This is a genomic window from Streptococcus parasanguinis (assembly GCF_016648925.1).
Lineage (GTDB): Bacteria > Bacillota > Bacilli > Lactobacillales > Streptococcaceae > Streptococcus.
In genome coordinates, this window is sequence record NZ_JACLQX010000002.1 from 1 (window position 1) to 115,343 (window position 115,343).

Annotated in this window: 97 protein-coding genes, 1 pseudogene and 1 riboswitch (1 of these 99 running past the window's edge); of the genes and pseudogenes, 38 read left to right on the plus strand and 60 right to left on the minus strand. The window is 44.4% G+C overall.

Annotated features, from left to right (window positions below):
• Window positions 1-116: 116 nt before the first annotated feature.
• From nusB to uvrA, 7 genes are all read right to left on the minus strand, one after another.
• On the minus strand, window positions 117-548 hold the full coding sequence (gene nusB, locus H7T97_RS00860; protein WP_003008602.1) for a transcription antitermination factor NusB: 432 nt from the start codon (window positions 546-548) through the stop codon (window positions 117-119).
• Window positions 541-930 carry an Asp23/Gls24 family envelope stress response protein gene (locus H7T97_RS00865; protein WP_003005404.1) on the minus strand — a complete coding sequence of 130 codons (390 nt, stop codon included), beginning with the start codon at window positions 928-930 and terminating at the stop codon, window positions 541-543. The genes nusB and H7T97_RS00865 overlap by 8 nt, the downstream gene beginning before the upstream one ends.
• A 36-nt stretch (window positions 931-966) precedes the next feature.
• On the minus strand, window positions 967-1,527 hold the full coding sequence (efp, locus tag H7T97_RS00870; protein ID WP_023919007.1) for an elongation factor P: 561 nt from the start codon (window positions 1,525-1,527) through the stop codon (window positions 967-969).
• 165 nt (window positions 1,528-1,692) lie between these two features.
• Complete coding sequence (locus tag H7T97_RS00875) at window positions 1,693-2,799, minus strand: SPFH domain-containing protein (protein WP_061590914.1); 1,107 nt, start codon at window positions 2,797-2,799, stop codon at window positions 1,693-1,695.
• Between the two features lie 8 nt (window positions 2,800-2,807).
• Window positions 2,808-3,776: a TIM44-like domain-containing protein gene (locus H7T97_RS00880; protein ID WP_155199891.1), complete on the minus strand. Its 969-nt coding sequence runs from the start codon at window positions 3,774-3,776 to the stop codon at window positions 2,808-2,810.
• 56 nt (window positions 3,777-3,832) lie between these two features.
• Window positions 3,833-4,900 (minus strand): M24 family metallopeptidase, encoded by a 1,068-nt coding sequence (locus H7T97_RS00885; RefSeq protein ID WP_049482983.1) that lies wholly within the window; start codon window positions 4,898-4,900, stop codon window positions 3,833-3,835.
• On the minus strand, window positions 4,897-7,722 hold the full coding sequence (gene uvrA, locus H7T97_RS00890; RefSeq protein WP_201088998.1) for an excinuclease ABC subunit UvrA: 2,826 nt from the start codon (window positions 7,720-7,722) through the stop codon (window positions 4,897-4,899). The genes H7T97_RS00885 and uvrA overlap by 4 nt, the downstream gene beginning before the upstream one ends.
• 121 nt (window positions 7,723-7,843) lie before the next feature.
• On the opposite strand from uvrA, the gene H7T97_RS00895 reads away from it, so the two are divergent.
• Together H7T97_RS00895 and H7T97_RS00900 are read left to right on the plus strand one after the other, a co-directional pair.
• Window positions 7,844-8,788, plus strand: coding sequence for a magnesium transporter CorA family protein (locus tag H7T97_RS00895; protein ID WP_031576884.1), 945 nt, complete (start codon window positions 7,844-7,846; stop codon window positions 8,786-8,788).
• A gap of 28 nt (window positions 8,789-8,816) precedes the next feature.
• Window positions 8,817-9,494 (plus strand): DUF1129 domain-containing protein, encoded by a 678-nt coding sequence (locus H7T97_RS00900; RefSeq protein ID WP_195424399.1) that lies wholly within the window; start codon window positions 8,817-8,819, stop codon window positions 9,492-9,494.
• A 34-nt stretch (window positions 9,495-9,528) separates the two neighbouring features.
• On the opposite strand, the gene H7T97_RS00905 is transcribed toward H7T97_RS00900, so the two are convergent.
• The 4 genes from H7T97_RS00905 to rpsF form a co-directional block, all read right to left on the minus strand.
• Window positions 9,529-10,050: a GNAT family N-acetyltransferase gene (locus H7T97_RS00905; RefSeq protein WP_049471839.1), complete on the minus strand. Its 522-nt coding sequence runs from the start codon at window positions 10,048-10,050 to the stop codon at window positions 9,529-9,531.
• 286 nt (window positions 10,051-10,336) lie between these two features.
• Window positions 10,337-10,576, minus strand: a complete 240-nt coding sequence (gene rpsR, locus H7T97_RS00910; RefSeq protein WP_000068664.1) for a 30S ribosomal protein S18 — start codon at window positions 10,574-10,576, stop codon at window positions 10,337-10,339.
• A gap of 41 nt (window positions 10,577-10,617) precedes the next feature.
• On the minus strand, window positions 10,618-11,115 hold the full coding sequence (locus H7T97_RS00915; RefSeq protein ID WP_003008622.1) for a single-stranded DNA-binding protein: 498 nt from the start codon (window positions 11,113-11,115) through the stop codon (window positions 10,618-10,620).
• 20 nt (window positions 11,116-11,135) lie between these two features.
• Window positions 11,136-11,426 carry a 30S ribosomal protein S6 gene (gene rpsF / locus H7T97_RS00920; RefSeq protein WP_003005040.1) on the minus strand — a complete coding sequence of 97 codons (291 nt, stop codon included), beginning with the start codon at window positions 11,424-11,426 and terminating at the stop codon, window positions 11,136-11,138.
• A 303-nt stretch (window positions 11,427-11,729) separates the two neighbouring features.
• On the opposite strand from rpsF, the gene H7T97_RS00925 reads away from it, so the two are divergent.
• Genes H7T97_RS00925 through H7T97_RS00935 form a run of 3 tightly spaced genes read left to right on the plus strand, consistent with a single transcriptional unit; the run spans window position 11,730 to window position 14,059 of the window.
• Complete coding sequence (locus H7T97_RS00925; protein ID WP_201089000.1) at window positions 11,730-12,782, plus strand: bifunctional glycosyltransferase family 2/GtrA family protein; 1,053 nt, start codon at window positions 11,730-11,732, stop codon at window positions 12,780-12,782.
• Window positions 12,769-13,671: a phosphodiester glycosidase family protein gene (locus H7T97_RS00930; protein WP_049471842.1), complete on the plus strand. Its 903-nt coding sequence runs from the start codon at window positions 12,769-12,771 to the stop codon at window positions 13,669-13,671. Before H7T97_RS00925 ends, H7T97_RS00930 begins: the two co-directional genes overlap by 14 nt.
• Window positions 13,652-14,059: a hypothetical protein gene (locus H7T97_RS00935; protein ID WP_201089093.1), complete on the plus strand. Its 408-nt coding sequence runs from the start codon at window positions 13,652-13,654 to the stop codon at window positions 14,057-14,059. The genes H7T97_RS00930 and H7T97_RS00935 overlap by 20 nt, the downstream gene beginning before the upstream one ends.
• A gap of 64 nt (window positions 14,060-14,123) precedes the next feature.
• Here H7T97_RS00935 and H7T97_RS00940 read toward each other — a convergent pair whose 3' ends face one another.
• From H7T97_RS00940 to hutI, 3 genes are all read right to left on the minus strand, one after another.
• Window positions 14,124-16,232: a surface-anchored 5'-nucleotidase gene (locus H7T97_RS00940; protein ID WP_195424388.1), complete on the minus strand. Its 2,109-nt coding sequence runs from the start codon at window positions 16,230-16,232 to the stop codon at window positions 14,124-14,126.
• A 520-nt stretch (window positions 16,233-16,752) separates the two neighbouring features.
• Window positions 16,753-19,137, minus strand: coding sequence for a phosphoketolase family protein (locus H7T97_RS00945; RefSeq protein WP_201089002.1), 2,385 nt, complete (start codon window positions 19,135-19,137; stop codon window positions 16,753-16,755).
• Between the two features lie 291 nt (window positions 19,138-19,428).
• On the minus strand, window positions 19,429-20,676 hold the full coding sequence (hutI, locus tag H7T97_RS00950) for an imidazolonepropionase (RefSeq protein WP_201089004.1): 1,248 nt from the start codon (window positions 20,674-20,676) through the stop codon (window positions 19,429-19,431).
• A 199-nt stretch (window positions 20,677-20,875) separates the two neighbouring features.
• Between hutI and H7T97_RS00955 the strand changes: the two genes are divergently transcribed.
• From H7T97_RS00955 to hutG, 8 genes are all read left to right on the plus strand, one after another.
• Window positions 20,876-22,906: a urocanate hydratase gene (locus tag H7T97_RS00955; RefSeq protein WP_003005205.1), complete on the plus strand. Its 2,031-nt coding sequence runs from the start codon at window positions 20,876-20,878 to the stop codon at window positions 22,904-22,906.
• An 82-nt stretch (window positions 22,907-22,988) separates the two neighbouring features.
• The gene (gene ftcD / locus H7T97_RS00960) at window positions 22,989-23,888 is read left to right on the plus strand and encodes a glutamate formimidoyltransferase (protein WP_003008641.1); all 900 of its coding nucleotides are present in this window, start codon (window positions 22,989-22,991) and stop codon (window positions 23,886-23,888) included.
• Between the two features lie 11 nt (window positions 23,889-23,899).
• Window positions 23,900-24,529, plus strand: a complete 630-nt coding sequence (locus H7T97_RS00965) for a cyclodeaminase/cyclohydrolase family protein (protein ID WP_003018741.1) — start codon at window positions 23,900-23,902, stop codon at window positions 24,527-24,529.
• 35 nt (window positions 24,530-24,564) lie between these two features.
• On the plus strand, window positions 24,565-26,238 hold the full coding sequence (locus tag H7T97_RS00970; RefSeq protein WP_201089006.1) for a formate--tetrahydrofolate ligase: 1,674 nt from the start codon (window positions 24,565-24,567) through the stop codon (window positions 26,236-26,238).
• A 15-nt stretch (window positions 26,239-26,253) separates the two neighbouring features.
• Window positions 26,254-26,832, plus strand: coding sequence for a HutD/Ves family protein (locus H7T97_RS00975; protein WP_201089008.1), 579 nt, complete (start codon window positions 26,254-26,256; stop codon window positions 26,830-26,832).
• Between the two features lie 21 nt (window positions 26,833-26,853).
• Window positions 26,854-28,197, plus strand: coding sequence for an APC family permease (locus H7T97_RS00980; protein ID WP_006595663.1), 1,344 nt, complete (start codon window positions 26,854-26,856; stop codon window positions 28,195-28,197).
• Between the two features lie 215 nt (window positions 28,198-28,412).
• On the plus strand, window positions 28,413-29,954 hold the full coding sequence (hutH, locus tag H7T97_RS00985) for a histidine ammonia-lyase (protein ID WP_049474093.1): 1,542 nt from the start codon (window positions 28,413-28,415) through the stop codon (window positions 29,952-29,954).
• Window positions 29,955-30,037: 83 nt separating this feature from the next.
• On the plus strand, window positions 30,038-31,030 hold the full coding sequence (hutG, locus tag H7T97_RS00990; RefSeq protein ID WP_024054987.1) for a formimidoylglutamase: 993 nt from the start codon (window positions 30,038-30,040) through the stop codon (window positions 31,028-31,030).
• A 142-nt stretch (window positions 31,031-31,172) separates the two neighbouring features.
• Here hutG and H7T97_RS00995 read toward each other — a convergent pair whose 3' ends face one another.
• The 10 genes and pseudogenes from H7T97_RS00995 to H7T97_RS01035 all read right to left on the minus strand — a co-directional run bounded on the left by H7T97_RS00995 (window position 31,173) and on the right by H7T97_RS01035 (window position 45,712).
• Entirely contained in the window at window positions 31,173-34,109 is a 2,937-nt protein-coding gene (locus H7T97_RS00995) for an AAA family ATPase (RefSeq protein ID WP_049486237.1), read from the minus strand.
• Between the two features lie 132 nt (window positions 34,110-34,241).
• Window positions 34,242-35,117, minus strand: a complete 876-nt coding sequence (metF, locus tag H7T97_RS01000; RefSeq protein ID WP_201089010.1) for a methylenetetrahydrofolate reductase [NAD(P)H] — start codon at window positions 35,115-35,117, stop codon at window positions 34,242-34,244.
• A gap of 113 nt (window positions 35,118-35,230) precedes the next feature.
• Window positions 35,231-37,480 (minus strand): 5-methyltetrahydropteroyltriglutamate--homocysteine S-methyltransferase, encoded by a 2,250-nt coding sequence (metE, locus tag H7T97_RS01005; protein WP_201089012.1) that lies wholly within the window; start codon window positions 37,478-37,480, stop codon window positions 35,231-35,233.
• A gap of 307 nt (window positions 37,481-37,787) precedes the next feature.
• Window positions 37,788-39,395, minus strand: coding sequence for an alpha-glucosidase (locus tag H7T97_RS01010; protein WP_195487516.1), 1,608 nt, complete (start codon window positions 39,393-39,395; stop codon window positions 37,788-37,790).
• Between the two features lie 69 nt (window positions 39,396-39,464).
• Window positions 39,465-41,696: a glycoside hydrolase family 31 protein gene (locus H7T97_RS01015; protein WP_195326704.1), complete on the minus strand. Its 2,232-nt coding sequence runs from the start codon at window positions 41,694-41,696 to the stop codon at window positions 39,465-39,467.
• Between the two features lie 146 nt (window positions 41,697-41,842).
• Window positions 41,843-41,938 (minus strand): annotated as a pseudogene (locus H7T97_RS10220) (CPBP family intramembrane glutamate endopeptidase); the annotation flags it as partial.
• Window positions 41,939-42,283: 345 nt separating this feature from the next.
• A complete protein-coding gene (locus tag H7T97_RS01020; RefSeq protein WP_009731618.1) occupies window positions 42,284-42,958 on the minus strand; it encodes a potassium channel family protein in 675 nt (224 codons plus the stop codon).
• Between the two features lie 9 nt (window positions 42,959-42,967).
• On the minus strand, window positions 42,968-44,350 hold the full coding sequence (locus H7T97_RS01025; RefSeq protein ID WP_201089014.1) for a TrkH family potassium uptake protein: 1,383 nt from the start codon (window positions 44,348-44,350) through the stop codon (window positions 42,968-42,970).
• 31 nt (window positions 44,351-44,381) lie between these two features.
• Entirely contained in the window at window positions 44,382-45,146 is a 765-nt protein-coding gene (locus H7T97_RS01030) for a nucleoside phosphorylase (RefSeq protein WP_201089016.1), read from the minus strand.
• The gene (locus H7T97_RS01035) at window positions 45,143-45,712 is read right to left on the minus strand and encodes a sugar O-acetyltransferase (protein WP_070449322.1); all 570 of its coding nucleotides are present in this window, start codon (window positions 45,710-45,712) and stop codon (window positions 45,143-45,145) included. Before H7T97_RS01035 ends, H7T97_RS01030 begins: the two co-directional genes overlap by 4 nt.
• Before the next feature lie 177 nt (window positions 45,713-45,889).
• Between H7T97_RS01035 and H7T97_RS01040 the strand changes: the two genes are divergently transcribed.
• The 4 genes from H7T97_RS01040 to H7T97_RS01055 all read left to right on the plus strand — a co-directional run bounded on the left by H7T97_RS01040 (window position 45,890) and on the right by H7T97_RS01055 (window position 52,019).
• Complete coding sequence (locus tag H7T97_RS01040; protein ID WP_156671803.1) at window positions 45,890-46,633, plus strand: DeoR/GlpR family DNA-binding transcription regulator; 744 nt, start codon at window positions 45,890-45,892, stop codon at window positions 46,631-46,633.
• A gap of 12 nt (window positions 46,634-46,645) precedes the next feature.
• Window positions 46,646-47,455 carry a Cof-type HAD-IIB family hydrolase gene (locus H7T97_RS01045; RefSeq protein WP_201089018.1) on the plus strand — a complete coding sequence of 270 codons (810 nt, stop codon included), beginning with the start codon at window positions 46,646-46,648 and terminating at the stop codon, window positions 47,453-47,455.
• Between the two features lie 353 nt (window positions 47,456-47,808).
• Window positions 47,809-49,149: a vWA domain-containing protein gene (locus tag H7T97_RS01050; RefSeq protein WP_260314029.1), complete on the plus strand. Its 1,341-nt coding sequence runs from the start codon at window positions 47,809-47,811 to the stop codon at window positions 49,147-49,149.
• Window positions 49,150-49,304: 155 nt separating this feature from the next.
• Window positions 49,305-52,019, plus strand: a complete 2,715-nt coding sequence (locus tag H7T97_RS01055; protein WP_201089021.1) for a DEAD/DEAH box helicase family protein — start codon at window positions 49,305-49,307, stop codon at window positions 52,017-52,019.
• 54 nt (window positions 52,020-52,073) lie between these two features.
• On the opposite strand, the gene H7T97_RS01060 is transcribed toward H7T97_RS01055, so the two are convergent.
• Together H7T97_RS01060 and H7T97_RS01065 are read right to left on the minus strand one after the other, a co-directional pair.
• A complete protein-coding gene (locus H7T97_RS01060) occupies window positions 52,074-53,111 on the minus strand; it encodes a zinc-binding dehydrogenase (protein WP_070665582.1) in 1,038 nt (345 codons plus the stop codon).
• A 78-nt stretch (window positions 53,112-53,189) separates the two neighbouring features.
• Window positions 53,190-54,095, minus strand: coding sequence for a cation diffusion facilitator family transporter (locus H7T97_RS01065; RefSeq protein WP_070665585.1), 906 nt, complete (start codon window positions 54,093-54,095; stop codon window positions 53,190-53,192).
• A gap of 133 nt (window positions 54,096-54,228) precedes the next feature.
• Here H7T97_RS01065 and H7T97_RS01070 point away from each other — a divergent pair, with 133 nt between their 5' ends.
• The 3 genes from H7T97_RS01070 to H7T97_RS01080 are packed head-to-tail and all read left to right on the plus strand — an operon-like array spanning window position 54,229 to window position 55,621.
• Window positions 54,229-54,768 (plus strand): TetR/AcrR family transcriptional regulator, encoded by a 540-nt coding sequence (locus H7T97_RS01070; RefSeq protein WP_207185529.1) that lies wholly within the window; start codon window positions 54,229-54,231, stop codon window positions 54,766-54,768.
• Between the two features lie 15 nt (window positions 54,769-54,783).
• Window positions 54,784-55,254 carry an HXXEE domain-containing protein gene (locus H7T97_RS01075; protein WP_003008702.1) on the plus strand — a complete coding sequence of 157 codons (471 nt, stop codon included), beginning with the start codon at window positions 54,784-54,786 and terminating at the stop codon, window positions 55,252-55,254.
• A 34-nt stretch (window positions 55,255-55,288) separates the two neighbouring features.
• Complete coding sequence (locus H7T97_RS01080; RefSeq protein WP_201089023.1) at window positions 55,289-55,621, plus strand: glucuronide permease; 333 nt, start codon at window positions 55,289-55,291, stop codon at window positions 55,619-55,621.
• A gap of 48 nt (window positions 55,622-55,669) precedes the next feature.
• Here the strand turns inward: H7T97_RS01080 and H7T97_RS01085 are convergent, their stop codons facing one another.
• Complete coding sequence (locus H7T97_RS01085; RefSeq protein WP_201089025.1) at window positions 55,670-56,608, minus strand: AEC family transporter; 939 nt, start codon at window positions 56,606-56,608, stop codon at window positions 55,670-55,672.
• Window positions 56,609-56,832: 224 nt separating this feature from the next.
• Here H7T97_RS01085 and H7T97_RS01090 point away from each other — a divergent pair, with 224 nt between their 5' ends.
• The gene (locus tag H7T97_RS01090; RefSeq protein ID WP_021153829.1) at window positions 56,833-56,994 is read left to right on the plus strand and encodes a hypothetical protein; all 162 of its coding nucleotides are present in this window, start codon (window positions 56,833-56,835) and stop codon (window positions 56,992-56,994) included.
• 224 nt (window positions 56,995-57,218) lie between these two features.
• Here the strand turns inward: H7T97_RS01090 and H7T97_RS01095 are convergent, their stop codons facing one another.
• The 8 genes from H7T97_RS01095 to H7T97_RS10230 all read right to left on the minus strand — a co-directional run bounded on the left by H7T97_RS01095 (window position 57,219) and on the right by H7T97_RS10230 (window position 67,288).
• Window positions 57,219-58,019 (minus strand): energy-coupling factor ABC transporter ATP-binding protein, encoded by an 801-nt coding sequence (locus H7T97_RS01095; protein WP_021153830.1) that lies wholly within the window; start codon window positions 58,017-58,019, stop codon window positions 57,219-57,221.
• Complete coding sequence (locus H7T97_RS01100) at window positions 58,006-58,842, minus strand: ABC transporter ATP-binding protein (protein ID WP_021153831.1); 837 nt, start codon at window positions 58,840-58,842, stop codon at window positions 58,006-58,008. The genes H7T97_RS01095 and H7T97_RS01100 overlap by 14 nt, the downstream gene beginning before the upstream one ends.
• A complete protein-coding gene (locus H7T97_RS01105; protein WP_021153832.1) occupies window positions 58,818-59,609 on the minus strand; it encodes an energy-coupling factor transporter transmembrane component T in 792 nt (263 codons plus the stop codon). The genes H7T97_RS01100 and H7T97_RS01105 overlap by 25 nt, the downstream gene beginning before the upstream one ends.
• Window positions 59,609-60,211: a hypothetical protein gene (locus tag H7T97_RS01110; RefSeq protein ID WP_021153833.1), complete on the minus strand. Its 603-nt coding sequence runs from the start codon at window positions 60,209-60,211 to the stop codon at window positions 59,609-59,611. The genes H7T97_RS01105 and H7T97_RS01110 overlap by 1 nt, the downstream gene beginning before the upstream one ends.
• A 331-nt stretch (window positions 60,212-60,542) precedes the next feature.
• Entirely contained in the window at window positions 60,543-64,505 is a 3,963-nt protein-coding gene (locus tag H7T97_RS01115) for a Cna B-type domain-containing protein (RefSeq protein WP_260314031.1), read from the minus strand.
• A complete protein-coding gene (locus H7T97_RS10225) occupies window positions 64,502-65,941 on the minus strand; it encodes a hypothetical protein (RefSeq protein WP_260314032.1) in 1,440 nt (479 codons plus the stop codon). The genes H7T97_RS01115 and H7T97_RS10225 overlap by 4 nt, the downstream gene beginning before the upstream one ends.
• Window positions 65,942-66,263: 322 nt before the next feature.
• A complete protein-coding gene (locus H7T97_RS01120) occupies window positions 66,264-67,037 on the minus strand; it encodes a hypothetical protein (RefSeq protein ID WP_223344862.1) in 774 nt (257 codons plus the stop codon).
• A 62-nt stretch (window positions 67,038-67,099) separates the two neighbouring features.
• Window positions 67,100-67,288, minus strand: a complete 189-nt coding sequence (locus tag H7T97_RS10230; RefSeq protein ID WP_223344859.1) for a hypothetical protein — start codon at window positions 67,286-67,288, stop codon at window positions 67,100-67,102.
• 118 nt (window positions 67,289-67,406) lie between these two features.
• Between H7T97_RS10230 and pabB the strand changes: the two genes are divergently transcribed.
• From pabB to H7T97_RS01140, 4 genes are all read left to right on the plus strand, one after another.
• Window positions 67,407-69,134, plus strand: a complete 1,728-nt coding sequence (gene pabB, locus H7T97_RS01125) for an aminodeoxychorismate synthase component I (protein ID WP_201089027.1) — start codon at window positions 67,407-67,409, stop codon at window positions 69,132-69,134.
• Window positions 69,134-69,748: an alpha/beta fold hydrolase gene (locus H7T97_RS01130; RefSeq protein ID WP_021153837.1), complete on the plus strand. Its 615-nt coding sequence runs from the start codon at window positions 69,134-69,136 to the stop codon at window positions 69,746-69,748. Before pabB ends, H7T97_RS01130 begins: the two co-directional genes overlap by 1 nt.
• Before the next feature lie 284 nt (window positions 69,749-70,032).
• Window positions 70,033-70,941 carry an ABC transporter ATP-binding protein gene (locus H7T97_RS01135; RefSeq protein ID WP_201089029.1) on the plus strand — a complete coding sequence of 303 codons (909 nt, stop codon included), beginning with the start codon at window positions 70,033-70,035 and terminating at the stop codon, window positions 70,939-70,941.
• Between the two features lie 54 nt (window positions 70,942-70,995).
• Window positions 70,996-71,748: an ABC transporter permease gene (locus H7T97_RS01140; RefSeq protein ID WP_201089031.1), complete on the plus strand. Its 753-nt coding sequence runs from the start codon at window positions 70,996-70,998 to the stop codon at window positions 71,746-71,748.
• 20 nt (window positions 71,749-71,768) lie between these two features.
• On the opposite strand, the gene H7T97_RS01145 is transcribed toward H7T97_RS01140, so the two are convergent.
• Window positions 71,769-72,656, minus strand: a complete 888-nt coding sequence (locus tag H7T97_RS01145; RefSeq protein WP_201089033.1) for a sensor histidine kinase — start codon at window positions 72,654-72,656, stop codon at window positions 71,769-71,771.
• Window positions 72,656-73,345 (minus strand): response regulator transcription factor, encoded by a 690-nt coding sequence (locus tag H7T97_RS01150; protein WP_201089095.1) that lies wholly within the window; start codon window positions 73,343-73,345, stop codon window positions 72,656-72,658. Before H7T97_RS01150 ends, H7T97_RS01145 begins: the two co-directional genes overlap by 1 nt.
• Before the next feature lie 203 nt (window positions 73,346-73,548).
• Between H7T97_RS01150 and H7T97_RS01155 the strand changes: the two genes are divergently transcribed.
• Entirely contained in the window at window positions 73,549-74,082 is a 534-nt protein-coding gene (locus tag H7T97_RS01155; RefSeq protein WP_201089035.1) for a hypothetical protein, read from the plus strand.
• A 114-nt stretch (window positions 74,083-74,196) separates the two neighbouring features.
• Here the strand turns inward: H7T97_RS01155 and H7T97_RS01160 are convergent, their stop codons facing one another.
• The 16 genes from H7T97_RS01160 to H7T97_RS01230 all read right to left on the minus strand — a co-directional run bounded on the left by H7T97_RS01160 (window position 74,197) and on the right by H7T97_RS01230 (window position 91,257).
• Complete coding sequence (locus H7T97_RS01160) at window positions 74,197-75,636, minus strand: 6-phospho-beta-glucosidase (RefSeq protein ID WP_201089037.1); 1,440 nt, start codon at window positions 75,634-75,636, stop codon at window positions 74,197-74,199.
• Window positions 75,637-75,845: 209 nt separating this feature from the next.
• Window positions 75,846-76,193, minus strand: coding sequence for a VOC family protein (locus tag H7T97_RS01165; protein ID WP_201089039.1), 348 nt, complete (start codon window positions 76,191-76,193; stop codon window positions 75,846-75,848).
• Between the two features lie 154 nt (window positions 76,194-76,347).
• Complete coding sequence (spxB, locus tag H7T97_RS01170) at window positions 76,348-78,123, minus strand: pyruvate oxidase (protein ID WP_201089041.1); 1,776 nt, start codon at window positions 78,121-78,123, stop codon at window positions 76,348-76,350.
• A 349-nt stretch (window positions 78,124-78,472) separates the two neighbouring features.
• Window positions 78,473-80,695, minus strand: a complete 2,223-nt coding sequence (locus H7T97_RS01175; RefSeq protein WP_049486106.1) for a heavy metal translocating P-type ATPase — start codon at window positions 80,693-80,695, stop codon at window positions 78,473-78,475.
• 10 nt (window positions 80,696-80,705) lie between these two features.
• A complete protein-coding gene (locus H7T97_RS01180) occupies window positions 80,706-81,077 on the minus strand; it encodes a cupredoxin domain-containing protein (RefSeq protein ID WP_024056338.1) in 372 nt (123 codons plus the stop codon).
• Window positions 81,078-81,095: 18 nt separating this feature from the next.
• Window positions 81,096-81,491 (minus strand): CopY/TcrY family copper transport repressor, encoded by a 396-nt coding sequence (locus H7T97_RS01185; RefSeq protein WP_024056337.1) that lies wholly within the window; start codon window positions 81,489-81,491, stop codon window positions 81,096-81,098.
• A gap of 148 nt (window positions 81,492-81,639) precedes the next feature.
• Complete coding sequence (locus H7T97_RS01190; RefSeq protein WP_045759855.1) at window positions 81,640-82,272, minus strand: SGNH/GDSL hydrolase family protein; 633 nt, start codon at window positions 82,270-82,272, stop codon at window positions 81,640-81,642.
• Window positions 82,273-83,121, minus strand: coding sequence for an HAD family hydrolase (locus tag H7T97_RS01195; protein ID WP_049523127.1), 849 nt, complete (start codon window positions 83,119-83,121; stop codon window positions 82,273-82,275).
• Between the two features lie 136 nt (window positions 83,122-83,257).
• Window positions 83,258-83,836, minus strand: a complete 579-nt coding sequence (locus H7T97_RS01200) for an HD domain-containing protein (protein ID WP_042759908.1) — start codon at window positions 83,834-83,836, stop codon at window positions 83,258-83,260.
• A 459-nt stretch (window positions 83,837-84,295) separates the two neighbouring features.
• The gene (locus H7T97_RS01205; RefSeq protein ID WP_049483042.1) at window positions 84,296-85,012 is read right to left on the minus strand and encodes a DUF554 domain-containing protein; all 717 of its coding nucleotides are present in this window, start codon (window positions 85,010-85,012) and stop codon (window positions 84,296-84,298) included.
• Between the two features lie 22 nt (window positions 85,013-85,034).
• Window positions 85,035-86,699 (minus strand): MutS-related protein, encoded by a 1,665-nt coding sequence (locus H7T97_RS01210; protein WP_201089044.1) that lies wholly within the window; start codon window positions 86,697-86,699, stop codon window positions 85,035-85,037.
• A gap of 3 nt (window positions 86,700-86,702) precedes the next feature.
• A complete protein-coding gene (locus H7T97_RS01215; protein ID WP_201089046.1) occupies window positions 86,703-88,046 on the minus strand; it encodes a CapA family protein in 1,344 nt (447 codons plus the stop codon).
• A gap of 193 nt (window positions 88,047-88,239) precedes the next feature.
• Window positions 88,240-88,443, minus strand: a complete 204-nt coding sequence (locus tag H7T97_RS10235; RefSeq protein WP_082160978.1) for a hypothetical protein — start codon at window positions 88,441-88,443, stop codon at window positions 88,240-88,242.
• Between the two features lie 34 nt (window positions 88,444-88,477).
• Window positions 88,478-89,413 (minus strand): peptide-methionine (R)-S-oxide reductase MsrB, encoded by a 936-nt coding sequence (msrB, locus tag H7T97_RS01220; protein ID WP_201089048.1) that lies wholly within the window; start codon window positions 89,411-89,413, stop codon window positions 88,478-88,480.
• A 273-nt stretch (window positions 89,414-89,686) separates the two neighbouring features.
• Window positions 89,687-90,043 carry a helicase BlpT gene (locus H7T97_RS01225; protein WP_201089050.1) on the minus strand — a complete coding sequence of 119 codons (357 nt, stop codon included), beginning with the start codon at window positions 90,041-90,043 and terminating at the stop codon, window positions 89,687-89,689.
• A gap of 278 nt (window positions 90,044-90,321) precedes the next feature.
• Window positions 90,322-91,257: a dihydroorotate oxidase gene (locus H7T97_RS01230; protein WP_049474144.1), complete on the minus strand. Its 936-nt coding sequence runs from the start codon at window positions 91,255-91,257 to the stop codon at window positions 90,322-90,324.
• Between the two features lie 299 nt (window positions 91,258-91,556).
• Between H7T97_RS01230 and gdhA the strand changes: the two genes are divergently transcribed.
• The gene (gene gdhA, locus H7T97_RS01235; RefSeq protein WP_201089052.1) at window positions 91,557-92,903 is read left to right on the plus strand and encodes an NADP-specific glutamate dehydrogenase; all 1,347 of its coding nucleotides are present in this window, start codon (window positions 91,557-91,559) and stop codon (window positions 92,901-92,903) included.
• A 279-nt stretch (window positions 92,904-93,182) separates the two neighbouring features.
• Window positions 93,183-93,500 carry a hypothetical protein gene (locus tag H7T97_RS01240; protein WP_201089054.1) on the plus strand — a complete coding sequence of 106 codons (318 nt, stop codon included), beginning with the start codon at window positions 93,183-93,185 and terminating at the stop codon, window positions 93,498-93,500.
• 140 nt (window positions 93,501-93,640) lie between these two features.
• Here the strand turns inward: H7T97_RS01240 and H7T97_RS01245 are convergent, their stop codons facing one another.
• A complete protein-coding gene (locus tag H7T97_RS01245) occupies window positions 93,641-94,489 on the minus strand; it encodes a mechanosensitive ion channel family protein (protein WP_201089056.1) in 849 nt (282 codons plus the stop codon).
• A gap of 137 nt (window positions 94,490-94,626) precedes the next feature.
• Here H7T97_RS01245 and sstT point away from each other — a divergent pair, with 137 nt between their 5' ends.
• The gene (sstT, locus tag H7T97_RS01250; protein ID WP_155124634.1) at window positions 94,627-95,844 is read left to right on the plus strand and encodes a serine/threonine transporter SstT; all 1,218 of its coding nucleotides are present in this window, start codon (window positions 94,627-94,629) and stop codon (window positions 95,842-95,844) included.
• Window positions 95,845-95,897: 53 nt separating this feature from the next.
• Here the strand turns inward: sstT and H7T97_RS01255 are convergent, their stop codons facing one another.
• The 5 genes from H7T97_RS01255 to H7T97_RS01275 form a co-directional block, all read right to left on the minus strand.
• Window positions 95,898-97,229: an alanine/glycine:cation symporter family protein gene (locus H7T97_RS01255; RefSeq protein ID WP_201089058.1), complete on the minus strand. Its 1,332-nt coding sequence runs from the start codon at window positions 97,227-97,229 to the stop codon at window positions 95,898-95,900.
• A 101-nt stretch (window positions 97,230-97,330) separates the two neighbouring features.
• Window positions 97,331-97,425: riboswitch (glycine riboswitch) on the minus strand.
• 129 nt (window positions 97,426-97,554) lie between these two features.
• Window positions 97,555-98,973 carry a C69 family dipeptidase gene (locus H7T97_RS01260; RefSeq protein WP_195529279.1) on the minus strand — a complete coding sequence of 473 codons (1,419 nt, stop codon included), beginning with the start codon at window positions 98,971-98,973 and terminating at the stop codon, window positions 97,555-97,557.
• A 442-nt stretch (window positions 98,974-99,415) separates the two neighbouring features.
• Complete coding sequence (locus H7T97_RS01265) at window positions 99,416-101,755, minus strand: endonuclease MutS2 (RefSeq protein ID WP_201089060.1); 2,340 nt, start codon at window positions 101,753-101,755, stop codon at window positions 99,416-99,418.
• A 73-nt stretch (window positions 101,756-101,828) separates the two neighbouring features.
• Complete coding sequence (locus tag H7T97_RS01270) at window positions 101,829-102,383, minus strand: CvpA family protein (protein WP_003008795.1); 555 nt, start codon at window positions 102,381-102,383, stop codon at window positions 101,829-101,831.
• 10 nt (window positions 102,384-102,393) lie between these two features.
• Window positions 102,394-102,684, minus strand: coding sequence for a hypothetical protein (locus H7T97_RS01275; protein ID WP_003005477.1), 291 nt, complete (start codon window positions 102,682-102,684; stop codon window positions 102,394-102,396).
• Between the two features lie 136 nt (window positions 102,685-102,820).
• Here H7T97_RS01275 and rnhC point away from each other — a divergent pair, with 136 nt between their 5' ends.
• The 3 genes from rnhC (at window position 102,821) to recD2 (ending at window position 106,874) form a co-directional block, all read left to right on the plus strand.
• A complete protein-coding gene (rnhC, locus tag H7T97_RS01280; RefSeq protein ID WP_201089062.1) occupies window positions 102,821-103,720 on the plus strand; it encodes a ribonuclease HIII in 900 nt (299 codons plus the stop codon).
• Between the two features lie 3 nt (window positions 103,721-103,723).
• Window positions 103,724-104,374, plus strand: a complete 651-nt coding sequence (gene lepB / locus H7T97_RS01285) for a signal peptidase I (RefSeq protein ID WP_129299447.1) — start codon at window positions 103,724-103,726, stop codon at window positions 104,372-104,374.
• 67 nt (window positions 104,375-104,441) lie between these two features.
• Window positions 104,442-106,874, plus strand: coding sequence for an SF1B family DNA helicase RecD2 (gene recD2 / locus H7T97_RS01290; RefSeq protein ID WP_201089097.1), 2,433 nt, complete (start codon window positions 104,442-104,444; stop codon window positions 106,872-106,874).
• Between the two features lie 231 nt (window positions 106,875-107,105).
• Here recD2 and dinB read toward each other — a convergent pair whose 3' ends face one another.
• Window positions 107,106-108,212, minus strand: a complete 1,107-nt coding sequence (dinB, locus tag H7T97_RS01295; RefSeq protein ID WP_201089064.1) for a DNA polymerase IV — start codon at window positions 108,210-108,212, stop codon at window positions 107,106-107,108.
• A 261-nt stretch (window positions 108,213-108,473) separates the two neighbouring features.
• Between dinB and pflB the strand changes: the two genes are divergently transcribed.
• From pflB to H7T97_RS01325, 6 genes are all read left to right on the plus strand, one after another.
• Window positions 108,474-110,789, plus strand: a complete 2,316-nt coding sequence (gene pflB, locus H7T97_RS01300; protein ID WP_201089066.1) for a formate C-acetyltransferase — start codon at window positions 108,474-108,476, stop codon at window positions 110,787-110,789.
• Window positions 110,790-111,207: 418 nt separating this feature from the next.
• Window positions 111,208-111,966: a threonine/serine exporter family protein gene (locus H7T97_RS01305; RefSeq protein WP_003013402.1), complete on the plus strand. Its 759-nt coding sequence runs from the start codon at window positions 111,208-111,210 to the stop codon at window positions 111,964-111,966.
• Window positions 111,967-111,970: 4 nt separating this feature from the next.
• Window positions 111,971-112,438 carry a threonine/serine exporter family protein gene (locus H7T97_RS01310; protein WP_201089068.1) on the plus strand — a complete coding sequence of 156 codons (468 nt, stop codon included), beginning with the start codon at window positions 111,971-111,973 and terminating at the stop codon, window positions 112,436-112,438.
• 106 nt (window positions 112,439-112,544) lie between these two features.
• Window positions 112,545-112,775 carry a hypothetical protein gene (locus H7T97_RS01315; protein ID WP_045759877.1) on the plus strand — a complete coding sequence of 77 codons (231 nt, stop codon included), beginning with the start codon at window positions 112,545-112,547 and terminating at the stop codon, window positions 112,773-112,775.
• Window positions 112,776-112,961: 186 nt separating this feature from the next.
• Window positions 112,962-114,134 (plus strand): hydroxymethylglutaryl-CoA synthase, encoded by a 1,173-nt coding sequence (locus H7T97_RS01320; RefSeq protein WP_049490611.1) that lies wholly within the window; start codon window positions 112,962-112,964, stop codon window positions 114,132-114,134.
• On the plus strand, window positions 114,134-115,343 hold the 5' portion of the coding sequence (locus H7T97_RS01325; RefSeq protein ID WP_155167283.1) for a hydroxymethylglutaryl-CoA reductase, degradative. Its footprint extends 53 nt past the window's final position; the window shows 1,210 of its 1,263 coding nt (coding positions 1-1,210); it begins with the start codon at window positions 114,134-114,136; its stop codon lies beyond the right edge, outside the window. Before H7T97_RS01320 ends, H7T97_RS01325 begins: the two co-directional genes overlap by 1 nt.

Consider the following 115,343-nt stretch of genomic DNA (forward strand, 5'->3'; position numbering starts at 1 on the left):
CAGCCCTACTCAACTGTGCGGAGGTGGGACGACGAAATCGAATTCTAACGAATTACCGATTTCTGTCCCACTCTCATATTTTTTTACCAAAAAAAGAGCCAGTAGGCTCTTTTTACTTATTCTTCTGTCACAAATTGACTGAGGACACCGTTGACAAATCGTGAAGAGGTTTCATCTGAAAAGGCCTTGGCCAATTCCACCGCTTCATTGACTGCGACGATCTGTGGTGTATCAAACTCTGTCATTTCGTAAATTCCCAGACGAAGGATGTTTTTCTCTACCAAGGTCAAGCGCTCAACAGTCCAGCCGGTTTTCAAATGTTGACCGATTTGCTGGTCCAGTTGATCTTTGGATTGGTAGACACCCGTCACGAGATTCATGAGAAAGGCAGGAAGATCGACTTCTTTGTCTTCTGCTAGGTCCTTATCATGTAGATAAGCAAAACGACAAGCTTCAACAATGTCTCCATCGTATTCCAAGGCCATCAAGGCTTGGAAGGCGCGCTCACGCAAATCTCGACGTGATTCTAATAAAATTTCATCAGTCATTGAGGAAGTCCTCATTAAACAAATCTTTCAAGTCTGGTTTTGGAGATTTTTCCGTTGCGATACCAACAACGTGAATGTTGACAGCATCCAAGGTTACATCTGCCATATCATAAACTGCAGACTTGACCGCTTTTTGAATGGCTACAGCGACAGATGGTACAGCCACTCCGTATTCTAAATAGAGATAGATGTCTACTGAAACTTGACCATCTTCTTCTGTATGAAGGTAGACGCCACGTCCAAGTGAGCGTTTGGATAAGCTATCTGAAACACTCTTATTTTCAAGCGAATAGACACCCTCGACTTTTGCTGTCGCAATCGCAATAATTTTTTCTAATACACGTGGTGCAATAACGATGTCACCAAATTGTTCAGTTGCCATAGAAGTTCCTTTCTATTTGACACCCTGAGATGTCTCTTATGCACGAGAAACGTAAGTTCCTTCAGCTGTATTGATAATCAATTTTTGTCCTGCTTCGATGAAGTCTGGAACGTTTACCACAAGGCCAGTTTCCATTGTAGCTGGTTTACCAGAACCTGTCACAGTAGCACCTTTGATAGATGGTTGAGTTTCTGCAACAGTCAATTCAACAGTTGTAGGAACTGTTACACCGATTACTTCGCTTCCGTAGAATTGAATTTTTACTTCTGAGTTTTCAAGGATGTAAAGCAATTCTTGTTCTACGTTCACAACTGGAATTTCATATTGGTCATATGTTTCTGTGTTCATGAAGTAAGCTGTATCATCCATTTTGTACAAGTATTGAGCTGGAACAGTTTCGATAATCGCTTGTTCAAATTTTTCTTCTGGACGGTAGCTTGTATCAAATGTTGAACCAGTACGGACATCACGCAATTTCATACGCATGATAGTATTTCCTTTACCTGGTTTGTGGTGGCTAGCTTCCAAAACGCGGATTAATTTTCCGTCAGCTGTTTCAAAAGTCATACCAGCTTTCAATTTACTTGCTTCGATCATGTTTTATTACCTCTTTATTAAAAATAGATTACTCTTTATTGTAACACACTATTTGATTTTTCTCAAACAGCAATTTTCCCTTTTTAGGAAGGCTAGAAGGCGGAGAGAGATTGCAGAAACGAGTCCTTCGAATCTCTACATCTCCAACTCCATCTTCACAATTCCTTATTGATCCACAGGCACAATATTGCCATCCGCATCTTTGGTGACATGGACATACTTTCCATCTACTTCAATGTAGAAGGTATGAGGCTTGTCTTGAGCTGGAGAGGCTTGTTTTTGAAGGTCATTGCCAAGGGCTTGACCCAAGTTCATCCCCATGATCATGTTCATGCCATTACCACCTTCATTTTTAGCAGCTGCGACCAAGGCTTCATTGCGAGCACGACGTTCTTCGATTTCAATGGTATTGTACTTCATCGCTGCCAATTCACTGTCCAGTTTATTGACCTTGGCCATACTGTCTGCATCGTAGCTCAAATCTTCGATGAGGACATTGGTTAATTCGATACCATATAATTCTGTCCAAGTTTTGTTGACTTCGCGTTTTGCAACTTCATTGAAGACATCTTGGTCCGCATTGATATTGTAAATGTCCGCCTTATTTTCTGCTGTATATTTTGAAATGGCCACTGCAATTTTTGGAGCCAGGTTTTGGCGTAAGGTTCCCTGAGCCACATCTTCCAAGGTAAATGGCTTATCTGTAGTGATTTGACGACTGACTGCACTGATGTAAAAGAGTACAGGATCTGCTACTTTAACATCATAAAGACCATAAAAACGAATACTAAGAAGTTGTTGGTAACGGTCGCTAAAATACTCGACTGGATTTTGAGTGCCAAATTTATTTCCTGTAAAAGGTTGCATCCGCACAAAAATAATTTCTTGTTGGGTGACCACTTGGCCTCCAAATGAGAAACGATTCTTGAACTGATCCCACGTTCCTTTCACACCACCCTTTTCAAACAACCAGGCATTTTCACCGGCTTGCCATTCGTGGCTCCCTGCTTCTAGAAGGTCTCCTAGAAACGTTCCATTATTGACCAAGAGAGCAACATATCCTTGGGGAACGATGACAACAGAGCCATCTGTCAATAGACCTGTATTTTGGTTGCTCTGACGAGAGCGCCCATCTGGATCTTTGGTCAAGAGCTGTCCCTTAATGGCCAAAGCTGTTGCTGGAACAGCTTCCGGCAAGGTAATGGCTTCCTTAAATTTACTATCTTGAAAACTTGAAATGCCCGCTGAAAGGGCTGCTTTAATAAATCCCATACATTCTCCTATCTGTAGAATTCAATTTCATCCACAACTTCGTAGACATCCAAGACCCAATCTTTTGGATTGTGCTTCAAGGATGCTTGGCAATATTCACACTTGTCGATTGAATCAATCGTCAATGGCGCACCACAGTTCGGACAATGATCACTAACGACTTCTGAATTCTTAATGATCTCTGTCTGCGCTCCATGTTCACGGAGGAAGACCATGCGGTAAACAGTAAAGAGATCTTTGGTTGGATCCCCTTCGATCACACGACCCGTTTCATCATTTCGGATGTAATCTCTCATTGTCGATGACAGAATGACTTCGATGCGGTCATTACCATCTGGATTTTCGATAAAGTCTTTGATCTTCGAATCTTCCACACGCACGCGCTCAAGAACATTGGTTGTTTTGGCGCGAATATGCTCTTGCAACTGCGTCAAGTGTTGCTCATAAAGACTCGTACTTTCTAGATTCCGCACGGAATTCCAATCTTTTTCTGTCCAGGCAGACTGCAATTGAAGATAAACCAGCTTAACTTGCGACAAGAAGCGGTCTTCATCAAACATTGGATCCAGTTTACGGATGCGACGAATCGCTTCATAGTTGTTCTCAATTGGTCGACCAGCCCGTTCTTCGGTTGTCCGTTTTGGACCACTATTTGAATAGGACGAATCATCACTCTCATTAGCCTCTTTTGCAATATTATAGACAAATCCAATCAATCCAATGATGGCGACAACTGCTACCGCCCCACCAGAGTCTGATCCAGAACTAGAACTGTAGCTACTGGATCCACCAGACCAGCTACTGCCACCAGACCAGCTACTTCCCCCTCCAGACCAGCTACTACCACCACCACCGCCAGAATGAATAGTGCTACTACCACCACTATGCGTATTGCCGACACCAGCATGAGCAGAAGGAGCAAATGCAAATAGAAGGGCTACTAGAAGAATTCCCAATACTAAAATTCGTTTTTTCATAGGCCTCATTTCTTATCTTTGTTTGTTACACAGGGGTTAAGAAAATACTGTCTATTTTATAGGACAATCAATTCTTTAGGAGCAAGAGTCAAGACTTCACAGCCAGTTTCTGTAATCAAGAGGTCATCTTCGATCCGCACGCCAGAGAGACCTTCGATATAAATACCTGGCTCATCTGTTAAGACCATACCTGCTTGAATCGCTTCTTTAGACGTTTGGCTGAAGTATGGTTCTTCGTGGATATCTAGCCCAATTCCATGACCGATTCCATGAGTAAAGTATTGACCATAGCCGGCTGCCTCGATCACATCACGTGGGATTTTATCAAAATCACGGAAGCCAAGTCCATCTTTAGCAGCATCAATCAAGGCTTGATTGGCTTTCAAAACGGTTTCGTAAATCTCTCTTTCCTTGTCGCTGACATGTCCTGCATAGATTGTCCGTGTCATATCGCTAACATAGTGATTATACAAGCAACCAAAATCAAGGGTCAAGGCATCTCCTGCTGAAATGACCCGATCACTTGGAGTCGCATGAGGCATGGCAGAGCGTTCACCAGCTGCTGAGATAATATCAAAAGATACACCAGAAGCTCCTAACTCCCGCATTCTAAAATCTAGGAAAGTCGCTGCTTCCAACTCTGTCGTTTTCCCTACCTTGATATAGTCTAAAATATCATGGAAGGCTTGGTCAGAGATGCTACAAGCTTTTTTAATCGCCGCAATCTCGGTCTCATCTTTAATCAAGCGCAATTCCATGACAAAGTTCGCTAGGGATTGAAGGCTAATACCACTGAAAACAGAAGCCATGCGGGCATGGTAGGCCACCGTCACTTCATCCTCAAAACCAAGTTCTTTGATTCCAAGGTCCTTAACGATCTCTGCAGCTGCAGTCAACTCATCGCGGGTTTCCACAATCTCTACAAAGGGGAAACAAGTCGCATGGGCATGGATGGTGTAGCGCGAATCTGTAAAGAGTACCACGCGTTCTTCTGTCACCAAAGCGGTCCCGTTTGAACCCCAGAAATTGGTTAAATAATAAACATTTTTCAAATTGTTAATCAATACCGCTTTGAGGTTTTGGGCTTTCATTTTGTTTCTTAAGTTGCTGATCCGTTGATTCATTGTAATTTTCCTTTCAAATATTGTCCTGTGTAGCTAGCAGGATTTGCTGCTACTTCTTCTGGTGTTCCGGTCGCAATAATGGTTCCGCCACCGACACCGCCTTCGGGTCCTAAATCGATGATATGGTCTGCTGTCTTAATGACATCCAAATTGTGCTCAATCACAAGGACCGTATTGCCATCATCCACAAACCGCTCTAAGACTTTGATCAAGCGAGAAATGTCTTCGGTATGGAGTCCGGTCGTTGGTTCATCCAAGATATAGAAGGATTTTCCTGTAGAGCGCTTGTGCAATTCAGAAGCCAACTTCATCCGCTGCGCTTCCCCACCTGAAAGGGTGGTCGCTGGTTGCCCCAGCGTTACATAGCCCAAGCCCACATCCTGGATGGTCTTGAGTTTGCGTTCAATTTTTGGAATGTGCTTGAAGAATTCAACTGCCTTGTTGACCGTCATATCCAGCACTTCTGCGATATTTTTTTCCTTGTAGTGGACTTCGAGAGTCTCACTATTGTAACGACGTCCATGGCAGACTTCACAAGGAACGAAGACATCTGGCAAGAAGTGCATTTCAATCTTGATGATCCCATCTCCTGAGCAGGCTTCACAACGCCCGCCCTTGACATTGAAACTAAAGCGGCCTTTTTTATAGCCCCGAATTTTGGCTTCATTGGTCTGAGCAAAGAGATCGCGAATGTCATCGAAGACGCCTGTATAAGTCGCTGGATTAGAACGAGGAGTCCGACCAATCGGGCTTTGATCAATGTCGATCAAGCGATCGATGTGCTCAATCCCCTGAATCGTCTTGTATTTTCCTGGTTTTTCCGAATTTCGGTTGAGCTTTTGAGCGATGGCTTTTTTCAAGATGCCATTGATCAAGGTCGATTTTCCAGAACCGGAAACTCCAGTGACTGCGATGAATTTGCCCAGAGGAAAACGAGCTGTGATGTCTTGTAAGTTGTTCTCACTGGCCCCTGTAATTTCAATAGAACGGCCATTCCCCGAACGGCGTTCTGTTGGAACCGGAATCTTACGCTTGCCAGACAAATATTGACCGGTGATGGATTTACTGTTGCGCGCCACCTGTTTTGGGGTTCCAGCCGCAACGATCTCTCCACCAAAGACACCGGCACCTGGGCCGACGTCGATCAGGTAGTCGGCCTCTCTCATGGTATCTTCATCATGTTCGACGACGATCAAAGTATTGCCCAAGTCGCGCATCTTCTTAAGACTGGCAATCAGGCGGTCATTGTCCCTTTGATGGAGGCCTATAGACGGCTCATCCAAGATATAAAGGACACCAGAGAGGTTGGAACCGATCTGGGTTGCCAAACGAATGCGCTGACTTTCCCCACCTGATAAGGTCCCAGCTGATCGCGACAAGGTCAAGTAATTGAGGCCAACATTATTTAAGAAGGTCAAGCGATCTTTAATCTCTTTTAGGATCGGTCTTGCAATCGTAGCTTCATTGTCCGTTAAAACCAACTGATCCACAGCTTTTAAGTGGTCCGCAATTGATAGATCTGACACTTCCCCGATATGCATCCCCTTTTCTCCTCCGACACGAACAGAGAGAGCTTGGTCATTGAGACGGTAGCCATGGCAGGTCGCACAGGTCAATTCGTTCATATAAGAGCGCATTTGGTTGCGGGTGAAATCACTATTGGTCTCACGGAAACGACGGTGAATATTGTTTACGACCCCTTCAAAAGGAATCTCAATATCGCGAACCCCACCAAACTCATTTTCATAGTGGAAGTGGAATTCCTTCCCGTTTGACCCATAGAGGACCAAGTCCTTTTCTTCTTGAGAAAAATCGGAAAAAGGTCGGTCCATATCAACGCCAAAATGGATCATGGCTTGCTCCAACATCTGTGGATAGTAGTTGGAAGAGATCGGATTCCAAGGAGCAAGTGCTCCTTCACGAAGTGTTAAGCGATCATCTGGCACCACCAAATCCAAGTCCACCTCTAGCTTAATGCCCAGCCCATCACAGTCTGGACAAGATCCGAAAGGTGCATTGAAAGAAAAGAGGCGGGGCTCTAATTCAGGAACGGTAAAGCCACAGACTGGACAAGCATAATGCTCAGAAAAGAGCAGTTCCTTACCATCCATGGTATCAATCACCACATAACCATCCGCAATCCGAAGGGCTGCTTCAATCGAATCAAAGAGCCGCGAGCGGATGCCCTCTTTAATCACGATTCGGTCCACAACTACTTCAATCGTGTGCTGCTTGCTTTTAGATAGTTCTGGAACCTCTGTCACATCATAGATCTCACCATCGACCCGCACCCGGACATAGCCGTCTTTTTGCACCTTTTCAATGATATTCTTGTGCTGGCCTTTTTTCTTGCGAATAATAGGAGCTAGAATTTGCAGGCGTTGGCGCTCTGGTAATTCCAAGACTTGATCGACAATTTGCTCAACCGAAGAAGCCGTAATCGCTCCATGCCCATTGATACAATAAGGCGTCCCTACACGCGCATAGAGCAAGCGCAGGTAGTCATTGATCTCTGTTGCCGTCCCTACTGTAGAACGGGGGTTTTTACTGGTCGTTTTTTGGTCGATGGAAATGGCTGGACTCAAGCCATCAATGGAGTCGACATCTGGTTTTTCCATATTTCCCAAGAACTGCCGGGCATAGGCCGATAAGCTCTCTACGTAGCGGCGCTGACCTTCTGCATAGAGGGTATCAAAGGCCAGACTGGACTTTCCAGATCCAGACAAACCCGTCACCACGACTAATTTGTCCCGTGGAATTTCCACGTCTATATTTTTTAAATTATGGGCGCGTGCCCCATGAATGACAATTTTATCTTGCATATTCTTACTCTAATCACCTTTTTGTTAACCTCCATTATAACAAATTTTTTAGTATTCTTTTATCCAAAACCGTCCTTTTTCTGATATAATGTTAAGGTGTAAAAAAACAAGGGGAGGCACCATGAAACAGGTCTTTTTATCGACAACGACTGAATTTAAAGAAATAGAGACGCTGGAACCCGGTAGCTGGATCAACCTTGTGAACCCTTCTCAAAGTGAATCGATGGAAATCGCCTCTGCTTTTAATATCGATATTGCAGACTTACGGGCACCACTCGATGCAGAAGAAATGTCCCGTATGACCATCGAAGATGAGTATACCTTGATCATCGTCGACGTTCCCATCAAGGAAGAGCGGAACAATCAGACCTACTACGTGACCATTCCGCTAGGGATTATCCTGACAGAAGAGGCTATTATCACGACTTGCTTGGAGAAATTGCCGCTTCTCGATATCTTTATCAACCGACGCTTGCGGAATTTCTATACCTTTATGCGGTCACGCTTTATCTTTCAGATCCTCTATCGCAACGCTGAACTCTACTTGTCAGCGCTTCGTACCTTGGATCGCAAAAGCGAGCAAATTGAAAGTCAATTGCACAAATCAACGCGTAATGAAGAGCTGATTGAATTGATGGAGTTGGAAAAAACCATCGTCTACTTTAAGGCCTCTCTGAAAACCAATGAGCGCGTGATCAAGAAATTGACCAGCGCCACTAGTAACATCAAGAAATACTTAGAAGACGAAGATCTACTGGAAGATACCTTGATCGAAACCCAGCAGGCCATTGAGATGGCGGATATTTATGGAAATATCCTACACTCCATGACCGATACTTTCGCATCAATCATCTCCAACAACCAGAATAACATCATGAAGACCTTGGCCATGGTGACCATCGTCATGTCCATCCCAACCATGATTTTCTCGGCCTACGGAATGAACTTCAAAGACAATGAATTACCGCTCAATGGAGAACCAAACGCCTTCTGGCTCATCATTTTCATCGCTTTTGCCCTGACCGGGTCTCTCGTCGTCTACCTCATTCATAAAAAATGGTTCTAACACCTACTAATAACACTAAGGAGTATTTATGTCTCAATTTGATTTAACTCAATTAAGTAAAAAAAATCAAGAATTCGTTCGCATCGCCAAACACCAATTGCTTGAAAACGGAAAGACAGAGGAAGAAGCAGAAAGCCTCATCCAAGAAATTTTACCAGCTATCCATGAAAACCAAGGAAAAGGAATTCCGGCACGGACCCTTTTTGGAGCTCCAACTGTTTGGGCGAATTCTTTCAGCGAGAAAGAACGCTATGAAAAAGAGCATCCGAAATTAAACGATGCTCCCTCTCTTATGATTTTGGATTCCTTCCTCTTTATCTTTGGTGTCTTTGCTGCGATTAGCGCCTTTATGAACTTGGTTGCACCGCGTCGTACTGGCTATGGGTTGATCACCTTAATCCTTGGAAGTTTGACAGGGGCTCTGCTCTTGTATCTCATGTACTACTTCTTCTATCAGTATATGGATGGCACAAAAGATCGCAGTGAGCGTCCCTCTCTTTGGAAATCCATGCCGATTCTTGTCGGAGTCATGTTCCTTTGGGTCATCGTCTTGTCCTTTACCTCCTTACTTCCACAAGTCCTCAACCCAACTATTCCAGATGTTTTTGCCATCGTTTTAGGAGCTCTAGCGCTTGTCCTTCGCTTCTACCTCAAGAAACGCTTTAATATTAAAAGTTCGAGCACAGCACCCGCAACTCGACGTTAAAAAGAAACGGATGAAGTTTTCATCCGTTTTTGTTTTACTGTATTTCCCTGTTCAATCTTTTTGAAAAATAGAGGACTAAGTCATCATTGTTTTCACAAGAACTGTAAGGGGCCAAGGGGTGATCCCTAAACCAAACCCCAGATCCATCTGGGATATAGCCCCGTTTGACATACAGTCTTTGAGCTGGACCATAACCCGAGTGTAAACCAACCCCTAAAGTAACAATCTCTGATAGTAGCCAGACTCTTTTTTCCGCCTCCTCTAAGAGTTGATTCCCAATCCCTCGATTTCTAAATGGTTCAAAAACATTAAAATCAGATAGTTCAGGATAGACTCCCACGAAAGGGCCGTGCTTGGCAGCAGGCAATATAGTGATATAGCCTGCCACAAATCCATCCGACTCAGCTACTAATACGTCCCTCTCTCTATTCTCCTGCTCTTGAAAATAGCTAGTCAAGATATCCTCTCTACCTGGCCACCCTTGGTGGATAAAGGCTTGAGAGATGTGCTCAATATCTGCCTTTATCATCCTCCTGATGATTACACCTTCCTTCATGTTGCGCTCCTTGATACCTTTCTCCCCATCATTATAGCATAATTAGAGCTTGAGAAAGGTCAAAGAGCTTCACACGGACCTAACTCACTATCACATTTCTATGCTCGCAAAAAAAGACCCGTTAGGGTCTTACTCGCTTTTTTATTTTCAAGCTCGTGAAAAAGAGGTCCACTGGACCTCAACTCGCCCTTACATTTCCAAGCTCGTGAAAAAAAGACCCGTTTGGGTCTTAATTCGCTCTCTTGTCTTCAAGCTCATGAAAAAAAGACCCGTTAGGGTCTTTTTTTTAATCTTCGTTTACGAAAGGCATCAAAGCCATTACGCGAGCGCGTTTGATAGCTGTTGTTACTTTACGTTGGTTCTTCGCTGAAGTTCCAGTTACACGACGAGGAAGGATTTTCCCACGTTCTGAAACGAAACGGCTAAGAAGCTCAGTATCTTTGTAATCGACATATTCGATTTTGTTTGCTGCGATGTAATCAACTTTTTTACGGCGTTTGAATCCGCCACGACGTTGTTGAGCCATGTTTAATTCTCCTTTATAGTTTTAATTCGTTAAACCCATTCTTAGAATGGAAGATCGTCGTCTGAGATATCCATTGGATTCGCTCCAAATGGATTTTCTTCACGACCAAAGTTTGGCGCTGCATTGCTTGGTTCAGATCCACCAAAGCTTGGGGTTGCATTTCCAGCAAAACCACCGTTGCCTGATGAATAACCACCACCTGCATGCCCTTCGCGTGCTGCACGGCTTTCCAATAGTTGGAAGCTGTCTGCTACGACTTCAGTGACATAAACACGTTGACCTTGCTGGTTTTCGTAATTACGTGTTTGAATGCGACCGGTAATCCCAATCAAAGCACCTTTCTTAGCCCAGTTGGCTAAGTTTTCTGCTTGCTGACGCCAGATCACACAGTTGATGAAATCGGCTTCGCGCTCTCCATTTTGACTCTTGAAGTTGCGGTTGACAGCTAGGCTGAAAGTAGCAACTGCTTGATTGCTTGGAGTGTAGCGAAGTTCAGCATCACGGGTCATACGACCGACAAGTACAACATTGTTAATCATAAGTCACCTCTGATGATTTCTTACGCGTCAACTTTTACGATCATGTGACGAAGAATGTCACCGTTGATTTTTGAAAGACGGTCGAACTCGTTAAGAGCTACAGCGTCGTTCGCTTCAACGTTTACGATGTGGTAAAGTCCTTCACGGAAATCTTGGATTTCGTATGCAAGACGACGTTTTTCCCAATCTTTTGATTCAACAACAGTTGCACCGTTGTCAGTCAAGATAGAATCGAAACGTGCTACCAAAGCGTTTTTAGCTTCTTCTTCAATGTTTGGACGAATAATATAAAGAATTTCGTATTTAGCCATTGATAATGTTCCTCCTTTTGGACTAATGACCCCCTGTCTTTGCAAGGGGTAAGTGAGGTTTACTCACAAGAAACTATTATACCAGACTTTTCGAACAAAGGCAAGAATTATCTTTAGGATTTAAAAAATGATTCTGGACGTCCCCTTCGAGAAAAAAGAAAGAAATGTCCTAAAAAATGACATTTTATAGAAGAAACCCCTCCCCTTCTTTCTCCTCTTTCCTTAAAGAAAACTGATATCAGTTAGCTTTAAGCTTGAGTCTTTATACTAGCTACAACAAATCTCAAGAAACGAGGAACGATTATGAATTATCTTATCATCCCCGCCTATCAACCGGATCTGAATCTTGTCAAACTGGTTCGTCTGGTTCACGCTAAGAGCGATCTCCACATCATCGTGGTCGACGATGGGAGTGACGCTGACAAGAAAGTGATTTTTGACAAATTAGAGGGTCTTGCGACAGTTCTGACCCATGAGCACAACCAAGGAAAAGGGCAAGCTCTCAAGACTGCTTATGCCTACATCCTAGAAAGAGGCACCTATGGAAGCATTGTTACAGCTGATGCAGACGGTCAGCACAAAATTTGGGATATTTTCAGGGTTGTTAACCAATCTCAAGAGCATCCTGGAACACTTATTCTAGGAGCTCGCGCCTTCTCTGGAAAAGTTCCTTTGCGTTCTGCTTTCGGGAATAAATTGACTCGCTTTCTCTTCAAACAACAAACCGGAGTGGCGGTCAGCGATACCCAAACGGGCTTACGAGCTTTTACTACGAATCTCTTACCTTTCATGCTTGAGGTTGAAGGACAGCGCTATGAATATGAAATGAATGTGCTCCTCGCAACAAGCAAATCCTTCCCCATCGTGGAAGTTCCCATCGAGACGGTCTACATCAATGACAACGAAGGCTCCCATTTCCGACCTATTCGAGATGGACTCATGATCTACAAGGACATGTTCAAGTTTGCCCTCTCCTCTCTGAGTAGTTTTATCGTTGACTATCTGGTCTACGCCTTCTTCCTTTTCGTGATGATGGCCGTGCCCATTAGTCTGCGTATTCTCCTAGCGAATGGAATCGCTCGTGTAACGAGTTCCATCTTTAACTACTCGACCAATAAGCACCTAGTCTTTAAGAACAAAGACAGCGTCGCTAAAACTGGAAGTGGCTACTTTGGCCTAGCCCTCGGCCTCTTTATTCTCGATACGCTCTTGATTCGACTCTTCTATACTGCTTTCGGGCTCAATCTCCTGATCAGTAAGATTGTCGTCGGCTTCCTCCTCTTTCTGGTCTCATGGGTGATCCAGAAAAAAGTGATCTTCAAAGAAAGGACTGCTCCCCACCATGAAATTCTTTAAAAAATCCTACACCTATGCTGCCTGCTTTGGCCTTCTTTTGACCAGCAGTTTTAGCTACTCTATGCTCAAGACCTTTGTCTTATCCGATGCCATCCAAACTGTAAAAGCTACGACTACGGACACCAAGGCAACCAAAAAAGCAGCTGCATCGGCTACAACGACCGATACTAGCTATTCAGATGACAATATCCAGGTGAGCCTAACAGAAAAAACGGTTGAAAATACCCAGGTTTACATCGCAGATATCACAGTCAGCTCATCTGACTACCTCAAAACAGCCTTTGCACAAAATACTTACGGAACCAACGTGACTGCTAAGACCTCTGTCACAGCCGCCAACAACAGTGCCATTCTGGCAGTGAATGGTGACTATTACGGGGCTAACAGTACAGGATACGTCATCCGAAATGGAGTGGTCTACCGAGATACCGTTCGGGAAGATTCAAGCAATGGGGACTTAGCCATTTACAAGGATGGATCCTTCAAAATTATCTACGAAGATGAGATCTCTGCGGATCAATTGGTCAAGGACGGGGTCGTCAATCTCCTCGCTTTCGGTCCTTCCTTAGTTGAAAATGGAGAAATTACCGTCGATACCAACTCAGAGGTCGGGCAATCTATGGCATCCAACCCACGGACAGCGATTGGGATCATCGATGAAAACCACTACATTATCGTCGTGTCAGACGGACGGACTTCAGAAAGTGAAGGGCTTTCTCTCTACCAATTAGCGGAAGTGATGAAATCGTATGGCGTTAAAACAGCCTACAACCTGGATGGGGGTGGATCTTCTACCCTTTACTTCAATGGCCAAGTCATTAACAAACCAACAACAAATGGTACTATCTCAGAAAGGGCGGTGAGTGACATTGTCTACATCGGTTACTAATCCTATTAAACAACGGTTGAAAAAAACGATTCTCTGGTACACTCTGATTTCAGCTTTCTTCTTTGTCGGAAGTCGCATCTATGAACACTTTAGTTTTGGCGAAACCTCTGCCTTCATGCACTACCTCTTCTTGATTCCTTTGATCGGTGGCGCCCTACTAGTGCTTCTACAGTTGATGGTGAAAGGCCTCTCTCGCCTGAGCCTCAATCTTTGGAATTCAGGAGTGGCTACGCTAACAGCCGGAGCCCTCTACCGAGGGATTGTCAACCTCTCTGGTCGATCTACCACAATGGATCAACCCTATTATTACCTTGGAGTCGCCTTTCTAGCACTAGCTCTGATCAGCCTCTTCTTTGTCCGCAGTGTCTGGGTGGAGAAAATAGCCTAAGATCAAAAACGTCCGTTTCTTTATAGAACGGACGTTTTTTAGGGTAAGTTAACGGATGAAGAACTTAGCCTTCGCGTTTTTTGCTGGCTACAAAGCCTGCTAAAGCTAGTGAGGTCATGCCAAAGAGGCTAAGGACGGTTGAAGCCAATTCTTCTTGACCTGTTTTTGGAAGACCGGTTGCTGGTGTAGCAACTACTTCCGCTTGACCACCTGTATGATAAGTGACAGCGACTGGTTTGTTTGTTGCCACTTCTTTTGTTTCGCTTGCAGCTGGTTGAGCTGGGCTTACTGGGCTTTCAGGTTGAGGAGTTGGGGTAACAGGAGACACTGGAGCTACAGGATGAACTGGATTTACAGGACTTACTGGATCAACTGGCGCTGGCTGTGGTTCTGGAGTTGGTTGAGGTTGTGGTTGTGGTTCTGGAGTTGGTGTTTCTTCTTCCACTTTTTCCACAAAGGTCTTATTGCCCAAGATTGAAGCAGACAACTTCTTCCCTGCCTTATTCACATCTTCGATGTATTGGATAAAGACTTCCGTATCTGGATTAATGGCACCGATCAATTTTGTATCGCGGAAGACTGAGAAGCCATCTCCGCCACCATACAAGAAGTCGTTGATAATCGCCTTGTAGGTCTTGTTGCGATCAATTTCAGTTCCATCTGCCTTGTAAGCTTTCACGACCTTATATGGATTTTCTTCTGTTGCATCAGCTGGTTTCGTATAGGTGTACTTGATCCCTGCCATTTGCAAGAAGTAAAGCTCTTTCTCATCATATTGTTGGTCCAATGCCTTGTAGATTTGGTCTCCAGTAATTTCAACTACTTGAAGGATATTTCCAAATGGTTGCACCGCTTGAGCTGCACCCCAAGTGACTGTTCCGTCTGGTTTCACCACGAGGTCTGCACGGATTCCTCCATTATTGGTGAAGGCAAAGTCAACATCTGGATAACCTGATTTTTTGGCAATATCTAGTTGCGCTGCTGTGACCAAATCTCCAACAGCACTTTCTTTTTGCGCATTCAACTCACGGGTAATATTTTCAGCCTTGTCTGCTGTACCGATTTTTGCTTCTGTTACCTTTTTAACCGTCGCATTGGCGTCATCGATGATCGCTTGAACCTTGGCATCTTTTGCTTTGCCTTTCGATGGATCCACCGCAATAATTTTAGCAGTTGGAGCTTTGACAAAGTCAGCTGTATCTGTATCTAGGACCCCACGGACATCCGAGTAAGCTTTCCCTTGAGAGGTACCTTGAACGATCAAGGTATTTCCAACCATCCCGTTTGTATATTGGTGGTTGTGACCTGCAAAGACGATATCCACTGAGTTTTCAGGATAGATTTGGTTTAATTTTTTGATCATATCTGCAGCAGGACCTTCTGCTACACCATTCTTACTAGTGGCAGCAACGTGGGCCAAGACAGCGATAGCATGCACACCTTGGTCATTTAATTCACGCGCATATTTAGCAATCGATTCTGCTTCATCCAAAACACGGTATTGTTCGTGATTTTTACGCAAAACAAGATTTGGGAATTCTGTCGTAACAACCCCGATAAATCCGACCTTAACGGTCTTGTCGTTGACTGGGATTTCTTTGATGGTATAAGGTTTCCAGTCAAATGGGATTTTATTGGTATCTTTGTCAACCAAGTTGGCAATTACAACTTCTTGTTTTGAAGCTTCATGAGGATACTCATCGACGATCTTATTGAATTGACCAGGTGTTGGGGCTTCTCCCTTCATGATCCGGTTGAATTCACCAAGTCCTTCGTCAAACTCGTGATTACCAAGAGTTCCGTATTCAAAGTTCATTTCATTGAAGACTTTTACAGTTGGTTCATCTTGAAGGAGGGCAGAGTTGGCTGGACTAGCGCCAACCATATCTCCCGCTTGCACACGGATGCTGGCATTAGGCGTTCCTGCATTCTCTGTTTCAAAGTCTTTTTGCGAATCGTTCAAATAGGTTGCCAAAAGTGGGGCTGTTCCTGCGTTTTTCACAGTTTCACCTTCTAAACGAGCTGTCCCTGTTTGTTCCAAGGCACCGTGGAAGTCATTGACGCCCATAAACTGCACGGGCAATTCGTCTGCAAAAACGCTATTGATCGCAAAAACACTAAGACCCGCAGCGACCGCTAGGATACTGCTTTTCAGGATAATTTTTTTCTTCATAGAATACTCCATTTTCTAATGTAGGATACTTCTCCAAAAAGGAGAACGCAGAACAGTTGATTTGCTGCAATCAGCTCTTCCATTTTACTATTTTTTCGTTTTTACTTCAATATTTTCCTGGAAACTCTTGCAATTTTATTTGAAAACGCTTGATTTCCGAACATCTATTCTCATCCTCTTACTTTTGTTACTTGCTGTTCATCACAAAAAAAGCCGGATTGCTCCGGATATTTAGAATGTAGACAAACTATTTTAAAGTTAAATAAGTAAAGCGATTCTGCAAAGAAATAAAAATGAGTTCCAATTTTTAAATCGATTCAAAAAAATGCCGAAACTTTCCGCTGTGAGAAAAGTGACTGAAACAATAACGTTTCAGGCACTCGGAATTATTGAGACCCTAGGCTCAATAATTAGTCATGGAACTTCGAAGAAGTTCGCTGACGTCCGTACTCACCTAAGGAAAGTTTTTAATATGACTTTGTCTTAAATCTGAAAAGCCGGATTGCTCCGGCTCTTTTTCTTATTTATTCACGTTTTCCCATTTCCAGTTTTGAACTTCTGGAATGTCGTCTCCGTTTTCACGGATGTAGTCATGGTGGAAGGCGATTGTTTCATCCATCTTCGCTGCAAATGCGCTTGCTGCATCTCCAAGAGCTGCATTAGCTGCATCTTGTGCCAAGTGGAAGCGATCCAACTCAGACATCACACGCATATCAAATGGTGTGGTGATATCCCCGTTTTCACGGTAACCATGTACACGAAGGTTATGGTTGTGACGGTTGAAGAAGATATCACGGATCATGCCTTCATAACCATGGAAGGCAAAGATGACTGGTTTATCAGTTGTGAAGACTTTGTCGAACTCTTCATCTGAAAGTCCACGCGCATCAACGGATGGGTGACGCAATTTCAAGATGTCGATAACGTTGACAAAGCGGATCTTCAATTCTGGGAAGGCTTTGTGCAAGATTGTGATGGCTGCAAGAGCTTCTAAGTTTGGCTCTGTACCTGCAGCTGCAATAACAAGATCTGGTTCTTCATCTGCTGAAACAGTTGAAGCCCAATCGATCACCTTGTATCCTTCACGAACCAATTCTTCTGCTTCAGCTGCTGAGTAGAATTGAGGACGTGGGTGTTTAGAAGAAACGATCAAGTTGATCACATCTTCTCCCTTGAAGGCTTGGTCCATCACTGCAAGCAAGCTATTGGTATCTGCTGGCAAGTACTCGCGGATATATTCAGGAGTTTTTTCTGCCAAGTGAGTCAAGATACCTGGATCTTGGTGAGTGTAACCATTGTGGTCTTGTTGGAAGACCGTTGAAGTTGCAATCAAGTTCAAGGCTGGGTAGTTTTTACGCCATGTTGTATGTGTCTTAGACTTACGCAACCATTTGAAGTGTTGAGTAATCATAGAATCCACGACACGAAGGAAGGATTCGTAAGAAGCGAAAAATCCATGACGACCTGTCAAGACATATCCTTCAAGCATACCTTCTGCTTGGTGCTCTGACAATTGAGAGTCAATGACACGTCCAGCTGGGCTCAAGGCTTCATCGTAGTCAGGTTTCATACGTCCTAACCATTGACGGCTTGTACGAGTGAAGACTTCTTGAAGACGGTTTGATTTGGTTTCGTCTGGACCGAAGATACGGAAGTTATCTGGGTTCGCATCTACCAAGTCTGCCGCATACTTACCAAATTCGATCATGTCTTGAGCCATGATTTCACCTGGTGTGTTGAATTGAAGGGCATGTTTCTTCCAATCAGCTGTGTTCATTGGTTTGATCACACCAGCATTTGTGATTGGGTTCATCGCCATGCGACGGTCACCTTTTGGTGCAATTTCAGCAATTTCAGGAACTAGTTTACCAGTTTCGTCGAACAATTCAGCTGGATGGTAAGATTCCAACCATGAAAGAAGGGCATCGACATGCTCCATGTGGTGAGCATCTACTGGGATTGGCACTTGGTGAGCACGGAATCCACCCTCGATTGGTGTTCCTTCCCATGCTTTTGGACCAGTCCAACCTTTAGGAATACGAGCAATCAAGACAGGGTATACTGGTTGAGTTGCTTCTTCAGCAGAACCTTTACGAGCTTCTGCTTGGACTTTCTTGATTTCTTCAATTGCTTCGTCCAATTTTTCAGCGAACAAAGCGTGGGCAGCTTCATGGTCTTCTGAAATTGCAGTGACATTCGCAAAGATTGGTTTCCAACCAAGACCTTCAAAGAAGAGGGCCAATTCTTCGTCTGTTTTGCGTTCGAAGATCGTTGGGTTGTGGATCTTCCCACCATTGAGGTAGAAGATTGGAAGGATCGCCCCATCGTTGACTGGGTTCAAGAAGGTATTTGACAACCAACCAGCCATCAATGGACCTGTTTCACCTTCACCGTCACCGATAACTGTGGCAGCAATCACATCTGGATTATCCAATACAGCACCTGCAGCGTGAGAAAGGGCATAACCAAGTTCTCCACCTTCGTGGATAGATCCTGGTGTTTCAGGCGCAGCGTGAGAAGCAATTCCTCCTGGGAATGAGAAGATCTTACACAAGTGTTTGAAGCCTTCTTCATTTTGTGGGATATTTGGATTCAATTCAGTATAAGAACCATCTAAGTATGAGTTTGATACCATTACTTGTCCACCGTGACCTGGTCCTTCAATGTAGAACATATCCAAGTCGTATTTGTTGATGGCACGGTTCAAGTGAGCATAGATAAAGTTTTGCCCTGGTACAGTTCCCCAGTGTCCGATTGGGTGAGCTTTCAAGTCATTTTCAACGACTTCGCGCTTCAACAATGGGTTATCTTTCAAGTACATTTGAGCAGCTGAAATGTAGTTGGCTGCACGCCACCAAGCGTCTACTTTATCCAAGTAAGCTTTGCTGTTATAATCGACAGTCATCTTGTCTCCTCACAATTTCTAGACAGGTCAGTTGAACAACCTGTTCATTTTATTAATAATTTAAACAATCTGTTTTCCAGTCAAACAGATGATATTGAAGAAAATATTCAATATTACTTCTATTCTATCAAGAATTTCCCTTTTTGTACATTAGAAAGTAAGAAAAATATTCTTTGAACATCAAATTTTAATTTTCTACTAAAGTGGTCCTATTCCCTACAGGGATAGGTTTTAAAAAAAGACTTTGCTGATTTTTGCAAACCAGCAAAGTCCCAAATGAAATGGAGGAGGTTAAATGACTTTTTGACCTTTCTTGTAGACATCTGTCACGAGATTTGTCGCAAAGAAATAGAAGAGATAATCTAAATTTGGTGCATCAAAGATGGTAATGTCAGCCTGTTTGCCAACATCGAAAGAGCCGATTATTTTAGCACGATCAACTGAATAGGCCGCATTGATGGTCACCGCATTGAGAATTTCTACTGGAGTTAGACGCATCATGAAGCAACCCAGATGCATGGCAAACTGGAGATTGGCTGTCGGACAAGACCCTGGGTTGCTGTCCGTTGTTAGGGTAATGGCCATGCCAGCATCCAACATCTTACGAGCCGGTGCATAGGTATCTTCCATGAGGCTGAAGGTTGTAGCAGGCAAAAGATTTCCAATCACTTTTGCTGCAGCTAATTTTTGAATGCCTTCATCGGTAATCACCATCAAGTGTTCTGCACTAGTAGATTCCAATTCAGCCGCCACATCAACACCACCAATGGATTCGATTTCATCGGCATGGATCCGTAGCTTGAAGCCCATCTCCTTAGCCTTTGAAAGAAGATAGCGAGATTCATCTGCTGTAAAGACACCTTTTTCACAGAAGATATCACAGAACTCAGCTAGCTTTTCTTCCTTCACTTTGGGAAGCATTTGCTCCACAATGAGATCTAAATATTCTTGGGAACGGCCCTTGTACTCTGTGGGAATCGCATGGGCTGCCATAAAGGTTGATACCAGATCAATTTCATGATCCCGATCCAATGCAGCCACAACATCCAACTGGCGTTTTTCAGTTTCCCAATCCAAACCATAGCCACTCTTGGCTTCGACAGTAGTCACCCCATGACGCAACATGTAATCCAACAGTCGTTTGGACTTGTCATAGAGATTGTCAAAAGAAGCTTCCCGTGTCGCCCGAACCGTGCTCAGAATTCCACCGCCTTGGGCGAGGATGTCTAAGTAAGAAACACCCGCTAATTTTTTCGCAAATTCATGTTCACGACTGCCTCCATAGACCAAGTGGGTATGGCAGTCAATCAGGCCAGGAGTCGCAACTTTTCCTTCACAGGATTTCACTTCCGTATGGTCATCAATCAGTTCTGGATCTGGTTGACCTGTCCCAACTGCAAGAATTTTTCCATCCTTAATAGCGATATAAGCATCGGAAAGGATTTGCGCTTCTGCCATCTCCTTGCCATAGAGAGGATGACCCAGATCATTCGGACAAAACAATTGGTTAAAGTGGGTTAATAGGATATCAGCAGACATATGAAACATTCCTTTCTATTTCCATTGTTATTCATTTTACAATTCTACAGGAAAAGCGTCAAAAAAAAGTCAAAAAGTTTTTCCCTCATTTTTTTTTGCTTTATTAAAAATTATATTTTTTTTTGACTCTTTATTGACGTTTCTTCGATACAATAAAGAAAATATAAATTCACAGTCCAACTATAAGGAGGGTTCTGCTATGTCATTTATAGACGAGAAAGAAATTGCAGCTGCTATGTCTGTCAAACTTGACTTTGATGTCCTACCTGAAAAGGCGACTTTTCAAGAAGGCATCCGTCGTGCACCTGATAGAGGCTTCCGCTTAACGCAAGCTCAGACTGAAATTGCCCTTAAAAATGCTTTGCGTTACATTCCTAAAAAATTCCACCAAGAGTTGATCCCAGAATTTCTGGAAGAACTAAAAACGCGTGGTCGGATCTATGGCTATCGCTTCCGTCCAAAAGATCGCATCTATGGAAAACCAATTGATGAGTACAAAGGAAAATGCACAGCTGCTAAGGCTATGCAGGTCATGATCGACAACAACTTGAGCTTTGAAATTGCTCTTTATCCATATGAATTGGTCACTTATGGGGAAACAGGATCTGTCTGTGCCAACTGGATGCAATACAACTTGATTAAGAAATACTTGGAAGTTATGACAGAAGACCAAACCTTGGTGGTTGAATCTGGTCACCCTCTAGGCCTCTTCAAATCGAAACCAGAAGCTCCTCGTGTCGTCATTACTAACGGTCTCTTGATTGGTGAATATGACAATATGCGCGACTGGGAAATCGCTGAAGAAATGGGAGTAACCAACTACGGTCAGATGACGGCTGGTGGCTGGATGTACATCGGTCCTCAAGGGATCGTTCACGGTACTTTCAACACCCTTCTCAATGCTGGTCGTCTTAAACTCGGTGTGCCTGATGACGGCGACTTGACCGGTAAACTCTTTATTTCATCTGGTCTCGGTGGAATGAGCGGAGCTCAAGGGAAAGCAGCTGAAATCGCAAAAGCGGTTGCCATCGTTGCAGAAGTGGACCGCTCTCGGATCGAAACTCGTCACTCTCAAGGCTGGATTAGCCAAGTGACAGATAGCGCCGAAGAAGCTGTGAAATTGGCTCAAGCAGCACTGGAAGCTGGTGAATCCACTTCGATTGCCTACCATGGTAATATCGTAGACTTGCTCGAATATGTCAATGAACACCAAGTTCACGTTCATCTCTTGTCTGACCAAACCTCTTGCCACAACGTCTATGATGGTGGCTATTGCCCAGTTGGCATCAGCTTTGAAGAGCGGACACGTTTGTTGGCAGAAGACAAAGAAACCTTCCATCGCTTGGTCGATGAAACCTTGGCTCGTCACTTTGCAGTGATTAAAGCTTTGACGGCTAAAGGTACCTACTTCTTCGACTACGGTAATGCCTTTATGAAATCTGTTTACGACTCTGGCATCAAGGAAATTTCTAAGAATGGCTTGGATGACAAGGACGGCTTCATTTGGCCATCTTATGTAGAAGATATCATGGGACCTATGCTCTTTGACTATGGATACGGTCCATTCCGTTGGGTCTGCCTCAGCGGTAAACATGAAGACTTGATTGCAACTGACCATGCAGCCATGGAAGCGATCGATCCAACTCGTCGCTACCAAGACCGCGACAACTACAACTGGATTCGCGATGCGGAAAAGAACCAACTGGTGGTTGGTACACAAGCACGTATCCTCTATCAAGATTGTATGGGCCGTGTCAACATTGCTTTGAAATTCAATGAACTCATTCGCCAAGGCAAGATCGGACCGGTCATGATCGGACGTGACCACCACGACGTATCTGGTACAGATGCTCCATTCCGTGAAACATCAAACATCAAAGATGGTTCGAACGTCACTTGTGACATGGCGGTTCAATGTTACGCTGGTAACGCTGCTCGCGGTATGAGTCTCGTTGCCCTCCACAACGGTGGTGGTACTGGTATCGGTAAAGCCATCAACGGTGGATTTGGTCTCGTTCTAGACGGTAGCCACCGGATCGATGAAATCATTAAATCTGCCATTGCCTGGGACACTATGGGTGGGGTTGCTCGCCGGAACTGGGCACGGAATAACCATGCCATTGAAACAGCGATCGAGTACAACCGTCTCCATGCAGGAACAGACCACATCACCATTCCGTATCTGGCAGATGAAGATTTGGTCAAAGAAGCCGTTCAAAAATTGTTTTAACATCAAAAAATAAAAACTGAGAAAGGGGAGGAAATACAAAGACTCTTCCTCCCCAACTTCTCCTATAAAAAGAGGTAATCATATGGCAAAAATTGTTGAGTGTATTCCAAACTTCTCTGAAGGACGCAATCAAGCTGTGATCGACGGATTAGCAGCAACAGCAAAAAGTATTCCAGGTGTTACGCTGCTGGACTACTCGTCTGATGCCAGCCACAACCGTAGCGTCTTTACACTCGTTGGGGATGAAGAAAGCATTCAAGAAGTGGCTTTCCAATTGGTGAAATACGCTTCTGAAAACATCGATATGACCAAGCACGAAGGCGAACACCCTCGTATGGGGGCAACAGACGTTTGTCCATTCGTTCCGGTTAAAGATATCACTACAGCTGAATGCGTTGAGATCGCTAATAAAGTGGCCGAACGCATCAATCGTGAGTTGGGTATTCCAATCTTCCTTTATGAAGATGCCGCAACTCGTCCAGAACGGAAGAACTTGGCCAAAGTGCGTAAAGGACAATTTGAAGGAATGCCAGAAAAATTATTGGAAGAAGACTGGAAGCCAGACTACGGTGAACGCAAGATTCACCCAACTGCAGGGGTTACAGCTGTCGGTGTCCGTATGCCACTCGTTGCTTTCAATATCAACCTTGACACAGACGACCTAGAGATTGCCAATAAGATTTCTAAAATCATTCGTGGATCAAGCGGTGGATACAAGTACTGTAAAGCGATCGGCGTCATGCTAGAAGATCGCAACATTGCCCAAGTCTCCATCAACATGGTCAACTTGGAACAATTCCCATTGTATCGTGTTGTGGAAACCGTTCGTTTCGAAGCACAACGCTACGGTGTTCGCATCATCGGAACAGAACTTATCGGACTGGCTCCTGCTAAGGCTTTGATCGACTCTGCTGAATACTACTTGCAATTAGAAGACTTTGACTACAGCAAACAAGTCTTGGAAAATCACTTGTTGGGTTAGAAAGGGGATCTATGAAACTAGTTGACTTAAGTATTACAGAGTTTGCCAAGGTCCTTGGTTCAGATGCTCCAGCTCCAGGTGGTGGTTCTGCTGCTGCCCTATCCGCTGCGAATGGGATTTCCCTTACAAAAATGGTCTGTGAACTGACCATTGGAAAGAAAAAATACGCAGAATTTGAAGACCACATCAAAGGGGTTCACGAAAAAAGCGCTCACCTCCAAGACCAGTTACTAGAAGCTATTGACAAGGATACAGAAGCTTTCAATGTCGTATCAGCTGTCTTTGATCTTCCAAAAGAAACGGAAGAAGAGAAAGCTGCTCGTCGTGAAGCCATGCAAAAAGCTTTGAAACACGCAACAGTATCTCCTTTCTCTATGATGGAGCTCATCGTTGAAGCGCTTGAAACCACCAAAGAAGCTGTTGGCAAGTCCAACACCAATGCAGCTAGTGACCTAGGGGTAGCTGCTTTGAATCTTAAAGCTGGCCTTCAAGGTGCTTGGCTCAATGTCTTGATCAACATTTCAGGAATCAAGGACCAAGACTTTGTCCAAGAATACCACGGTAAGGGACTCAAACTCCTCCAAACCGGTTCTGATCTTGCAGATAACATTTACCAAACCATTTTAGAAAGTCTATCTTAAACCTAGCAAATAAAAATAAAGAAAGAAGGGATTCTATGGTTTTATCGGATATTGAAATTGCCAATTCTGTCCAAATGAAGCCCATCACCGATATCGCTGCTGAACTTGGATTGACCGAAGACGATATTTCGCTCTACGGAAAATACAAGGCAAAAATTGATAGCAACCAACTGGAACAACTCAAGGATAAGGAAGATGGAAAGCTGATCCTCGTGACAGCCATCTCACCAACACCTGCTGGAGAAGGAAAGACAACCACCTCTGTTGGCTTGGTCGATGCTCTTTCAGCTATTGGTGAAAAAGCCGTCATTGCCTTGCGCGAGCCTTCTCTTGGCCCTGTCTTTGGGATCAAGGGTGGAGCTGCCGGTGGCGGGTACGCCCAAGTGGTTCCAATGGAAGATATCAACCTTCACTTTACCGGAGACTTCCATGCCATTGGGATTACCAACAACTTGCTTGCAGCCTTGATTGACAACCACATCCATCACGGCAATGAGTTGGGCATCGATTCTCGTCGCATCACCTGGAAACGGGTGGTCGATATGAACGACCGCCAACTCCGTCATATTGTCGATGGTCTTCAAGGAAAAACAAACGGAGTTCCTCGTGAAGATGGCTTTGACATCACCGTGGCTTCTGAAATCATGGCCATTCTTTGTCTCTCAGAAAATATCCTTGACCTCAAAGAACGCCTCGATCGCATCATTATTGGGTACAACTACCAAGGACAACCAGTCACAGCTAAAGACCTCAAGGCTGGAGGTGCTATGGCAGCCGTCCTCAAAGATGCCATCCATCCAAACTTGGTACAAACCTTAGAACATACTCCTGCTATCATCCACGGCGGACCATTTGCCAATATTGCTCATGGCTGTAACAGCGTGCTGGCTACTAAACTAGCTCTCAAATATGCAGACTATGTTGTGACAGAAGCTGGTTTTGGAGCAGACTTAGGTGCTGAAAAATTCATTGATATCAAGTGCCGCATTGCCGGACTCAAACCTTCTGCCGTAGTCCTCGTCGCAACCATCCGAGCCCTCAAGATGCATGGTGGAGTCGCCAAAGCGGACTTGGCTACTGAAAATGTCCAAGCTGTTATCGATGGTCTGCCAAACCTAGACAAACACTTGGCCAACATCCAAGAAGTCTATGGCTTACCTGTGGTCGTTGCCATTAACAAATTCCCACTGGATACAGAGGCAGAGCTAGAAGCTGTCTATGAATCTTGTAAGAAACGCCATGTAGATGTGGTTATTTCAGATGTCTGGGCACATGGTGGTGCTGGTGGACGCGACCTAGCTGAAAAAGTCATTCAACTGGCTCAAGAAGAAAACCACTTCTCTTATGTCTATGACCAAGAAGACAGCATCGAAACGAAATTGACCAAGATTGTTACAAAAGTCTATGGTGGTAAAGGAATTAGCTTAACACCAGCAGCCAAACGCGAACTTAAAGAATTGGAAGCTCTTGGCTTCTCAAACTACCCAATCTGTATGGCCAAAACGCAATACTCCTTCTCAGATGATGCGAAGAAAATGGGAGCACCAAAAGATTTTACTGTTAACATCAGCAATCTCAAGGTAGCTGCCGGAGCTGGCTTCATCGTGGCTCTCACGGGTACCATCATGACCATGCCTGGCCTACCAAAAGCACCTGCCAGTGAAAAGATTGATATCGATGCCCACGGCAATATCACTGGTCTCTTTTAAGAAAGAAGGCGTCCTATGGTGACTCTCCTTCATCTTACCCCCGCAGATTATCAAATTTCTACCTGGTCCGGTGGCCAAACCACCCAACTCTTTCTCTCCCCAGAGGGAGGAAGTTATCCAGATCGGACTTTTGACTTCCGCCTCTCCACTGCAACGGTGGAGGTTGAAAAAAGTAACTTTACCGATCTCACTGGCTACCACCGAATCTTGATGCCCTTGAATGCCTCCATTCGACTCAACCATCAACAGAAAGAAGTGGTTTTGAACCCCTTTCAAAGCTACTTCTTTGATGGGGGAGATCCTGTATCTAGCCATGGGACTTGTCAAGACTTTAATTTGATCTACAAACCTTCTTATCAGGGGCATATGAGTGCTGTATCCCCAAAAGAGAGTGTCAAAAGTCAGAGTCGCTATCAATTGATCTATGCTCTCTGTCCGCTAACACTAAAATGGGGAACCAATCATTCTCAAATCCTCCAAACTCACGAGCTCCTGGTGATCGAACAACCATCTCCCCTTCAAGAGATGACAATCACGTTTTTACCCCATCAGTCTGGGGAGCAACCGATTGCTATCTGGACTGGACTACAATAATGTTCACAAAGGAGAAACATTATGAACGGAGCACATAAACAGTCGATTGAGGAACAAGAAAAAGCGAAATTCAGCTTTAGCGGTGCCACTCTTTACGGTATCAACGCCGTAATCGGATCTGGTATCTTCCTCCTTCCTCAAAAAATTTATTCTGGCCTCGGACCAGCTTCTCTAGCTGTCATGTTCGGGGTTGCCATTCTCGTCATGCTACTATCAGCCTGTCTGGCTGAAACAGCTGGCTACTTCGACAAAAACGGTGGAGCCATGCAATACTCAAAAGCCGCTTTCGGAGACTTCGTTGGCTTTAACGTTGGGATTCTCGGTTGGGCCGTTACTGTTATCGCTTGGGCTGCCATGTTAGCCGGATTTGCTAAGATCTTCATCATCACCTTCCCAGCATTTGAAGGCTACAACCTTCCGATCAGTATCGGTATGCTGATTCTCTTGAGTCTGATGAACATTGCCGGTCTGAAAACCTCTAAGATGTTTACTCTGACAGCTACTGTTGCAAAATTAATTCCAATTGTCCTCTTCTCACTCTTTGCCATCTTCTTCATTCCCGGTGGCGTGAGCAAGGGCAACTTCACACCTTTCCTTCAATTGGAAAGTGGAACAAACCTCTTCAGTTCTATTTCTAGTACAGCCGTCTACATCTTCTACGGTTTCATCGGATTTGAAACCATGTCTATCGTTGCAGGGGAAATGCGCAACCCTGAAAAGAACGTTCCCCGCGCTATTCTAGGTTCTATCAGTATTGTATCTGTTCTCTACATGTTGATCATCGCAGGAACAATCGCCATGCTTGGTGGTCGCATTATGCAAACTGGTGCACCAGTACAAGACGCATTTGTCGAAATGATTGGCCCTATCGGAGCTCCACTCGTTTCTTACGGAGCCCTCATTTCAATCGCCGGTCTAAACATCGGTGAATCCATCATGGTCCCTCGTTTTGGTGCCGCATTAGCAACTGAAAAACTCTTGCCAGAAGGGCTTGGAAAAACAAACTCTAAGAATGCCCCTGTCATTGCCATTATCATTTCTGGTATCTTCGCCTTCTTACTCTTGTTATCTGGCTCTTTCGAAACATTAGCAACCTTCAGTGTTGTCTTCCGTTTCTTCCAATACATTCCAACTGCTTTGGCAGCCATCAAACTCAGAAAAATGTACCCAGACAAAAAGGTTACCTTCCGAGTTCCATTTGGTCCTGTTATCCCAGTTCTAGCTGTTGTCATCAGTATCTTGATGATTGCAGGGGACAACCTAATGAACTTTGTTTGGGGTGCCATCGGTCTCGTGATCGCAAGTGGACTCTACTTTGTTTTCCACGGTGATAAACTACATAAATCTAAAGCCCTTCCTCACTAATTTTCTTTACACACTAGATGGGAACAGAGACGGGAGCGAAGCTCAGTTTTGCTCCCTAGCCCATCTAGGACTCCTCGAATGTCAAACCTGAGCCCTTTTCTCTATGACTCTTTTCAATTTTTTAGATCAATAGACAATGGGCCCATGTTTGGTATTCAAACCGAAGTAAACAACACTACTTCCACAGAACAACTATTCATAATCGGAGGTTTTATATGACTCAATTGATTCATTTAGATGGTAATAGCTTAACACTCGAAGAAGTCATCGCTGTAGCTCGGCACGGTGCCCAATGTGAGCTTGATGAACAAGCCAAAGAAGCCGTTATCGCATCCCGTAAAATCGTTGATGACATTGTCCGAGAAAAACGAGTCGTCTATGGTGTAACCACTGGCTTTGGTTCCCTCTGTAATGTCAGCATCTCTCCAGAAGATACTGTTCAACTGCAAGAAAATCTGATCCGGACTCACTCATCTGGCTTCGGTGATCCACTTCCTGAAGATGCCGTTCGTGCCATCATGCTGATCCGTATCAACTCACTCTTGAAAGGTTATTCTGGCATTCGTCTGTCAACTGTTGAAAAACTGTTAGAATTGCTCAACAAAGGAGTCACTCCTTATATCCCTGAAAAAGGCTCTCTCGGAGCTTCTGGAGACTTAGCACCACTTGCTCATATGGTTTTACCAATGTTGGGTCTTGGACGCGCCTACTACAAAGGAGAACTTCTCAGTGGTCAAGAAGCCTTAGATCGTGCTGGAATTGAAAAGATCCAATTAGCTGCCAAAGAAGGGCTTGCCTTGATCAATGGTACGACTGTCCTAACCGGTATCGGTGCTCTTGCGACTTATGATGGTATCCAATTGCTCAAACTCTCTGATATCGCTGGTGCTCTCTCAATGGAAGTTCACAATGGAATTACCAGTCCATTCGAAGAAGACCTTCATTCCATCCGCCCACAAAGTGGACAATTGGCAACTGCTCGCAACATCCGTAACCTCCTTGAAGGAAGCAAGAACACAACAGTTGCGACTCAACAACGGGTCCAAGATCCTTATACACTCCGCTGTATCCCTCAAATCCACGGAGCCAGCAAGGATTCTATTGCTTACGTAAAAGAAAAAGTTGAAATCGAAATCAACTCTGTCACAGATAACCCAATCATCACCAAAGAAGGCCACGTCATCTCCGGCGGGAACTTCCACGGTGAACCAATGGCGCAACCATTTGACTTCTTAGGCATTGCCCTTTCTGAAATTGGGAATGTATCCGAACGTCGGGTGGAACGCTTGGTCAACAGCCAACTCAGCAAATTGCCATCCTTCTTGGTTAAACACCCTGGACTCAACTCAGGCTTCATGATTACCCAGTATGCTTGTGCATCCCTTGCATCGGAAAATAAAATCTTGGCTCACCCTGCTAGTGTCGATTCTATTCCATCTTGTGAAAACCAAGAAGATTTCGTCAGCATGGGAACGACTGCCGCTCGTAAAGCAGCAGAAATTCTTAAAAACTCCCGTCGCATCGTTGCTACTGAAATCATGGCAGCTTGCCAAGCCTTGGATCTCAAACCAGAAAATCATGAACTTGGTAAAGGGACAAAACCAGCTTATGAGCTGATTCGTCAAAAACTGAACTTCATTGAATTTGACAAAGATATCGAAATCTTTGAAGAACTCAATAAAGCATCTGCTGTTGTCGAAAGCGAAGAATTCTTAGCAACCATCGAAAAAGCAGTTGACTTACGGATTCAATACTGATACAGTAAGGATAAAGCAAAAACAGAGGCTGGCGATCTTCTCAGCCTCTGCCTGCTTTCAGAAAAATAAGGGAGGCGACAAGCTTGCTCACAAACTACTATCCAATGACCTACAGCTACTACCAAGGTAGTATCGAGGACAATCCCTACACGGCCAAATGGGGAATGGTCACCAAATTTTTAGACCTAAACGACGAGACCCTCACTCCATTTGAGGGGATGACCTTTGGGATCATCGGCTTTAAGAGCGACAAAGGAGTCTATATCAATAATGGGCGCGTAGGAGCGGTCGAGGGTCCTACAGCCATCCGTTCTCAAATCGCTAAACTTCCATGGCACTGGGGAACCAATGTGACAGTGTATGATGTGGGAAATATTGACGGGCCCAACCATTCACTAGAAGAACTCCAAGAAAGTCTCTCACAAGCGATCCAGCGCATGTACCAATTAGGGATCCAACCCATTGTCCTAGGAGGCGGTCACGGAACTGCTTACGGCCACTATCTAGGGATTCAATCCAGTTTAGAAAAAGATGAACAACTGGCTGTGATCAATCTGGATGCCCACTTTGATTTGCGACCTTACGACCAAACCGGTCCCAATTCTGGAACAGGTTTTCGTCAAATGGCTGATCATGCTAAAGAAAAAGGCCAGGACTTCCCTTACCTCATTCTGGGGATCCAAGAGCACAATAATAACCTCTTCCTCTTTAATTACGTTGCTAAAACACCAAGCATTGATTTTTTAACTGGCCAAGACCTCTTCCAGATGAGCCACCAAGCCATTCTGGATCGAATCGATCAATTTTTAGAAAACCAAACCGCGATCTATCTGTCTATTGATATGGATTGCTTTGCGGTCGGCTCTGCTCCTGGTGTTAGCGCCATCCAATCACTTGGTGTCGATCCTAAACTAGCCCTCCTGCTTCTCCAACACATTGCTGCCAGTGGTAAACTAATCGGATTTGATGTCGTGGAAGTTTCTCCTCCTCATGACATTGACAACCATACTTCAAACCTTGCTGCGACCTTTATCTTTTACTTGACACAAATATTGGCGCAACAAAAACTGAACTAAGAAGATTTCTACACACATAAAAAGCATAGAAACACCCATTGCTAGGGTATTTCTATGCTTTTCTTCATTTTCAGGCACAATGATCTTTGCCTAAAAGGAGGATAGGCCGCTTAGTCCTCTCTTATGATTTAGGCAAGAGACACTACAGATCTTTTAATTTCTTAAGAAACTGACGATCTCTGTAGGGATTCAAGTGTTGCTCTGCCACCTTCTTGTAGTAATTCTTATCTTCTTTCAAGAAGGTGCTCAGGGCAGGAGCGAGCTCTTCTCCTTTCTCCTTTTGATCAGATAAGTAAGCTAATAGATAATGAACCATCCCCTTATCCCGTGAATTAGCAGATGGATTCATCGTCCTTTCTTTTCGAGCCAGATAAGCCGCAACCTTCTCCTGATCCCCTTGCTGACAGGCGATCAAGGATTGATAAAATTCGAGCAATTCTTCCTTCCAAGGGAAGCGAACACTGGACAAAATTTTCTGAGCTCTGTCAAAACAGAGGCGAGCTTGGATCAAATCTCCCTTCCAATAATAGGCGATCCCAAGATCAATATCAAAGACGACACGGACGGAATCAACAGCTTGATCCCCCACCAAACGCAGAACCTCTTCTAAGTGGGTGACCGCTACTTGGAAATGGCCCCTAATTTGCTCGATTTCAGCGAGGTAGGCCAAAGAAGCTGCAATTTGAATGGCATACTTGGCCTGCATGCTATTGGTCAAACTAAAGCAATCAATAGAGCGATACAGATGCCGAGTCGCCTGCTCCTCATCCCCAACCATCAGGTGATACAAGCCCTTCAAACGCAACTGGATCGCGATGACCTCATGATTATTGGCTTGGATGGCATCTTCCAGAGCCAAATCTGTATAATAGGCCATCTCAGAGATATTTTCAGTTTGAATGCAATAATAAATGATTTGCCGATAACCCTCTAAGAGGAAGTCGGATTGCTTGAGTTCCCGCGCATAGGAGATGACTTTTTGGATATCATGAATCCCCTTTTGATACTCCCCACTTCGAATAAAATAGCGACCTTCTAGGTACAAGTAACGCAGTTGTAAATGCTTGTATTCTCTATCTCTTTGGTGCCTTGAAAAGAGGTTATCTAATTCTTGGCGAATGCGGGATAGCTCTCCAAAAATGTCCAAATGGCTATTTGTACCATCTGATAGGAACCCCTCATCTACCTTGGAATAAATCGGAAACAGCTCATGCTCCAGCTGAAGGATTTCTTCTAAATAGGTCAACTCAAAAGATAAGGAACGCAAAAGATTTTGCGATCGCTTGTATTGGTAGGCAATTTCCTTATAAAGAAGAAGGTCCGTCGAATCTTCTAAAGTTTCTTCCAATTTTTGCGCAATTTGTTGGTGGAAGAGCCGCCGTCTAGCTGGCGAAAGAAGATGGTAAAAGTACATGGCTACCAATTGCTTGCAAAATTGAACCAAGAGAGCCTCTCCTTCTTCTACAATTGAGACGATCGCTCTTTCAGATAAAGGCTCAATTAATTCTGTCAAAACAGGAAGCTCTGTAGCCGTCAATTCTGCCAAGATAGACAGAGAAATTGGCTTATGAAAACAAGATAGGTAGTGTAGAAGGGCCTCTTCCTCACTGCTCATGTCCCCGAGTTCCTGAGAAAGATAAGCTTGAATGATATCCGGCAAGGGCTCTAAATTTTCATTTTCTTTCCACTCTTCGATATAGCTGGACAGCAAGAACGGACTGCCTTCACTCCATTCGACCATCTGCTCCATCACTGCCGGCTCTATTGCTCCCAGTTCCCCTTTCAAGAGAGCACGACTTTCACTAGGATCAAAATTGGTCAACTCTAGTTGAGACAGCCGTTTCTCTACCTTTAAGCTCCCCAAGAAGTTGACGAAGAAAGCTGGCAGAGGCTCTTCAGCTGTAAAAATCAGTTGCCATTTCTCCTGGTTTCTTCTCTCCTCTAGTTGTTTCACTTTTTCTAGAGACACTGCATCGATCCACTGGGCATTTTCAAGCAGAATCAGGAGCGGTTTTTCTTTGCTAAGGATCTGAAGCTGATTCCATACCGAAATGAGATCATCCTCCTCTTCCAGAAGGGAAATCCCCATCTCATCCCCCAGTTTCTCTAGAGCTTGTCTGAGATCATTCCAGGTGCTTCCTTCGTAGCGTTGACTAGTAGCTTTTCCTTCCGCCTTGATAAAGTTAAAACTGCGATTGGACATCAAGACTAACTGCCGCAAGAGACGTTTCTTACCTGTTCCAGATTGCCCCATCACGAGAAACGGTCCTACCGCTTCACCTGTCTCGACTAAGGAAAGGTATTCCTCGAGTTGCGAGAGTTCTTGTTTCCGACCAAAGAAAGAAAGTTCACGAATATTCAAGCGATTGGTCAGTTTATGAGTTCGTTTGGCTTCCAAAACGGAGTGATAAAGTTCCTCAATCGCTCGACTGGGACGCACACTGAGCTCGCGATCCAATAAATCGACTAGCTTATAATAGGTCTCGAAAAATTTTCCTAGCTGGTGATGGAAGCTATAATACTCCATCAAGAGCTGGTAGTTTTTCTCTTCATATTCATCCAATTCTACCAAATGATGGAGCAAGAGTTCTATACTAGGGTCTCCGAAACCGACCTTTTCAATTTTTTGATAGCAGCTTTCGACATAAAGCTTCCTATAAGCATCCCGTTTTCGAGAAGCCCACTGATCAAAGTCTTCATCATCCTTGACATAGAAGCCCTCTAAAAAGTCTCCCCGATAAAGATCCAAGGCACTTAGTGGATCTCTTTCAAAGAGTTTGACATCCAAAGAAAGGCTCAAATCAGGATTAAGGGCCAAACTGCTCCGACTTGGAGAGACAATGATATCTCCTTCAAAGATTTTATTGGCTTGGTAAACCGTATTCCGTAAGTTTTTGCGAGCTACTTGGTTTTCCTTATCTCCCCAAAGGATACCGGCGATTTCATCGCGGTTGACCTGGCCCATGACTGCCAAGTAATAAAGCAAGGCCTCCATCTTCGAGAAAGAAAAGCGAATATCTTTCTGATTGAAAACAACCTTAGGGGGTCCAAATAACTTTAACGTGAGATCTTTCTTCATTGCAAGCGCCTCCAAAAACTTCATATTAATACTATAAAAAAAAAGTTGGCTTTTAGCAAGTAATTTATCCAAATAAAAAGAGACTGAGAACGATTCTTTCTCAATCTCTACACTTCCTACTAAAAGTGTTGATTAATTCACTTCAAAATTCGGTTGATGAGCAAATAAATCCTTTGTCGCTTGGTAGACGTGGTAAGCGACATCTTCATTGTTCATGGTGTAAAGATGGACACCTGCCACATCTTGAGTAACCAAATCAACGATTTGATCGACTGCATAAGCCAAGCCAGCTGCGCGAAGAGACTTTGGATCATGCTCGTACTTGTCCAGAATGGCTTTAAACTTCCGTGGGATATGAACATTTTCACAAGTCTTAAGGAGACGAAGGGCCTGATTGCGATTGAGAATCGGCATCACTCCTGCATGAATAGGAACATTGATCCCAGCCAAGGTACACTTATCTTGAAAATCATAGAAACGCTCATTGTCAAAGAAAAGTTGAGTGACCAAGCTAGAGCACCCTGCATCTACCTTCTTTTTAAGATTTTGAATATCTGAAATTTGGTTGGGCGAATCCGGATGTCCCTCAGGATAGCAGGCACCAATTACCTCAAAATGGGGCGCTTCTGTTTTGATAAATTCAATCAGATCCGTTGCATAACGAAAGTCTTTTAAAGGTTCCACACCCGGGATAATATCCCCACGCAGAGCCAAAATCCGATGAACCCCTACTTCATCTAACTCCTGAAGAGTATCGGCCACTTTTTCCTTGCTCAAATAGACGGCTGGTAAGTGAGCAATTGTCGGAATAGACAATTCATTTTGAATATAATTGGCTAAAGCAACCGTCGTCTCTTTGATATTGTATTTATTATTGCTAGCTGTCACACTAATAAAGTGAGGAGCTAGCTCCTGCATATTTGCCAAAGCACGTAAGAGTTTGGCATTGCCTACTTCAGGATTTGGAGGAAAAACTTCAAATGACAGAGACGGTGTGTGTTGTGACATATTCTATCCTTTTCTTTTGTTTCGTTGATCAAGAACTCTGAGCCACTGTTTCTAGGATAAGGGATGATTCGAAAACCCTCTACACGATGATAGAAGGTCCTCGAAACATTTTCTTACAAGTGTTCACGCGCTTCTTTAGCAGCATTAACTAGTTTGATCAAGCTTTCTTTTGTTTCTTTAATTCCGCGAGTCTTCAAACCACAGTCAGGGTTGATCCAAACTTTGCCACTTGGTACTTTCGCCAAGATCGCTTCGATAGTGTGATCAATTTCACCGTCTTGTGGGACACGTGGTGAGTGAATATCGTATACCCCAGGTCCAACTTCTGTTTGGAAGTTTTTGGCTTTCAACTCATCCAAGATTTCAAGGTTTGAACGGCTAGCTTCAAATGAGATAACGTCCGCATCCAAGTTGTCGATAGCTGGGATGATATCTGTAAATTCTGAGTAACACATGTGCGTGTGGATTTGTGTATCTGGCGCTACAGTTGAGTGTACCAAGCGGAAGGCTGGAATCGCCCAATCAAGATAGTCTTCATACCAGTCGCTGCGACGGAGTGGCAATTTTTCACGAAGAGCAGCCTCGTCGATTTGGATGATTTTCACGCCTGCAGCTTCAAGGTCAAGAACTTCATCCTTAATGGCAAGAGCGATTTGAAGAGTAGAATCCTTGATAGAGATATCTTCACGTGGGAATGACCAGTTAAGGATGGTAACAGGTCCAGTCAACATCCCTTTAACAGGTTTATCCGTACGACTTTGTGCGTAGCTAGACCATTTCACAGTGATTGGGTTGAGACGAGTGACATCACCCCAGATGATTGGTGGTTTCACCCCACGCATACCGTATGATTGTACCCAACCGTTTTTAGAGAAGAGGTAACCTGACAAGTTTTGACCGAAGTACTCAACCATGTCGTTCCGTTCAAATTCACCGTGTACCAGCACATCAAATCCAACTTCTTCTTGCCATTTGATCCATTCATCAATTGTTTCAGCAAGGAAGGCATCGTATTCTTCTTGAGTCAATTCACCCTTACGGAAGGCCAAACGTTTAGCACGAACTTCTTTCGTTTGAGGGAATGAACCAATGGTAGTTGTTGGAAGAGCTGGAAGTTTGAAGGATTCTTTTTGGATTTCTTCGCGTTCTGCGAAAGCTGGCAAACGAGTGTAGTCTGCTTCTGTCAACGCTGCGATACGAGCATGAAGTTCAGCATTTGCTCCGACACGTTCGGTTGCGAAGAGTTCTTTGTTGGCAGCAAGAGCTTCTGCACCTTGACCATTGCGGATGGCATCCAAGTCACGCAATTCACCCAATTTTTCAACCGCAAAGGCGAAGTGGTTCAAAATAGCTGGTTCAAAATCTTCGTTAGCCGTTGTAAATGGCACATGAAGAAGGGAGCAAGAAGTCGTCAAGACAACCTTTTCAGCTGGAACTTGATCCAAGATTTCCAAGCTCTTTTCATAGTTGTTGCGCCAGATGTTTTTCCCATTCACAATACCAGCATAAAGGGTCTTATCAGCTGGGAAGCCACCTTTCACCAATTCAAGTGTTTTCTTTCCTTCAACAAAGTCAAGACCAATACCATCTACTGGCAAGTTTACAAGGTCATTGTAGACATCACGAACATCACCAAAGTAGGTTTGAATCAAGACCTCAAGGCCTTTCTTGTCCGCCAAGAGTTTGTTGTAGAGGTTCAAGAAGAGGGCTTTTTCTTCAGCTGACAAATCTTTGACAAGAGCTGGCTCATCGAGTTGGATACGAGTCGCACCAAGCTCTGCCAATTTTGCAAAGACTTCTTGGTAAGCAGCAGCCAGGCTGTCGACGAAGTCTTCTGCTTTCACTCCATCTTCAAAGTCAGATAATTGAAGGAATGTGAAGGGTCCAACGACTACTGGACGAGTGTTAAGGCCCAAGTCTTTAGCTTCTTGGTACTCATCAAAAATCTTGTGACCAGCCAATTTAACTTCTGTTGTTTTTTCAAATTTTGGAACGATATAGTGGTAGTTCGTGTTAAACCATTTCTTCATTGGAAGAGCACGCACATCCCCTTTTTCACCTTGGTAACCACGCGCCAAAGCAAAGTATTGTTCAAGGTCTGTCAAATCCAAGTTTTGAACAGATGCAGGCACGACGTTGAAAAGAAAGGCTGCATCAAGGAAATTGTCGTAATGTGAGAAGTCATTTGAAGGAATCTCTGAGATGCCTTGCTCTTTGACAATGTTCCAGTGTTTAGCACGCAAGTCTTTGGCAGCTGCCAAGAGCTCGTCTGCTGAGATTTCTTTTCTAAAGTATTTTTCAGTTGTAAATTTTAATTCACGGAATTCACCCAAACGTGGGAAACCGATAATTGTAGTTGACATGTTGTGTCCTCCAAAAATTCTAATTGACACTATCATATCAGAAGATAGCCGTCTTGTATAATTGCTTTTACACGAATTTTGATATAGGCAAAAACTATAACACAGATTTAATAGGCCTTGGGACCAGAGATCAAAAGCAAAAACTAGGACTACTTATAAATATTTCCTATAGCCCCTGCATCACCGAACCATTTTTGAGCGGATTCTGCTAGAAGAACAACCCCTAAAAAGCAAAACAGGCCTTCTCTATTGAGAAAGACCTGCTTTTATAAGGAAGTTCGTTCCTTAATTTTTTTCATTTGCTTCATTAGGCTAATTTGACACAGAAGGCATCCCAAGGGGCTAACTTGCCCGATTCGAGGACCTGCTCCACCTTGGTATTGGCAATGAGAACCTCTTCAACTCCATTGACAAGTGGTAAGTCTTGCTCTTGACTTGAGAGATTGACAACGACGAGGTAGGCTTGCACTCCTTCTACCCGCTTGTAAGCAAAAACCTTGTCTACTGCGTCCACCAATTCATAATCAGCCGTCACAAGCCAAGGATGCTCTTTTCTCAAGGCCACCAGAGTTTGATAGGTATAGAAAATGGAGTCTGGATCTGCTAGAGCAGCCTCAACATTGATCTCTTTGTGGTTTGGGTTGACCGCAAGCCATGGTTGACCTGTCGTAAAGCCAGCTTCTGCCTCATCATTCCACTGCATCGGTGTCCGTGCATTGTCCCGACCAATATGGCGGATCTGATCCATGATCACTTCGAGTGGCACTCCTTTTTCTAAGGCTTCATGGGCATAGTTGATTGACTCGATATCTTCTACATCCTCGAGGGTCTGAAATGGATAATTGGTCATCCCGATTTCTTCTCCTTGATAGATATACGGAGTCCCCTTCATCAAGTGAAGCAGAATTGCTAAAGCCTTGGCAGATTTGACACGGTAGTCGCCATCATCCCCCCAAGTTGACACAATCCGTGGGAGATCGTGGTTGTTCCAAAAGAGGGAATTCCAGCCTTCGTCTTTTCCTAATTCCGTCTGCCACTTGGTGAAAATTTCTTTCAATTTTGGCACATCCAATTCCTTAGCGTAGTGCCATTTTGGTTGACCCGGTTGGTATTGAAGACCAATGTGTTCAAATTGGAAGACCATGGACAATTCTTGATTTTTTGGATTGGAATATTGCTTAGCAATCTCTGGAGTCGCTCCCCAAGTTTCTCCCACGGTGAGCAGATCCTTATCGCCAAAGGTAGCTTGATTCATTTCCTTCAAATAAGGATGGAGCATGGGACCATTGCTGATGATTTCCTGATCTGGGATCTTACCGATCATATCGATGACATCCATACGGAAGCCACCAATCCCCTTGTCAATCCAGAAATTCATCATGTCATAGATCTGATGACGAAGCTCCTCGTTTTCCCAGTTGAGGTCTGGTTGCTTCTTACTGAAGTTATGCAGGTAGTATTGGCCTGATGCTTCATCCAATTCCCAAGCAGAGCCACTAAAAGCAGAAATAATACCATTGGGCTCATCGCGCCAAATATAGAAATCCCGCTTTGGACTATCTGGATTTTCACGTGCTTCGATAAACCAAGCATGCTCATCAGAGGTATGGTTGACCACCAAGTCCATGATGATTTTGATCTTGCGTTTATGGCCTTCTGCGATCAATTCTTCCATATCTTCCATAGTCCCAAAGATGGAGGCAATATCCTCGTAATCCGAGATGTCATAGCCGTTATCATCCATGGGACTCTTGTAGACTGGTGAGAGCCAGATCGCTGTAATCCCTAATTTTTCCAAGTAGTCTAGCTTGCTCGTGATCCCCTTGAGATCCCCGATGCCATCGCCATTACTATCCTTGAAACTCTTTGGATAAACTTGGTAAATTACGGCATTATGCCACCATTTTTGTTCCATTTTTTTCTTCTCCTTTATGATTGTGAAATCACTTTCATCATACAAAAATAGGGATGAAATTGCAAGAATTTACAAGTCTTCATTCTCTTCACTGGAATAAATCACTTCAAAGAGACGTTGACGCAAACCTTCCTCTAAAGGCGTAATGACCTTCATCAACTGTTTCCAATTCTTGGCTGTTGAACAAGCCGCAAATAATTCATTTTTCCTATCGTAGGCCAGGTTGGCAGATTTCAAGAGCTCAAACATCCGATCTTCTTTTGCAGTAGGACGCGATTGCAGCTCACCCATCGCAATCTCCTGACTGTGATTGTCCACTAAGATAGGGGCTGTCTCAAAGGTATGGAGGAAGAACCGGTGCTGTCTCTTTTCAGGAAGCAGCGTTCGATCACCTGTTAAATCCAACCTAATCTTTCTTTCATCCCAATTGACAGTTAGGCGGGTTTCAACCCTGTTATCTCCTTCTCCTTCAAGGAGCACGAAGGAACGATTGTCACCTGGGAAAAGATGCCAGTCCAGCATTTCTGGGAGCTCTACCCCTGTCTGCGGGTGTGCATCCATAGGGATGACGGCTCCTGCACGCGCAAAGACCGGAATATCCTGGCTAGCTCTAAAGACTGTAAGCTTGCCTTTTCCTTCGTACTTCCAATCATGGAAGAAATCATACCAAACTCCGTCTGGGAACCAAACACTCACAGAAGCACTATGATAGACAGGATCCAGAGCCTCTGAAATTGGGGCCACCATGAGTTCACTACCAAAGAAATATTGATTTTTACCCTCATAAGCATCTTCTTCGTTTGGATAGTGGTAATAGAGGGGCTGAACCAAAGGCAGTCCTTGTTCATGCGTCGCCACATTCATGGTGTAAAGATAAGGTAGTAAGCTGTGACGCAGGCGTAAATATCGCTTCATCCAGCGACAGGTCTCAGACGAGTAAAACCACGGTTCCTTGCTGTTAAAAGCATTACAAGAACTATGGAGACGATTGATCGGGCTAAAGACCCCAAATTGCAACCAGCGAAGAGCCAAGTCTTCATCATAGTAACCCCGCATATGGCCACCAATATCGTGACTCCACCACGTATAACCGATATTTGAAGCTGTGCTGGTAAAATAGGGTTGAAAGGCTAGGGATTCCCAAGTCACAATGGTATCCCCTGAAAAACCGATCGGATACCGGTGGCTGCCAGGACCTCCATAACGCGATAAAATAAGACCAGCTTGACCTGTACGACAATTGTCTAGATAATGATAATGATTTAACAACCAAAGGGGATCCATCTTGCCATGACTTCCCTGTTGCCAATCAATCCACCAAAAGTCGACTCCTTGATCTTCCAAGGGATGATGGACATCTTCGAAATAAGCTTCGCGAAAGGCTGGACTGTAAAAGTCAAAGCTAGCCGCTTCTTCTTTTTCCGCATCCAGTCCCAAGCGTTTTGCGACCATGGGATAAGCATCTTCGAAGGCGCGAATTCCATCTGCCGGATGGACATTTAAGGTCACCTTTAAACCACGCTCATGCAGACCATGTAAGAAGGCAGCTGGATCAGGAATCAAGTCCCGGTTCCAACTATAGCCCGTCCAACCACTTCCAAAGCGAGCAGGAATTGCTGTCTTGTGCCAGTCCATATCGATCACACTGACAGCCAAAGGCACCCCTTCAGCTTTGAAACGATCCATTAAATCTGTGTACTCCTGACTGGTATAAGGCCAATACCGACTCCACCAGTTTCCCAGAGCATAACGTGGCAAGAGAGGGGGTTGTCCCGTCAGATGGTAAAAATCTTTCAAGGCCCCTAGATAATCGCGCCCATAACCGAAGAAATACAGATCCACTTCTGGACATGGCCGTGCTCTAAATCCGCTTTCGACATCATACAAGTAGGAGCTGGAATCGTCTAAAAGAGCATAACCGGCCTTGCTCAAGATCCCATCTTCCAACTCCATAGCTCCATCGACCTCGTCAAGCGTCCGACTGGTCCCTTTCAAGGTCTCAGGCTGATCACCATAGTGCCACCGGCTACCATAGACTGCATACTGACCCTTGAGCTCGATAAAAAGCCGATCCGGTGTAAAAGGTCCCTTTTCAAAATGAAGGTGGAGATGCTCCGTATGCAGATCGAGGACCTCTTCTGTCTCTACGACCTCACAGGCAACAGGTCCAAAATCACGATTTTGCACAACTTGCGTCTGACCATCTTCAAAAACACCACCCTCTGAATATTCCAAGCGCACCAAAGATTCCGTTAATACGGAGATTCGGTAGTTCTCTCCCTGTATCACTGATCCTGCCATTTGTCTTTCCTCCTCTTTTTATGGAGCATCTGACTGCCCGCTTTTTATCTGCTTCACCTCACCGTGTAAGCGTTTACGATTTTACTATAGCACTCAAAAAAAGGCCTGTCAACACCTGACAGAACCTTTCCTAAAATATTATAAGATCAACTTCCCCAATGGATCAAGAGATACATGAGACTCGATCCAAACATATCTGCCAAGACATGCACGAGGAAAAATGGCAAGAGATTCTTGACGACCTTGAGGACGGACGTTAGGTGAAATTATCCAGTGGATGATTTCAGCAATTCAGGAAGTTCCATGACTAAATTAAGATACAGAGGGCATCTGCGGAGTAAAAATTAAAAATCATATTTCTGCAGAATCATTTCACCTATTTTAGTTAAAAAATAGGTTATCAACATTCTGAGGCTGGGACAAAAGTCCTAGCCTCTTAATTGTTTTTGTACTGTTGAGCAAGACGCAGTGGTTGAGTGGGCTCTACTACGCTGATTTCATCAGCTTTTACAGCCCTACTCAACTATGCGGAGGTGGGACGACGAAATCGAATTCTAACGAATTCCCGATTTCTGTCCCACTCTCTCTCAGTTTGTTTCCTCTAAGAGGTCTTGGATTCTATCCAGATACTGGTTGTCTGTCACCGCCATCACGCGCACCCCTTCTGGCCAGATAAAGTCGGGACCAATCTGACTTCGCAAAGGCTGGTCTTCCGCATCTCGATAGCCAATAATATTGAGTTGAAATTGGTCTCTGATTTCCAAGTCTCGGATGCTTTTTCCTACCCAGCTAGCTGGAACCGTAAACTCGACCACCACCACTGCTTCATCCAACTGGAAAACTTCAATCCCATGTTGGAAGAGGATCATCTTAGCTAGAGACATGCCCGCTTCTACCTCTGGTAGGATGACCAAATCAGCCCCAATCCTCTCAAGGACTTCCTTGGTCACTTCATTTTTAACCTTGGCAATGACGTGCTCGACTCCAAGGGCCTTACAGTGCATGACCGCCAGCACACTGGACTCCAGGTTTTCACCCGTCGCGATCACGACTGTGTCACAGGTACCGATATCAGCCGCATCCAAGAGGTCCATTTCTGTAATGTCTCCAACAATTCCAGTCGTAATCATGGATTCATATTGGTTGATCACATCTGCGTGATCGTCAATTGCAATAATATCCACATCCTGATCCTGTAAGGTTTTCAGGACACTCTGTCCAAAAATTCCCAATCCTAAAATTCCAATGGTTCGATTCGCCATGAGTTTCTCCTATCCGATAATGATGTCTGCCTTGGCATACTGCAAGGTATCTGCTTTCTTGGCTTGGTAATTGTTCAAACTGACCATAAGGGTCAAAGGACCAATCCGTCCGATAAACATGAGGACCATAATAATGGCTAGTCCCGCCCCATTTAAGGTCGAGGTCACATTGGCTGTCACGCCTACTGTCGCTAGAGCGGATACCACCTCAAAGACCAAATAAATAAAGCGTTGGCCATCCGGCGTCACCAAACAGATTCCTAATAGACCCACTAAGAAGGTCAACTGGAAAATCACCGCCGTCCCAAAGGAACGTTGAACAATGTCTGGTGAAATGGTACGTTTTCCTAAATTGGTATGTGGTAGCCCCAATAGTTCCTTCCGAGCCAGGAGCAAGAGGACCAGGAAGGTGGTGATCTTCATGCCCCCTGCTGTCCCACCCGGTGCTCCACCTAAAAACATCTGCAAGAGATAGACGAAGAGCGTCACTGGCCGGACTGCTGTATAATCTAAGGATGCAAAACCAGCTGTCCGCATACTGACAGTTTGGAAGAAGCTGACCAAGATCTTCTCTCCTAATGGAAGGGACCCAATCGTTGCTGGATTATTAAACTCGGTCAAGAGACTGGTTACTGTCCCAAAGAGAAGGATCGCAGCTGTTAACCAGAGAACCACCTTGGTATGGAAGCGAAGAGTCCGCCGTCCTGATTGATTACGGGCCTTGGTAGCCAGGTCAAACCAGACCATGAAGCCCAAGCCCCCAGTAATAATAAGGGCAGATAAGGTCATATTGACCAACCAATCGGTCTGGAAGCTCATCATACTATCGCCCCCAAAATTATCAAAGCCCGCATTACAAAAGGCGGAAACTGCGACAAAGATGGAGTTAAAGATCCCATGGCCCCAGCCAAAGCGAGGAATAAAGCGAGTCATGAGGAGCAAGGCCCCGACACCTTCGATGGTAAAGGTGGTAATAAAGATGGAGCGGACAAAACGGGTCAAGCTTTGATTATTGCTAAAGCTAAAGCTGTCCCGAATAGTCTGCCGGTCCTTGAAACTGAGCTTTTGGCGACTTTCCATAAAGAAGAGACCAATAAAGGTCAAAATCCCTAGGCCTCCAATCTGAATCAAGAGCATACAAATCAATTGCCCCCAGCCATTATAGGTCGAAGCCACCGACTGGGTAAAGAGCCCTGTCACACAGACCATAGAGACCGCGGTAAAGAGGTGGTCGATGTAGCCTGCTGTTGAGCTTACTTGCTGGACAAAGGGCAAACTCAGTAAGAGAGAGCCTATCAGGATAACCAAGGCAAAGCTGAGAAAGATCCGCCTTGCTGGAGACAAGCGAGTCAATTTGGCCCGCCATTGTTTAAAAAATAATTTGTCTAACATAGCTTCATTGTATCATAAAAAAAGAAAAGATTTATAAGTGATGAACCATCTCAAGGCACAATTCTAAGGCCTTCTCAAAAGCTTCTGAGCCCCAGTCACGTTGGTCATAATTTTCCAGATCTGCTAGAGAATCTGCGGTAAATAGGAGCATGCCCCAAATCGCCCCACGAAGTTGGGCCACTGCAGCAAGTGAAGCACACTCCATCTCCACCACACTACACCCTTCTTCGATGCGATAGGCCACCTTGTCAGGTGTTTCCCTATAAAAACCGTCGGTCGACCAGGTCATGACCTCTTGATAAGGAATGGACGCTTGTTTGAGAACTGTTTCAATAGCAGTCAGGGCACGACCGTCCACCTCTATATAACGGGAGGGCGCGACATAATGGTAACTGGCTCCTTCATCTCGCAAGGCCTTGGTCGGGATTAAAAAGGCATTTTCTTCTATATCCACCAAGACCCCACAGCTACCTGCCGATATGATCTTCTTCACTCCATAGCCAATCAACCAATCCATGAATTGCGCAGCAGCTGCAGATCCAACTGGCGCTTGGGCCAAGCCGATCTCCTCTCCTTGGTGCTCCATAACATAGACCGGATAGGTCTTAGTCGCTGAGACAAAGCTAGCTACTTGTTTGGCTCCAACAGCTTTGGCAAAGCGATCAATCTCATCTTTCAAGAAAGCATAAACACATTTTTCAGGTAGGTGCAGGTCTAACCCCTCATGGGTCGGCATAATGACTGCCTGTGGATTGTCGTCAAACTCTAAAATGGGAATTTCATGTCGATGGATCATTCCTTCTCCTTTTTGACGGGTATTTCTTTAATGACACGGGCTGGATTTCCTGCAAGGACCACATTGTCTCCAAAGGACTTGGTGACCACTGCTCCTGCGCCAGCAACCACATTGTTTCCCAGCGTCACACCAGGAAGAATGGTGACACCTCCTCCTGCCCAGAAGTTGTCTCCTATCGTAATTGGTGCCCCGTACTCGAGACCAGAATTGCGCTCGTCTGGATCCAGTGGGTGTAAGGGGGTCAAAAATTGGCAATTAGGACCAATCATGGCATTCTTTCCAATCGTGATAGGACAAATGTCCAACATGGTCAAGTTGTAATTGGCATAGAAATTTTCTCCCAGATGGATGTTGACCCCATAATCCACAAGAACCTGGCGATTGAGATAGAGGTTTTCACCGGTTGATCCAAACCACTCTTTGATGATGGATGCCCCCTTTTTAGGATCCACCTCTTGGTTAAAGGCCTCTTGTTTCTCCCGAGAGGCTTTTGCCAAAGCCCGTAATTCAGGGTCCGCAGGTCTATAATAGTCACCCGCAATCATTTTTTCATATTCACTGGCCATAAGGAAACCTCCACGTTATTTTGACATATTATAGCAGAATTTCCCCTTTAAAACAAACGTCAGAATAAGGCTTTACAAGGAAAAAGATCATAAATGCTTAAAAATAATTAAAAACACTTGCATTAACTTAATAAATGATGTAGAATATAGGCAAGAACAGAAACAAGGAGCGAGCTCATGTATCAGGAACAACGACTCGAAAAAATATTAGAACTCTTAGAAGAGCGAAAACAGCTATCGGCTAAAGAAATGGTCGACTATTTCAAGGTCTCAAAAGATACCATCCGTCGAGACTTCGCTCTCCTTAGTCAGCGCCAGCTGGTCCGCAGGACCCATGGTGGACTCCTCCCCTTAAACAAAGAACCCGGCCCTTCTTACCTAGACCGTAGTCAGAAAGCCAACAAGGAAAAGACTGCTATGGCTCAAAAGGCCCTGCAATTGATCCAAGATGGCCAAGTGATCTTTCTCGACGTTTCTACCTCGATGACCCTGCTTGCTGGCTTGCTTAATAAGGAAGTCACAGTCTATTCGCATTCCCTTGACAATGCCATCCAGCTCAGTAGCCATTCCCAGGTTGACTTTCATCTTTTAGGAGGAAAATTCTACCCTAAAAACCGCTTCTACTATGACGCGAATCAAGCACAAATACTGGACAATCTTCGCTTTGATCTCGCTTTTTTTGGAGCGAGTAGCTTAGCCAATGGCGAAGTCACCTTTGAGGATGCTGAAGACGTTGCAGTCAAGTCTCTCGTTTTTGAGCGGACTCGTACCAAGGTGCTGGTGGCAGAAAGTACCAAGTTCCACCAACATGCCAACTACTATCTCGCTCGTCTCCAACAATTTGACTATTGGATTACTGATCAAAAACCAAGCCCTGACATCCTTAAACAAGTCGGCAACGAAACCACTATTCTCTATTAGGAGGTAATCTTTATGTCTCACATTCGTCTCATCATCAGCGATATCGATGGCACCATCTTAAATGACCACCATCAGATTGACCCAGAGTTGGCAGCATTGATCCCAGATTTAAAGCGTGAAGAGATCCCTTTCGTGCTAGCCTCTGCTCGCTCCCCCAAAGGAATGGCACCCATTGCCAAAGAACTCGGTATAGAAGACTGCCCCATGGCCTGCTACAACGGGGCCTTGATTCAAAAAGGCGAGCAGGTTCTGTTTGAGCATCCCTTAGACAAGAATGAAGCTCGTCAGTTTATCGACTGGGTCAACCAACACTTTCCTCAGGTTTCGATCAACCTCTATAGTGGAAAAGACTGGATGACCGACCGACTTGACCAATGGAGTCAAGAGGAAGCCCGGATTACAGGGGAAAAACCTCTCATTCTTCCCCTATTGGATCCTTTGCTGGATGCGACTAAGCCCCTCCACAAATTGCTCTTAATTGGAGAGCCAGAAGAGATCCAAGCTCTCTATCGCACTATTTCTGCCGACGACTTCCCTTCTACCGCCTTTTATCTCTCCAAAGCCAACTACCTAGAAGTCACGGCTAAGCAGGTCTCCAAAGAGGATGCTCTGGTTGAGCTAGCCAACCACTACCACTTGTGCTTAGAAGAAGTCCTCACCATGGGAGACAACTTCAACGACCTCCCTATGCTCAAAAAAGCAGGCATCGGGGTCGCTATGGGCAACGCTCCACAAGAAGTGAAAGACGGAGCGACTGTCGTGACAAAGACCAACAATGAAAATGGTGCTGGACAAGCGGTTGAAATCTATGTGTTGATTTAGAGACATAAATAAAGTGACTAGCTAGTATTTTTTACGGCAAAAAAATAGAGTAGAAATACTGATAGAATAGGGTTTCTTGCCAATTGCTAGGAATCCTATTTTTTATTATATATTTTGTATATTAAACCTATTTTATGCATATTTTTCTTGTTTGGTTATTTATCAATAATTAGGAATATAAAAGTCAGTGAAACCCTTGATTATTATACCGTTGACAAGTTTTTCAAAAACCTGTATGATAGAAAAAAGTTTATTAAAAAGGGGACGTATTTTGAAAAAATATACTATTTCACGTAAACAAACTTTAACTTTAGCTTCCGTTGTTTTAGGAACGGTCTTCACAGGGACTACTATTGCTTCTGCTGATGACGTTGCACCTAGCACAACCCAAGCTGCTCCTGCAGCTACTACAGCAGCAAAATCACCTATCCGCTGCAACAGAAGAAATCACCGCCAAAGCCAATACACCAGTTGTTCCCGCTGATAAAGCAAAAGCTGGAGATGTCATTGCTGTGGACGTCAAGAAAACTGGCCCATCTGCTAAAACAGACGGCGCAGACACCACCACTACTTCAACAGCAACTATCAAAACGACTAGCTTAGCCGATCAAGACACACCTGTTGGCACTTCAAAACCAGTGTCATCTACCAAGACAGCTACATCAACTAAAGAAACAGCTGACTACACTGAGACAACTACAGAAACAGTCAACAAAACAACTGTAGTCGAAGTGACAAAAGAAGCAGATGTGGTCAATAAAAAAGAAGTCCAAGGAACATCCGACATCGTCTTTGTCATTGATAAATCATTCTCAATGGATTCCCACATCAATGATACGATGAAAAATGTTGAGACATTCGTCCGTAATTTATCTGCAAAAAATATCCAAGCACGCTTGGGATTGGTTGATTATGAAGACTCAAAGCATACCAACTACCATGATTTTAATGGATCAAAATTCACAACAGATCCAGAAAGCTTTATTTCTGCTTTAAAAGCAATCAAAACCTACGGTGGTTATGAAAATGCTACTGTTCCGTTGCACCATATCGCTACTTCAGCGGATTATAACTGGGGGACTGGAGCAAACAATCATCGCTTTGCTTTCTTGATCACAGACGAAGACATTGATCTTACAAAAGATACACCAACCAAAGAAGCAACACTGAAGGCCCTTCAAGATGCCGGTATCTCTTTGACCGTAGTTGGTAAAACATATACATATATTAAAAAAGACTTTGCTCCATTGGTCAATGGGACAAATGGTCTCTACCTAGATATTGACAAAAACTTTGCTGACTTGTTGAACGTTCAATTTGCCAATAAAGTCGTTGAAACCGTCCAAAAAGGTCGTGTCTTTAAGGTACAAACAGACAAGTATGAGTTGATTTCAAAAACCCACCGTGTGGCAAAAGCAAAACCACAAACTCCTAGCATCCAAACGCCTGCAACACCGACTCCTACTCCTCAAAAACCAGCTGTTGTAACTCCTGCGAAACCGACAGTATTCACACCAGCTAAAAACGAGCCTGCCAAAACAGCAGTCTATATCGCACCTGCAGCTCTTCCTCAAAAAGAAGCAAGTCTTCCAAATACAGGAAGCAAAAACTCCATTGCTTTGACGACTCTAGGTCTTGGTCTTCTTAGCATGGGTGCTGCCTTTGGACTCTCTCGTAAAACAAAAAAAGACTAACATGAAAAAACCTAATCAAATGATTAGGCCTTTTTAGCTCTGTACGAATGATTCCTGTTTGCCATTTCCATTTGAAAGTAGAAATCTTCAGCTTCTACCAAAAGATTCTTGTCCTCCGCTATGATATAATGGGGACAGTACAAGGGAGGAAACCAATGTTACAAGAACTAGCCTTTACAGGCCAATGGAGACACTATCAAAAACGCGTTCTCGATAAGAGTGACGCTTTTATGGCGGATGGCCATCTACATTTGGTAGCAGCTCCTGGCTCTGGAAAAACAACCCTGGGAATCGAATTTATCAGACGCTTTGGCCAGCCAACCCTGATCTTGGCTCCTACGGTCACCATTCGTCAGCAATGGGTGGACCGGATTATCCAGGCATTCTTGAGTGATGAAAGCCAAGCGGAGCAATTGATCTCTCAGGACCTCAAACACCCTAAGCTGATTACAGTGGCTACCTATCAGGCCCTACACAGCGCCATGAACCAAGTCGTCGGTCAATCACAAGCTGAGGATACCGATGACCAGGCAGAGATTGAAACATTTGATTTCAAAGGCTTTGATATCTTTACTACTTTCCAAGCCATCTCACTCGGAACCCTTTGTTTGGATGAGTGTCATCACCTGCGTAATGAGTGGTGGAAGAGTTTGGAAGCCTTTCGTCAAGCCTTCCCTGACTTAAAGATGATCTCCCTTACTGCTACCCCTCCCTATGAAGGGGATCCTGCCCTTTGGGATCGCTATATCCGCATGTGTGGTGAGATCGATGAGGAAATCACCGTCCCCGAATTGGTCAAAGAAGACACCCTTTGTCCCCATCAAGACTATGTTTACTTTGCCTTTCCAACCAAGGAAGAGCAAGAGCAGTTGGACGCCTTTAGCCAACAAAAGAATGCTTTCTTGCAGCAACTGACTTCCGATCCCCTCTTTTGCCAATACCTCCAAAACTGCCAAGCCTTATCGGGTCAGATCAGCGATGATGAATTGCTCAATGATCCCAAGTATCTCTCTGCTACCCTGATCTTTCTTCGAAGCAAGGGAATCGTCTTTCCCAAACGTTTCCAGGACCTCTTAGGAGCCAAGAAACTACCTGCTTTCACCCTGGACTGGCTTGAAATTCTCCTGCAAGGTCTGCTCTTTCAGGTACCTCACTGGTACAATCTACCTGAGGAATACGAGAAGCAAGTCCTCCATGAACTAAAAGCAGCCAGCTTAATCGATCGAAAACAAGTTAAACTGGTCCGCAACAAAAAACAAGACCTCCTGCTCAATCAATCCCTCGGAAAACTCAATGCAGTCCGAGAAATTTTCAAGGCGGAATACCAGGCTCTTGGAAGCCGACTGCGCCAACTGGTCCTAACAGACTATATCCGCCAAGATTTTGAAGTTCATCTAGGAGATAAGGACGCCCAATTTACTCAATTGGGAGTGCTCTCTTATTTCGAATCTATTCGCAGGGAAAGCTTAGAGCAAGCAACTCCTCCTGCCATCGCTGTCTTGACCGGCAGTATCGTCATCATCCCGACGGTCGCTAAGCCAAGATTAGAAGAGCTTCTAGGAGGGAATCGACTGACTTACCAAAGTGTCGGCCAATTATCTCCTGATGACTTTCTCAAGGTTCGCTTGGTTGGTTCTCAGCATGATTTGGTGACAGCCGTGACCCAGCTCTTTCAAGAGGGCCTCATCCAGGTTGTTATTGGAACCAAGTCACTTCTAGGGGAAGGCTGGGATGCTCCTTGCGTCAATTCCCTGATCCTAGCGAGCTTTGTCGGCAGTTTTATGCTCAGTAACCAAATGCGGGGTCGTGCCATCCGAGTGTGGCCTGAGGATCCAGACAAGACCAGTAACATCTGGCATCTAGTCTCTATCAACCTTTCCCTAAAGAAATGGTATGAAAAGTCCGATCTTGAAAAGGAAGAGATCGAAGCCATCACTGATCAGTTGAAAGAATACAGTCCTGATTTGGAGCTCTTAGAAAGACGGATGAAGCAATTTTTAGGCCTTCATTACAAGGAGCCCTTCATCGAATCCGGTATCGAACGCCTAGCCTTTGACAATATTCGCTATACCAAAAAACAGTTACAAAAACTCAATGAAGAGACCTTAGAGCGCTCCACCCATCGTCAAGAACTCCGAGACGGCTGGCAAAAAGCCCTGCCTATTCTGGAGAATATGGAGATTGCAAATGAGGTCCAAGTGGATAAACACTTCCTGCCTCTGGCCCTATTCTTCGATGCCAGAAAGCTGGCTCGTTGGCTGACGGCCGCCACTTTGACCGATGCTTTCGCCAACCTTTTTTACTATTCACATAGAGGAGGAGGGAATAAAGCGTCTCTAATTCTTCTATTCGTTTTAGCTGTTCTCGCTCTCCTTGCCTGGCTCCGCTACTATCTCTATAAGAGCCCTTATAAACGGTTAGAGGTCTTTGAACAAGCTATTCACCAAGCCTTGCTCCTCTCTGGGCATATTCAAACCCAGGAGACCCGTATCCAAGTCGTACGAGACAGAAAGGATGCCATCAACACGCTGATTTATTTGAAGGGCGGAACCATGCGGGAGAAGGAACTCTTCTCGCAAACCATAATCGAATTCTTCGCACCGATTGAAAATCAGCGCTATATCTTGAAAGCACAGGAAAAGGTATCCGATCAAACAGAATATTTCGCTGTACCAAGCCTCTTTGACAAACGGAAAGAGGATGCCCAAGCCTTTGTCGCGCAAATCCGAAAGAGTATAGGCAAGTATGACCTCGTCTATACCCGAAGTGTCGAAGGTCGCGCCATTCTCCTAGATGCTCGCATCAAGGCTCTAGCTAACAAACAAGAGCGCACCTTCACCAAGAAACAAGTGATGTCGGATTTGAAATAAAACTGATTTCACTACAAAAAAATTCTAGTAGACATCCTCTACTAGAATTTTTTGTTAGTCAAGTACAATCATAGCCTTAATAGTCTTACGTTCATCCATGTCCTTATAAGCTTGGTCGATATCTTCCAGTTTATAGCTTGAAGTAAAGACACGACCCGGATTAATATCACCGTCAAGAACTGCTTTTAACAAAACTTGTTTATCATAAGTAGTAACTGAGGCTGCTCCACCTGCCACTGAGATATTTTGGGCGAAGGTCGAACCAAGGGCACGGTTATTGTAGTGTGGCACACCGACAAATCCCATACGTCCACCATTGTGAAGGACCCCAAGGGCTTGATCGACAGCTGCCGCGGTACCGACACATTCAAGGGCCGCATCTGCTCCTCCTCCGAGGATTTCACGAACCTTGGCAATCCCTTCTTCACCACGCTCAGCCACAACCGCTGTCGCGCCTGACTCCAAGGCCATCTGTTGACGGTCTTCGTGGCGACTCATAAGGACGATTTGAGACGCACCACGCATCTTAGCTGCGATCACTGCACATTGACCAACGGCACCGTCCCCAATGACCACGACTTTGTCACCTTTTTGCACATCTGCTACACGCGCCGCATGATAGCCCGTCGGCATGACATCTGCTAGCGTCAAGAAGGATTTAAGCATAGCTTCTGTATAATCAGAAGGTTGCCCTGGAATCTTGACAAGGGCCCAATTAGCAAAGTGGAAACGGATGTACTCCGCTTGCACTCCATCAGACCAGTTGGTGCCGATATGACGGTCACAAGTCCCATCGTAGCCAGCACGACAGGCATCACACTCTCCACAGCCATGGGTGAAAGGTGCGATGACAAAATCTCCCGGTTTGACCGTTGTAATGGCCTCACCGATTTCTTCGACAATCCCAATGGCTTCGTGGCCACTATTTTGGTGCCCCGCTTCAATATCTGGATTACGGTAGCTCCATAGATCGGATCCACAGACACAGGTGCGAACGATACGGAGAATGACATCATCTGGCGCTTCGATCTGTGGACGTTCCACTTCTACAAGGCCCACTTGCCCAGCTTCTGTATAGACTGTTTTCTTCATAGGGACGACCTACTTTCTATTGCTTACTTATCTATAGTATACACTTTTTATCGAGCTTCTGCTCATACCAAGTCGTCATTAATGGTGGTGATGATCATGCCCATGACCTTGATCAGTTTCCAGGTCTTCGATATTTCTCTTGTGAGCTCGGTGGGTTGCCAAGTCTTCATCTACCTCAATGGTGACGTTTTGAAAGCCACAATCTTTGAGCAAGGTACGAATCGCTTCTTTACAAACCTCCATGTGGTTGACATGCTCTAGACAAACATGGACAATGGCGTTCTTTTCCAGCCCATCCATGGTCCAGAGATTAAGCTGATTGATACTAGCCACATGGTCCAACTGTTCCAAATCACTCTTGACTTGCTGGATATCTACTCCTTCTGGCACGGCATCCAGGAAAATCCTGAGCGTGCTCCAAAAACGTGGAATGGCTTTTGACAGAATAAAGATGGAAATGGCAAGAGATAAGAGCGGATCCAGGATATACCAGTCGGTAAATCGGAGAACAATGGCCATTAAGATGACAGCCACCCAACCTAAGGTATCTTCCAGAAAGTGCAGGCTGAGAATGGATTCGTTCTTGGTTTGCCCTTTGCGAATGACGAGACTCGCTAGCACATTGATGCTGACGGCTATGATTCCAAGCCAGAGAATGCCCTCATCGTTGACAGGTTGTGGGTGAACCAATTTCGTTATATTTTCCAAAATAACCAGAACGGACCCTGTCATGAGAATCACAGCTGTTACCATGGCCCCTAAAAGGCTAAAGCGCTTGTAGCCCAAGGTATAGTGGCTGTCTTCTTCACGATTGGAAATACTCTCCAAAAAGGCGGAGATCCCAATAGCGATTGCATCCCCCAAGTCATGGACCGAATCCGCAAGGACTGCACTGGATCCAAAAATCCCTCCTGCAATAAACTCAACAATGGCATAACTCAAATTCAAGAAAAAAGCGATCCAGACCGCATGTTTTGTCTTCATAATCCTTAATCCTCTGATATAATAGATTCATGAACATCATGTTCATTATCTATTATCCACTACTATCAACAGAAAGGATAGGAGCAAACTGTTTAGGGTGTACGTTACTGAACAATTTGTTCAAATTGTCCATATGAATACTCAGGATCGTCGCATCACCAAAACTCGAAAAGCTATCTATCAAGCTTTCTTACACTTACTCAACCAAAAAGACTACGAGGCCATCACCGTTCAGGAAATTATAGACCTTGCTGATGTGGGGCGCTCGACCTTTTACAGCCATTACGAGAGCAAGGAATTATTGCTAGATGAACTCTGTCAAAAACTCTTTCACCATCTCTTTGAGCGTGCTGAACACCTCTCACCACAAGACTATCTGGCCCATATCTTCCAGCATTTCAAGAAAAATCAAGACCATGTGACCAGTCTCTTGCTCTCTAAAAACGATTATTTTATACGGCAACTGCGAAAAGAACTAGAACACGATGTCTACCCAATGGTAGCCGACGAACTCATCAAGGCCCATCCAACTCTCCCTCACTCTTACCTCAAACACCTGGTCGTCAGCCATTTCATCGAAACCCTCAGCTGGTGGTTGAAAAAAGGCAAGTCTTACACCGAACAAGAAGTGACCCAGTTTTATTTGGAGATTTTAAAAGTGGGGTCGAACTAGAAGGGAGTATTTTCAATGACCAGCGTACAATTTTACTTTCTATTTCCATCACTCTTCATGCTTCACGAACTGGAAGAAATCGTTTGGATGCCATCCTTTGTCAAAAAAATATCAATCCAGTATCCAAACAATCGAATCCTAACTTATTACACTCCTTTTGCTTTCAACTTTATTGTCTTGGAGCAATTTCTCATCCTAATGACGTCTCTATATCTTAGTTACCAGTTTAATAACTATAGCATTTACGCAAGCATCATAATCGCTTATATCTACCATGTATTCGGACATCTGATTCAAACAATCGTTATACGAAAATACGTGCCTGGGTTGTTAACGGGCATTTTAACAAGTTACTTTTCTATCATTTCCCTCAAAAATGAAATTCCAATTACACTTTATGGTTACTCTCTTTTTACCTTATTGGTTATTATTTTAAATCTTGTAGTATCATTTATGATTCTTCATAAAATCAGTCATAAAAAATAGTACTCAGGCAATCATATCTTAGAAAGGAAACCCTATGTTCTTCCCCATTCTTCTCGGCTTTTTGACAGCCTTCTTTGCCCTTGCTTTTGCTCTTCTTCACTTATTGGCTTCTCTTTCTGAAGTTAAAAAAGGAAATCACACTCTAGGAAATACATTTCTCCTCATCGGAAGTAGTCTTGCGACCTTATCTCTCACCCTCTACTTCTTTTTACCGATTGTCTCTCTAGTCCTTTGGTTGATCGGCTGTGGTTTGATTTGCTACGGGGCCTATTGGAATGGGAAACACAAAGGAAACTTCCATCCAGCTCACCACCTGATTCGGATGGGCATCGCTCTAGTCCTTACCATCTTGTTAGCCTTGTTATAAGAAAAGCTCAAGTTTTCAAAAAACTTGAGCTTTTGTATTTTCTATTTGTTAAGCCATCAACAGCATGAGAATAGGGATCACCACCATGGTTGCAAGGGTCGTCTCTGTCACCATGACGGCTGCATAATCACTATCAGCTCCGTAAAGTCTGGCAACAACTGGCGCATTGGTCATCACAGGCATAGCGGACTGGATGATAAAGACTTGCTTCATCAAGCTTGGAAGAGGCACCCAGTAGACGATGGTTGCTATCAAGAGAGGGGCAACCACGAAGCGTCCTAACAAGATTAAGAATTGGTCTTTTTTCAGAGTCAGCTGCTTTAGTCCTGCATTGGACACTGATAAACCAATAAATATCATGGATAAAGGAGTTGTTAAATTGCCCAGATACTGCAAATCACTGGCTAGAAAGGCAGGGAGCTTGATATGAAGAATCACCAAGACTAGCCCTAAGAGAAAGCCCATGAGGGGAGGAGAAAAGACTTTTTTCAGACTGGTTCTGATATCAAACTGCGCTTCTCCTTCGCCATCTCGCTGGATCAGGTAGGTCCCCAAGGTCCAAAACAAGGTCGTATTACACATGTAATAGATCAAAACATAGGGAATGCTGGCATCCCCGAAAAGGGCCTGGTTGATGGGGAGCCCCACAAAAATCGTATTGGAATTAAAAAACATGGAAATAAAGAGGCCACGACGGTCCTTTCTCACCGCAAAGATCCTAGCTACTGCTGTCGCGATACCAAGCAAAATAACCATAGACAGGGCAGGAAACCGCAAGGCTGGCAACATTTTAAGTAGATCTGCTGCTGTAAAACGCTGCGTGATGGTGTAGAGCATATAGCAGGGAAGAGCAACCTGAGTGACCAGTTTAGCGATCAGGCCACGTGACTTGTCGTCGAACCAGCCTTTTTCACCTATGACAAAGCCCACTAAAATCATGCCCAGGATGACGAGAATCCCTGATATGCTCCTCAAAAAGATGTCCATGTTCTCCCCTTTTCTTTTTATAAATTTGAACTAGAAAATCACATTTTTTACAAGTCTCAAAAACTACTCTAGTATATCATAAAAAGAGGTGGAGCAATATGCCCACCTCTTGTATTTTATTGATTGTTACTAGTAGCCTTTCTTAGCCACCTTGGTCCATTGGTACCAACCAACGAGACTGTTGATAAGGTAAATCAAGAAAAACCAATAAAATGGTGGGGACTATGGCGAAAATAGATGATTCAGTTAAAAAGAAAGTTCCAGAATTGCGATTTAAAGGATTCGCGGATGAATGGGAACAGCGTAAGTTGGGAGACGAAGTTCGAATAGTGATGGGACAGTCTCCTAATTCAGAAAATTATACTGATGATCCTAATGGGCGCTAAAAATGCGAAGACCTATGAAGACCTATTTTGTATTAGTCAAACAAAAGATCCAAAAGAAATGGTATATGATTATGACCATGAAACAAAGTAAAATCAAACCGAGTGATCTGAGGAAGCACCCGATGATCATGAAACGTTATTAAACACAAAAGTCACCCATGTGAGTTCTTGCCAGAAGCTGAAGTTAATCCTTCAACCTGGAAAACCCGCAGAGGTGACTTTTTCTATACATCTCGATTTTTCTGGTAATAATCATTAACCGATAAATATGTCTGTGAATCACCCAGCGACTCCGCTATGTCCATAATCCGCGGTGGTAGTAATCCCACTCGCTGGACAAGTTCGTGATCGCTGAACAATTCCCGTGGACTGCCGGCGAAGCCAAACTTCCCGTGTTCCATAACATACACCGACTCAAACTCGGCGGCGACCCAATCCATGTCATGGGTGATGGTCACAACTTGGTGGCCCGAATCAGCCAACTGATGGAAAATTGCGGTCAACTTGCGCCGGCTTTCCCAATCAAGCGACATCATCGGCTCATCAAATAAATAAATCGCCGGATCCACTGCCAAAACTGTGGCAACGCTCAACAGCTTGCGTTCCGACAATGACAGGTCATATGGACTTTCAGCTGTTTTATCATCCAAGCCAACTCTTTTTAGAGCCGCTAAAGCCCGCCTCGTAATCGTGTCGTGGTCATCCATGACCTGCGCGACACTCCACTCCACCTCTCGTTGAACGGTCGGGTTGAAAAGCTGATCGTCAGGATTCTGAAAAGTAATCCCAACCTTCAGTAACTTTTCGACTGGTTTAAGATCATTAAAATTTTCTCCATCGATCTTAATCACACCGGTTTGTGGTGTCAGCAAGCCCGTCAACAATTTGAAGAGCGTTGATTTGCCGGCACCATTTTGGCCGACAATCGCCACCATCGGATCGGCGAAGAGTTTGTCTTCAACATCCAAGCTAAAGGACCGTTCCGGATAAGTGAACGTCAGGTGGCTCAGTTCAATTGTGGACATAACAAACCTCCTTCAGTTCAGCGTCATTCACCGGATACCGGCCATCAGCCAAGTGCCAATCCATTTTTTGAGCAAGTTGCTGGATTGTCGGGGCTGGAATCTGCCAGTCAGCTGCCAAATGATTAAACACCTCACCCGGCCTGCCCTGGGCTACCATTTGACCCTCGTGCAGCACCCACACAACGTCGGCGACTTCGCACAAATCGTCAATTTCACTGGTGACAATGAAGACAGTCGTCTCTTTGACTTGGGCCAGCCATTGGAAAAATTGTCGGCGGCCAAGGGGATCCATCTGACTGGTCGGATCATCCATAATCAAAACAGCCGGGTTAGTCGCAATCGCCGTGGCAATTGCCAACCGCTGGATCTGACCACCGGAAAGGCTCTCAGGACGCAAATTCAGCTGTTCAATCAGCCCCATTTGCGTGGCAACTTCTTCAACCCGTTTTTGAATCAGTCCTTCAGCCATTCCCTGATTAATCAAGTCAAAGGCAATTTCATCGGCAACCGTGTCTGCCAACCCGCTTAGTTGGCCAGCTGGATTTTGCAGTACAACTCCATTCATGGCATTATAAACGGGCCAATTGTCGGACACTCGCTGGCCAAACATGTGCCAGTCGCCCTCAATCTCAGCAAACACCATTTTGGGAATGATCCCTGCCAGCACACGGCACAATGTCGATTTGCCGGAGTGGCTATTCCCGATAATCCCAACCACCTGGCCGGTATGAACCTCCGCGTTAATCTGACGCAGTTGTGGTCGCTCAGTACCCGGATAACGGGTGGTCAAATTTTCAATTACAATCCGTTTATCTTCGTCCATATCTTCCACCCAATCAATAAAATTGCCAATCCAGTCAGACCAATGTGCAGCGTCCGCGACAGGCGATACACGCGCTGGGAGGTTCTGACAGTCCGGTTGAGATTATCAAAACCTCTCAGTTGGAGAGAAATCGACCGTGCCATCGATTGATCCAAGGTCTTAATCACCAATGGAATTAGAACCGGCAGGACTGACTTTAATTTCTGAATCAACGTTTTTTGCGGATTGGTTCCGCGAACTTTTTGTGCCTGCTGGATTTTCCGCATATTGCGCATCATTTCCGGCAAAATATAACAGACCGACATCAGAACGTAGACGGTTTTATAAGACAATCCGGACAGTTCCAAATAGGCCGCGTTTTCTGAAATACTCGTGGTCACCATAAAAAAGCCACTGGTCAAAATAATCACCAATACTCGACAACCCAGAGTGGTGGCGTAAATCAGGCCTTCTTTGTAGAACGATACCCCAAGCACAGAAAACAGCACAGTTTGATTCCGACTGTAAAATAACCCTTGGATGATCAGCATAGTGCAAATCAGAAACAGGCTGAATCCTAGCGCCTTAAAGGTGGTAGAACTCAATTTGGAAAATAACAATAGCAGTGTTGCGACAAGAATTAATCCGACCTGAAGCAATAAATTCATACTGGCAAAGCTCAACAACGTCATGTCCAAGATGAACAAGAGCTTAGTAATCGGATCGATCACCTGGTACCACTTGAGCTTGACCCGTGGCGCTCCAGAAATCAATGTTTGATCAGTCATCATTTATCACCGCTAAAGAAGTGCACCATCCGCTTCGGCAGCTGACGATAGATGAAGAATGCCAGGTAGGCCACGCAGACTTTATCCAAAATATCCAAGACAAACTCATCGGTAAATGAGGCCAGCCACACTGGTGCATGATTGGCGACCATTACCGCAAACAATGAGTCACCCCAAGCGATACCGGTCTGACCACCCCAAAAGATGACGTTGAGTGGCGTTGAAATGACAGCTGAAACGATGGCAATAATAATAGCAGAAACAAATACTCGTCGCGCTGACGAGAACCACCCATTGGCGTGCAAAACTCCGACAGCAATCCCAATTCCGATGCTGGTAATCGCATACACGGTTGAAATTGGCGATAAGGTCAGCCCATAGATCACGTTGTTGATGAAACCACTGATGGCACCGGCAACCGGCCCAGCCAACATGCTGGCAAGAAAGGTTCCCAAAGACCCCAGCCAAACGGGCAACTTTAACCCCTCCGCCAAGGCTTTGGCAACATAGTTAATCCCCACGGCAGCGGGAATCAAAGTCATGGTGGCAGCACTTAACTTAAATTTCCACATACTGGTACGATGAATCGGTTCTGTTTTCATAATCTTCTCCTTTTGTTTTTAAAGAGCCGTGTCTGTTTAGACTTTCGGACGCAACGCTCTGTAGATTTTTGATTTGAACCGCTTCACCTTTCACAGATCCCTTAGTCGACATCAGGGTTTCTCTTGAAAAGGATTGTTCAACAGTTCACAACTAATCATACGCCTATTTCATCAGAAGTCAAGAATTTTCTGAAGTTTTCTTGAAAACGTTCGGGAATTGAAAAATAGAGCGAGCGCCCATGAGAACGATCACTAAACAATTATAAGAGGCCACTATAAAAAACAAACACCATCTCTGGTGTTTGTTTCATTTTATAAAGGAAGCACTAGCTTATTTTTTCTTTTTCTTCAAAATATAAGCTGCAATGCTTGCTAAGACAAAGGCTAAAACTAGGCTAATAATAGAGATGGTCGTACCTGTATTTGGTAAGAATCCTAAGATCTTGCCTGGTTTCTTCGGCTCTGGTTGACTTGGTTTTTTAGGTTCAGGTTGACCCGGTTTCTTTGGTTCAGATGAACTTGGAGGAGTTGGTTGTTTTGGAGTTTCTTTTGGAACATGCTTGTTGGTAATCACAACATTTCCTTTACCATCCTCGTCGTTACGAGCTTCATAGCCCTTTGGAACACTGACTTCTCTCACTGTATAAGTGATGGTGTTTCCATTTGCTTTTTCATCTAAATCTGCAAAGGTATGGGTCCACTTGTTTTCAGCTGACAATTCTACTTCTTGACCGACTTTTTGATCATTGGCATAGAGTTGAACGTGAATACTCTTCGGACGAAGTCCATCCTTGTCATTTTCATCATCCCACTTCTTAGTGACCGTGACGCTTGTTTTACCAGGTGCATGGGTATTGGTAATGGTATAAGCAGCCTGATCGATCGCAGTTGTATAATCAGCTACCTTCTCTTCTTGGAGGGTATAGACGATTTCTTTTCCATCCTTGAATTTTGGTAGACCTGTGAAGCTTTCTTTCCAATCTGTCGCATTGGTGAGTTCTTTTTGAGCAACTTTTTCACCATTGGCAAGAAGATTCACCACGATACTTGCTGGACGAAGACCATCTTGATTGTCTTGGTCATTCCAGATCTTAGTCACTGGAATATCGATTACTTCTGGCGTATGGGTATTGGTCAAGATCGTGTGAGCAGCATCAGAGGTATCAGCAGTGACTTGGTAGCCTTCAGGAACAGAGACTTCTTCCACACGGTAGCTGATAGCTTGACCATCTTTCTTTTCAGCTAATTTGCTAAAGGTATGAGTCCACTGATTGTCCGCTGACAACTCCACTGGATCTCCTACTTTTTCATCACCAGCATAGAGTTGAACCTTGATCGATTTTGGACGAAGACCATCTTGGTCATTGGCATCTTCCCATTTCTTCGTGACTTTCATCTCTGTCAAAGCCGGTTCATGCGTATTGGTCAAGACAACATTGGCCTTGTCCTTATCATTTACCGTTACTTTGTAACCATCTGGGACCGTTACTTCTTTGACGGTATAAGTAATGGCTTTTCCAGCTGCCTTGGCATCAAGGTTTTCAAATGCACCTTTCCAGTCATTCGCAGCTGAAAGTTCTACCACTTGATCCGTCGCAAGACCATCTTTGTACAATTGAACTTGAATGCTGGCTGGACGAAGGCCATCTTGGTTGTCTCCATCTTCCCACTTCTTGCTCACTTCTACTTTGGTCTTTTCTGGTTCGTGCGTATTGGTCACGACTACTTGACCTGGATTCGTTGCTTCGACGGCTTGTGTGTAGCCTTCTGGGACATCGATTTCTTTCACCGTATAGTTGATGACTTGGCCAGCTTTCTTCTCATCTAGGTTTGAGAAGGTATGGGTCCATTGATTATCTGCTGACAATTCAACAGCCTTACCAACCTTTTGATCGCCAGCATAGAGTTGAACCTTGATGGATTTTGGACGAAGGCCATCTTGGTCATTGGCATCCTTCCAGTTTTTCGTAACAGTGAGGCTCGTTTTACCTGGTTTGTAAGTATTGGTAATCGTTGTTCCATCAATCTTAGTGGTGTAATTGTCCACTTTGTCTTCTGTCACTGTGTAGACAACTTTTTGACCATCTTTATAGACTGGTAGGTCTGTGAAGGTATGAGTCCATTCATCTCCTTCACCAGTCAGATCAAGAGCTTGCACCTCTGTTCCATTTGCCAAGAGGTGAACTTTGATGGTCGTTGGACGAAGACCATCTTGGTTTTGTCCATCATCCCAGACTTTCTTGACTGTAACCGTCGTTGTCTCAGGAATGCGCTTGTTGGTGATGGTGGCTTTTCCATCTGTGAAGCTAGCTTCTTCTGTATCGACTGTATAATGAGTCGGTACTTTCACTTCTTTGACAGTGTAGGTAATGAGCTTGCCATCACTGTCTTTATCCGGAAGATTCGTAAAGTGGGCTTTCCAGTCTGTTGCAGCTGAAACAGCAACTGGTTTCCCTTGAGCTTTGCCATTCTTATAGAGTTGGAATTCCACACTTGCTGGGCGAAGCCCTTCTTGGTTGTCTTGGTCATCCCAAACTTTTGAAGCTTCAAGATCCAGATACTTGATATCTACTTCATTAGCGATCTCAACTGGAACTGCTTTGGAACCGACCGCTTGTCCATCCACTGTGACATGATAGATTTGTTTGTCTGCATCATAAGCAACAACTACTGCATGTTCAGTTTCATCCAACTTATAGTTTGCAGGGGCTTTGGTTTCTTTGAGTGTATAGGTTCCTTCTGTTAAGGTGTTAAAGGAAAGTTCTCCATTTTTATCAGAACTTGCCGTCGCAACAACCGCACCATTCGCATCTGTTAAAGTAAATTCAGCACCTTCAAGGACTTTCTTAGGATCATCCTTGTCCACCTTCTTGACGTGGAAAACAGCCGAGAAGATTTGTGCAGTTACGGTATTAGACTCACGATTTCCTTCATGACCTTTCGCCTTGTAACCAAACTGGTTATGGGCTTGAACAAGACCAGAACGACCGCCGTTATCTTCATTATCTTTGGTGCGTTTTTGCATCAAGGCCTTGACTTCATCGGTCAATTCACTTGGATTCACGACTGGGACACCAAAGCTTGCTTCTCCACGCGCAGGAATTGTAGTAGCAGCATTTGCAACTAACTTGATTCCTGTTACTTGACTGTAATCAGCCACAGCTGTCGTCCAGATATCCTTGTCAGCAGCTTGCGCCATGGTATCTGTCGTAACGCCTGTATCAGTTGTATAGTAGACCGTCCATCCTTCTGGAGCTGTCACTGGTCCACGAAGGATGACCGTGTATTCTGTCATCCGACCAGATCCGTCTAGTGTGTTAACGTCTTTTACTTTTGGTAGGACATCATAGACGACTCCGTCTTCTACTGCCTTATCCGTATTATTTTTAATGGTGAGTTTGTAGTTAAAGGTTTCACCTGGTTTGAAGGTACGTGTCACAATCGAAGCGTCTGACAGGTCATCATTTTTAGCGATATATTTGCGTGCATAGATTCCTTCAGCCGCAACAATCGTATAGTTTGATTGAGCATATGGGATTTTATCCGTTGTTGAACCATTTCCATTCAGATCGTAAACGTCTTCCGTGACCCGATCAGGGTTGGCATTTTCAAGATCGTGGATCCCGTTTCCAGCGACATATACTTTATTTGTGAAGGTACCACCATCATCTTTCCCTTTCAGATCAGCCACAATAAACGGTAGACGCACGCGGTTAAGATCTTTCAGAGAAGCCTTAATAAACTCTTTTTGGTCCAAATGCATGATGAGAGCTGTCCGTCCAGAGTTGTGATAGTTTTCAATGACATCGTAACTCTTTAAGAATTTCATACCTTTTTCATTAGAGGCAAGGTTTCTCTCAAAATCTTTATAGTCGACTTTAAGGGTATTTGGATCATACAGATCAATGATTCGCAGGTCTCCATAATCCTTATCAGGATCCAAGACCACTTTCGTTGCCATCAAACCAAAACGAATATTTTGTCCATCAGTATAACGAACATTATTATAATCCGTCGTTTTTGAAATCTCAAAGCTTTCCTTCAAAGGAATCAGCTTAAAGGTCCAATTTGATGTTTGGTCTTTTGCAACATTTGATTGTGTTTGATAAGTGACACGACCCGTATTCTTGAATTCATTCTTGGTCGCATCATTTTCATCGTAACGAGTCTTTTCTGGATCTTTGAAGCTTGTATAGGTATTGAGGCGAATTCCTTGACCAGATTGAAGGACAAAGTCATCCTTCATTTCCATCCGCCAACCGACAACTGTTCCATACTTGGTTAAATCGATCAAGCCATTGCCGTCTTTATCAGTTTCTGGCTGAATTTTTTTTTACTACCATCGTCCAAAGTAAGGATCAAGCGTTTCACATATTTGCTAACAAACTCGCCATTTCCATAATTCCCTTGCATGAGACGAGCGTAATCAATTTTGGTAAATTTTAACCGAGAGTCCACTGTCTCATCATAGAAAACAAAATTCTTTTGTGGTGAAGGAGTTTTGTTATCAAAAGCGATGATCCACTTATAGTTTGCTGCTTTATATTCAGTTGAATCATAGACATCACCATCTGCTTTTTTGGCAAAACTTCCAGCCCCTTCCAGGTCACGAGAAGTCAAGCGGAAAATGAGAGAATCTTCAGCTGTAATATCTGGTTCTCCCTCTCCACGGTTAGCAGGGATCCCAACAACACTACCTGCATTTGTCAAATCCTTACTGAGAACATCCTTCAGCGTTTGATCCTTCTCTAATACCAAATCCGGGAATTTCAAGTAGAGGTAACTTGAATTCTTGATTTGAGTCATCAGATCTATGTGATACGTTGCTGGATTATCATTTGCTACGGCTGTAAATGTCTTCGAAACCGTTCCATCTCCATTGTCTACCCAACCTTCAGACTTAGCTGTATCTAGAACTGCTGTCCGGGTATTGCCATTTTTATCTGTATAGGTTGGTAACTTATCGGTGATGGTTGCTGACTCCAATTGACGGTATTGACCTTCATACTGTCCTTGCATTCCCTCCAATTGAAATGCAAATGGGACAGATGATGGCGTTTCAATATAATTTTTCCCGTCAGCCCCTTTGACCACTCCAGGCATGGCTTCCGCATAGTCCTTGGACATGGCTTCATTCAAGTTTTGGTTGATATACTTGGTCAAACGGTAGTCATTGTACTTGGGTTTCCAAATGATATCATTGAGCTTCGTTTCTTGCCCATTGATATTCAATGTTCCTGTAATATCCAATGAATAATTTGTTGGTGCATAACCAAGCTTAAATTTTCCAATAAAAGGCAGAGTTAAGACTTCTGACTTTTGATAGTTGTTAAATCGGAGAGTAACTTGGTAATCATCACCAACTTTTGTAACCGTCGGTTTATCGTGTGCTGAGGCACTATTGAAGTCAGGAATACTAACTTCTCGTAGGTACTTCCCAGGAATATTTAAGGTGACCGTTACCTCATTAATATCCGTTGTCAAATTCTTAGGGGTGATCTGGATATAACCAGACATGGTATCCCCTGTATAATAGGACATTCCACCTGGATGATCTTGTTTATCCCCATACATAAGGGTAACATCCAAGGCCCCATTATCCCCGACTGCTAGCTCATTGGCAAAAGCCGTGATAGCCCCTTGACCAAGCTGACCTAGCATCATGAAAATTGTTAAAATGGCAAAACCTTTTTTCAAAAAGTCTTTCCATAATGAACGAAGCTTTTTCATGTCTTATCTCCTTTACTTTTGTTAGCCTTCCAAAAGGCCCGCCCTTTAATTTTATCACTTATTTTTTAAAATATCCTTTGCTATTCAAATTAAATCATCACTATTCAATAATATAGACATTATTTACAATGATGTCTATATTATAAATCACTATCTGGTACTGATTTCCCCTTTCTTCTATCCAAGGGCAAGAAAATAAAACATTTATAAACAAGGAGGAGCAGTCTGCCAATTCTTATTCTTCCTTGATTTTCTTCATACAAAAAAACTCAAACACATCTGCTTGAGTTTTGTACACCCTACTATTGGTTGGTTATTTTATCTAACTCTTCACCATTTGAAGGAACCCTTTGTTTTTCCTTCTATCTCGCACCCATAGCATGGCCACTCCAAAGAGATGACTGCCAAACAAGGCAGTCACAAAAATCAGCTTGCCCCTGTCTGGATAAGAGAGAGGGAGGCTGCTAAAGCCATAGCGAGCCCACTCGATAAAGATCGGATGCGAAAAGTAAAGAGCTATACTCATTTGCTTTAAATACTGTAAATCATAGCTTTTCAAAAAGGACGATCGCAGGCAGGCATTGACCAAATAAACGGTCACAAAAGGAAGAAGAAAGAAAAAGTTCTTATCAATTCCTTCGTGTTGAAAAATGATGATGCCTTCGAGGCAGAGCAAACCAAAGGCAAGTGCTAGCTTTTGCCAACGGTGAATTCTAAAAGTTTGTGCATGAAAATGGTCATACAGATAATAACCCATATAGATAAAAATGGGCGTGTAAAAGAGACCATTTCGCGCTGTAAAAAATAAATTGCTGTAGAGCTGGTAACCCTTAAGAAGACTTGTGGTGTCCAGATAAGCCGAATAGGTCTCGATCAAGCCCCAGCAGTAAAGAAGAAAAGTGATCACCCCCGTCCAAACCATACCTAGGCGTTTGACCAATTGATTGACCAAAAACAAGCCCAGTAAAAAAGCAGGAATATACCAGAGTTGGTAGCACATTCCCAAGTAGACCAGAGCAATCAAGATTCCTGCTGGAAAGAGATAAACAGGAAGGAGAAAAAGAGCCAGGCATAAGGGAGGTAAACGAAACTCCAAAACAAATAGGTTTTTACGATTTTAACCAGATAGGCCTTCATTTTCTGAGAATTCCCTAGGGATTATTTGAGGAAAAAGCTGGCACAGACGATAAAAAATGGAACCGCTAGCCGGCCGAGCATACTCTTGAGACCAAAATGCAGTGGCTCATAGGAGGTCAAGCGACCACTATGCACCAAAATCACTGCAATCGCAAAGAGGTATTGAAAAAAGCTGATACTAGAGGTGTTATAGAGGGGATTCTTTTGCATGGTCCTACTCCTTGCCCAAAGCAGTTTCTATGGTTATTTTAGCATGAAAGGGAAGGCCAATCAAGGAATCTTGCATCCTTATCTACCTTTTTTCCTCTATTTTTGATATACTCAAAGCATGCATAAACAAACGATTATTGATTTTAAAGAGCTTGGTTTGCGCTACCTTTTCACCAAGTCCATAAAGGAATTAAAAACTAGAAACCTCGACCAGGTAGAGGATCTTCTTAGAGAAGTCGAAGCCTACCAGGAGCAAGGCTTTTATGCGGTTGGCTATGTCAGCTATGAGGCTGCTCCTGCTTTTGAGAAGAAGTTTGCTGTCCATCCAGCACCTCTTATGGGAGAGTATCTCCTCTATTTTACTATCCACGAGGAGGTCGAAACCCTTCCTTTCCCAGAGCACTATGAAGCTGTGGATCTTCCAGCCAATTGGAAGGAAGAGGTAGAGGCACCTGCTTATCAAGAAGCCATCGAGACCATCCATCACCATATCCGCCAGGGAGATACCTACCAGGTCAACTACACTGTCCAGCTTTCTCAAGAGCTAAAAGCAGATCCTTTGGCTATATACAATCGCTTGGTGGTAGAGCAGAAAGCCCATTACAATGCCTTCATCCAGCACGATGATGTCTCCATCCTCTCCATCAGTCCTGAGCTCTTTTTTGAGCAAGACGACCGGCTACTGACCACGCGCCCCATGAAAGGAACGACGCACCGTGGTCTCACCAACCAAGAGGATCTTCAAGAGGCTGCTTGGCTAGAAGCCGACCCGAAAAATCGAGCAGAAAACATGATGATCGTCGACCTCCTCCGCAATGACATGAACCGGATTTCGGAGATTGGAAGTGAGCATGTGACCCATCTCTGCCAAGTCGAGCAATACTCCACTGTTTGGCAGATGACCTCGACCATTGAAAGTCGCTTACGAGCTGAAATCGACCTGATCCAAACCTTCCGAGCTCTCTTTCCTTGTGGCTCGATTACAGGAGCACCGAAGATCTCCACTATGGAAATCATCCAAAAGACGGAGAAGTCTCCTCGAGGTGTCTACTGTGGAACGATCGGCATCCTTCTTCCAAAAGGGAAACGGATTTTTAATGTAGCCATCCGGACCCTTCAAATGCAGGGGAATCAAGCCATCTATGGCGTGGGAGGAGGCATCACTTGGGACAGCAAATGGGAAGGTGAATACCAGGAAACCAAGCAAAAATCAGCTGTCCTTTACCGGCAAGAGCCTCACTTTGAGCTCCTGACGACCGGCCGCATCCACCAAGGAGAGTTGACTTTCTTAGACAAACATGTAACACGCTTGAGAGAAGCTAGTCGCTACTTTGCCTATCCTTATGATGAACCCAAACTCCTGAAAGAACTTCAAGAAGAGCTTGCTCATTTGGAATCCAACCTTGACTATCGTTGTCGGATCGCCTTGCAAAAAAACGGGACCTTTCACCTAGTAATCACGGAGCTGACAGACTTGCCCGCTAGCTATCTACAGGCCCAACTGACCGAGCAAAAGCTTGATTTAGCGACGCCATTTACTTATTTCAAAACGAGTCAGAGAGACCATCTCAGCCAGTCAGATCACGAGCAAATTTTCCATCTGCCAGATGGAAGCTTGCTAGAGACGACGATTGGCAATCTGGTGCTGGAGATAGAGGGACAACTCTATACCCCACCAGCTCACCTCCCCTTACTCGATGGCATTTATCGGCGCCATCTTCTTGAGACCCATCAGGTTGAAGAAAAACTCTTAACTCTGAACGATTTAATAGACGCCGATCGTATTTATGCCTGCAATGCTCTTCGTGGTCTCTACGAACTCGATTTTCAAAGAAAGGATTCCTGATGAAACTAATTTTTTTACATGGACTAGGGCAAGATGTCCTCTCTTGGCAAGGAGTCCAATTTGCACTTTCACCCTTGCACTCCAAAACTTTTGATATTTTCTCCCATCCAAAAGAAAGCTATCAGGAAGTTAAAGAAAGGTTGATGGAGCGCCTTCAGCAAGAAAGCGAACCCTTTATTCTGGTAGGACTCTCACTAGGTGGCGTGCTCGCTCTGGATCTCTCCAGACAAGACTTCCCGCAACTCAAGGGCTTGGTCCTTGTAGGAACACAATACAAACTCAACACCAATCCCCTCTATCGGCTCCAGATTCTCCTTTTTCGTCTGCTTCCCAAGCATGTCTTTGAAAAACAAGATGCCAATAAACAACAGATGCTTCAAATCTTAACCGAATTAAAAGGGCTCAATTTAACCGATACCGTTAAAGTTTGCCCTCTTCCTAGCTTGGTGATTTGTGGTAGCAAAGATTGGGCCAATCAATCTTCTTCTAAAAAATTGGCCAAGCTCCTGCCAAAAGGCCGCTATCAAGAAATCGCAGACGGAGGTCATCTACTCAATACCGAGAAACCCTATGAACTCGCGCAAGCCATCAAAGAGTTTGTCGCTGGATTTTAAAATGAAGAGGCTGGGACAAAAGTCCTAGCCTCTCAATTATTTTTGGATTGTCGAGCAAGACGCAGTGGTTGAGTGGGCTCTACTACGCTGATTTCATCAGCTTTTACAGCCCTACTCAACTGTGCGGAGGTGGGACGACGAAATCGAATTCTAACGAATTACCGATTTCTGTCCCTCTCTCTTTTTTAGAAATATTTGAGAATTGCTTGATAGTTATTTGAAAAGCAAGCTGTATACTAAGAGTGTAAAGAAAACAACTAGTCATTTGGACGAAGGAGAAAACCATGGAAAAAGTATTAGAAATTTCCCATTTGAGCAAAAAATTCGGTCAACAATACGCCTTAAATGATGTGAATCTCACCATTCGCAAAGGCGACGTCTACGGCCTCATCGGTAAAAATGGCGCAGGAAAAACCACCCTCATCAAGGTCATCACCCAACTAATTCAGGAAACTGACGGAAGCGTCTCTCTCTTTTCTTCTACAAATCGCTCCCAGTGGACGCAAGCCCTAAAACGGGTTGGTTCCGTCATTGAGAGTCCTGTGGCCCATAAGCATATGACCGCTTATCAAAACCTGGTCTATTATTGCAAAGCTCGCCATATCCCCAACCCTGATCAGGTCATCAAAGAAACCTTGAACTATGTCGGCCTGAATAATACGGGTAAGAAGAAATTCCGCGATTTTTCACTCGGGATGAAACAACGGTTGGGAATTGCGATTGCGCTCATTGCCAAGCCCGACTTCCTCATTTTGGACGAACCCATCAATGGTCTCGATCCTGTCGGAATCAAGGAATTCCGTCAGATGATCAAGCGCCTCAACGATGAACTCGGCATGACCATCCTCATTTCCAGTCACATCCTGTCCGAACTTTATCTGGTTGCCAATCGTTTTGGTATTGTCGACCAAGGACGCCTGATTAAAGAAATTAGCAAGGCTGAATTCGAAGAACAAGGAGAAGATTACATCATCCTCAAGACTAGCCAGCTAGCCCTTGCCAGTCAACTGATCCAGGATCAACTCCATCACCGTATCAAAGTCATCGATAAGGATGGAGAAATCCATATCTTTGGACAGACTCACGATATTAAAGTCATTGTCAAAGCGCTCGTTCAAGCAGATATTGACGTGGATGAAATCTACTATGCCCGCCAAGATCTGGAAAAATTCTTTACGGACTTGGTAGACTAGTCAACCCACCGTCTTGCATTACTTATCCCACATATTTCATTTAGGAGATTTATCATGTTGCATACCATTCAAGCAGATTTTTACAGACTTTTTCGCTCTAAAGGTTTTTGGATTACAGAAGCCATTCTCGTTCTCAACATCCTGTCTGGAGTCATCTTTGGAGCTACCGGCCACGTCGGCGTCAATACGGAATCCAAATTACCCCAAGCAACCAAAGTTTGGACGGGCTTTAAAGCCTTGACCAACTACTCTTCCAGCATCAGTGTGACTATCCTCTTTACCATTATTGTCATCACCTTGGTTCTAGGAACAGACTTAACGCAAAACTTATACAAGAATAATCTGGCCTATGGGGTTTCGCGCACCAGCTACTACTTTGCCAAAAGCGCCGTTGTCCTGACCATTGCCCTCTTCCAATTTCTCGTTTCTTATGGTCTCGTCTTCTTGATTGCGACCCTCTACAATGGACTTGGCACCATGCCTGAGCACTTCTTGGCTCATTTTGGACTGACCGTGCTGATTCAGTTCCTTTCCACCCTGGCTTGGGTCAGCATCATTTCCTTCCTTCTTTACGCTAGCCAATCCATCACCTTGGCCTTCGTTGGCTACTTCATTGGGAATATCCTCTTAAGCCTTCCTGCGCTCTTCTTTAAAGATATTGACATTCTCCACTATCTAAACTTGGAGTTTCAATATTCCATGGTCCAAAGTACGACAGCAACGAACAACACTCTCTCGATTGCCCTTGGATTCATCCTTGTTTTCGGATTCTTGGGACTGGCTACTTTTAAACACAAAGATTTATAACAAAAATGCTTGAGCGGTGCTCAAGCATTTTTTCTTAGTGTAATGGTCAAAACAAACCAGTCTGCTTCCGTCGCCAGTTGCAAGTCGCCGCCTAAGATCTCTACAAAATTTTGAATAATGTAGAGACCCAAGCCAGAAGACTCTTCTGTGTCCGACAGATTTTCCGAATAGAATCGACTAGCCAGTTGGTCTAAATGTTGGATCGGTTGTTGCACAATATTGCGCAGCTCTACCCGAATCGTGTCCGCGTCCGACATCAAGGTCAAACGCGCCTGCTCCTTTCCATGTTTGAGGACATTGCTGAGCATATTTTGCAAGAGGCGCTCCCAAAGCTCAGGATCGGTCGCATAATGAAGATGCTCTTCTAGCTCCACCTCGAAGGCAATCCCCGCTTCGGACAAGCTGTCATAATACTGGAACAACTGCTGGGTCAGGACTTGGCTGAGATTGACGTCTGTAAGCCGAGGCTGAATAGCTCCCTCCATCAAGCGTCTGTATTCCAAGAGAGATTCCAAGCGTTTTGAGACGACTTGAAGATTGGAAGCAATTTTCTTCAGCTTTTCCTCTTCCTGCGTCCCACCTTTGATGATTTGTTGGGTATAGCCCGACGCAATGGTCAAAGGCGTCCGGATATCGTGAGCAATATTACTGATGGCCATATCCAAGGTCTTCTTTTCTTGAAGGGCAATCCGATTGGTCCGCTCAATCTGATCAAAGAGATCACTGACCTGCTTGGTCAAGGCGACCAATTCTTTTTTTGAGACCTGGGAGGTCAGCCGTACCCCACTCCCGCTTTGGAGCTTCTTTTGAATCTGCTCCTGCAAATCTGTGAGAGCAGAGAGTAGGCGAAGGTAGCCCAGTCCCAAGAGAAGGACAAGGACGACAAGAATTAGAACTAGAACCCACATTACTTGTCTCCTTTCAAGCGAACACCCAAGCCCCAGACCGTTTCAATATAGTCCTCATCTGGGTCAAGCTGGGCAATTTTCTTTCGAAGATTGCTCAATTGGGCATTGAGGGTATTGTCACCAGGTAGATAGACTTCTTCCCAGACCGCTTCATACAATTCTTCCTTGGTAAAAATCTTCTTTGGATGAACCAGCAAGGTCTCAAAAATTTGAAATTCTTTTTTGCCCAATCGAAGCGTCTGTGCGCCAGACTCCAGTTCAAAGGTTTCTGGATTCAGAACCAGATTTTTAAAGGAGAGCTTTTGCGACGCTTGAGCTTTCTTTGCTGGTGAGACGTGATTTCGCAACTGCACCGTCACTCGAGCTGCTACTTCGTCCAGATTAAAGGGCTTGACAATATAATCATTGGCACCTGCAAGGAGGTACTGACTAATGAGGTGTTTGTCTCCAAGGGCCGTCATCATGATGACCGGCACCTGACTCTGCAAACGGATCTCCTCCAGGACCTGGTCCCCATTTTTCCCTGGAAGCATGATATCCAGAAGAACCAAATCAACGACTTCTTGCTGGAAGAGCCGCAGCCCTTCTGTACCTGAAAAAGCCTGAAGGACCTCATGATCTTCACTTAAGAGACTGTATAAAATTTCTTGGATATCATTATTATCCTCGATTAATAAAATCCGTGCCACTTGCCTCACTCCTTTTTCATTTAAACTCCAAATCATTTCTATTCCCCTAGCCTATCAAATAAAGGGACCTTCGTCAATGAAAATCTGATAAAATTCTATTGTCCCCAGGTAGATCTGCATGTTAGATCATCACAAGATGAACTTGACGATCCTTTCTTTCAAAGGGTATAATAGGACCAATGACACAATAGGGAGACTCATCTATGAAAAATAATGCTAAAACTAAAATCAGTCTTGTATCCATCCTTGTCATCCTGGGCGTTGCTGCAAGAATGTTGCGAGTCATCCACCGACACCAAATCAGGGAGCAAAACAAACAAACCATCCAAACGACTAAAAAGGTTGCAGAGTTTCAGAAAACACTAGACGAGGAAGAAACGAAGAAACGCAACGAAACCTTCAACAAGATTTATAATGAATCCCTTGTTCGGACAAAATTTGAGAACTGGAAAAAAGTCGATGAACTCCATGGTTTGGGACAAAGAACTGGGCAATTTTATATCTATAACTTTGAAAAAAAAGAAGAGATTCTCTTAGAGAATACTGATCAAGCATTTGTTCTACCTATTCGAGACAAGAGTGACAACGTCACATTTCAGGCTATCTTTGCCCACAAGGACGGTCAGTGGCACATCATGAAGCCAGACGGAAGTTCACAGTTGCAACTAGGAGCAGCCAACATTTCCGCTGAATCTAAGTTTGTCATCGAGAACAACGTCTTAGATTACGACCAGTAAATCCGTAACGACTTAGCTAAACTACATACAAAAAGCTTAGGACCCCAGCTTGTGAGTGGGATTCTAAGCTTTTTCGTTTATAGGAGAGAGTTGGCGAGCAAGTACCGAAAACTTTTATTTAACAGAAGCCCCATTGGTCGCAATGACTTCTTTGTACCAATAGAAGGATTTCTTACGTGAGCGGGCCAAGCTTCCCTTGCCTTCGTTGTCCCGGTCGACATAGATAAAACCGTAGCGTTTCTTCATTTCTCCAGTCCCAGCAGAGACCAGGTCAATACATCCCCAAGTTGTATAGCCCCAGAGGACAACGCCATCTTCGTTGATGGCCTCCCGCATGGCCTTGATGTGGGCAGCCAGGTAATCAATCCGGTAGTCATCCTCAATCTCCCCGGCTTCATTTGGGGTATCAACGGCGCCTAGTCCATTTTCTACAATAAACATGGGTTTTTGATAACGATCCCAGATGGTGTTCAGCGTAATGCGGATCCCAAGAGGGTCAATCTGCCAACCCCATTCTGAGCTTTCTAGGTAGGGGTTCTTCAGAGAAGCAAAGATATTGCCCGCTGTTTTCTCCCTTTCAGCTGGATCCCCTGAAGCGACCCGACTGGCATAGTAGGAGAAGGAAATAAAGTCCACTGTATGATCTTTCAACAATTGAAGGTCCTGCTCCGTCATCTCAACCGTAATTCCCTGACGCTCCCACTCTTTCTTAGCATAGTTAGGGTATTCCCCACGCGCTTGCACATCGATAAAGAAATAGTTCTTGCGGTCTTCTTCTAGACCAGCCCAGACATCTCGCGGAGCACAAGTATGCGGGTAATTTTGCCCTGCTGCCAGCATACAGCCGACCTTATTGTTAGGGTCAATCTCATGGGCTAGCTTGGTAGCAATGGCTGAAGCGACCAACTCATGGTGAGCTGCCTGGTATTTGACTTGCTCCTCATTCTCCCCTTTTTCAAAGCAGAGACCCGCTCCCATAAAAGGCGCATGAAGGATCATATTGATCTCATTAAAGGTTAGCCAGTAGTTGACTAAGCCCTTGTAGCGAGTGAAGAGGGTCCGGCAGAGACGTTCATAACATTCCAACATCTTGCGACTGCGCCAACCTCCGTACTCAGTAATCAAATGCATGGGACAGTCAAAGTGGGTAATGGTCACCAAGGGTTCAATGCCATACTTATGGCACTCCTTAAAGAGGTCTTCATAGAACTGTAGACCCGCTTCGTTTGGCTCCAATTCATCCCCTTTCGGGAAGATCCGAGACCAGGCAATGGACAAGCGATAGGTTTTAAAGCCCATTTCCCCAAAGAGAGCAATGTCTTCCTTGTAGCGATGGTACATATCAATACCTTCTTTAGCTGGGTAAAAATAGCCCTCTTCAAAGTCGAACATCTTTTTCTGACCTGTAATAATGGCGTGACGATCAGGCCCAATCGGCACCACATCTACATTAGCCAAGCCACGGCCATCTTCATTATAAGCTCCCTCACACTGGTTAGCAGCCGTCGCCCCACCCCAAAGAAAACCATCTGGAAATTGAAGTTTGTCGGTCATCTCTCTACCTCACTTGATTTGATAGTTCTATTATACCCTTCTCTTTCCAAAAAATCCTACAAGATCCTATGAAAAACTAAACCTATTCTAAGGTTATTTCTGTTCACGTGCAACACAAAAAGGCCGGATGGCTCCGATCTTTTAAATAGTTCATTTTCTCAAATTCTGTTTTAAGAATAGCTAAGGTTGACGTTAAATGATCACGCGTCCTATTTCATACGATAAAAATCAATCACTAAACCAGCTGGGCCTTTAACTAGCAGGCTTTCGGTTTCCCAATCGGTTACAACTGGACCGTTTAAAACCTGGATACCAAGTTCTTTCAACCGTTGGTAGTTCTGGTCTACATCCTCAACCTCGATATGAAGAATGATTCCTGACTGAAAGTTTTCCAAAGGAACCAAATGATTTTGAGACAACATGAGACAGTGACTGCCAATCGTGAACTGAGCAAAACTGTCGTCAACATAATCGGCTTTTTTATCCAAAATACGCTCCAAGCTAGCACAAACTTGGGTAACATCTGAAACGATAATATCTAATTGATTTAAATTCATTTCTTATCCTCCACAAAAAGACCGGATTGCTCCGATCTTTTTAAGTTCTGCTCTAAGAAAATCAAAGAATAAACAAGGCATCGAACCGCAGACAGTACTGGAGTACGGCAAGGTGAAGATAACGCAGTTTACATTTGATTTTCCACGAGAGGAATTATTTGATTGCGCGTGATTGCAACCCTTCTTCTTCCAAGAAGAGGCGGAATGGTACAAGCTCTTCAGCTTCGTATTTTTCCTTGAAGGCTTTGATCGCTTCTTCTGAGTGTTGTTTTGGATCCAACTCAAGTACTTCTACTGGAAGTGGACGGTGTTGTGTGATGCGGGCATCGATCACAACAGTTTTACCTTCTTTGTTCAATTTAACAGCTTCTGCAACAACTGCATCGATATCTTCGATACGGTCAACTGTAAACCCTACAGCACCTTGCGCTTCAGCAATTTTCGCATAGTCGGCATTAGGGAAGTCACAACCAAACAAGTGTTTGTTTGTGTCTTCGTATTTGTCCTTGATGAAGGCATATTTACCATTTGAGAAGACAACGTTGATAACTGGAAGGTCGTATTGAACGTTTGTGATAACGTCTGGGTAGCACATGTTGAATGCACCGTCACCCATGATGTTCCATACTTGGCGATCTGGATTGTCTTTCTTAGCAGCGATACCACCAGGAAGGGCAATACCCATTGTCGCAAAGAGTGGAGATGTACGCCACATGTTCTTAGGTGTCATGTGAAGGTGACGAGTAGATGTTTGAGTAGTGTCACCTACGTCGATTGAGTAGATAGCGTCTTGATCAGCATGTTTGTTGATTGCATTGTAAACTTGATACAATTGCAATTCACCCTCAGTTTTACCTTCGAGTTTGTTCATGTAATCACGCCAGTTTTGGTTGTTCTTCACGTTTGCACGCCACCATGGAGTAGACTCAACTGGGTTTACTTTATCAAGGATAGCTTTAGATGCTTGACCTGCATCACCAAGGATAGAAGCGTCAAGAGCGTGACGTTTACCAAGTTTGTAAGGGTCGATATCCACTTGGATGAATTTTTCAGTGTTTTTGAATGCTTCGTATACTTCAGCAAATGGGAAGTTTGAACCAAGGAAAAGAACTGTGTCTGCTTCAAAGACCACTTCGTTAGCTGGCTTCCAACCAACACGGTAAGCAGAACCCGTCAAACCTTCGTAGTTCCATTCGAAAGCTTCGAAGTTTTTACCAGTTGTGATGATTGGTGCTTTGATTTTACGTGACAATTCAGTAATCACTTCACCAGCTTTAACACCACCATAACCAGCGTAGATTACTGGGCGTTCAGCATTGTTCAAGATTTCAACAGCTTTGTCGATTTCAACTTCGTTCAAAGCAGGAGCGATGAATGAACGCTCGTATGAACCTGATCCATAGTATGAGTTTTCGTCGATTTCTTGGAAACCAAAGTTTACTGGAATTTCAACGACAGCTGGACCTTTTTTAGAAACGGCAGCACGGCAAGCTTCGTCAATCACTTTTGGCAATTGCTCTGCGTAAGCTACACGTTTGTTGTAAACAGCGATACCGTTGTACATTGGGTTTTGGTTCAATTCTTGGAAGGCATCCATGTTCAATTCGTTAACTGGACGTGATCCAAGGATAGCAAGGAATGGAGTGTTATCCATCGCTGCATCGTAAACACCGTTGATCAAGTGAGTTGCACCAGGTCCACCTGAACCAACTGCAACCCCGATAGAGCCACCAAATTTAGCTTGCATAACCGCTGCAAGAGCACCTGTTTCTTCGTGGCGAACTTGCAAGAAACGGATATCTTTGTCTTCAGCCAAAGCGTCCATGAGTGAGCTAAGTGTTCCTGATGGGATCCCGTAGATGGTATCTACGCCCCATGTTTTCAATACGTTAAGCATTGCTGCAGATGCAGTAATTTTCCCTTGAGTCATTCTAACTCTCCTTTAAATCTATTTTGATCCTTTAAAAATGTAGCATAGCGCTTCTACTTCATCTTTGCGATCAGGTTTCGTTTTGAAAATGAGTTTTTTCTGACATTTCTCATGAAAACGATTTACAAAACGATTACAGTATTAATTTATCACAAAGAGATGCACATGTATAAGAATCTGCTCAGAGATGCTCAATCCCTATTACATAACAGATGCTGATTTTGAGAAAATTTCACAAACTATAGTAGAATAGGATATTTTATTATAATTTACATGCACCTCTAAGACTTGTAGCTGTAGGAAATCGAACAAAAAGTGATACAAAATTCTGTATCACTTTTTGTTCCCATTAATCAATTTTCGCAACATTGAGAAGCAGCGAGCTAGTCAAAACAGACAAAGAACTAAGGGCCATAGCAAGACCTGCTAGTTCTGGATTGAGGGTCAATCCCAGTCCTACAAAGACTCCAGCAGCAATTGGAATCCCAAGGATATTGTAGATAGAGGCCCAGAAGAGATTGAGTAAGATCCTGCGGAAGGTCTTTTGACTCATGTCAAAGGCGCGCACAACGCCAAGCAAATCATTTTGCGTGAGCACGATGCCACCGGACTCGATCGCAATATCCGTTCCAGATCCCATAGCGATCCCCACATCCGCGATCGAGAGAGCTGGAGCATCATTGATCCCATCTCCAACAAAGGCGACCTTGCTAGTTTCTTGCAGTTTTTGGATGGCGCTAGCTTTTTCTTGAGGAAGGACATCAGCAATGACGGTGTCAATTCCCACTTGCTTAGCAATAGCTTGGGCCACCCGTTCATTATCCCCCGTTAACATGACCGTTTTCAAGCCCCGTTCTTTGAGCTTTTTGATCGCTTCTTTTGAGCTGGCCTTCGGAGCATCTTGAATGGCAATCAAGCCAATCACTTGCCCATCCACAGACAAACTGATCACTGTTTTGGCCTGCTCTTGCAACTCTACCATCCGTTTTTCAAGCTCCGGATCCATCGCTGTCCCGTCATGAAGTTTGCCATTTCCCAAGGTCACCAACTGCTGGTCGATCTGACCTTGGACCCCTTTTCCTTCAATCGCTTGGAAGTTTTCCACAGGGGATAACACCAAACCTTTTTCTTCTGCTTGGGATAACACCGCTTGGGCTAGTGGATGTTCTGAAAAAGTTTCAAGACTAGCAGCCAGTGTCAAGACACGCGCTTCATCTCCTACAACATCGGTTACAAGTGGTTGGCCAATGGTAATAGTCCCTGTCTTATCAAACACAACGGTTTGAATCTTTTGCACTTCTTGAAGAACTGTTCCATTTTTAATCAGAACCCCCATCTTGGCACTACGGCCGGTTCCGACCATGAGGGCTGTTGGGGTTGCTAAACCAAGGGCACAAGGACAGGCAATAATGAGGACAGAGACTGCATAGAGCATGGCCTCTTGAAGCGACGCGCCCAGAAGCACGGACCAAACCCAGAAAGTCGCAATGGCCAAAATCGTCACCACTGGAACAAAGATACCTGAAATCTTATCCGTCAAATCTTGAATGGGAGCACGACTGGATTGGGCCATTTTGACAAAGTCCACAATTTGAGATAAGAGGGTCTCACTACCGACTTTTTCAGCCTTAAAGAGAATGGTCCCATTGCTGTTGATAGTGGAGCCGATAACTGCATCACCAACTGATTTTTCTACAGGCAAGCTTTCACCTGTCACCATCGACTCATCAATGGTCGTACTTCCTTCTACAATCGTCCCATCAACCGCAATCTTTTCCCCAGGACGGACCCGAATCAAGTCATCAATTTGGATATCTTCTGCCGCCACCTCGACATAGTTCCCATCACGGAGAACTTGAGCCGTTTTTGCCTGCAAATCCAACAACTTTTCCACAGCCTCGGAGGCATTGTTACGCATCCGTTCCTCAAAGACTTGTCCTAAGAGGATAAAGAAGATGATAAAACCCGCAGCCTCAAAGTATACTGGCTGACCAGTAAAAAGGGCAAATACACTATAGACATAGGCTACCAGGGTTCCAAGAGCTACCAAGGTATCCATATTGGAATGGTGCTTCTTAAATGAGGCCCAGGCACTCTTGATAAAAGGAACTCCTGCTACCAACATGATCGGTGTTGTCGCTAGAAAAGTCCCCCAGTGACTGACTGAATGGGATACAAATCCTGCCATCATCCCGATCATCAAGATCAATAAAGGAAGAGTAAAGATACTAGTAATCCAAAAGCGACCCAGTAAACCTAAGACACGACGGCGTTTTTCCACAACCGTGTAGGAACCCTTTTGCATCTTCATTCCACATGAAAACTCGAAGTCCCCTGTTTCTGTCGGGGTAAAGGATATCACCTTATCCACACCGACTTCCAAAGGCTCTAAAATCCCCTGATCTTCAAACAAAATTTCCTTGTAACAGCCGGAAGGATTGACCCGATGGAAGGTGATTTCAGCAGGGATCCCTTTTTGAAGTTGAAATTCTTTGGGACTATAGCCCTTTTCTGCTGTAATACGGATCTTTTGCACTCCGTTTTCCACAACTGCTTTTTGTTTTTCTACCATACCTACTCCTTTATTCCACAATCATTTGACCATGCATCATGTTCATTCCACATGAATACCCATATTCGCCCGCTTTTTCTGGCGTAATTTCAATGACATGTTTTTCACCTAAAGGCAAATCTTCATGAACGCCAAAATCTGGAAAGATCACTTGAGCCAGACATGAAGATGGATCCTTGCGATTAAAGATGATCCGGGCTGGAACATTTTTTTTCAGGACAATGGTTTCAGGCGAATAGCCCCCCATGACTTCGACTTCAATTTCTTGATAACCTGATTTCTGACGAGCGTGGCCGCTTACCTTTTCATGCTCTGCAAAGAACCACCAAGCAATAAAAGCAACCAAAAGTAAACAAACAATACTAATTAACAATCCAAACATGGAATTTCCTTCTTTCTATTACATACAATTGCAGCGGACTGTTGCGACAGCCTCTGCTTTCTTTTCTTCGAGGACCTGCTGCAGCTGATTAAGATCTGCAAGCGTAAAGTCACTCTCCTGAATCAAGTTTTCAAGCACCTGGACAATTCTTTTTGAGCAAACCTTGTCTTTCACCTCCTCAACCACCAAGTCTAAACTCTGGTCCTGCTTCAACAAAGCCGAGTAGACAAAGGCTTTGCCAGATTTTTCTCTGGTCAGACAGCCCTTTTCAACCAAGCGCGTCAAGAGGGTCTTGATGGTCGACTTGGACCAGTCAAAGCGCTCGGACAAGACGGCGATCAAATCCCTGCTGGTCTGCTTGCCTTCCATCCAGATAATTTTCATGATGCGCCATTCCGCATTGGAAATTTGCATGGCTTCTCCTTTCTAAATCTACATTTGTAAATCTTATGATGCTATTCTACTCCTAAGATTTACATTTGTCAACCAAAAGATTTAAAAAAAACAAATCTTCCTTTGAAGATTTGTCTAGTTGGGCTTTTTTCGCTCCCTATTTTTGTCTCTATAATATCTCCTGCAGAGCTTGAGCTAGGATGCGGTAACCAGCCACACTTAAATGGAGGCCATCTGTCGTATAGGCTTCTGCCAACTGCCCCTTTTCATCCAATAAAGACGAATACACATCGACATAGCTGACCTGGTGGTAGGCCTGAGCCAATTCGCGATAGGCCTGGTTGAGGGACTGAATTTTTTCATTGGTCCGCACATAGACCTTTTGTTTGTAGCGCTCTTCTTGACTCACCGGTAAAACCGAGATCAGGTTGATGTGGGTCAGCGGAAAATCTCGCATAATTGCTTGTAAGACCGCTTCTACATTGTCTAGGGTTTCCTTTTGAGGAATTTCTTTTCCGATATCATTGGTCCCGATCAAGAGAAAGATCTGATCCACCGCCGTTCCAAAGACATGGGCGTCTAGATGCTCACGAAGGAGATCCGTCTTATAGCCTCGCACTCCTCGATTGACCATGTGCTTGGGACTTTGTAATAGTTCATGAATGGGAAAATACTCTACGATGGAGTCTCCGATAAAGATCAAACCAGGCTCCTTCAGAGGGGCTTGATTGAGTTCCCGATAGGTTGTTATGATTTTCTCCTGCTCCTTTAAGAGCCAGTCTTCTAACAGTTGTACCGCCATCTATTTCTCTCCCTTCACTTGTTCCCAGGGGGTCAATCCTAGATACTCTTCGATCACCTGGTAGACACCACCTTCTTGATGGCTCGGTGCTAGGTGTTTGGCAACAGCTTTGACAGCTTCTTCTGCATTGGCTACAGCATAGGAGTGACCTGCCATTTCAAGCATTTCGATGTCGTTTCCACTATCACCAAAGGCCATGACCTGGCTGGCGTTAAGCTGCCACATCTCCATTAATTGAGCCAGTCCCCAAGCCTTGTGAATGCCAGCTTGTAAGAGATCCATGCTGCCAAAACCGCTCGAAACCGCCATCAGCTGATCTCCAAAAGCTTGTTGGACTTCCTGGCTCACTTGATCAAGACGATCCAAGCCTACCACCAAGCTCATTTTAAGCACCTGATCAAATAGATCTGCTGTCAATTCCGGAACAAACTTCATCCGCTTGTACAAGGCTTCAATCACTTCTGGCTGCATGAATTTCTCAACTTCTGTAAAGACCGTTCCTTCCTTGACAAAGCCACCATTGACAGCTGACACAACCAGCTGGTCTGAAATTTCCCGCCCCTTAAAATAAGCAAGAACCGCCTCTACTAGTTCTCGATCCCAGAATTTTCCTAGAATCATCTGGTCATCCTCAAAAATCCGAGCTCCGTTGGCTACGACTAGAGTCACCCGTTTGACCAAAGGACCCAAGAGCTGGCGCATGCGATGGATTTCATTTCCCGTCGCAATGACAAAGCGAATCCCTTTTTGATCCAAGTGGTCCAATAGCCTTTCCAGGCGCGGAAGATCTACCTCTCCTCGCTCATCTAATAAGGTTCCATCCATATCTGTTGCAATCAACTTAATCATACAATCTAACCTTTTCCCTTTCAAAGGGTGTAAATTATCTGGTTCCATTATACCACAGATCAAGCCAGTCAAAACCACCCGTGAAAACAGGTGGCTTCCTCTTGGGTTGAAGGTTCCTACTGATGGCCAGGGGATCTTATGAATATAAGCCCTTTTCCACACTTTCCTGAATTAACTCTTCTGTCAGTTTCCATAATTCTTCCGATTCACTTTTTATGAACTTTTTCTTTTCTAATACCATCTCTGAACGGATATGATCAGGATTATAATTGACTTCTGACACTTCCAAGTGATTAATCAGTGGTACCAATGCGTCAATCACTCTTGCATATCTTGCCTCAGGACTCTGCCCTTTTTCAAACTCCAACCACGAATTTTTCATATTCACATATGTTGCTTCTGGAAGGAGGCTCATTGTTTTTTCTATAGATGCTAACTCTCTATCATGAGAATGAAGCTTTTTTTCATCATCAAACACCCAAGTATCTCCAGCATAAACCTCACCTAAATCATGAATCAATAACAGAAACATGACCTTTTCCATATTCAATTTTTCGGGATAATAATCTTGCAGAACCATCGCAGCTATCGCACCCTGCCAGGAATGCTCGGCACTATTTTCAAACCGTCCATCAAGAGTTCTATTAAACCTTGTTACTGACTTTAATTTCTCGATTTCTTTAATAAATTCAACTGTCTGATTCAAATCACTCATGGCGACTCCAACCTCCCTATTCGAAATTACGACTATCATACCAGAAATCCTGTTTTCCATAAATGAATTCCCGTATTTGCAAAAAAGATAATGTCCCTCCTTTTTGGAGCACCGCCATTTTTCTAACAAGAGCACAAGGACAAGCAAAAAAACTAACCAGTCTTTACCGGTTAACTTTAGAATGAGACAAACTATTTAAAAGTAAAATAAGTTAATCGATTCTAAAAGTAAGTAAAAATGAGTTCCTATTTTTAGAATGAATCAAGAAAATACAAAAACTTTCCGCTGTGAGAAAAGTGCCTGAAACAATACGTTTCAGGCACTCGGAATTATTGAGACCTTAGGCTCAATAATTAGTCATGGAACTTCTACGAAGTTCGCTGACGTCCGTACTCACCTAAGGAAAGTTTTTAAGTTGACTTTGTCTTAAATCTGAAGCTACTGCTTAGCTTCTATTTTTCACCCGACAAAAGCCCAAATAATGGCAATTAGCACTGCTGGAAGGAGATTGGCGACCTTGATTCGTTTGCCCCAGATGAGATTGATCCCTACACAGAGAATGAGGCTGGAGCCAACTAGGGACAGATTCGAAAGGGCTTGCGGAGTCATGATCGGTGCGATCAAATGGGCCAACAGCGTGATCAATCCCTGAAGGATCACGAGTGGAACCACCGCAAAGATCGCGCCCTTTCCTTTTGAAACGGTCAAGACCAGAACGATAACCATATCGAGAATAGCTTTGGCCAACAAGGTCGAGGTGTCGCCTGTCAGGCCATCCTGGACAGCTCCAACCACCGCCATAGCCCCGATACAAATGGTCAAGGCCGTGGTCATAAAGGCATCAACAAAACCGGTATCGCCTTGGTTGCCCGTCTTTTCCTTCAGCCAGGTTCCCAGTCGCTCAAAGCCCTCCTCAATCTTCAAGAGTTCCCCGATAACGGTCCCGATCACTAGACTCAGAATCAACATCATACTGCCGTGACTTTCTACATGACTTCCATGCACCACCAGCATCTTTTCCAAGGTCCCTGCGATGCCCAAGACAAAAACAGCAACACCCGTCACTTTCAGAAGGGTCTCATGAAAATCTTCTGACAAACGTTGACCGATGAGCAGTCCTAAAAGCCCACCAAATACGACCCCTAAGGCATTATAGAAGGTCCCTAAACCGATCATTTACAAACTCCTTTATTCATTTTCATTCTTTTTCAATCGCTTTCAAAGACCAGTATCCCGTCTCTTCATACTGGTCAATCAAGTCCTTGGCTGTTTGCGTAATCTCCTCTGGATAATGCAGGCTTTCTAGGGTATTGACCGCATTCTTGGTCACGGCTGACCCTGGTTTGATCTGGTAGTCAAAGACGATCTTGCCATCCACATAGCGACTATCAAAATGGTAATTATCATTGACCTCACCAGAAGCTGAGACCAGCTCAATATCATGACTGGAGATCATGTAGAGGCAGTTTTGGGCAGCCAACCAGCGGACAATCCCAAGGCCTGATCCGATCCGCTCGATAGTATTGGTCCCCTTAAAGAGCTCGTCAATAAAGAAATAGTGAAAACCAGGTTTTTTCAGATGCTGAATCATACGTAAAATAGCTTTACTCTCAGTGATAAAGTAGCTATCTCCAACTTCAATATCATCGCTCACATCCATAGCCGTTAGGACATGACCGTGAGGCAGGGTCAAGGTTTCTCCATAGGCAAAGCCTAATCCTTGAGCCAGAATGGCATTGATGGCGACAGTTTTCAGGTAGGTCGATTTCCCAGATGCATTGTCCCCACTGATGACCATATTTTTTTGAAAATGCACATCATTCGCAATCGGATTAGACAGCAAGGGATGATAGAGCGTCTCACCTTCAATCCCACCCGTCTCTATAAAGACTGGCTGACAGACCACTTCTAGATCCCGCTTATGGCGCAAGAGACTAATAGCAACTTCCATCTCTCCAAGGAGATCCAGAAGCTTCTGGGCCTCTTTTTGATGAGCCTTCACCTGATTGTAAATATAAACCTGAGCGATCTGCGGGAGTAAAAAGAGGACATTGAGGTAGAGGAGAACAATTTCCATCTCAGAGGTCCCCGTTGGACTCTGCAAGACACTGGCAAGGATCCGCGTTTTCTTAAAGGGTTTGACCGCTTGCTTTAGTTCTTCTTGTTGTGGCAAGGCTAGATGGCTCAAGCGTTCTGCCGAAGCAAAGATGCGGACCAGATAGCTAACATTATCCAGACGGATTTTATTGGACCAATTGCGCAAACTCGAAAAGACAATATTAAAGACCACACTGATCACCAAGAGGGTAATGGCACCGACTGGCTCAAAGGGGATGGCAAAGAGACAGACAATGGGAAGGCAGGCCAAGGCTAGATAGAGAGGCAAACCTGCATAATGCTTGCCGGGATTTGCGACAATGCTCCGCGCCATGTTGTGGTTCTTCTTGCCCAGTTGGTTGAAAATGACCTGGACCTTGAGGCGCAAATCAGGATGCTCTTCAAAGAAGGCTTCTAAGTCATGAAGCTGGTCCTGAGGCTGGAATTCCAGCAGTCGCATTTTTTGATAGAGAGCCTCTGCCCCAAGGCTCGATTGGGTATAGTTGAGTTGATCAAAGACCGCATCCAAAGCCAAATCATGCCAGGTCTGATCATCCACTTGGCTATCAATCGTCTGTCCCTTAGCTGGATAAGTCAGACTATCTATCAAACTTTCTTCTGTGTCTTTCTTGCGAAAGAAAGGCGCTCCATCCCAAGCCTTCTTCAGCTTTTGCTTGAGGCGGATAGCCGTAAGAAATTTGGTTGCCCAAATCACCACGATCAATCCTAAGATCCCAAGCGGGATCCAGTTCACATTTCCTTCCATGCTCTATTCCTTTCCACTCTGAGGCCAGTCCAAGTGAACATGTTCCTTCATTTCTCGGTAGGCCGTATCCACTCTCTCCTTGGTCTCCTCATCCAGCTTGTCGCGGTATTTGCCACCCTGGATAAAATCTTCCAAAATATAGGTCTGGTACTTGTACAAGTCATAGCCTTCAGGAGAATAGGTTCCCTTCGGAGTCCGACTGACCCAGGTTGGATGAGCAGTAGCCGTCTTAATCCGTGTCTTGCGACCAACCTTTTCGATGGTCACATCCATCAAGACCCCTCGCTCTGTCCATTGGGCAGTCTCTACGTCCCCCATCGTTTCCAGACGCTGATTGGAAAGGAAATTCCCCATCGAGTAGATGATGAGCTTGTTTTGACCATCTTTATTGACCACTTCAGCAGGCTCTACAACATGGGGATGACCGCCAAAGACGATATCAGCTCCCCAAGAAACCATCTTGTGGTAGAGTTCTTTTTGCTCTTCTGTCGGCTCCAACTGGTACTCGATTCCCATCTGAGGCATGACAATAGTAATATCGGCCTCTTGCTCTGCCTTTTGGATCTCCGCCTTCATCCGCTCTTCATCCAGATCAGACAAGACATCCGCCTGCTCTTCTGGAGTGAGCGTCGTTTCCATCCCATTAAAGCCGTAAGCATAAGCTAGAATAGCAATCTTGATGCCATTCACTTCCTTGATCACCAAGGGGGCCTGGCCTCTCTTTTCATGCGTGTAGACACCGACAGGTGTGATGCCGGCATCTTCAAAGGCCTTGGCTGTCGAATAGACCCCTTCTAGACCTGAATCCAAGATATGGTTATGTCCCAAATCCATGACATCATAACCAGCATCCTTGATGGCTGGTACGACTTCGCTCGGCGCATTAAAAAGAGGATATCCTGACAAATAATAATTGGGGTTAATGGTTCCCTCAAAATCGCCCAAGGCTAGATCCGCTTTTTGTAGCCAGGGTTTGACATACTCATAATTTTCATGAAAATCATAGCTTCCATCTTCTTTTTGCGCGCTCATATAAAGCAAATCATGGTAGAGCTGGTCTCCATTAGCCATGATCCGCGCTGTATGAGGAATCTGATCAGCCGGTGTTTTTGCCTTGTACACAACCTCTGGCCGTTCGGTTGCGGTAATCGGAAAGCCTTGAAACTTTTGCACCCACAAGATGGCATTGGCCACGATGAAAACAACAGACAAGAGCACATAGACAAACTGTTCATTGGTCAGCTGAATCCTTGAAAAGAGACGATCAAAAGCCCAATCAAAGGCTGCCGATAGCTCTTTTCCCATCGTTTTGATGGTTCCTTTCACACTCTCCCACTTCTCTAACATTCCTACCTCTTCTTCGTATCTAATTTCTCCAATGATCCGCCAACAGATTGAGCTGTCATTGAAATACTTTCTCTTCATTGTATCACAATTTTTAAGAAGAGAAAAAAGAGAGCAGGACAGAAGCGCCATTGTTTAGAACCGCTTCATCGTCCTGCTCCTGCACAGTTGATTAATTCATGTAAATGATCGATCATCACTTCTTATCGTTTGATTTGGACAAGCTAATCGCAACCATGACAAGACTTAGGAAAAAGGCCGAAAGCAACCCTTTTGTCGTCCGATTCATAAAAGGTTGATGGAATACAAAATGATTATAGGCAGTAAATCCTAATCCAATCAGAGTTACCATAGCCGAAAGTGAAAAAATTGTTAACCACAAATTTCTATTTTTCATCATAAACTCCGTTTTTCTATCTACTAGAAAGGCCCTCTTATTTCAAAGCCTTTAACAAATAACCATAACCTTCTTGCTCCATTTCCTCTTTTGGAATAAAGCGCAGAGAGGCCGAATTGATACAATAGCGAAGGCCACCTTGGTCTTTGGGTCCATCGGTAAAGACATGACCTAGATGGGCATTGCCTGAGCGGGAACGAACTTCGATCCGTTCCATCCCGTGGCTATGATCCTGGTAATAGTGGACAACATCTTTGGCAATGGGACGGGAGAAACTTGGCCAGCCACAGCCAGACGCGAACTTATCCTTGGCAAAAAAGAGTGGTTCCCCCGTCGTAATATCCACATAGATCCCCTCTTCAAAGGTCTGATCATAGGCATTGTGGAAAGGGCGTTCCGTCGCACTTTCTTGAGTGACTTGGTACTGCTCTGCTGTCAGTTTCGCCTTTAAGGTTTCTTGATCTGGCTTCTGATAGGCTGCCGGATCAATCAAGGGCTGCTCAGCATCCGTCACATCGATATGGCAATAGCCTCCGGGATTCTTCTTAAGGTAGTCTTGATGATAGTCCTCAGCTAGGATATAGTGGCGCAAAGGCTCTAGCTCAACAGCTATTTTACTGCCCAGTTGCTTCTCTTCTTCCTCAAACACTTGGGCAATCACCTCACGATCTGCCTCGTCTGTATAATAGACACCGGTCCGATATTGGCGGCCTCGATCATTTCCCTGCTTGTTAATGGACAAGGGATCAATCACCCGGAAATAGTAGAGCAGAATCGCTCGTAGGCTGATTTTATCTGGATCATAGATGACCTGAACGGTCTCTGCATGATCCGTTTCCTTGATCAGTTGGTAATTGGTCGTTTCTACCTGGCCATTGGCATAGCCCACCGTCGTCTCTTCTACACCGGGGATCCGTGAAAAATATTCCTCTAAGCCCCAAAAACAGCCACCTGCTAGATAAATCTCTGCCATCTTTTTTCCTCGCTTCCTGCATTCCCCAAAGGGAACGCTTGACATCTATTAGCTCCATCATAATCCAAGAGCCTCAAATTTTCAAGGATTCTGCATCAAAAATCCCTTCTACTATATGTAAAAGGGATTCAATCCTTCTTATTTTTCAAATAAGAAAAAGAGCGAGTAATAGAAGTTCCAAAACGATAGGGTTAACTGATGTAGAAAATCATGAAGGACTACCATGACCAACACCTCCTCTGAATATCTGTAGACAAACTCAAGGCACATCAACTATAAAAGCACCGTCGGTCCGTAGACCTGTAACTGAGGCTTCACAACCTCGTAATGCCAGTGATCATAAGCTCGCCAAGCTTGAAAGGCCTCTTCGTTCAAAGCTAGCCCACCCAGACCAATCAATAGACTGGCGGTCTGATAAAACTTTTCTAACTCAATCAACAGACGATTGTCTACCCGCCTAGCCTTTCGTAAACCTTTCAACATCTGATCTAGATTTTCTCGAAATCGAAGGGTATCTGAACTAGGGGTGAATCCCTTAGAAAAGGCTGTTTGAAGAAGGGTGATCGTCGTCCTTGCCTCTTGAATCACATCCCTTTCTTCCATAGAAATCACCTTCCTTTTCACCTCCATTGTACACCTTTTTCTCTCTATAAAAATGGAAAATTCCTAAAACTAGGAACAGAATGAGGTTGGGTCAAAAGTCCTAGCCTCTCAATTATTTTTGGATTGTCGAGCAAGACGCAGTGGTTGAGTGGGCTCTACTACGCTGATTTCATCAGCTTTTACAGCCCTACTCAACTGTGCGGAGGTGGGACGACGAAATTGAATTCTAACGAATTACCGATTTCTGTCCCACTCTCATAAAAAACTTCCCCAAGTTTCCACTTGAGGAAGTTCTTTTCGAAAGATTAGTCAATGTAGTGCAATTTCCCACGGAAGTCTTCCAGGCTTTGGTATCCTTTTTCTTCCATGATGGCTTTGAGCTCCGCAGTGATGCGTTCAAATGCTCCTACTCCTTCTTTATGAAGCGTCGTGCCGATTTGCACCATACTAGCCCCACAAAGGATATGTTCAAAGGCATCGCGACCGGTCAAGACACCTCCTGTCCCCACAATCTGAATTTCTGGATTCAGACGTTGGTAAAAGGCATGGACATTGGCGAGAGCCGTTGGTTTGATGTATTCTCCGCCAATCCCACCAAAGCCGTTCTTAGGACGAATCACCACGGATTCATCCTCAATGTAGAGGCCATTTCCAATCGAGTTGACGCAGTTGACAAACTTGAGCGGGTATTTGTTAAAGATCGCTGCTGCTTGATCAAAATGAACGATATCAAAATAAGGTGGCAACTTGATCCCTAGAGGTTTGGTGAAATAGGCAAAGACCTCGGACAAGATCCGATCTGTCGTATCAAAATCATAGGCAATCTGAGGTTTTCCAGGGACATTGGGACAAGATAGGTTCAACTCTGTCAAGCCTTTAAAGTCACTGTCTTGCACCTTTTTCAAGATGGTATGAGTTTCTTCAGGAGACATGCCGACGAGAGATAAGAAGAAGGTCCGGTCAGGATCCGTTTCTTGCAACTCCAATAAGTAATTCAAATAATAGTCCAACCCTTGGTTAGGCAGCCCCATCGAATTGATCGAACCAAGCGGCACATCTTGGTAGCGTGGCTCTGGATTACCAGCACGGAATTCTAAGGTCGCTGTCTTGGTCACAAAGGTCCCCGCAGCTGAGTTCTTCACTTCTTCTAATTCCTCAGTGGTCATACAGGCTACACCTGCCGCATTCATCAGGCAGTTGTCAAATTCAAAACCAGCAATTTGCGTTTTTGTCGATACCATCTTGTACTCCTTTTTGAAACACCCATCAACAGAATCGTTCGGGATGCTCTCTATTTTCTTCTTTCATTATACCATCACTTGGAAGCTTCCGGACAAACAAAGCTAAAAATTCTTCCAAACATTCGGACTTTCCTAGTCACAATAAAATTTTCAGAAAATTCAACTTTTTTCTTTACAAGCCAAAAAAAGTCTGCTATAATGATCCATGTAATAAAACGTGACATTGTTTGTCAACTGTCTCAAAGCCACTCCCCTAGCGGATTTGCTGGTTTTTGTTTCATTTACAAAGGAGAATTAACATGACAACTGCTAAAGAATATATTCAAAGTACCTTCGAAACTGTAAAAGCTCGTAACGGCCATGAAGCTGAATTCCTTCAAGCTGTTGAAGAGTTCCTCAGCACTTTGGAACCTGTTTTTGAAAAACACCCTGAATACATCGAAGAAAACATTTTAGCTCGTATTACAGAACCTGAACGCGTGATTTCCTTCCGTGTCCCTTGGGTTGACCGTGAAGGAAACATCCAAGTAAACCGTGGATACCGTGTTCAATTCAACTCTGCTGTAGGTCCTTACAAAGGTGGTCTTCGTTTCCATCCAACTGTTAACCAAGGGATCTTGAAATTCCTCGGATTCGAACAAATCTTCAAAAACGTTTTGACTGGTCTTCCTATCGGTGGTGGTAAAGGTGGATCTGACTTCGATCCTAAAGGAAAAACTGACGCTGAAGTGATGCGTTTCTGTCAAAGCTTCATGACTGAATTGCAAAAGCACATCGGTCCTTCTCTTGATGTCCCAGCTGGTGATATCGGGGTTGGTGGACGTGAAATCGGATACCTTTACGGTCAATACAAACGCCTTCGCCAATTCGATGCTGGTGTCTTGACTGGTAAACCTCTTGGTTTTGGTGGTAGCTTGATCCGTCCAGAAGCAACTGGTTATGGTTTGGTTTACTATACTGAAGAAATGCTCAAAGCCAACGGCGACAGCTTTGCTGGTAAGAAAGTCGTGATCTCAGGTTCTGGTAACGTTGCCCAATACGCTCTTCAAAAAGCTACTGAACTTGGTGCAACTGTTATCTCTGTATCTGATTCAAACGGTTACGTGATCGACGAGAACGGTATTGACTTCGACCTTCTTACAGACGTGAAAGAAAAACGTCGTGCACGTTTGACTGAATACGCTGCTGAAAAACCAACTGCTACATACTACGAAGGTTCTGTATGGACTTACGCTGGTAACTATGATATCGCTCTTCCATGTGCGACTCAAAACGAGATCAACGGTGAAGCAGCGAACCGATTGGTTGCTCAAGGGGTAAAAGTTGTTTCTGAAGGAGCCAACATGCCTAGCGACCTTGATGCCATCAACGTATACAAAGAAAATGGTATCCTTTACGGACCTGCTAAAGCAGCCAATGCTGGTGGGGTTGCTGTATCTGCTCTTGAAATGAGCCAAAACAGCCAACGTCTTTCATGGACACGCGAAGAAGTGGACGGACGTTTGAAAGACATCATGACCAACATCTTCAATACTGCTAAAACAACTGCAGAAACTTACGGACTTGGTAAAGATTACCTTGCAGGTGCCAACATCGCTGCCTTTGAAAATGTTGCAAATGCGATGATTGCACAAGGTCTTGTATAATCAATCGATATTTTTCTTTAAGGCCTTCGGGTCAAAGCCTCTCAACTCCTGAATCCAGTGTGTTTCGGGAGTTTTTTTATATCTAAAAGCCTCTGTCAAGACACCCCGTCCCAAGTGAGGAAAGCCATTTTTTAGATAAGGAACTCGACCGTCTCTAATGGGGAGATTTGAGCCTTCTATTTTTCTGTATCTTTTTCTAAAAAAATTTTATTTTTTTTACTTTACCCCCTTGCATTTTTAATAAATTAGTATTAAACTATAGCAAAAGGAGGTGTGCTTATGTTTCTTTTAGCTCAAGAAAAATCAGATACGACCGAATTCCTTAAGTCTGAATTGGTCCAATTACTCTCCAATATGCGACAAGAAATCGCAGCTAGCCGTCAATCACAGACCGGCGCAGCTTGCCATCATATTGAATATTGCATGGACAAGATCCAAAGGGCAAAAAGTTCCGTAGCCATTGCCCTCCCCATCGAATCCTTAAATCTTGAAATCACGACGATGCTACGCCAGCAACTCATCGTCTTGCCACCAGAGGCTCGAAAAAATTGGGACCAGATTAAAAAGCTGGATTTCAAATACTGCCACTTAAAATAGACCAAAAAAGAGAGTGGGACAGAAATCGGTAATTCGTTAGAATTCGATTTCGTCGTCCCACCTACTCAACCACTGCGTCTTGCTCGACAATCCAAAAATAATTGAGAGGCTAGGACTTTTGTCCCAGCCTCTTTTTTGTATTACATGATCCCGTTCTTTCCTGTCGGTAGGCTAATCCCTGCTTCCATCAAGGCATCATGATAGAGTTTACAGTAAGTATGATAAACAGTAACCTGGGTTCCATTTTGAGCGGTCATCACAATACGGAAGGAGTAGCGACCATTTTTTTCAATCTGTGGGCCTAAAATGGTAGGACCTGTCAACACTTCTGGGTGTTTGTCTTGTTGAGACTGGCTGACCTGAGCGATGACCTGGTAGATCTTGTCAAGATCAGTATTCGCATCTAGTGGAATATCCACCAGCACGCGCATATCTCCACGCGAGAGGTTGCTGACGACAGTGATATTGCGGTTTGGGACAAAGTGGAGACTCCCGTCAAAATCACGTACTTGAGTTGTCCGAATTCCCACACTGCTAACGATGCCGGCAATATTAATAGAACCATTGGTAAGTCGGACATTGTCCCCCACATCCAGCTGGCGTTCTAAAAGGATAAAGAAACCATTGACCAAATCGGAAAGGAAGCCCTGGGCTCCCATCCCGATAGCCACCCCAGCAATCCCAGCACCAGCCAATAGACTAGAGACTGGAAGACCGAGGATCAACAAGATCCAGTAAATCAAGATAAAATACAAGCAGTAGTTCAAGAGACTCTCTACTAAACGGAGAATGGTTTTTTTACGGGCTTCATCCTGCACCGTATACTTAAAAGAAGGGGTTAATATCCGCTTGACCAGGCTATGGATGACCTTTTTAGCGATAAAAAATAAGAGAAAGACAAAAATCAGAGAGATGCATTTTGAAATTAGGTCATCAAAAATCTTTGTCCAGTCTATTTTACTGAAATAACGTTGGAAAGCTTGACTCATTTATTCGGGCCTTTCTAACAAAGAATAGTATGATTATATCAAATATTCGGAAATAAGGCTATTTTTTAAAAATTTCATTGCTATTACCCCCTCACTATCGTATAATATTCCTTAATTATTTTTTAAGGAGGCCTTACATGATTCATCGACTGATTACCACTTGGAATAAAACCAACCTTATGAAAAGAATCGCAATCGGAATTGTACTTGGTGTCGTTCTAGCACTTGTATTTCCGAAAGCAACTGGGATTGGACTCCTAGGAGAGTTCTTCGTTGGAGGGCTCCGTGCCATCGCACCCCTTCTGGTCTTTGCACTCGTCGCAAATGCTCTCTCCCAACACCAAAAAGGAACAGAGACCAATATGAAAAAGGTCATCGTCCTCTATCTCCTAGGAACCTTTGCAGCTGCCTTCGTCGCTGTTTTGGTCAATTACATCTTCCCTATCACCATTACTCTGACTGGAAAGGCCGCTGAAGGATCCTCTCCAAACGGGATTGGTGAAGTGATTAGTAACCTCTTGCTCAAGATCGTCGACAACCCGGTAAACGCCTTGCAGCAAGCCAACTACATTGGGATCCTTTCATGGGCCACTGTCTTTGGAATTGCCATGAGAGAAGCGAGCGAACATAGTAAAGACCTCCTACAAACCCTAGCAGACATCACTTCAAAAATTGTTGAGTGGATTATCAACCTAGCTCCATTTGGGATCTTAGGCTTGGTCTTCACGACCATCGCTGGCCAAGGACTAAGCGCCCTTAGCAACTACGGGATTCTCTTACTTGTTTTGGTTGGTACCATGGCATTTGTAGCCCTGGTCATCAATCCATTGATCGTCTTTTTCATGATCCGCAAGAACCCTTATCCCCTTGTTTTTAAATGCCTCCGTGTCAGTGGGGTAACAGCCTTCTTCACTCGAAGTTCTGCAGCCAACATCCCTGTCAATATGCGTCTCTGTGAAGAATTGGGGCTGAATCCAGATACCTATTCTGTTTCCATTCCACTTGGTTCAACTGTAAACATGGCAGGTGCAGCCGTGACGATCAATATTTTAACGCTAGCTGCTGCCAATACCTTGCACATTCAAGTTGACTTTGGAACGGCGCTCATCCTGAGTGTCGTAGCGGCTATCTCTGCTTGTGGCGCATCTGGAGTTGCGGGAGGATCTCTCCTTCTCATCCCTGTTGCTTGTAGCCTCTTTGGTATCACCAATGATTTGGCCATGCAAGTCGTCAGTGTCGGCTTTATCATCGGGGTCATCCAAGACTCATGCGAAACAGCCCTCAACTCTTCGACAGATGTGCTCTTCACCGCCATCGCCGAAATGAGTAGCTGGCCAAAAGAAAAACGCTATTAAATGCTCCTATCTCAAATAGACAAGAAAACCCAGACCTCGCGATCTGGGTTTTCTTATTTCTTAAAGTAGCGATTGCTTTCTTTGATAATGACAGGTGACAGAGCTAGTAGGGCAATCAAGTTGGGCAGAGCCATAAGCCCATTAACGATATCCGCAATGACCCAGACCAGATCTAATTTTAGGAAACCACCTAGTCCAACCATTAAGACAAAGAAGATCCGGTAAAGATTGATATGTTTGACACCAAATAGGAATTCGAAACACCGTTCCCCGTAGTAAGACCACCCAAGAATGGTCGTTGTCGCAAACAGCACCAAGCACAGCGTTAAGATAATGCCTCCAACTGGGCCAAAGACACCTGTAAACGTATCCTGAGTCAAGGTACTAGTGCTGCCCTTAGCCATCCACTCACCTGAAACCAAGAGCGAGAGTCCTGTCAAACTACAGATGATAATGGTATCAATAAAGGTTCCTGTCATGGAGATCAAGCCCTGCTCGACTGGCTCATTGGTCTTCGCCGCTGCTGCTGCAATTGGGGCAGATCCAAGACCCGATTCATTAGAGAAAACTCCACGCGCCACCCCTTTTTGGATAGCCATTTTGACCGTTGCTCCTGCGAAACCTCCCATGGCTGCAGTCCCTGTAAAAGCACCCGAAAAGACCGATTTCAAGGCTGGAAGCAATTGATCCAGATGCAAGGCAATGATCGTGACAGTCGCAAAGATATAGGCAGCCGCCATAAAAGGAACTACTTTTTCAGAGACTTTGGAAATCCAGTGAATCCCACCAAAAATGATGGTCGAAACCACTAGCGCAATCACTACACTAGCCACTTCTGGAGCCGTTCCAAAACTAGCTTGAAGGGATCCCGTAATGGAATTAACCTGGGTCATGGTTCCGATCCCAAAGAGGGCTACCAGCACTCCTGCAACTGCAAAGAAAATAGCCAGTGGTCGCCACTTCTCTCCCATCCCGTGAAGAATGTAGTACATCGGACCACCTGAGATATGACCGTTGTCATCCTTGGTCCGATAACGAATGGCTAAGAGCCCTTCTGCATACTTGGTCGCCATTCCAAAGAAGGCTGCCATCCACATCCAAAAGAGGGCACCTGGGCCACCTGTCTGAATCGCTGTAGCCACCCCTACAATATTCCCCGTCCCTACAGTAGCCGCTAGAGCTGTCGCAAGGGCTCCGAAACTCGAGATATCCCCGTGTCCCTCATCTTCTGTAAAGATCAGGCGAAAAGCTTTTGGAAGGTAGCGTATCTGAAGCAAACCCAAGCGAAGGGTCAGGTAGATCCCTGTTCCTACCAAGAGCACCAACAGTGGGGCGCCCCACACTAGATTATCGAGTTGTTGAAAAAACTGCAATACATGATCCATTTTCTGTCTCCTTTTTCATCGACCGCTCGACAGAAAAGAGAAAAAGAAAGAGCACATGTCAAACATGTACTCTGGTCCTGCTTAAAATAGGGGCTTTCCCTATCTTTCGCTCTGTCCTTTTACCTGAGAGTTTGAGTAGATGCATCCTCTACCTTGCCCCTTCGGTGCCATTTCTGGTCTCTCCAGAGTTCCGTCCATTCACAGTCACTCGCGCTCCTGCAAACTTCATTCGGTCGTATGTAATTTTCTCTATTTTAATTGATTTTCAAAAGTTTGTCAATCGTTTATGAAATCATCTTGCAAGCAACCTGAAAATTTACGCTTTTTAATCACTCAAGGAGAAGTGATTGGTCATGAGGTTGCTAGCATCGAGCAAAATCTTGTCCAAGAGTTGATCTGTCGCTTCCTGGATTTGATCACTCATGGCTTGGTTTTCCGCTTCAAAATCAACGGTTTCACCTGCTACAAGTGCACGATCGACTTTATTGATACGCGCATGTCCCCAGGCCATTGTCGTTTCTTGGTAATCGTCAAAATCACCAACATGGTGAGCATAGTGAGGATCTGCCAGTCCCGCAATAATCCGGTTGGCCCAGTAGAAGGAATCCGTTGTTACCTTAGCCGTCGTATTGGCAAAGTAGTCTGGTGTTGTATCCACTTGGGTAAAGAAAGGAACAGCTGTATTGTAAGGCATGGAGCCATAAGAAATCCATTGGATGCCTGTCGTTTCTTGTGGTTTATTTGGACGCAATTGCAGAATCGCTGTCTGGCTGGTCCGGTTGATCCCGATCGTCCGGAAGGTCCGCTGACTCACGTGATCTCCTTCAGGACCATAAGGATCGTAGATAGTGTCTTGGTAGTGGTTGCTCAAGACATATTTGACATCTTCAATCGTTACCTTACGATAAGGTTTTTGACACCAAGGAATCTCAAAACTCCGTGGATCCTGCTCGATTTCAGGATTGAGGAAACTCTGAATGGCCCAAGCCCGCGGTGTATTGTAGTGACGGTCCTTGTCTTTTTGGCTACCAAAGGCATAGCGTGGATTAAAGCCTTTCCCTTCTTGATCCAAAATCAAATGGTGCTCTGTGACAAAACGTTCAAGATCCGGATCACAAAGAAACTCATCTGAATTGCCAAATTCAAAATAATCACTTCCCAGTTGGTTCGGGTTGGTCACATAGGCATCATCTGGAACACGGCGCGCCATCCAGTGGTGACCTCCGATGGTTTCCAACCACCAGATTTCATGGACATCTGAAATGGCAATCCCGTTAGACTCATAAGTTCCGTACTCTTCCAAAATCTTTCCGAGACGCAAGACCCCTTCGCGGGCTGTCTTGACATAAGGCAAGACCAAGGTCAGCATATCTTCCTCACCGATGCCACTCTCTACAAGAGGATCTGCCCCTAGCACACGGCTATTGGTCGTAATGGTCTCTGTCTCACTCATAGCTACATTGTAGACATTGATCCCAGCTTCTCCCCAGATCCCGTCTTTAGGAATGGCATCTGGAACCGCTGTATAGCGAACTGGATTATCTGGCAAGTCGATTTCAAAAGTTGATAAAACAGACTTGTAATGACGCGGTTGATCTTCTGGTTTGACCACGATCAATTTTTTGGGCGTAAAAACGCCATTTTGAGAATCCTCTGTTCGTGCTACAATGGTCGAACCATCATAGCTAGCATTTTTTCCGACTAGAATCGTTGTACACGAGTCTGCACTTTCACGTTTACGCATGCGTATCCTCCCAAATCATTCATTGCCTCTATTATAGCACTTTTAAAAGGGAGGACCTACTGAAAATCAGATATAAAAGCGAATCCTTTTCAACAACTTTCAATCATTTTCATTATGTCAGATTTTAAAAATCCTAGCTGATAAACAGCTAGGATTTAGAATGTAGATAAAATTTTTTACTTAAAACAACTTAAGTGATAAAGAATAATTAAAACTGATACATACTAATAGGCTCATTCAAACATATACTGAAACTTTCCGCCGTGAGAAAAGTGACTGAAACACAATTGTTTCAGTCACTCGGGAGTTTTGAGACCTTAGGCTCAAAACTAAGTCATGGAACTTCTTCGAAGTTCGCTGACGTCCGTACTCACCTAAGGAAAGTTTCTAAGATAACTTTTTCTTTAATCTGAATCTAGCTAATGAAAAGCTAGAGCTTAACTTAGCCTTTAAACGTAACAATAGTCGCGCCACTTCCACCTGCATTTTGGGGGGCATATTCGAAATTTTTGACATGTTTGTTGCGGCGGAGGTACTTGGTCACCCCTTCACGGATAACACCTGTCCCAATCCCGTGGATGATATCGACTTGAGCCATATTGTTGAGCAGAGCCTGATCGATAAAGCCATCCAGCTCTTGCATGGCCTCTTCATAACGTTTCCCACGGAGGTCCAGACGCGCTCTTGGCCCACTCGTGTTCGAACGTTTGACGACATTCACCTGGCGTTTCTTAGGTTGAGCCGCTTCTTTTTCAGCCTTGATGAGGTTGAATTCTTTTTCTTCCAAGGTCATCTTGATCAAGCCAACTTGCGCCTCCCAGCGGCCATCTTTGAGTTGCTTGACCAGGGTTCCGCGTTGGCCATAGCTGATAACCAAGATTTCATCTCCCACCTTAGGAGCACGCGCCTTTTTGGCTTTTTTCAAGACCTTGTTTTTAGAAAGGTCGACGGTTTCAGGCGCTAGTTTTTTCAACTGAGCCTTGGCTTCAATGATCTCATGTGGTTTTAACTGGGATTTAGCGTGAAGTCCTTGAAGGATACGGTCACTCTCTGATAGGGCCATGTCCACAATTTCCTTGGCCTCTTCTCTCGCCTTATTGAGCTCTGTTTCTCTCTCTCGGGTCAGTTCGTTATAGAGTTTTCGAAGAGCACGATTGAATTTAAGATTTTCTTGCTCGACCTCTTGAATGGTATCCAAGCGCTTGCGACTTTCTAAGGTCTGCGCCTCCAATTTTTCAATAATTTGATTGACATCATTATCCGTATTGGTCATCTTCATGGCATCCTGGATAATGGTCTCAGACAAGCCCAAACGGCGGGCGATCTCAAAGGCATTGGAGCGACCAGGAACTCCTTGCATGAAGCGATAGGTAGGACGCAGACTTGCTGTGTCAAACTCCATGCTGGCATTTTGCACTCCTGCAGTCTCAATCCCGTAGGCCTTTAGCTCTGGATAGTGGGTTGTTGCCATGGTCTTAATCCCGCGTAAGCGCAGGTCTTCTAGGATGGCAATAGCAAGGCCAGCCCCCTCTTGGGGATCGGTTCCAGCCCCCAACTCATCCAGAAGGATCAAGGAGGCAGTATCTACTTGATTCAAGATAGATACGATATTGGTCATATGACTGGAGAAGGTCGACAAGCTCTGCTCGATCGATTGTTCATCTCCAATATCTGCAAAGACCTGTGAGAAGATGCCCACACGACTACCTGGATCCGCTAGGATGGGGAGACCAGACTGGGCCATAATTTGCGCTAGTCCCAGCGTTTTTAACATGATGGTTTTCCCCCCTGTATTGGGACCGGTAATCACGATTTCTGTCAAGTCCTCGGTAAAATGCAGGTCATTCGCGACGGCATTTTCAATCAAGGGATGACGTAGTTGCAAGAGCTGAATAGAGCGATTGCTACTAACCTCTGGTACCATTGCTTTATAATCGCGCATAAACCGATACTTGGCCTTGATCAAGTCTAAGTGACCGATAATCCAAGCATTATTTGCAATTTCTGCTGCATGAGGGCGCAGGGTGTCAGATAATTCCTCCAGAATCTGAATGATTTCATACCGTTCATCGGCTCGATGGTTGGCAATTTCTTCATTAAGATTGACGACTGCCCGAGGCTCGATATAAACGGTATTCCCGCTGGCTGAGATATCGTGGACCACCCCTGCAATCCGGTTGCGATAGGTGTTTTTTACTGGTAGAACATTGCGGCCATTCCGACTAGCAATCACAACATCCGCTAACATATCGGCCTTGCTTTTCAGCAGATCTTGTATAATCTCTCTGACCTGGTGTTCATTTTCCTGGATTCGGCGACGGATTTTGGCCAATTTTTCACTGGCAAAAGACTCGACAAAGCCTCCTTCGTTGATAGCTTGAAGTCCACCTTGTAGGCGTGGTAAATCCACCAAGTTGTCAAAGAGGCGATTGAGCCTTTCCAGACGGACATTTTCCAAGTTGTCGTAGAAATCCTTAAGCTCATGTGTCACCCGAAGGACAGCTTTTAGCGCTAGTAATTCATCGATATTGAGGGATGCCTCCATCTCCAAACGCTTGGCCACTGGACGGACATCTTGAATGGTCGATACGGCAAAGCGAGGCTCTTCCAAGAGGATCTGCTCCATATCTTCTAGCTCCATAAAAGCCGTTTCGATGCTTTCTTTTTTATCAGTTGGAGTAAGGGCTGCTAGCTCCATCTCCCCTTGTTCTGTCTGTAGATAGGGTTCAAAGAGTTGCTTGACCTTGTCAAACTCCAGAATATCTAAGATTTTTTTATTCATGTTTCTCCTACAAAAAAAGTGAGCGTCCTTCCTTGAATCGGACTTGTCTCACTCCTTTCTTCATTTTTGCTCCTTAAGCTCCGATAATCGCAGTCACCCACAAGTTGTGGAACAGACTGGAACTGATCGGGGTATGAAGGATGATAAAGCGGATCAATCCACTTGCATTTAGTCTATTTTGGATGGAAGCCATGGGAACTGTTGAGAGGACAGTCAAGCCCATCTGGATGACCAAGAGAGTTATCACGACGGCGATCACACCCGCTCCAATTTGATACTTGCGATCCTCCAATTTTTCTGGCTGAGGTACCAAGTGCATAAAGATCCCAATCACACGACCAATCAGGTAGACCATCGCAAAAATCAATACATATGCTAATCCTGCATAAAAGATGTCATCTAATTGAAATAGGTAGCGGTTGGCATAAAAATAATTCACCGATTGCTGGGTGGGACTCGAAAAAGGAACCCATAGAGACAACACCTTGGCCAGTCCCTTATAGCTGCCACCTGCAATCAAGAGGGCCACTAAGGTCACTAGAAAGTAATAAGACTGGAGGATAATCCCTCTTGCATAGCCAATATAAAAGCTCCATGCCAAAATCAATAAGATTAAGAAAGTTAACATGTATCTCCTCTTATTTGGATGATTTATCCTTTAAGTCGTCTAAAGCCTTGCGACGAAAATCATCTAATTCTTTTTCTTTGTCGTCAAACTCAATCTCGCGATTCAGTTGCATGGACAAACTGTTTACTGCCAATAAGATCGCGATGGTTTCATCATCTGCCTCTGGCATTTGTTCCTTAATTGCTTGGTATTTTTCTTTCGCAACACGTTCGACTTCTTCCATAAACAAATTATCATGGTTGGTTGTTAAAGTGAGCGCTTTGTTTCCAAATGTAAATTTATATCTATTTAAGCTCGCCATAAAAATCACCTCACGGTATTATACCAAAAAAGGCTAGCTTTGTCAGTAGCAAAGCCCCTCTTCACAGGGATTTTCCAGTGGATTCTTTCTTTCTTTTTGCTCCCTCTCTCCCTGAATTTGTGGTACAATAGTGGTTATGGAAAGTATGACACTCACTCCAACACAGGAGCAAATCCTTGATTTTGTCCATACCTATCGCCGTTCTCTCTCTCAAAGCAAGAACCCTCATATGGATTATTTCTTTCGACTAGAGGGAGCGACCGTTTCGATCTACAAGTCTGGAAAAGTCTTGCTCCAGGGCAATGACCTTACTCCTTACCTGGCCTTTTTCGGGCAAGATGCTGAGAACCCTAAAGGTTCTACTACTTCATCTGCAGGACAAGATTTAGCCATGATCGGAACCGACGAGGTTGGAAACGGCTCTTATTTTGGTGGACTCACCGTCGTTGCATCCTTTGTCACACCTGACCAGCACGACTGGCTCAAAAAGCTCGGTGTTGGGGATTCAAAGACCTTGGATGATCGAAAAATTCAGCAATTGGCTCCTCTCCTTGAGGAAAACATCCAGCACCAAGCACTCTTATTGTCTCCAAAGAAGTACAATGAAGTCATTGCTTCTGGCTACAATGCTGTTTCGGTCAAAGTGGCCCTGCACAATCAGGCTATCTATCTTCTATTAAATAAAGGAGTCCAAGCAGAGCGAATTGTGATCGATTCCTTTACGACGGCTAAAAACTACCAAAAATACGTGAAAGCTGAAAAAAATCAGGTCACCCAAGCCATTGAGTTGGAAGAAAAAGCAGAAGGTAAGTATTTAGCTGTTGCGGTTAGTTCCATCATCGCCCGCAATCTCTTCCTTCAAAATCTGGAAGATCTGGGCAAGGAACTGGGCTTTAATCTCCCTAGTGGAGCAGGGGCGAAGTCAGACCAAGTCGCTGCTAAATTGCTTCAGACCTACGGGATGAAAGCTCTGGATTATTGTGCCAAACTCCATTTTAAAAACACAGAAAAAGCAAAGAAATTACTAGAAAGATAAGTTATGTCAAAAAGAAGTTCAAAACATACATCTAGCTCACCAGTGGTGAGATTCCTTAAAGAATGGGGCCTCTTCAGCATCATCGTTGGTCTCATCATCGCCTCTCGCATCTTCCTTTGGGCTCCGGTCAAGGTGGATGGCCATTCGATGGATCCAACCCTGGCTGATAGCGAGTACCTCCTTGTGGTCAACCACCTCTCAATCGATCGTTTCGATATTGTCGTTGCCAGTGAAAAAGACGACGACGGCAAAACCAAGGACATCGTCAAGCGGGTCATCGGTCTTCCTGGAGATACCATCCAGTACGACAACGATACCCTCTACATCAATGGGAAAAAGACCAATGAGCCTTATTTGAAAGACTACATCGCTCGTTTCAAAAAAGATAAATTGCAATCGACCTACACTGGAAAAGGGTTCGAAGAAAACGGAGAACTCTTCCGCCAATTGGCCAATACAGCCCAAGCTTTTACAGTAGACAAGGATGGCAATCCTAAATTTACCTTGAAGTTGCTCGACGATGAATACCTCCTACTTGGAGATGACCGGATCGTTTCTAAAGATAGCCGTCAGGTCGGAGCTTTCAAGAAAGAACAAATCAAAGGGCAAGCCGTCTTTAGACTATGGCCGATCTACCCTTTCAAAACTTATTAGTATAGATCAACAGACTGAGGCTGAGACAAGTATGTCCCAGCCTTGCTTTATAAAAAGGAAAGAAATGATGGAATATTATTTTTCTGGTACTATTGAGCGCATTATTTTTGAAAATCCTAGCAGTTTTTTTCGAATCCTCTTGCTCGACATTAGCGATACCGATGCCGAAGACTTTGATAATTTTGAGATTATTGTGACTGGCACTATGGCAGATATCATGGAAGGCGAAGACTACACCTTCTGGGGGGAGTTGGTCCATCATCCTAAATACGGAGAGCAGCTCAAAATCAGTCGCTATGAACGTGCCAAACCTTCTAGCAAGGGCTTGGTGAAATATTTTTCTAGTGATCACTTTAAAGGAATTGGTCTCAAAACAGCCCAAAAAATCGTGGACCTCTACGGGGACGATACCATTGACAAAATTCTGGAAGCCCCTGAAAAATTAGAAGAAATCACAGGTCTCTCCAAGAAAAACCGCCTGGCTTTTGTAGAAAAACTCCGTCAGAATTACGGAACGGAGCGCATTCTCGTCCAACTAGCCAACTATGGCATTCCCAATAAATTGGCCTTTCAGATCCAAGATTTTTATAAAGAAGAAACTCTCCAGATCGTGGAGCAACAGCCCTACCGATTGGTGGAAGATATCCAAGGCATGGGCTTTAAAATCGCGGACCAACTAGCCGAAGAATTGGGGATTGCAAGTGACGCCCCTGAGCGGTTCCGCGCGGGCCTGATCCACAGCCTTTTTAGCTACTCTATCGAGACTGGAAATACCTACATCGAAGCCAAGGACCTCCTGCGCTATACCATTGACCTTTTAGAATCAGCTCGGCCAGTAGAATTAGATCCTTCCACTGTCGCCCAAGAATTAGGACGCCTCATCGAGGAAGACAAGGTCCAAAACGTGGACACCAAGATCTTTGACAACAGCCTCTTCTTTGCGGAGGAGGGAATTCGTAGTCATATCGGTCGCCTCCTAGAAAAAGGAAAGCAAGCTTCATTTGACCCTGAGAAAATCAACCAGGCGATTGAGGCGGTTGAAAAAGATTTGGGGATTCGCTACGATGCGATTCAAAAAGAGGCGATTCACCAAGCTATCCAAAACAAGGTCTTTATCCTCACCGGAGGACCGGGGACAGGAAAGACCACCGTTATCAATGGGATGATCAGTGTCTATGCCCAACTCCACCAGCTGGATCTTCGCAAGAAACAAGACCTGCCGATCCTCTTGGCTGCCCCAACAGGACGGGCAGCTAGGCGCATGAATGAGCTGACAGGACTTCCGAGCGCCACCATCCACCGCCATTTGGGGATGACAGGAGATGATGACACCAGCCACTTAGAGGACTATTTAGACGCAGACTTTATCATTGTGGACGAATTTTCCATGGTCGATACCTGGTTGGCTAATCAATTACTCAGCAACATTGCAACGGATACCAAACTCTTGATTGTGGGAGATGCCGACCAATTACCTTCCGTCAGCCCTGGTCAGGTCTTGGCTGATCTTTTGCAGATTCCGAGCATCCCTCAGACCAAACTGGAACATATTTTCCGACAGAGTGAGGACTCGACCATTGTCTCACTAGCAGGAGACATTCGCCAAGGCAAGCTTCCTCAAGATTTCACAGAACGAAAAGCCGACCGCTCTTATTTCGAAGCAGGAAGCGAACACATCCCTAAGATGATCGAACAAATCACTTCTGCTGCCCTTCGTAGTCAAATCCCTGCTCGAGATATCCAAGTCTTGGCACCTATGTACAAGGGCCAGGCCGGCATTGACAATATCAATACGCTCATGCAAGACCTTCTCAATCCAGCTGTTAAAGACCAGGTGGTCTTTGACACGCCAGACTGCCAATACCGCGATGGGGATAAGGTCATCCATCTGGTCAATGATGCAGAAAGCAATGTCTTTAATGGAGATATCGGCTACATCACCGATCTTCTCCCAGGAAAATATACAGAATCCAAGCAAGATGAATTGACCATCCAATTTGATGGCAATGAAATCGTCTACCCGCGCAATGAATGGTACAAAATTCGCCTAGCTTACGCCATGAGTATTCACAAGTCTCAAGGGAGCGAGTTTCCAGTGGTGATTTTACCCATAACCAATCAAAGCCACCGGATGTTGCAGCGCAATTTGATCTATACCGCCATCACGCGCTCCAAGAGCAAACTGATCCTCTTAGGAGAATACAGCGCCTTTGATTACGCTACTAAAAATACCGGTACTGCGCGCAAGACCTACTTGGTGGAGCGCTTCAAGGACCTGGACGGATGCGAGGCGACCAAAGACTCTTCTTCAGCCGTTGCCAACGCTTCTGCTACAGTCGAGTCTACACGAAGCAAGGAAGGGACTGTTGAAAGGAAGGCTGAGCCTGATGAACCGACTGTCTATCGACTGACAGAAGACAATCTTCACACCATCTCTCCTATGATCGGACTGACTGAAGAAGAGATTGCAGCCTTTTTTGATGTCAAACAACTTAATTGATACCCCAAAAATTAAAATAATATATTTTTTAAGGCTCATTCAAATACAACTGAAACTTTCCGCCGTGAGAAAAGTGCTAGAAACACTGTGGTTTCTAGCACTCGGGAGTTTTGAAACTTTCGGTTCAAAACTAAGTCATGGAACTTCGTAGAAGTTCGCTGACGTCCGTACTCACCTAAGGAAAGTTTCTAAGATGACTTTGTCATAAATCTTAGGCGACTAGTGAACAAACTAGTCGTTTTCTTTTTCTTCTACCAAAGGCAACTCGGTATGATCGACGAAATTGGTCATGGTGACACCCAAGAGGCGGATTCCAGTATTTGTCGATTCGATTTCTTGAAAAATTTGGCGAGCAGAACGATTGATCCGCTCAGCCTCTCGTGTTGGCTCCGTCAATGTCATTCGCTTGGTCAGGGTGGTGAAGTCTCCATAGCGCACCTTTAAGACCAAGGTCTTGCCTTGCTTGCCGTATTTTTCCAGCGATTGGGCTACCTTACTGGACAGATTGGCAATTTCTTCTAAAATATCATCTTCAGCATAGAGGAGCTTGCGGTAGGTCCGCTCTTTTCCGATCGACTTGCGGATACGATGGCTCTTGACAGGGCTATTGTGAATCCCTCGCGCCTTACGAAAGAGGTCATAGCCAAAGCGCCCAAATCGATCAATCAAAGTCATCTCAGGGATGGCTAAAAGATCCGCGCCAGTATAGACCCCCATCTCATGCAGGCGCTCTACTGTCTTCTTTCCTACCCCGTGAAATTTGGCAATGTCCATCTGGCTCAGGAAATCCTCAGCATCCTCCGGCAAGACCACCGTCAGGCCACGGGGTTTTTGATAGTCACTCGCCATCTTTGCCAAAAACTTATTATAAGAGACACCCGCTGAAGCTGTGAGATGCAGCTCTTCCCAGATCGCATGCTGAATCAAGCGAGCAATTTTGACAGCTGATTTGCTCTGGATTTTATTTTCCGTCACATCTAGATAGGCTTCATCAATACTCATAGGCTCGATCAGATCTGTATAGCGCTTGAAAATCTCACGAACCTGCTCGCCCACTTCTCGGTATTTCTCATAATTTCCAGAGATAAAGATCGCTTGGGGACAAAGGTCCAGCGCTTCTTTGGAGCTCATGGCCGAATGAATGCCATACTTCCGTGCTTCATAGTTACAGGTCGAGACCACACCTCTCCCACCTGACTGACGAGGATCCTGGCCAATTACGACAGGCTTCCCCTTTAAACTAGGGTTATCTCTTTCTTCGACGGCAGCAAAAAATGCATCCATATCAATATGAATAATCTTGCGACTCGTATCATTCACCAATGGGAATATCAGCATTTTTCACCCTCCTTTTTTTCTATTATAAGAAGAAAATTTTAGAATTGCAAAAATCGGCCCTTCCTAAAAACATGAAAATTGATGGAAAACCGTATTTGTTTTCAAAAATGTAGTACAGTATCACATAAGAGTTGAAACTGTATTATAAAAGAATCTGTTGTTTTTCGCAATTTGCCTTTGTGTAACCGGTTTCTGTGTGGTATACTACTATTGTAAGTGCAACAGATATAGTTGCTAGAAAGACAATAGAGGAAAATAAAAATGGTTGTTAAAACAGTCGTTGAAGCACAAGATATTTTTGACAAAGCCTGGGAAGGCTTCAAAGGTGAAGATTGGAAAGAAAAAGCAAGCGTTTCTCGCTTCGTTCAAGCTAACTATACACCTTATGATGGAGATGAAAGCTTCCTAGCTGGTCCAACTGAACGTTCTCTTCACATCAAGAAGATTGTTGAAGAAACAAAAGCTCATTATGAAGAAACTCGTTTCCCATACGATAACCGTCCAACATCTATCGCTGATATCGCAGCTGGATATATCGACAAAGAAAACGAAGTCATCTTCGGTATCCAAAATGATGAATTGTTCAAATTGAACTTCATGCCTCGTGGTGGTATCCGTATGGCGGAAACTACTTTGAAAGAAAATGGATACGAACCAGATCCAGCAGTTCATGAAATCTTCACAAAATACGTTACAACTGTAAACGATGGTATCTTCCGTGCTTATACTACAAACATCCGTCGTGCACGTCACGCTCACACTGTAACTGGTCTTCCAGATGCATACTCTCGTGGACGTATCATCGGGGTTTATGCACGTTTGGCTCTTTACGGTGCTGACTACTTGATGGCTGAAAAAGCAAACGACTGGAACTCTATTACTGAAATCGATGAAGAATCAATCCGTCTTCGTGAAGAAGTAAACCTTCAATACCAAGCACTTCAAGAAGTTGTTAAATTGGGTGACCTTTATGGTGTAGACGTGCGTCGTCCTGCCTTCAATACAAAAGAAGCAATCCAATGGACAAACATCGCCTTCATGGCTGTCTGCCGTGTGATCAACGGTGCTGCTACTTCTCTTGGACGTGTGCCAATCGTTTTGGATATCTACGCTGAACGTGACTTGGCTCGTGGTACATTTACTGAATCAGAAATCCAAGAATTCGTTGACGATTTCGTTATGAAATTGCGTACTGTTAAATTTGCTCGTACAAAAGCTTACGACCAATTGTACTCAGGTGACCCAACCTTCATCACAACTTCTATGGCTGGTATGGGTAACGACGGACGTCACCGTGTTACGAAGATGGACTACCGTTTCTTGAACACTTTGGACAACATCGGTAACTCTCCAGAACCAAACTTGACAGTTCTTTGGACTGACAAATTGCCATATAGCTTCCGTCGCTACTGTATGCACATGAGCCACAAACACTCTTCTATCCAATACGAAGGTGTAACAACAATGGCCAAAGACGGATACGGTGAAATGAGCTGTATCTCATGTTGTGTATCTCCACTTGACCCAGAAAACGAAGAACAACGCCACAACATCCAATACTTCGGTGCTCGTGTTAACGTTCTTAAAGCTCTTCTTACTGGCTTGAACGGTGGTTACGACGATGTTCATAAAGACTACAAAGTATTTGACATCGATCCAATCCGTGACGAAGTTCTTGAATTCGAATCTGTTAAAGCAAACTTCGAAAAATCTCTTGACTGGTTGACAGACACTTACGTAGATGCTTTGAACATCATCCACTACATGACTGATAAGTACAACTACGAAGCTGTTCAAATGGCCTTCTTGCCAACTCACCAACGCGCTAACATGGGATTCGGTATCTGTGGATTTGCCAACACTGTTGATACTTTGTCAGCAATCAAATACGCTACTGTTAAACCAATCCGTGACGAAGATGGCTACATCTACGATTACGAAACAATCGGTGAATACCCACGTTGGGGTGAAGATGACCCACGTTCTAACGAATTGGCAGAATGGTTGATCGAAGCTTACACTACTCGTCTTCGCAGCCACAAACTTTACAAGAACGCTGAAGCAACTGTTTCACTTCTTACCATCACTTCTAACGTTGCTTACTCTAAACAAACTGGTAACTCACCAGTCCACAAAGGGGTATACCTCAACGAAGATGGTTCTGTGAACTTATCTAAATTGGAATTCTTCTCACCAGGTGCTAACCCATCTAACAAAGCTAAAGGTGGATGGTTGCAAAACTTGAACTCACTTGCTAGCCTTGACTTTGGTTACGCAGCTGATGGTATCTCACTCACTACTCAAGTATCACCACGTGCTCTTGGTAAAACTCGTGACGAACAAGTTGATAACTTGGTAACCATCCTTGATGGATACTTCGAAAACGGTGGACAACACTGTAACTTGAACGTTATGGACTTGAACGATGTTTACGAAAAGATCATGTCAGGTGAAGACGTTATCGTTCGTATCTCTGGATACTGTGTAAACACTAAATACCTCACTCCAGAACAAAAAACTGAATTGACACAACGTGTCTTCCACGAAGTTCTTTCAATGGATGATGCCTTGAACTAAGATTCAAATAGGTCTTAAAAACCAGTCGGAAACGGCTGGTTTTTTCATCCCCATCGCAAGAGTATTCTGAATTTTGAAAGAGTTTAAGAGCCTACCATATAGAGTTTGACAGCGCTTTCTCCAAGTGTTATAGTAGAGCTGTAAATAATATAGAAGGGGTGATCCTATGTTTTTAACATTTATTTTCGCTATTATTTGGCTCTTTATCCTGATTGCACTGATCTTTTTAGCAACCCTTCTAGTCCAGGATAGCACCGTGCAGCACCACCACCCGAGTTAGCGAATGATAAGCCTAAACAATAGCTATTCTAAACGAATTCAGAAAGGATAAGAAACAAACTAGAATTGTCAAATTTTAGTTCTGTCTCTCGTCCTTTTTTGCTATAATAGAAACAGATTATTTAGTAAGAAGGAAATTATGGAAGAGTCAAAACAGATCAACCAAGTGATCGACGTCCTGATGTTAGCTGGAACCCTCCTGATAGAGAGTGGTTCTGAGATTCACCGGGTCGAAGATACCATGATCCGGATCGCCCATTCACAGGGAATCGTCGATTGCAATGTTTTAGCGATGCCAGTCGCTATTTTCTTTTCAATTGAGAATGCCAATGTCACGCGCATGAAACGGATCTTGCGGACTAATTACAATATTGAAAAGGTCTGTGATGTCAATCAGATCTCTCGTCAACTCGTCTCTGGAGAGATAGATCTCGAGCAAGCCTACCAGGCCCTGAGCGAGTTGAAAAATAAGCGCGTTCCTTATACCAATCTCCAGTTGACCATTGCGGCAACCCTCAGTGCGCCTTTCTTCTCCATCATGTTTGGGGGAAATTTCTATGATGCGATTGGAGCAGGTATTGCGACTGTCTTTGCCTTTGCTTTTTCTCTTGTCGTTGAGAAATACGTTCGCATCCCCTTTGCCACTGCCTTTGCGGCCGCATTTGTCTTTGGTTTTTTGGCCCATATCTGGACGCGCTATAGTGGTTTTCCTTCCAATACCGATCTCATTATCGCAGGCTGTGTCATGCCCTTCGTTCCTGGAATCGCTATGACCAATGCCGTCCGAGATCTGATGAATTACCACCTCAACTCTGGGATGAGCAAACTCTTTGAGACTCTCCTCATTACTCTAGCACTTGGTGCCGGTACAACGGTCGCCCTTGTCCTTATGAAATAGAATCATGAATCTAATAGACTTTTTAATCCAAGCGGTGGCCAGTTTAATTGCCATCATCACCTTTTTAATTGTCCTAAATGTGCAGCGCTCCATGTTGATTCCTGGAGGAATCCTCGGTATGGGCATCTGGCTACTTTACTATATCCTGAAAGGGCCTACCAATGTCATCGTTGCAACCTTTATCGCAGCCATTGTCGGCTCCTGTATCAGTCAGATTTTAAGTATCATTCTCAAGACGCCTGTCGTGGTCTTTATGTTGTCCATTCTCGCGCCCTTAGTTCCAGGATATATTTCCTATCGGACCACTTCCTTCTTTGTCAGTGGCCAATATCGCCAGGCAGTAACCAGCGTGACCCTGGTGGTTATTCTGGCCTTGGTGATCTCCATCGGGATGGCTAGTGGCTCTGTTGTCTTGAAACTCTACCATTCTTATCAACGACATCAAAAAAGAAAAATGACCAATGCCAACTAGCATTGGTTTTTCAATTTCTCAAAGTGTTATCGCTTGCATTTTTACTTAAAAGGGATACAATGATAGTGAAAAAACAAATCCTTTAAAGTATGCGAGGTGCTGTATGATGATAAGCAAGTATATCAAGTATCTTCCTTGGATGATCCTAGGAACCCTCTCCTCCTATCTATTAGCAACTGATTATGCCCGTAATTCATTTGACTTGTTCTATCTGACCTTGAACTTTACGATTGTGTACATCGCTTTAATCGTCTTCTACGAAAAAGTTCTAAGAGACAAATGCAAAGAACTCTTCATACGAATCATGAGCAATCCTAAAAAAGATAAGCAAGGATAAGAGTTGAAAAGCCATCTGAGGATGGCTTTTTCTTATAGATTCTCTATTTTTCTTTGAAACATTGCAAAATCGGTCCCGAGAATGATTTCCTTGCTGATCTAGCTTTTTCAAGGGAGTTTAACCCTTAAATATGGTAAAATAGTAACGAAATATACTAGTAGATATCAAATAAAAAAGAGGTTAAGAATGACAATTGGGATTGATAAGATTGGTTTTGCGACGAGCCCTTATGTCTTGCGTTTAGAAGATTTGGCTACTGCTCGTGATACTGATCCCGAAAAACTGAGCAAGGGTCTTCTCTTAAAAGAACAAAGTGTTGCACCGATCACAGAAGACATCGTCACATTGGCTGCTACTGCAGCAGATGATATTTTAACAGACGAAGATAAAGAAGCAATCGACATGGTGATTCTTGCGACAGAATCTGGAATTGACCAGAGTAAGGCTGCTGCTGTGTTTGTCCATGGCTTACTAGACATCCAGCCTTTCGCCCGCTCTTTTGAGATGAAAGAAGCCTGCTATGCTGCAACTGCTGCCTTGGATTATGCTAAACTCCATGTTGAAAAATTCCCACAGAGTAAGGTTTTGGTCATTGCCAGTGACATTGCTAAATACGGAATTGGAACTCCTGGAGAACCAACACAGGGGGCCGGAGCGGTTGCCATGCTAATCAGCCAAAATCCTCGTATTCTATCTTTTAACGATGATAATGTTGCCCAAACACGCGATGTCATGGATTTTTGGCGTCCAAATTACGCGACAACTCCCTTCGTGAATGGAATTTATTCAACACAACAATATCTAGATTCTCTGAAAACAACCTGGGCGGAATACCAGAAACGGACTGGCCTTACCTTGACAGACTTTGCGGCCGTCTGCTTCCATTTACCTTATCCAAAATTAGCTCTCAAGGGCTTGAAAAAAATCTTGGATAAGTCAGTACCAGAAGAGAAAAAAGATCAATTACAATACAACTTTGATCAATCGATTCTATACAGCCAACGCGTAGGAAATATCTACACTGGATCTCTTTTCCTAGGCTTGCTGTCACTACTGGAAAATGACCCCCAACTCAAAGCTGGTGACCGAATCGCCCTCTTTAGCTATGGAAGTGGAGCGGTTTCTGAGATCTTTAGCGCCAATCTCGTTCCTGGTTTTGAGCAACTCTTAGATCACAAACGCATGGAAAGACTGGACCAACGTACGGTTCTTAGTGTTTCTGACTACGAACGACTATTTTATGAGGAAGTAGATCTAGATCCTAGTGGCAATCAAGTGTTTGAGCCTGCTACGCTTCAAACTTATGCTTTGACAGAGATCAAGGAACACCAACGCACTTACCAGAAAGTAGAAAAATAATGGCACGATTACCAGGTTTTGCAAAACTTTCGCCCACTGAACGCATAGAGGCCTTACTGAAGGAAGGCCTCTTAACTTGGGATGAAGCACAGATCTTAAAAGAACAAAAGGGACTTCCCCTTTCTATTGCAGATCAATTGACGGAAAATGTCTTGTCGACTTTTGACTTGCCTTTTAGCCTTGCTCCTTATTTCCTGATCAATGGTCGTGACTATGTCCTTCCCATGGTCACAGAAGAACCATCCGTGGTCGCGGCTGCCAGCTTTGCTGCCAAGCTCATTCAACGTTCGGGGGGTTTCACCACCCAGGTGCACCAGCGCCAAATGATCGGTGAGATTGCTCTGTCAGATGTTAAGGATGTAGAAATGGCTACCAAGCGCATCCTAGAGGACAAGGAAACCCTTCTTCAGTTGGCTAATGAAGCCTATCCTTCTATCGTCAAGCGTGGAGGTGGAGCGAGGGATCTTTGGGTCGAAAACAAGGGAGACTTTCTTATTGTCTACTTGGCGGTTGACCCTAAAGAAGCCATGGGGGCCAATATGCTCAACACGATGCTGGAAGCGCTGACCGATCGCATCCAAGAACTCTCTGGTGGACAGGCCTTAATGGCGATTTTATCCAACTTAGCCACGCGCTCTTTGGTGAGTGCACGGTGTGCCATCGATTTTAAAGCACTGAGTCGAAATCCTGAAGAAGCCATTGAGATTGCCCACCGAATGGAGCTAGCTAGCCAACTGGCTAAAGTGGATCCTTACCGTGCAGCCACACATAACAAGGGAATTTTTAACGGGATTGATGCCCTGGTCCTTGCGACAGGTAATGACTGGCGGGCCATCGAAGCAGGAGCCCATGCCTATGCTGCACAAAGTGGTTCTTACAAGGGTTTGAGTCACTGGACAAGTCATCCGGAAGAGAAAAAACTCTATGGAGAGATCACCCTACCAATGCCGGTTGCGACAAAAGGAGGCTCGATTGGCCTCAACCCAACAGTTCAAGTCAGCCACCGTTTGCTAGGAGAGCCTTCTGCTATTGAATTAGCAGGTATCATCGCTTCTCTCGGTTTAGCACAGAATTTCGCTGCCTTGAAAGCCTTAGTGACTACAGGGATCCAAGCAGGACATATGAAACTCCAAGCACGCTCCCTAGCCCTTCTAGCAGGAGCTAAGGAAGAGGAAGTTCCCCGATTGGTCAGCCAACTCCTTGAAAACA

Coding starts and splice junctions, on each gene's coding strand:
- gdhA (WP_201089052.1), top strand. CDS start 91,557: ATGACAACTGCTAAAGAATATATTCAAAGTACCTTCGAAACTGTAAAA.
- sstT (WP_155124634.1), top strand. CDS start 94,627: ATGATTCATCGACTGATTACCACTTGGAATAAAACCAACCTTATGAAA.
- H7T97_RS01020 (WP_009731618.1), bottom strand. CDS start 42,958: ATGGCGAATCGAACCATTGGAATTTTAGGATTGGGAATTTTTGGACAG.
- H7T97_RS00940 (WP_195424388.1), bottom strand. CDS start 16,232: ATGAAGAAAAAAATTATCCTGAAAAGCAGTATCCTAGCGGTCGCTGCG.
- H7T97_RS00900 (WP_195424399.1), top strand. CDS start 8,817: ATGTCTCAATTTGATTTAACTCAATTAAGTAAAAAAAATCAAGAATTC.
- H7T97_RS01085 (WP_201089025.1), bottom strand. CDS start 56,608: ATGGACATCTTTTTGAGGAGCATATCAGGGATTCTCGTCATCCTGGGC.
- H7T97_RS01275 (WP_003005477.1), bottom strand. CDS start 102,684: ATGGCGAGCTTAAATAGATATAAATTTACATTTGGAAACAAAGCGCTC.
- H7T97_RS01035 (WP_070449322.1), bottom strand. CDS start 45,712: ATGGCCAGTGAATATGAAAAAATGATTGCGGGTGACTATTATAGACCT.
- H7T97_RS01260 (WP_195529279.1), bottom strand. CDS start 98,973: ATGCGTAAACGTGAAAGTGCAGACTCGTGTACAACGATTCTAGTCGGA.
- H7T97_RS01215 (WP_201089046.1), bottom strand. CDS start 88,046: ATGTTAGAGAAGTGGGAGAGTGTGAAAGGAACCATCAAAACGATGGGA.
- H7T97_RS01265 (WP_201089060.1), bottom strand. CDS start 101,755: ATGAATAAAAAAATCTTAGATATTCTGGAGTTTGACAAGGTCAAGCAA.
- H7T97_RS01065 (WP_070665585.1), bottom strand. CDS start 54,095: ATGAAGACAAAACATGCGGTCTGGATCGCTTTTTTCTTGAATTTGAGT.
- H7T97_RS00955 (WP_003005205.1), top strand. CDS start 20,876: ATGTCATTTATAGACGAGAAAGAAATTGCAGCTGCTATGTCTGTCAAA.
- H7T97_RS10225 (WP_260314032.1), bottom strand. CDS start 65,941: ATGAAAAAGCTTCGTTCATTATGGAAAGACTTTTTGAAAAAAGGTTTT.
- H7T97_RS01245 (WP_201089056.1), bottom strand. CDS start 94,489: ATGAGTCAAGCTTTCCAACGTTATTTCAGTAAAATAGACTGGACAAAG.
- H7T97_RS00995 (WP_049486237.1), bottom strand. CDS start 34,109: ATGAAGAAAGATCTCACGTTAAAGTTATTTGGACCCCCTAAGGTTGTT.
- H7T97_RS01090 (WP_021153829.1), top strand. CDS start 56,833: ATGGCGAAAATAGATGATTCAGTTAAAAAGAAAGTTCCAGAATTGCGA.
- H7T97_RS01135 (WP_201089029.1), top strand. CDS start 70,033: ATGGAAAAAGTATTAGAAATTTCCCATTTGAGCAAAAAATTCGGTCAA.
- H7T97_RS01185 (WP_024056337.1), bottom strand. CDS start 81,491: ATGCAAATTTCCAATGCGGAATGGCGCATCATGAAAATTATCTGGATG.
- H7T97_RS01080 (WP_201089023.1), top strand. CDS start 55,289: ATGTTCTTCCCCATTCTTCTCGGCTTTTTGACAGCCTTCTTTGCCCTT.
- metF (WP_201089010.1), bottom strand. CDS start 35,117: ATGTCACAACACACACCGTCTCTGTCATTTGAAGTTTTTCCTCCAAAT.
- H7T97_RS01230 (WP_049474144.1), bottom strand. CDS start 91,257: ATGGTATCGACAAAAACGCAAATTGCTGGTTTTGAATTTGACAACTGC.
- H7T97_RS01045 (WP_201089018.1), top strand. CDS start 46,646: ATGTCTCACATTCGTCTCATCATCAGCGATATCGATGGCACCATCTTA.
- pabB (WP_201089027.1), top strand. CDS start 67,407: ATGCATAAACAAACGATTATTGATTTTAAAGAGCTTGGTTTGCGCTAC.
- H7T97_RS00865 (WP_003005404.1), bottom strand. CDS start 930: ATGGCAACTGAACAATTTGGTGACATCGTTATTGCACCACGTGTATTA.
- H7T97_RS10235 (WP_082160978.1), bottom strand. CDS start 88,443: ATGATGAAAAATAGAAATTTGTGGTTAACAATTTTTTCACTTTCGGCT.
- H7T97_RS01105 (WP_021153832.1), bottom strand. CDS start 59,609: ATGACTGATCAAACATTGATTTCTGGAGCGCCACGGGTCAAGCTCAAG.
- H7T97_RS01205 (WP_049483042.1), bottom strand. CDS start 85,012: ATGATCGGTTTAGGGACCTTCTATAATGCCTTAGGGGTCGTATTTGGT.
- efp (WP_023919007.1), bottom strand. CDS start 1,527: ATGATCGAAGCAAGTAAATTGAAAGCTGGTATGACTTTTGAAACAGCT.
- H7T97_RS01130 (WP_021153837.1), top strand. CDS start 69,134: ATGAAACTAATTTTTTTACATGGACTAGGGCAAGATGTCCTCTCTTGG.
- lepB (WP_129299447.1), top strand. CDS start 103,724: ATGTCAAAAAGAAGTTCAAAACATACATCTAGCTCACCAGTGGTGAGA.
- H7T97_RS01315 (WP_045759877.1), top strand. CDS start 112,545: ATGATAAGCAAGTATATCAAGTATCTTCCTTGGATGATCCTAGGAACC.
- H7T97_RS01210 (WP_201089044.1), bottom strand. CDS start 86,699: ATGGAAGGAAATGTGAACTGGATCCCGCTTGGGATCTTAGGATTGATC.
- H7T97_RS01200 (WP_042759908.1), bottom strand. CDS start 83,836: ATGAGTGATTTGAATCAGACAGTTGAATTTATTAAAGAAATCGAGAAA.
- H7T97_RS00905 (WP_049471839.1), bottom strand. CDS start 10,050: ATGAAGGAAGGTGTAATCATCAGGAGGATGATAAAGGCAGATATTGAG.
- H7T97_RS01055 (WP_201089021.1), top strand. CDS start 49,305: ATGTTACAAGAACTAGCCTTTACAGGCCAATGGAGACACTATCAAAAA.
- H7T97_RS01175 (WP_049486106.1), bottom strand. CDS start 80,695: ATGGTAGAAAAACAAAAAGCAGTTGTGGAAAACGGAGTGCAAAAGATC.
- H7T97_RS01270 (WP_003008795.1), bottom strand. CDS start 102,383: ATGTTAACTTTCTTAATCTTATTGATTTTGGCATGGAGCTTTTATATT.
- H7T97_RS01075 (WP_003008702.1), top strand. CDS start 54,784: ATGACCAGCGTACAATTTTACTTTCTATTTCCATCACTCTTCATGCTT.
- ftcD (WP_003008641.1), top strand. CDS start 22,989: ATGGCAAAAATTGTTGAGTGTATTCCAAACTTCTCTGAAGGACGCAAT.
- dinB (WP_201089064.1), bottom strand. CDS start 108,212: ATGCTGATATTCCCATTGGTGAATGATACGAGTCGCAAGATTATTCAT.
- rnhC (WP_201089062.1), top strand. CDS start 102,821: ATGGAAAGTATGACACTCACTCCAACACAGGAGCAAATCCTTGATTTT.
- H7T97_RS00975 (WP_201089008.1), top strand. CDS start 26,254: ATGGTGACTCTCCTTCATCTTACCCCCGCAGATTATCAAATTTCTACC.
- pflB (WP_201089066.1), top strand. CDS start 108,474: ATGGTTGTTAAAACAGTCGTTGAAGCACAAGATATTTTTGACAAAGCC.
- H7T97_RS00915 (WP_003008622.1), bottom strand. CDS start 11,115: ATGATTAACAATGTTGTACTTGTCGGTCGTATGACCCGTGATGCTGAA.
- rpsR (WP_000068664.1), bottom strand. CDS start 10,576: ATGGCTCAACAACGTCGTGGCGGATTCAAACGCCGTAAAAAAGTTGAT.
- H7T97_RS01070 (WP_207185529.1), top strand. CDS start 54,229: ATGAATACTCAGGATCGTCGCATCACCAAAACTCGAAAAGCTATCTAT.
- H7T97_RS01225 (WP_201089050.1), bottom strand. CDS start 90,043: ATGGAGGTGAAAAGGAAGGTGATTTCTATGGAAGAAAGGGATGTGATT.
- uvrA (WP_201088998.1), bottom strand. CDS start 7,722: ATGCAAGATAAAATTGTCATTCATGGGGCACGCGCCCATAATTTAAAA.
- H7T97_RS01060 (WP_070665582.1), bottom strand. CDS start 53,111: ATGAAGAAAACAGTCTATACAGAAGCTGGGCAAGTGGGCCTTGTAGAA.
- H7T97_RS00880 (WP_155199891.1), bottom strand. CDS start 3,776: ATGAAAAAACGAATTTTAGTATTGGGAATTCTTCTAGTAGCCCTTCTA.
- H7T97_RS01160 (WP_201089037.1), bottom strand. CDS start 75,636: ATGACCGACAAACTTCAATTTCCAGATGGTTTTCTTTGGGGTGGGGCG.
- H7T97_RS01165 (WP_201089039.1), bottom strand. CDS start 76,193: ATGAATTTAAATCAATTAGATATTATCGTTTCAGATGTTACCCAAGTT.
- H7T97_RS00965 (WP_003018741.1), top strand. CDS start 23,900: ATGAAACTAGTTGACTTAAGTATTACAGAGTTTGCCAAGGTCCTTGGT.
- H7T97_RS01140 (WP_201089031.1), top strand. CDS start 70,996: ATGTTGCATACCATTCAAGCAGATTTTTACAGACTTTTTCGCTCTAAA.
- H7T97_RS01155 (WP_201089035.1), top strand. CDS start 73,549: ATGAAAAATAATGCTAAAACTAAAATCAGTCTTGTATCCATCCTTGTC.
- H7T97_RS01010 (WP_195487516.1), bottom strand. CDS start 39,395: ATGGAACAAAAATGGTGGCATAATGCCGTAATTTACCAAGTTTATCCA.
- H7T97_RS01030 (WP_201089016.1), bottom strand. CDS start 45,146: ATGATCCATCGACATGAAATTCCCATTTTAGAGTTTGACGACAATCCA.
- H7T97_RS01180 (WP_024056338.1), bottom strand. CDS start 81,077: ATGTTTGGATTGTTAATTAGTATTGTTTGTTTACTTTTGGTTGCTTTT.
- nusB (WP_003008602.1), bottom strand. CDS start 548: ATGACTGATGAAATTTTATTAGAATCACGTCGAGATTTGCGTGAGCGC.
- H7T97_RS00945 (WP_201089002.1), bottom strand. CDS start 19,137: ATGACTGTCGATTATAACAGCAAAGCTTACTTGGATAAAGTAGACGCT.
- H7T97_RS01145 (WP_201089033.1), bottom strand. CDS start 72,656: ATGTGGGTTCTAGTTCTAATTCTTGTCGTCCTTGTCCTTCTCTTGGGA.
- spxB (WP_201089041.1), bottom strand. CDS start 78,123: ATGACTCAAGGGAAAATTACTGCATCTGCAGCAATGCTTAACGTATTG.
- H7T97_RS01305 (WP_003013402.1), top strand. CDS start 111,208: ATGGAAGAGTCAAAACAGATCAACCAAGTGATCGACGTCCTGATGTTA.
- H7T97_RS01100 (WP_021153831.1), bottom strand. CDS start 58,842: ATGGACGAAGATAAACGGATTGTAATTGAAAATTTGACCACCCGTTAT.
- hutH (WP_049474093.1), top strand. CDS start 28,413: ATGACTCAATTGATTCATTTAGATGGTAATAGCTTAACACTCGAAGAA.
- rpsF (WP_003005040.1), bottom strand. CDS start 11,426: ATGGCTAAATACGAAATTCTTTATATTATTCGTCCAAACATTGAAGAA.
- hutI (WP_201089004.1), bottom strand. CDS start 20,676: ATGTCTGCTGATATCCTATTAACCCACTTTAACCAATTGTTTTGTCCG.
- H7T97_RS01190 (WP_045759855.1), bottom strand. CDS start 82,272: ATGGCGGTACAACTGTTAGAAGACTGGCTCTTAAAGGAGCAGGAGAAA.
- recD2 (WP_201089097.1), top strand. CDS start 104,442: ATGGAATATTATTTTTCTGGTACTATTGAGCGCATTATTTTTGAAAAT.
- H7T97_RS01110 (WP_021153833.1), bottom strand. CDS start 60,211: ATGAAAACAGAACCGATTCATCGTACCAGTATGTGGAAATTTAAGTTA.
- H7T97_RS01015 (WP_195326704.1), bottom strand. CDS start 41,696: ATGGCAGGATCAGTGATACAGGGAGAGAACTACCGAATCTCCGTATTA.
- H7T97_RS00875 (WP_061590914.1), bottom strand. CDS start 2,799: ATGGGATTTATTAAAGCAGCCCTTTCAGCGGGCATTTCAAGTTTTCAA.
- H7T97_RS01095 (WP_021153830.1), bottom strand. CDS start 58,019: ATGTCCACAATTGAACTGAGCCACCTGACGTTCACTTATCCGGAACGG.
- H7T97_RS01320 (WP_049490611.1), top strand. CDS start 112,962: ATGACAATTGGGATTGATAAGATTGGTTTTGCGACGAGCCCTTATGTC.
- H7T97_RS10230 (WP_223344859.1), bottom strand. CDS start 67,288: ATGCAAAAGAATCCCCTCTATAACACCTCTAGTATCAGCTTTTTTCAA.
- H7T97_RS00970 (WP_201089006.1), top strand. CDS start 24,565: ATGGTTTTATCGGATATTGAAATTGCCAATTCTGTCCAAATGAAGCCC.
- H7T97_RS01240 (WP_201089054.1), top strand. CDS start 93,183: ATGTTTCTTTTAGCTCAAGAAAAATCAGATACGACCGAATTCCTTAAG.
- H7T97_RS00895 (WP_031576884.1), top strand. CDS start 7,844: ATGAAACAGGTCTTTTTATCGACAACGACTGAATTTAAAGAAATAGAG.
- H7T97_RS01025 (WP_201089014.1), bottom strand. CDS start 44,350: ATGTTAGACAAATTATTTTTTAAACAATGGCGGGCCAAATTGACTCGC.
- H7T97_RS00930 (WP_049471842.1), top strand. CDS start 12,769: ATGAAATTCTTTAAAAAATCCTACACCTATGCTGCCTGCTTTGGCCTT.
- msrB (WP_201089048.1), bottom strand. CDS start 89,413: ATGGCAGAGATTTATCTAGCAGGTGGCTGTTTTTGGGGCTTAGAGGAA.
- H7T97_RS01195 (WP_049523127.1), bottom strand. CDS start 83,121: ATGATTAAGTTGATTGCAACAGATATGGATGGAACCTTATTAGATGAG.
- H7T97_RS00980 (WP_006595663.1), top strand. CDS start 26,854: ATGAACGGAGCACATAAACAGTCGATTGAGGAACAAGAAAAAGCGAAA.
- metE (WP_201089012.1), bottom strand. CDS start 37,480: ATGTCAACTACAATTATCGGTTTCCCACGTTTGGGTGAATTCCGTGAA.
- H7T97_RS00925 (WP_201089000.1), top strand. CDS start 11,730: ATGAATTATCTTATCATCCCCGCCTATCAACCGGATCTGAATCTTGTC.
- H7T97_RS01310 (WP_201089068.1), top strand. CDS start 111,971: ATGAATCTAATAGACTTTTTAATCCAAGCGGTGGCCAGTTTAATTGCC.
- H7T97_RS01255 (WP_201089058.1), bottom strand. CDS start 97,229: ATGGATCATGTATTGCAGTTTTTTCAACAACTCGATAATCTAGTGTGG.
- H7T97_RS00885 (WP_049482983.1), bottom strand. CDS start 4,900: ATGAATCAACGGATCAGCAACTTAAGAAACAAAATGAAAGCCCAAAAC.
- H7T97_RS01040 (WP_156671803.1), top strand. CDS start 45,890: ATGTATCAGGAACAACGACTCGAAAAAATATTAGAACTCTTAGAAGAG.